A 115,343-nucleotide genomic window follows, 5' to 3' on the forward strand; every position below is an offset into this window, starting at 1 on the left:
ACCCGGCGGGCCGGCAAGCCGGTCGAGGTGAACGCGTTGTGGATCAACGGTCTGGCCGCGGTCGCCGAACTGGCCCGGCTGGTCGGCCAGGACCCCGGCCCGGCCCCGGCCGCCCACGACCGGGCCCGGGAGTCGTTCCGGCGTCGCTTCCCGGCCCCGGCCGGCTGGCTGTACGACGTGGTCGACGCCCCGGCCCCGGCGTACCCGCGCGGTGCCGCCGACCGGTACGACGACGACCTGCTCCGGCCGAACCAGCTGCTCGCCTGGTCGCTGCCGTACGCCCCGCTGGACCCGGACCCGGCGGTGCTGGCCCGGATCGGTGCCGCCCTGCTGACCCCGCTCGGTCCGCGCAGTCTCGCGCCGGGCAGTCCCGGTTTTGTCGCCCGGCACCGGGGCGGCCCGGCGGACCGGGACTCCGGCTACCACCAGGGCACCGTCTGGCCCTGGCTGGTCGGCCCGTACGCGGACGCCGCCCGGGCCGCCGGCCTGCCGACCGCAGACCTGTTCGCCGGGCTGGAGGCACACCTGTCGGAGTTCGGCCTCGGCTCGGTGAGCGAGACCGCGGACGGGGCGGCCCCGCACGCGGCCACCGGAACCCCCTTCCAGGCCTGGTCGGTGGCGGAGCTACTCCGGGTCAGGGCAAGGTGACCGACCAGCGTTACATGCCCGCAACGGCCACGTCTTCGCCGGTTTTCCCCCAACCGGCAGTATGGGCGTCAACCCAATGACGCGTAGGCACCCGTAACCGGTGTCTGTTCGCGTCTGCGCTGGAACCATCTGAAAAAGGGGGCCGGGTATGTCGCCGAACGCCGAGGTCATCGATTTCCCCGCGGCCCGCCCGCAACGCGTGCTGATCCTCTCCTGGGAGTACCCGCCGGTGCTCGTCGGCGGCCTCGGCCGGCACGTGCACGCGCTGGCCACCTCGCTCGCCGCCGCCGGGCACCAGGTCACCGTCGTCACCCGGCACGGCGAGGGCGCGCCGGTGGAGGCGTACCTCGACGGGGTGCACGTGCTGCGCGCACCCGAGGACCCGGTCGGTTTCCCGCTGGCGACCCCGAGCCTGCTCGCCTGGACCATGGCGTTCAACCACACCCTGACCCGCACGGCGCTGCGGGCCACCCGCAACCAGCGGTACGACGTGATCCACGCACACGACTGGCTGGTCGCGCACACCGCGATCAACCTCGCCGACCACCTGGACATCCCGCTGGTCACCACGATGCACGCCACCGAGGCGGGCCGGCACCAGGGCTGGCTGCCGGAGGAGATGAACCGGACCATCCACTCGGTGGAGCACTGGCTGAGCCAGGAGTCGCACCGGGTGATCACCTGCTCGGGTTACATGCGGGACCAGGTGGCCGCCCTGTTCGGGCTGCCCGCCGGGCACGTGGACGTGGTGCCGAACGGGGTCGACGACCGGGCCTGGGCCGCCCAGCCCCGGGCCGTCGCCGCCGCCCGCAAGCGGTTCGCCGGGGACGGCCCGCTGGTCGGCTTCGCCGGCCGGCTCGTCTACGAGAAGGGGGTGCAGCACCTGATGCACGCCGTACCCCGGCTGCGGGACCGACACCCCGGGCTGCGGGTGGTGATCGCCGGAGATGGGCCGTACCGGTCGGAACTGCAGGAGCAGGCGTCGCGGCTCGGGCTGGAGCCGACCGTACGGTTCGCCGGCTTCCTGACCGAACGGCAGCTGCCGGCGCTGCTCGCGGCCACCGACGCGACCGTGGTGCCGAGCCTCTACGAGCCGTTCGGCATGGTCGCCCTGGAGGCCGCCGCGGCCGGGGCGCCGCTCGCGGTCGCCGCCACCGGTGGGCTCGCCGAGATCGTCGAGCCGGGGGTCACCGGGGTCACCTTCCCGCACAGCGACCCGGAGGCGCTGGCCGGTGCCGTCGACTCGCTGCTCGGCGACGAGGTCTTCGCCCGCCGGGTGGCCCGCCGGGCCCGCACCATGGTCGCCGAACGGTACGGCTGGGCGAGCATCGCCGCCCGGACCGCCGCCGTGTACGCGAGTGCGGCGAACGCGGGGCCGGCACCGCGTACCCGGTCCGGTGCCGGGTCGGCGCGGATCGTCGTACCGGACGGGAACCTGTTCGCCCTCGACGGCGCCGCCTGCTGACCCCCGGTCCACCGACGGGTCTGGGGCCCGGCGGCGGGGTGAAGAGATTTCCGATCAGTGGGCGGAGCTGTGCCGACGCGTTGACGGGTGATGCGAAAGGCACAGTCCGCTCGCTATCGTGTACGGCGGGTAACAGAGGGGAACCGCCGGTGCAGCAGGTACGGATCGCGGACCGCTACCTGCTGCTGCACACCGTCGGCAGCGGCGGGATGGGCCGGGTCTGGCTGGCCACCGACGAGATGCTGCGCCGCCCGGTGGCGATGAAACAGGTGGTCCCGCCGGCCTGGATGACTCCCGACGAGCGTGCCGAGCTGTCGGTCCGGACCCTGCGCGAGGCGCGGACCGCCGCCCGGCTGAACCATCCCAACGTGGTACGGGTCTACGACGTCGTGCACTCCGCCGACTCCCCGTGGATCGTCATGGAGTACGTCCCCTCCCGCTCGGTGCAGCAGGTTCTCGACGCCGACGGCCCGCTCTCCCCCCGGCGGACCGCCGAGGTCGGCCTCGCCGTGCTCGCCGCGCTGCGCGCCGCGCACGCCTCCGGGGTGCTGCACCGCGACGTGAAGCCGCACAACGTGCTGATCGCCGACGACGGCCGGGTGGTGCTCACCGACTTCGGTCTCGCCACCGTGGACGGTGGTGACGGGGCACTGACCCGGGACGGTGTGGTCCTCGGCTCGCCGCAGTACGTCTCCCCGGAGCGGGCCGCCGACGGTTCCTCGACGGTGGAGTCGGATCTGTGGTCGCTCGGCGCCACCCTCTACGCGGCGGTGGAGGGGCGGTCGCCGTACAGCCGGCCGACCACGATGGCCACCCTCACCGCGTTGGCGGTGGCACCACCCGATCCGATGAGCCGGGCCGGTCCCCTCCGTCCGGTCCTGGCCGGGCTGCTCCGCCGCGACCCCCGACAGCGGCTCACCGCCGACGAGGTCGAACGGCTGCTGCGCCGGGTCGTCGATCCGCCACCGCCCCGGTCCGGCCGGCATCCGCTGGCCCTGGCCCGTTCCCTGACCCGCCGGACGGAGCCGCCACCGGACGAACCGCCCACCGACCCGGACGGGCCCACCACGCCGCCGGATCCCGCCGAGCGGCCACGACGCCGTCGTACCCCGAACCAGCGTCACCAGCCGGGGCCGCGCCCGTACCCGGATCCGCGGCACCAGCCGAACCAGCGACCGCCGGTCCCACCGCCCTCGATCGTGCCGCCGTCGGCCGTGTCACCGCCGAGCGTGCCGCCGAACCGGCGTGATCCGGATCAGCCGGGTCCGGTCGACGGACGGGACCGGTCCGACCCGGCCGACCCGACCCGTCGGGCACGACCGACCCCGGCCGGGGGAAGCCCGGGGGACGCGGACCGGCCGCCACACCCGGAGCGACCGCATCCGGTGTCGGGACGACGCCGCACGCCGGACCGCGATGTGCCGGAGAACCCGTCGGCCGCTCCGACGCCGCCCACGGCTGGTGGTCCCGGCCCGTCGTCGCCCGGGAACGGCCGTCCCGGGCCGCCTGACCGGCCGGACGTGCCGGGACCGGCCGGCACCCCGACCTGGGTTGGGACGCCCGCCCGGGGCGACCCGGGGGCGCTGCCCGCCGGGGCCGGACGCCGGGACGGGATCTGGTCCGGTCGGCTGCCGTGGACCGGCGCCCGGCCCCGCCGCTTCTGGCGGATCCTGGCGCTGGCCCTGACCTGCACCGTGCTGGCCGCGCTCGGCGCCGGCCTGGCGGTACGGGCCCAGCGCGGCGGTGAGGCCCTTCCCGGGCCGACGAGTTCCCCGACACCGCCGGCCGGCCCGACCGGACCGGCGGCCTTCCCCTGTGGACGGCCGCCGGGGCAGAGCGTCGCGGTCACCTCGGCGCCCCGGCCGCCGGAGGAACGGTTCGGGTTGATCGAGAACTGGACCTGGTACACCGACCCGTCGGGTTTCCGGATCGCGGTGCCGATCGGTTGGCAGCGCTACACCGACGGCACCGTGGTCTGCTTCCGGGAGCCGGTCGACGGTACGGCCCGGCTGCTCAGCGTCGACCCGGCCACCCCGCCGACCCGCAACGCCGAGGCGTACTGGCGGGCGGAGGAGCACCGGCTGCTCGTCCGGGGTGTACTGACCGGCTACGAACAGGTGGAGATCGGGCCGCTCGACCTGCGGGAGGGCGGCGCGGTCTGGGAGTGCCGGTGGACCGATCCGCGCGGCGAACGGGTGCAGGCGGTCCGGATGCTGATCAACACCTCGAACCGGCGGGCGTACACCGTCTCCTGGTTGACCCGGGAATTCGACTGGGGGGTCAACCAGAGTTACCTGCGGATGCTGCAGACCAGCTTCCGCCCGTCGGCCTGACCGGCCCGACCCGGCGGGTGTCGCCACCACGACACGCCGGGCGGTCAGTGTGGATCTTCAGGTGATTGCCTGCCGCGCCGCCGTTTGACACAGTGACTCCGCAATGTGGGTGTTCCCTGGGGAGGATGCATAACGATGATGGGGCCATCCCATGCCCTGTCCGGCGCCGCCGTCTGGCTGGCCGGCTCGTGGGCGCTGGACCAGTTCGCCGGCTACGAGCAGTCGCCGTTGGCGATCGCCGTCGGCACCGCGGTCTGCGCGGGCGGGGCGCTCTTCCCCGACCTCGACATGTCCGGCAGGGTGACGGCGAACAAGGGCGGTTCGACGGTCGCGCGCTCGTTCGGCGTGGTCTCGCTCTTCATCGCGGAGGTGATGGAGAAGATCTCGCTCGGTGTCTACCACGCCACCCGGCTCAGCAAGGACCCGGACCGGGACAACGGGCACCGCACCCTGACCCACACCCTGCCGTTCGTCGGCCTGGTCACCTGGGGCACGATCGCGCTCTGCGCCTCCGGTGGCAAGTGGGCGGTGATGGGCGTCCTGTTCTTCATGATCGGGCTGGCGCTGCGGGGCCTCTTCGACGAGTGGGCCAAGCGGGCCGGCTGGGTGGTGGTGACCCTGCTGTCCGCGGCGGCGGCCTACTTCACCTACCTGCACCTGCCCAGCGACCGGGGCTATCCGATGATCGGGGTGGCGCTCGGCGTCGGCTGCCTGGTGCACATCCTCGGCGACATGATCACCCGGGCCGGGGTGCCGATCCTCTGGCCGATCCCGATCAAGCGCCGGATGTGGCGGATGATCGGTCTGCCCGACGCCATCTCCTTCCGGGCCGGCAGCAAGGTGGAAACCGTGGTACTGCGGATGGTCTTCACCGTGGTCGCGCTCGTCTCGGCGGCCGGTCTGGCCGGCACGTCCATCCTGCGCCGGTTCAACATCGAACTCTGACGAGGGTCCCGGTCGCCCGGGTCGGCACGCCGGAACCGGTGTGCCGACCCGGGCGACTGTCGTACCGGGACGTCATACCGGGGGACCCTACGGACCGCCCTCGACCGACGACCGCCGGCTGTTCCTGCTCCAGCAGCGGCTACTCAGGTCCGGCGGTCGAGAACGCGCATGACGTCCCCCGACCCACGCCGTTCAACTCGTCGAGGGTCAGCGGTTCGGCGGTCGCCTCGGGGCCGACCAGATCCGTCGGTGGGCGGCCGGACCGACCGGGGTGGGTCGCCGCGACGTCGGGTACGGCAACAGGCCCGGATCTCCGCCCCAGGCCAGCCGCGCCGACCGGTCCGGCCGGCGACGGCTGCGCCGGCTCACACCGCCACCCGCTGGGTGGGCACCGGCACGCTCAGCCCCCAGGCGGCGAGCAGTTCCGGGGTGTTGGCCCGGCTGCCGTCCGCGACGGTGTCGCAGGCGATGTCGACGATCTCGTCCTTGTGCGCCATCAGGTAGGGCCGGGCCCCGACGTCGGCGTTGGCCAGGGCGGCGATCCCGGCCCAGTGCCGCCGTCCGAAGAGCATCGGGTAGCCGCGCAACCCCTCGTAGGTGGCGCAGACCAGGGCCTCCGGGTACGGCAGCGCGGCGACCCGGCGTACCGCCGCGACGGTCAGGCCCGGCATGTCGACCGGCACCACGACCACCGCCTCGGTACGCGGGTCGGGCAGTGCGTCCAGACCGAGCCGGATCGACGATCCGATCCCGGTGCCCCAGGAGCGGTTGACCACCACGATCGCGTCGCCGAGGTCGGCGGTGGCCCGTACCTGTTCGGCCGCGGCCCCGAGGACCACGACGACCGGCCCGCACCCCGCCTCGCGCACGGTGTCGAGCACGTGGTTCACCAGCGGGCGTTCCCCCCGGTGCAGCAACGCCTCCGGGCCGCCGATCCGACGTCCCCCGCCCGCGGCGATGATCATTCCAGCGATCCGGCTCAGTTGCGTCACCTTCCGTCGGGGCGCACGACGCCCCGCCGCGCGCACATCGGCCGCGCGGCCCCTGCCGCGCGCACACCGGACCCAACGAACGGGCTTAAGCCGAGTATCGGCACTAAACGGACGAATTTGGAGCTTTGTGTTATCAGCTGTTGAATCAGGCCGCGTCCGCGTAACACTCCACGACCGAGACGTCCAGCGGGAACCGCACCGGCGTGTCGCCGAAGAGCAGCCGTCCGGCCTGGTCCGCCGCGTCGTGCACCAGGGCGGCCACCTGCTCCGCCTGGTCCGCCGGACAGTGCACCAGCACCTCGTCGTGCTGGAAGAAGACCAACTCGGCCGAGCCGTGCCCCAGGGCCGCGAGCCTGGTCCGCAGCAGCGCCAGCAGGCTCGACGCCCACTCCGCCGCCGTCGCCTGGACCACGAAGTTGCGGGTGAACCGCCCCCGGGCCCGCGCCGCCGCCCGGGCCCGGGGACCGAACGGGTCGACCTCGGCCACCTCGAGCACCGCCCCCTCCCCCTCCTCCGACTCCCGCACCGAGACCGAGGAGGGCGGGCAGGTACGTCCCAACCAGGACCGGACCAGACCGCCACCCTCACCGGTGCGGGCCGCCGCCTCGACGTACTCGAAGGCGGTCGGATAGCTGCGGCGCAACACCGCGAGCGCGGGGATCGCCGAGCCGCCGGTCTGCCCGTACATCGCGCCGAGCAGCGCCAGCTTGGCCCGGGCCCGGTCACCGCCGAAGCTGTCCCGGGCCAGTGCCGCGTACAGGTCACCGGAAGCGCCGGCGGCGGCGAACCGGGCGTCGCCGGAGACCGCCGCCAGCACCCGGGGCTCCAACTGGCCGGCGTCGGCGACCACCAACCGCCAGCCCGGGTCGGCCCGGACCGCCCGTCGGACCACCTTCGGGATCTGCAGCGCCCCGCCACCCCGGGTCGCCCACCGACCGGAGACCACCCCGGCCGGCACGTACTCCGGGCGGAACCGGCCCCCGGAGACCCACGCCTGCCGCCAGGCCCAGCCGTGCGCGGTCCAGATCCGGTAGAGCTCCTTGTATTCCAGGACCATCGGGACCGCCGGGTGGTCGACCGAGCGCACCACCCAGGACCGGGTGTTCGGCAGCTCGTGGCCGGCCCGGGCGAAGGCCCGGAGCAGTTCGGCCGGGGACTCCGGGTGCAGTTGTCGTACCCCGAAGGCCTCGGCGATCCCGGCGGCCAGCTCGACGAGTCGGCGCGGCGGCCCACCCACCGGTGACGGCTCACCGAGCAGCTCGACCAGGAGCGCGTCGTGCACGTCGGCCCGCCACGGCAGTCCGGCCGCACCCATCTCGACGGCGACCAGGGCCCCGGCGGACTCGGCGGCGACCAGCAGCCGGAACCGGCCGGGGTGTTCGGTCCCGGCGATCCGGGTCTGCTGGTCGGCGTAGACCCGGGCCAGCGCGTCGATCCCGACCGGCGGCGGTCCACCGACCACCTCGAAGAGCGCGCCCTGCTGGTCGCCGGGAGGCGCGGCGGCCCGGGCCGGCGGATCCGCCGGCACCGGCGCTCCGGTCAGCCGGGCCCAGGCGGCGGGCAGCCCGCGCGGTTCGCCCCAGCGCCCGGCGTGGCCCAGCAGCAGCGCCTCGGTCAGCTCGACGTCGTGGCAGCGCTCCACCCGGACACCGGCCCGGAGCAGTCCCGGATAACACCCGGCGGTCGACGCCCAGAGCCACCGGGGCTGGTCCCGACGTTCCCGCTCAGCGATCGCCGCGACCAGATCGGTGACCCGCTCGACCGGACCGGCCGGGCGGCCGTCCGGATGCAGTGGCCGGAGGGTGCCGCCACCCCCGTCTCCGTCGCCGTCCGCGACCACCGCCACCAGCACGCCAAGGATTCTGCCCGGACCGACCGACACTCCCGGTCGCCGGCGGCCGGACCGGGTTCCACACCACACCCGGCCCCGTGATCAGGCGACCGGGGCCGCCGGGAGGTCACCGTCCGTGCGCAGCCGGGCGTGCACGTGTACGTCGTGCCAGCCGTCCGCGTGCCGCAGCGCGCTGCGCATGGTCCCCTCGAGGGCGTACCCGCTCTTGTCGGCGACCCGGCACGACGCGGCGTTCGCGACCGAGTGCAGCAGACCCAGTCGGTGCAGCCCCAGTGTGATGAAGCACCAGGCGGTGAGGGCCCGGACCGACCGTCCGGCGACCCCGGCGCCCCGGGCCTCCGGCAGCACCCAGTACGACAGCTCCGCCGACGCCTCGAAGAGCGAGATCATCCGCAGGCCGACCTGACCGAGCGGCCGGTCCCGTTCGTCCACCACCGCCCAACTGGCGTCGGTGCCGTTGCGCCACCGGCGGGCCCAGCCGGCGATCCAGTCCCGCGCCTCGGCGTCGCCGTCGATCCGGCGTACGTGCCAGCGTTGGATGACCGGACAGCCGAACGCGGCCCGTACGGTGCCGGCGTCCTCCGGGCGCCACGGGCGCAGCAGCAGCCCGTCGCCGGTGTCGAGGTGGGGCTGGGCGATCGTGGCGAGGAGGTCACCGGGGAGGGCGGGAGTGACGAGCAGCGGCACTCCCCCATCCTTCCGGGCGCCCGAACGCGCCGGTCCGGCGGCCCCGGCTGATCTGCCCGGGACCTGGGGGTCCCGCCCCGCAGACCCCCGGGGCCGCCCGCCGTCCGGCCCTACTTCACCGCGCCGGCGGTGAGGCCGGACTGGATCTGCCGCTGGAAGATGGCGTACACGATGATCATCGGCAGGATCGCCATGCTCAACGCCGCGAAGAGCCCCGACCAGTCCGCCTCGTAGCCGGCACTGACCGAGATGTCCGCGATGCCCTGGGTGAGCACCCACTTGTCCTTGTCGCCGGCGAGCAGCACCAGCGGGAGCTGGTACTGCGACCACTGCCCGATCACGTTGAAGATCGCGACGCTGATCAGGCCCGGCTTGGCCATCGGCATCATGACCTGGAAGAACAGCCGGGTGTGCCCACAGCCGTCAATCATCCCTGCCTCGGCGACCGAGGTCGGCAGCGTCTTGAAGAACGCGGCCAGGAAGAAGACCGTGAACGGCAGCGAGTACGCGATGTAGACCAGCACCACGCCGGTGTGCGTGTTGAGCAGTTGGAAGTTCTGGACGACCTTGAAGAGCGGCACCAGGGCCAGGAAGACCGGGAACGCCAGACCGGAGACGAACAGGAAGTAGAAGAACCGGTTGCCGACGAACCGGTACCGGGCCAGCACGTACGCGGCCATCGCGCCGAAGAGCATGGTGCCGGCGACACCGAAGCCCACCACGATCACGCTGTTGACGAAGTAGCGACCGACCCGGGCCTCGGTCCAGGCCCGCGCCCAGTTCTCCCAGCGCAGCTCGGCCGGCATGGTCCACGGGCTGCTGAAGATCTCCGCGGTGTTCTTGAACGAGGCCAGGAACGTCCAGAGGATCGGCACGATGACCAGCACCGCCCAGACCGCCAGGGCGATGTGCCCCAGCCCGCTGAGCAGCCGTACCTCCGACTTGAGTCCCCTGGCCCGACCGGCGCGGGCGTCCGTCCGGTGCGGGGCGCCCGGCCGGTCCACCGCCGGCCGGTCCGTCTCTGTTGTTGTCATCTGCGGCCCCATGTCAGTACTCGACGCTTTCCCGCTTGGACACCCGCAGCGTCAGCGCCGCGAACGTGATGGTCAGGAAGAACAGCGCCACGCCCATCGCCGACGCATAGCCGTACCTGCTGTAGACGAACGCGTTGCGGTAGATCTCCACGGCCAGCACGGTGGTGGCGCCGTCCGGCCCGCCGCTGTCCACCGACAGCACCGCGACGATCGCGAAACAGTCGAACGCGGCGATGCCGAGGTAGACCCAGGCGACCTGGAGGGTGTCCCAGAGCAGGGGGATCGTCACCCGGAAGAACATGGTGATCCGGCTGGCCCCGTCCAACTCGGCCGCCTCGTAGATCTCGGTCGGAATCGATGCCATGCCGGCCGAGAAGAGCACCACGTAGAAACCGACTGCCTGCCAGACCAGCACCCCGACGATCGACCAGAGCGCGAGGTTCGGGTTGATCAGGAAGTAGACCGGATCGAGACCCAGCTTCACCAGGACACCGTTGATCAGGCCGGACTCGTCCGGCCGGTAGACCATCTGGAACAGTACGGCGATGATCGCCACCGCCAGGACCTGTGGGAAGAAGAAGACCACGCGGTAGAACGCGGAACCCCTGACCCCGACCCGCTGTCCGCCCTTGCTGCCGCCGCCGACGTTGAGCATGAAGGCGAAGAAGAGCGCGATGGCGATGGTGATCAGCGGCAGGGCAAGCAGCAGTACGCCGTGGTGGCGTACCGCCTTCCAGAACACCTCGTCCTGGAACAGCCGCTCGAAGTTGGCGAACCCGACCCACTTCGGTGCGCCGATCCCCCGCCACTCCGTCAACGACAGCCAGAACGCCTGGAGGTACGGCGAGACCACGAAGACCGAGTACAGGATTACCGGCACCGCCAGGAACAGGTAGACGAACGCGTACCTGCTCACCCTGGCTGACAGATGCTTGCCCTGCCGCATGATCAACCTACTCCGGCTAGCGCGTGAACTTCGCGACGCTGCTGTCGCTCTTGATGGCGTCGGCCCGCTTCTGGATCCGCTCGGCCCACTGCTCGGCCGAGGCGCGACCGAACATCAGCTCGTTGGTGGCGGTCCGGGCCTCAGTGTCCAGCTCCTTGTACCAGTTGTCGAACATCATGTTGAAGACGTTCGCCCCGGCCGCCTTCAGTGCGGCCTGCGAGCTGGCCACACCCGGCGGGAACTGGTAGCCCTCGCTGCCGGCCGGCACCACGGTCGCCGCACCGACGGTCTCGGTGAAGCCCCGGGCACCCGCCTTGGAGAGCATCTGGCGCATGTACTCCATGCCGCCGCGCGGGTTCTTGCTCTTGGCCGAGACGAAGTAGCCCTCGCCGGCCGCCGCCCGGATCGCCCCGGCCGGCAGCTTGTCCGCGGCGGTCAGGCTCGGCACCGGCATGATCTGGTACTCGAAGCCGGCCGGCGTGTTGCTCTTCTGCTCGTTCTCCAGCCAGTCACCGCTGGGGTAGAAGGCGACCTTGTACTGGTTCTGCCGCAGCTGCACGTCGGTGTGCTTGAGCCCCTCGAAGCTCTTGTCCGAGAAGTTCTTGCCGATCTCGGCCCAGGCCCGGGCGGCCTGCAGCACCGGCTCGGCGGTCCAGGCGCCCGGCTGCAGGTTGTCGATGTTCTTCAGCACGTCCGGGCCGCCGACCTTGGCCGCCTGGGAGAGGATGACGTTCCACTGGTAGTAGGCGGCGTTCGCCCCGGCGTAGCCGTACGGGGTGATGCCCTTGGACTTGATCTGCTCGCAGAGCGCGGTGAACTGCTCCCAGGTGGTGGGGGCGGTCCAGCCGTTGTCCTTGAACAGCTTGCCGGAGTACCAGATGCCGTACACGGTCGAGACGTAGTACAGGACGTACGGCTTACGTCCACCGTCCGGGGTGTTGAACGAGCCCTGCTCGATGACGCCGGGGATGACGGTGTCCCGGACCTTCTTGCTCGGGTCGTCGACCGACGGCGCGTCCCAGAGCTCGGTCAGGTCCTGCATCTGTCCGTCGGCGACCAGGGCGCCGAAGTCGAGGAACTTCTCGCCCGAGTTGTTGACGAACTCCGGCGGGTTGCCCGAGGCGAACCGGGGCTGCAGCACGGTGGAGACCGCCTGGGTCGCCTGGTGGTTGATCTTCGCCTTGGGGAACGCCGTCGCGTACAGCTTCTCGTGCACGTCGGTGGCGTACTTGTCGCCGTAGCCGCCGTTGAAGATCACGACCTCCAGTTCGGCGTCCTCCTTGACGCCCAGCGGGTTGGTCGCGCTCTTCTCGCCGGTGGCCTGTTCGCCGCCGTCGCCGCTGTCGCCGCCGGTGGCGCAGGCGCTCAGCAGCCCGGCGGCCGGGGTGACGAGCAGGCCGACGGCGGCGGCCCGACGCAGCACGGTACGACGGGAGGCGCTGAGCGCACCCGGCAGGTCCGGTCCGGAGGTGGCCGACGGGTCAATGTGCGCCGACGGGGTGTCGGGGGTTGCGGACATCTTCATCTCCTCGGTTGAGAGTCGGGTCGGGCCGGTCGGAGAAACTCCGGTCGGCCCGGACCGGCCAGCGGTGCGGGTGCTCGTCCCCGGCCGGCGCCGGGAAGGGTTCCCGGTGCCGGGGTCGGGACGATCGGGTCGGAGGCGGATGGGGGATCCTCCGGCCCGACGGGCCGTCGGGCGCACCGGCGACCAGCGCCGGCTCGACACGACGGACGGTGACCCGTGGCGGCGTCACGGTCGTGTCTCCCTCGCCGCCTTGTGCCCACCCACCGCCCGGGCGGTCCGCTGGAACGCGGCGTGGGCCCGGTCGTGGGTTCGCTGGGCGACGGCGATGTAGAGCAGGTCGAGGACAACAAGCTGCGGGTGCCGGGCGGAGAGCGCGTCCGGCCGGAAGGTCGTCGCCTGGCTCGCGGTGAGCAGGACGATGTCGGCGAGTTCGGCCAGTGGGGACCGGGGGAACCCGGTGAGCGCCACCGTGGTCGCCCCGTGGCTGCCCGCCTCGGCGAGGGTCTCGATCGTCTCGCGGGTCTGGCCGGTGTGGGAGATGCCGAGCGCCACGTCGCCCGCCCGGAGCAGGGCGGCCGAGGCAAGCCCCTCGTGCACGTCGTTCCAGGCCCACGCGGCGACCCCGATGCGGTGCAGGCTGAACTGCATCTCCTCGCCGACCAGCGCGCTGCCGCTGGCGCCGAAGATGTTGACCCGCTCGGCCCGGGCGATGGCCTCGGCGGCCCGTTCGACCTCGGTCAGGTCGAGCAGGGTGGCGGTGTCGTGCATGGCCTGGGTGTCGGCGGCGATGATCTGGCCGAGGACGCGTTCCAGCGGGTCGGTCGGCTGGATCTCCCGTCCGATGTCGACGGTCCAGCCGGCGCTGTGCGCCCGGCCGGTCTCGGCGGCGATGCCGAGCCGGAGGTCGGCGTAACCCTCGAAGCCCATCGCCCGGCAGAACCGGGTGACGGTGGCCGGCGAGGTCCCGCTGCGTTCGGCGAGTTCGACGATGGTGGCCCGGGCCGCCGCGGCGGGATCGCTGAGCACCTGCTCGGCGACCCGGCGCAGGGCGCCGGTGAACTCGGTCAGCCGGGACCGTACCCGGACCAGGACACTGTCCGCCGGGGAGAGCCCGGCGGCGGCCCGCAGGTCGCGCTCGGCATCCACCACCGCGGTGCCCGCGACGGCGTCCGCCTCGTGCTCGACCATGGGCACGCCTTTCCGAAAAGGAAGTTAACTGTTAGTGGTAAAAGTTCTTACTGAAACCCCCTCCTTGTCAAGACGATGAGTGAAGTTTTCAAACTGTTACCTGACCCGCGCTGCCGCGCCCCGGCCGGATCTTGCCCGGCACGGCCGCACCGAGCAGCATGGATGCCGGTCGACGAACGCGGCGCCGGAGAGTGGACGGAGTCCACGCGACAGAAAGGTGGTTGCCGGTCATGTCCGACGGCATCGTGGTGGGACTCGACGTCGGTGGCACCTCGACCCGGGCCACGGTGGTCTCGCTGTCCGGGGAACGGCTCGGCAGCGGACGGGCCGGCGGCGGCAACCCGACCAGCCACGGCGCCGAGCAGGCCGCCGAACAGCTCCGGATGGCGCTGACCGACGCCCTCGCCGACATCGACCCGGGACTGGTCTGGGCCGGCGTCATCGGGCTGGCCGGAGCGGGCCGGCTGTCCGCCGATCCGGCGGGCCGGCTCGCCTTCGCCCGGGTCTGGCAGGAGGTCGGCCTGCGCTGCGAGTACGAGATCGTCGGCGACGCCCTCGTCGCGTACGCCTCCGCCACCGCCGAGCCGGACGGCACGATCCTGATCGCCGGCACCGGCGCGATCGCCGCCGAGGTGCGTGACCTGACCCTGGACCGGGTCGCCGACGGACACGGCTGGCTGCTCGGCGACGCCGGCAGCGGCTTCTGGGTCGGCCGGGAGGCCGTCCGGCAGGCGCTGGCCGATCTCGACCGGCACCGGCCCCCCGGGCCGCTCTCCACCCTCGTGCTGACCGAACTGCTCGGCTCGGCGGAGGTCGCCACGCGGCCCCGGGACACCGTCGACGCCCTGGTGCAGGAGGTGACCCGGCGGCCCGCCGTCGAACTGGCCGCGCTCGCCCCGCTGGTCATCAAGGCCAGCGTCGCCGGTGACCCGGCCGCCACCGCGATCCTCGACGAGGCCGCCCGGCTGCTCGCCGCCAACGTGGACCGGATCCGGCCGGCGGACGCGCGTACGCCGATCGTGCTCGGCGGCGGGCTGTTCTTCGTCGACACGCCGCTGGTGCACACCCTGCGTTCGGCCCTGACGGCACGCTGGCCGGACGCGCCACTGCGGTACGTCCACGACGACGGTGCGCTCGGCGCCGCCTGGCTGGCCGCCCGACGCCTGCCCGAGGTGACCGACCCGGTCGAACTGCACCGCCGGCTGCTCAACCCGTTCGACGACTGATCGCGGTACCGGCCCGTCGACCCCGGCCCGCACTGCCACAGTTCGGCTACTTGAGCTGCCCGGCGGTCAGGCCTGACTGGATCTGCCGCTGGAAGACCACGTAGACGGCGAGCACCGGCAGCATGCCGAGGGTGAGTCCGGCGAACAGTCCGCTGAAGTCACCCTGGTAGCCCTGGCTGACCGCCAGCGCGGCCAACCCCTGGGCGAGCACCCACTTCGACTCGTCGCCCTGCATCAGCACCTGCGGCAGGATGAACTGGTTCCACTGACTGAGGAAGTTGAAGATCGCCACACTGATCAGTCCCGGTCGCGCCATCGGCAGCATTACCTGGAAGAAGAGCCGGAAGTGGCCACAGCCGTCGATCAACCCGGCCTCGGCGACCGAGGTCGGCAGGGTACGGAAGAACGCGGTCAGGAAGAAGACCGTGAACGGCAGCGAGTAGGCCGCGTAGACCAGGATCAGCCCGGTCCAGCTGTTGAACAGCCCCGCGTCGCGGACCACGAAGAAGAGCGGGACCAGGGCGAGGAAGACCGGGAACATCATCCCGCCGACGAACAGGTAGTAGAAGACCTGCCGCCCCCGGAACTCGAACCGGGCGAAGACGTACGCGGCGGTGGCGCCGAGCAGCATGGTCAGGGTCAGCGAGCCGGCCACCACCACCGCGCTGTTGAAGAAGTACTGGCCGATCCGGGCCTCGGTCCAGGCCCGCGCCCAGTTCTCCAGGCGTAGCGCGCCCGGCAGTCCCCACGGGTCGGCCAGGATCTCCGCGTCGCTCTTGAACGAGCTGACCACCACCCAGAGCAGCGGCAGCGTGGTCAGCAGCGCCCAGAGCAGCAGGAAGCCGTGCGAGAAGACGTTCAGTACGCCGAGGTCACGCCGGGGTGCCCGGTCGCCGGCCCGGGCCCGGTCGGCACGGTCGTCGGCGGGTACGGCCGGGGCGGAGGTGTCCACGGTGGTCACGAGTACTCGATCCGTTCACGTCGGGCGGCCCGCAGCGCCAGCACCGCCACCGACAGGGTCAGGAAGAACATCACCACGCCGATCGCCGAGGCGTACCCGAACTTGGTCTCGCTGCCGAAGGCGGTGTTGTACATCCGCAGGCCGATCACGTCCGAGGAGTGGTTCGGGCCGCCGTCGGTCATCTGCTGGATCAGGATGAAACCGTCCAGCGCGGCGATGGCCAGGTAGATCCAGGCGACCTGGACGGTGTCCCAGAGCAGCGGGATGGTGACCTTGCGCAGGGTGGTCCACCGGGACGCCCCGTCGAGCATCACCGCCTCGTAGATGTCCCGGGGAATGGCCTGCATGGCGGCGCCGAAGAGCACCACGTAGAAGCCGACGCTGCTCCAGACCATCACCGCCAGCACCGCCCAGAACGCGGTCCGCGGGTCGCCGAGCCAGGTCGGGGCGGGCAGCCCGATCCCGCGCAACGTGGCATTGAGCAGGCCGTTGTTCGGGTGGTAGACCTCCTTCCAGAGCAGCGCGATGATCACCACCGAGAGGACCTGCGGGAAGAAGTAGACCAGCCGGTACACCGAGGAGCCGCGTACCCCGACCACCCCGGCCCGGCCGCGCCGACCGCCGGTGTTGAGCATCGTGGCGAAGAAGAGGCCGAGCACGATGGTGAGGACCGGCAACAGCACCAGCAGGATCGCGTTGTTCTTCACCGCGTTCCACAGGTAGCCGTCGCGGACCAGGGTCGCGAAGTTGTCCAACCCGACGAAGTTGATGTCGGACGAGTAGCCGAGCCAGTCGGTGCCGGCGATCGGGAACGCCTGCAGGTACGGCCAGAGGACGAAGAGTCCGTACAGCAGCAGCGGCGGCACCAGGAAGGTGATGATCAGCGGGTACTTGCCATGTTTCACGAGACCGACATCCTGCCCACTCCACGCGGGATCACTCCCGCGACACTCGCGCGCCGGGGGTCGGCCCGGACCCGGACCGACCCCCGGCGCCCTGCCCCGACTAGGCCCGCTTGTACTTCTTGATGCTGCTGTCGGCGGCGATCTGGTCGGCGCCCTTCTGACAGGCCTCGAGGAAGTCCGCCGGCGTGCTGCGGCCGCTGAAGAACTCGCCGCAGGCCGCGTCGACGAGTTCGCGCTCCAGCTTCCGGTAGTAGTTGTTGTAGACCCAGTTGAACCCGTTGGCGCCGGAGGCGTCCAGAGCCTTGACCACGCTGCTCAGCCCGAACGGCAGCTCGACGCCCTGGGTGGAGCCGGCGACCACGGTCAGGCTGGAGACCCGCCGGGTGAAGTCCTGGGCGCCCTTCATCGAGAGCATCGTCCGGAAGTAGTCCAGCCCGCCGGCCCGGTTCTTCGCCTTGGCCGGCACCATGAACGGCTCGCCGGCGGTGCCCCGGAGCGCCTCGAACGGCAGCTTGTCACCGCTGCCGAGGCTGGGTGTCGGCGCCACCGACATGTTGAATCCGGGCGGGGTGACGTTCTTCTGCTCGCTCTCCAGCCAGGACCCGCAGGAGATGAAGGCGGCCTTGCCCTGGCACCAGGCGGTCTGCGACTGGACGTGGTCCAGGCCGGGCGAGCCGGAGAGGATGTAGCCGTCCTTGACGATCTGGTACCAGGCGTCGGCCGCCGCCTTCATCGCCTCGGACTTCCAGGCGTTCGGCTCCAGGTTGTCGATCGCCTTCGCCACGTCCGGGCCACCGAACTTGACCGCGGTCGCGATCACCGGCCAACTCATGTAGCGGGGGTGCTTGCCGGCGTACGTCCAGGGCGCGATGCCGGCGGCCTTGATCTCCCGGCAGAGCGCGATGTGGTCGTCCCAGGTCTTCGGGTACGCCCAACCGCGGTCGGCGAAGAGCTTGGTCGAGTACCAGATGCCGTAGACGGTGTAGGTGTAGTTCAGGACCAGGAACCTGCCGTCGTACGAGCCGACGTCGACCGCGCCCGGCAGCAGGGTCTGCCGGACGGTCTTGCCGGGGATGTCGAGGCTCGGCGCGTCGAGCAGTTCGCCGAGGTCGGCGAGGGCATTCTGGGAGACGAGGCCGTTGAAGTCGATCTGACCCGCGCCGGAGTTGTTGACCACGTCGGGTGGGGTGCCGTCGACGAAGCGCGGCTGCAGGGTCTTGTTGATCTCCTGGGTGGCGGAGTGCTTGATCTGCGCCTTTGGATATCTCTCGGTGTACATCGCCTCGTGGGACTTGGCATACTCCTCTCCGAAGCCACCGTTGAAAATGACCACTTCGAGCGGCGCGTCCTCCTTCACCCCCAGTGGATTCTGCTCGCTCTTGGTCCCCACATAGGTCTCGCCGCCGCTCTCCTCGTCGCCGCCGCCACCGAGGGCGCAACCGGTCAGCAGGCCGGTGGCGGGGGCGGCCAGCAGACCGGCCGCCGCCGTACGACGCAGGATCTCACGCCTGTTCATAGCTTCTCCTCGGATCCGGTTCAGGTGGACGCCGCGACCGGTGGAGGCGACGCCCGCCATCGAGGCACGGGGTCTTGCACGGCTGCTCTTCTTGCTGAGTTGCCTGTCTCACAGAGTTGCTTGTCTTCACTTCACGGGAAGTTATTGAAGGATTCTTACGGAAGTGGGTGCCGGCAGCAAGCCCCGACGACCGAACCGTTACTGACCGGCAACCGGCCAGGGAGAATGCCGCCGCCTGCGGGGATCTGCCGGATAACCCCGCCACCGCCCCGGTCGGATCGATAGCCTGGCCGCATGCGCCGCCTGCGGGAACTCGCCGGCCGCACGCCCGCCCGCCGGGAGCGCTACGTCGACCTGCTCCGCGCGGTGGCGATCACCATGGTGGTGCTCGGCCACTGGCTGATCGCCGTCATCGACCACGACCCGGAAGGGGACCTGCGCGGCCATTCCGCGCTGGAGACGCTCGTCGCGGCCCGCCCCGGCACCTGGCTGTTCCAGGTCCTGCCGCTGTTCTTCCTGGTCGGCGGCTACGCCAACGCCGCCTCGCTCGAGTCGCACCGACGACGCGGCGGCGACGCCGGCGAGTGGCTGCGCGACCGCAGCGGACGGCTACTCCGGCCCACCACGGTGCTGCTGGTGCTGCTCGCCGCCACCGGCCTGCTGGCCCGGCTGCTCGGCGTCGAGCCGGTCCAGATCCGCACCGTGGTCTGGTACACCACCATCCCGCTCTGGTTCCTCTCCGCGTACCTGTGCGTGGTCCTGTTGGCCCCGGTCATGTACGCCCTGCACCGGCGCTTCGGCCTCGCCGTACCGGTGGTGCTGCTGCTCCTGCTCACCCTCGGTGACCTGGGTCGACTGCTCTCGGCGGGCTGGCTGTCGTACGGGAACTACCTGTTCGGCTGGCTCGCCCTGCACCAGGTCGGGTTCGCCTGGCGTACCGGGTCGCTGCCGATGCGACCCCGGGTCGGGCTGCCACTGCTGGTGGTCGGCCTGGTCGGGGTGCCGCTGCTGACCGTGCTCGGCCCGTACCCGATCAGCATGATCAACCAGCCGGACCAGCGGATCCAGAACATGTCCCCGCCGAGCCTCGCCCTGCTCGCCCTGGCCACCGCCCAACTCGGCCTGATCATGCTGCTCCGGGGCCCGGCCGAGCGCTGGCTGCACCGCCCCCGGCCGTGGACCGCCGTGGTCGCGGTGAACGCGGTGGTCCTGACCATCTTCCTCTGGCACCTCACCGCGGTGATCCTGCTGGCCGGCCTGCTCGACGCCCTCGGTGTGCTGCCCACCCCGCCGGTCGGCAGCACCACCTGGTGGCTCTGGCGGATCGCCTGGCTGGCCGCGCTGAGCGTGGTACTGGCGCTCCTGGTCGGGGTCTTCGGCCGGATCGAGATCCGCGGCTCCCGCCGGGCCACGCACCGGCCGGGCTGGCTGCCGACCGGGCTGGCCCGGTTCCTCACCCGGCCACCGGTCCGACTGGTCCTGATCCTGCTCGGCTTCGGCGCGACCGTGGTCGGCCTGTTCAGCAACAGCGTGGCCGCCAGGTCGGGCGCCTATCCACTGGGCCTGCCGACCGGTGCCCTGGTCAGCTACCTCGCCGGCGCCGCCCTGCTCCGACTGCTCCGGTCCGTGCCCAGCGCAGGCGAACCCGGCCCGGGACAGCCGGGCAGTGCCGGCCCGGGCCGTCCGGGCGGCGGGCACGGCCGGTCGGGCTGAACCCGGGGTGACCGCCACAGCGCCGTCCCACGCCCCCGGCCCGGCCCGTCGACCCAGACAAACTGCCCACGCCGCGCCGCGCGTCACGATCGTCGCGGCCTACTATGGCGTGTGACCAACGGACAGTTCCAGCGGTTGGAGAGCTTCTCCTTCCCCGCCCACTCGTTCGACCCGCAGACCGGCCAGGTGTCCCTCGACTACACGCTGACCGGCCCGGACGGCGAGCTGCGGTTCACCGAGACGATCACGCTGCCGGTGCCGCCGGCGCCGCCGTCGGCACAGACCCGCCAGACCCTCGACCGGGTCCTGGAACTGCTGCACCTGGTCGCCGGGGTCAGCTACTACAAGGCCGCCGCGCCGCCCCGGCTGCTCCTGCCGGCGCCGCTGGGCGAGGCCGCGACCGCGCTGGTCACCGCCGTCTACACCAAGGGCCTCGCCGAGTACGCCTACCGCAACCAGCTGCCGCACGTCCTGGAACTGGCGCCCACCGTGCCGCCCGGCCGACCCGCCGAACCGGTCGCGGTCGACAACTCCGACCGACGGCCGCTCTCCACCGTCGGCGGCGGCAAGGACTCGATCGTCAGCCTGGAGGCGCTGCGCCGGGCCGGCCTCGACCCGGTGCCGTTCTCGGTCAACCCGAACCACATCATCACCTCGGTCTTCGACGCCTCCGAGCTGACCCCGCTGACCGCCCGGCGTCGGATCGACCCGGAGCTGATCGCGCTGAACGCGGCCGGCGCCCGGAACGGGCACATTCCGGTCACCGCGATCAACTCGCTGATCGCCGTCGCCACCGCCGTCCTGCACGGGCTGGGTCCGGTGGTGATGGCGAACGAGCGTTCCGCCTCCGACCCGAACCTGATCTGGAACGGTCACGAGGTCAACCACCAGTGGTCCAAGGGGGTCGAGGCGGAGGGACTGCTCCGGGCGGCGCTGGCCGGGCACGCCGGGCTGGCCGAGCCGTACTTCTCGCTGCTGCGGCCGCTGTCGGAACTGCACATCGCCCGGCTGTTCGCCCGGTTCACCCGGTACGACGACGTCGTCACCAGCTGCAACGCCGCGTTCAAGCTGCACGACCCGAGCGCGCGGTGGTGCGCGGACTGCCCCAAGTGCCGGTTCATCTTCCTGGCGCTGGCCCCGTTCATGCCCCGGGAGCGACTCGTCCGGATCTTCGGCGCCGACCTGCTCGCCGACCCGGCGCAGACCCCCGGCTATCTCGACCTGCTCGGCATCGACGGCCACAAGCCGTTCGAGTGCGTCGGCGAGGTGGAGGAGTCGGTGGTCGCGCTCGGACTGGTCGCCGAGCACCCCGACTGGCGGGACGCGGCCGTGGTCCGGACCCTGCTGGCGGCGGTGCCGGCCGAGGCGTGGACGGCGGCGAACTCCACCGACGTCTTCACCCCGGCCGGCCCGCACTTCGTGCCGCCGACGTACGCCAAGGCACTCACCGCGATCTCCTGACCGCCCCCGGGGGCGCGGGACGCCGACCGGCTCAGCCGTCCCGTACCGCGTCCAGGGCGAGCAGCGCGACGTGCAGCGAGAGACAGTCGTCGACCGAGTCCAGGTCCACGTGCAGGATGCGGGAGATCCGGGCCAGCCGTTCGTAGAACGCCGGACGGGACAGGTGGGCGGCGGTGGCGGCGGCCGACTTGTTCCGCCCGCTCTCCAGATAACCGCGCAGCGTGCCGAGCAACTGCTCCCGGGGGTGCTCGGCGTCGTACGCCAGCAGTGGGCCGAGTTCCCGCTCGACGAAGGTCTGCAGCCTCGGCTCCTCCCGGAGCAGGTGCAGCAGCCCGGCCAGCCCCACCTGGGGAAGCCGGAACACCCGCAGGTCCCGCCGGCCCCGGCGGGCCGCGTCGGCGACCTGCCGGGCCTCGAGCAGCGAGCGTCGCGCCTCCCGCAGGTCGGCCACCCCGGAACCGGCGGCCACGATCACCGCCCCCGCCGACCGGGCCGCCGCCGGGGTCGGACCCGCGCCGTCGCGTACCCGGTCCAGGGTCGGACCCGCGCCGTCGCGTACCCGGTCCAGCGCGGTCGCGAAGGCGGCCAGCGCGGCGTCCTCGTCGCCCGGGCCGCGCAGCGCCAGCAACACTCCGACCGCCTGGTCGTCCAGGGTGCTCGACAGGCCGGACAGCTCCGCGTCCCGGACCGCCTGGCTGACCGCCTCTGCCAGGTCACTCAGCCGGGCCTGGTGGGCCGGGGTCGGCCCCGGTTCATCGGCACGGAACCGGACCACCACCCCGACCAGGTGCCGCCGATCCAGCGGAACCCCGAGCGCCCGGGCCCGCAGCGCCACCTCGTCCACCGGCCGGCTGTGGTCGAGCAGTGCGGTGAGCAGGTTGCGGTGGATCTGCCGTTCCAGCCCCTCGGCGTCGCGCCGGATCAGCCGGCCCAGCGCCAGGGTCGAGGCGGCCCGCTCGACCAGGATGGTCAGCCGGTTCGGCGGGGTCGGGGCACCCGTCGACAGGTCGCCCGGCCAGCGCAGCAGCAACCTGCCCCAGTCCTGCCCCCGGGCGCCGACCATGGTGACCAGCCAGCCCACGTCCGGGTCGTACGCCGTCCGGCCGACCTGCCGGATCCGCCGGGAGTGCTGCTCCCAGCCGCGCAGCAGCAGGTCGGCGCTCTGCCCCGCGGTGGCGTAGCCGAGCACCTGCCGGGAGAGGTTCTCCAGCACCACCGGGCAGCCGGCCAGCTCGGCGGCCTGCCGGACCACCTCGGCCGGTTCCGCCCCCTCCACGGACAGCTCGGTGAACCGCTGGTGGATCTCCTCGGTGGCCCGCAGCTCGGTGAGCTGGGCGTCGACGATGAGCGCGTGCACCGCCTCGGTGATCGGGACGAACGGCGTCACCCGGCACAGCTCGACCAGCGGCAGGCCGCGCCGCTCGGCCGCCGCCACCATGCTCTTCGGCACCGTGCCCGAGTACCGCCGACCCAGCTCGACCATCAGCCCGGAGACGCCGGCGTCGGCCAGTTCGTCGATGAAGGCGCGCAGCCCGGGGTCGTCGGCGGGCAGTCCGATGCCGGTGGTGAGGACCAGTTCGCCGCCGCTGAGCAGGGCGGCGATGTCCGGGACCTCGGCGGCGTGCACCCACCGGACCAGCCGGTCGAGCCCGCCCGCCCCGGCGACCACCCGGGGTCCGCCGTGCCGGACCGGATCGAGGGCCAACACCTCACGCACGGTCGGAAACACGCGGTCGACGGTACCGCCCCCGGCCGGACCGCCGACGGGCGCGACCAGCGGCGCCGCGTTGCGGACCGGGTTTGCTGACCGGGCCGGACCGGATCAGGCGCCGCCGTGCGCAGCGGGCCGGGCCGGATCAGGCGGACGTCTCCGCGCGGAGCTGCCGGAAGAACGTCCGTATGTCGGCGACCAGCAGGTCGGGTACCTCCATCGCGGCGAAGTGCCCGCCCCGGTCGAACTCCGTCCACCGCACGCCGCCCGAACGGCAACCGCCTCACAGCGGGTCGTCGCGACCCAGCTCCCAGAAGGCGACCGCTGCGGCGGCGGCCACGTTCAACGAATCCACTCCGCGCCGCATCGGGAGGACCACCCGTACGTCGCTGGCGGCCTGGGCTGCGGCGGTGAGGCCCGGCCCCTCGGCCCCGAGCAGCAACGCCGCCCGCTCCCGCTGCGCCGGGGTGAGCCGCTGCATCGGTACGGCGTCCGGGGCGGGCGTCATCGCGAGGACCGTGAAGCCGGCGTCCCGTACCTGGTCCAGGCCCTCAGGCCACCGCTCGAACTTGGCGTACGGCACCGCGAACACCTCGCCCATGCTGACCCGTACGCTGCGCCGGTAGAGCGGATCGGCGCAGGTCGGCGAGAGCAGCACCGCGTCTATGCCGAGCGCCGCAGCCCCTCTGTAGATCGCTCCGAGGTTGGTGTGGTTGTTCACGTCCTCCAGCACCGCCACCCGGCGGGCGTCGGCCAGCACCTGCGCCGGGCTCGGCAGCTCCCGGCGGTGGAACGAGGCGAGGACGCCCCGGTGCACGTGGAAGCCGGTCGCCTGTTCCAGCACCGACTGGCTGGCGGCGTAGACCGGTGCGCCGCCGGTCGGTAGGTCCGTGAGCTGGTCGACCCGCTTGGCGTCGACCAGGAAGGAACGCGGCCGGTAGCCGGCCCGCAGCGCCCGGCGCAGCACCAGCTCGCCCTCGGCGATGAACAGTCCGTGCGGCGGCTCCCACCGGGTACGCAGCTCGACGTCGGTCAGCGCCCGATAGTCGGCGATCCGTGGGTCGTCCGGGTCGGTGATCTCCTCGACGACAACACCGGACGGGTCAGTGGTCTGGTCGGTCTGGTCAGCGGGCACGTCCCGATTCTCCTCCGGGCCCGATCTTCGTGATCGGCCGGGACGAGACCACGCGACACGTAGGATATCTCCTACCATTGACTGGTAGGAGATGTCCTACCTATGATCCACCCATGACGATCAGCCGAATCCAACTGCTCTCCCTGCCGGTGACCGACCAGGACCGGGCCCGGGACTTCTACGTCGACGTTCTCGGGTTCGACCTGCTCGGCGACAACCCGATGGGCCCCGACCGACGGTGGGTGCAGGTCGCCCCGAAGGGCGCCGACACCTCGATCACCCTGGTCACCTGGTTCGACGCCATGCCGCCCGGCTCGGTCAGGGGCCTCGTCCTGGAGACCGACGACCTCGACGGCGACGTCACCGAACTGACCCGCCGGGGCGTACGGATCCAGGGCGGCGTCCAGGAGGCGCCCTGGGGCCGGTTCGTCACCTTCGACGACCCCGACGGCAACGGCATCGTGCTCCAGGCGACCACCGCAGATGTCTGAGGTCGACGTCTTCGCCGCGCTGGCCAACCCGACCCGGCGGCAGCTGCTCGGCCTGCTCCTGGCCCACGAGAGTCGTCCGGTCCAGGAGTTGGCGGAGCACTTCGACATGCGCCGCCCGAGCCTGTCCGAACACCTGAAGGTCCTCAAGGACGCCGGGCTGGTGGTCGAACGCCGGGTCGGTCGGCAGCGGCGGTACTCGCTGCGCCCGGAACCGCTGCGCGACGTGGCGCAGTGGCTGACGCCGTACGAGCGGTTCTGGCGGGAGAAGCTCACCAACCTGCGTGACCTGCTCGATGCCGAGAGGAGCGACGATGACCACTGACCAGGGTGTGATCCGGGTCGACCAGTACCTCGGGCATCCACCCGCCCGGGTCTGGCGCGCCCTCACCGACCCCGAGCTGTTGGCCCGCTGGTTCATGCCGAACGACTTCAAGCCGGTGCCGGGACACCGGTTCACCTTCCGCACCAACCCAAGGCCGGACCAGGGCTTCGACGGCGTCGTGCACTGCGAGGTCCTCGACCTCGATCCGGAGCGACGACTGCGGCTGGCCTGGCGTGGCGGCACCCTGGACAGCACGGTCAGCTGGACGTTGGCCGCCGAGGGGCGGGGAACCCGCCTCTTCGTCGAACACTCCGGCTTCGACCCGGACGACCCGGACCACCGGCGGACCTTCGCCATCATGTCCGGCGGCTGGCGTTCCCACGTACTCCGCCGGTTGGCCGCGACGCTCGACACGACAGCGGAGACCGGATTGACACCCCACCCACGGTCAGGAGGTGGCGGGTGAGGTGACCACCGCCACCCCGTCCCCGGCGGGTACGGTTGCCGCCACCGCGCCGGGGCGACTCGCCCTGGTCAGGCGGGCCCGCGCGGTCGACGGCAGCAGGCGGCCTGCCCGCCAGCCCACCCCGACCCCGGCGGCGAGCAGGACCACCGCGCCGAGGCTGTGCAGCGCGGCGGCCACCATCCCGCCGACGCCGAGCATCGGTGCCGCGATCATCACCATGACCCCGTCGCCCCGGCTGAAGACACCGGACCGGAACAGGGCCAGTCCGGTCAGTCCCCAACCGAGGGAGTAGAGCGCGCCGCCGATGACCGCGATGACCCGGCCGGACGTACCGAAGGTCGCCGAGTCGTCGGGGAGACCGCCGAACGGCAGCAGCAGCATCGTCCCGGCGATCCCGACCAGCAGCCCGGCGGTGGCGAGCAGCCGGGTCCGGGCGGCGACCAGCAGACCGGTGAGCGCCAGCGCAGCGAGCACGCCGAGCCAGAGCGCGCCGATCCAGCCGAGCAAGTGCGCCGGTCGGCCCTGGGCCAGGAACGGGGCGTCGCCGGCACCGACCAGGGTCACCGAACCGTACACAATGGCGTAACCGGGCAGGATCCAGACGGCACGGCGGGCGGCCCGGCGTACCGACCAGGCCCAGGTCGCGTTGCTGGCGGGGCGGCCGGGGGTGCGTTCGTACCCGAACCGCATCAGGGTGAATCCGCCGTACGGCCAGCGACCCGAGAACCGGTCGACCTGGTAGCCGATCGCCGTCCCGCCGCCGGTCACGACCGGTTCGGTCTTTCTCGGCCGCTTCGGCCGCTTTGCCGCGACGTTGGTTGTTTCGGAGGGGTTTTCCGGACCGGCGGTGCGCTCTGCCGGTTTCGAGGGGTGGGTCACGCGCGTCACCTCGCTCACCTGGTACGCGGGTGGGCGCGGGCGCATCCGCTGCGGCGCCCCGGCTCCTGGTCACCACCCGTCGCTAGGACCGATCGTGTCAGGTGCCGGGGTGCCGCGCGGACGCTTCCGGCGAATCGTCCCGGGGCTGCCCCCGGGCCGGGCCGGCGGGTCGGTCAGCCGCGCTCCGTCGACCGCTGCTCCACAGTGGAGTCGTCGAGCAGACTCGCCGGCGAGACCGGCTCCGGCGCCGGCAGTTGCTGCGGCCCGGTGCCGCCGACCTGCGCCTCGGCGACGCGTACCTCGTCGGTGACCTCGCGCGCCGCCTCCGCCGCGGCCGCGGCCGCCTCGGCCGCCTCCCGTTCGACGGCGCCGGAGTCGACCGCGGCATGCGGTTCGTCCCCGGCTGTCCGGCTCAGCCCGCCGAGCGCCCCGCCGAGCCCTTCGAGGGCCTTGGTCAGCTCGGCCGGCACGATCCAGAGCTTGTTCGCCTGGCCGTCGGCGATCTGCGGCAGCGCCTGCAGGTACTGGTAGGCGAGCACCTTCTGGCTCGGGTTCGCCTGGTGGATCGCGTCGAAGACGGTACGGATCGCCTTGGCCTGCCCCTCCGCCTGGAGGATCCGGGCCTGCCGGTCACCGTCGGCGCGCAGCACCGCCGCCTGCTTCTCACCCTCGGCGGTGAGGATCTGCGCCTGCTTGTGCCCCTCGGCGTTCAGGATCGCGGCCCGCCGGTCCCGCTCGGCCCGCATCTGCTTCTCCATCGAGTCGCGGATGCTCGGCGGCGGCTCGATCGCCTTGATCTCCACCCGGGTGACCTTGATGCCCCAGCGTCCGGTGGTCTCGTCGAGCACACCCGACAGGTGCCGGTTGATCTCCTCCCGGCTGGTCAGCGCCCGCTCCAGGTCCAGCGAGCCGATCACGTTCCGCAGCGTCGTGACGGTCAACTGCTCGATGGCCTGGAGGAAGTGCGAGATCTCGTACGTCGCCTTCACCGAGTCGACGACCTTGAAGTACAGCACGGTGTCGATCGAGACGACCAGGTTGTCGGAGGTGATCACCGGCTGCGGCGGGAAGCTGACCACCTGCTCCCGCATGTCGACCTTGGTCCGGACCGCGTCGACGAACGGGACGAGGAGGTTGAGACCAGGCTTGAGGGTGCGCTTGTACCGCCCCAGTCGCTCGACCACGTCCTCACGCTGTTGCGGCACGATGCGTACCGCCCGGATCAGGGTGATCACCACGATCAGGGCCACCGCGCCCAACACCAGACCGATCACACTTTCCACATCGCTCACCTCTCGCTATCCGCTTGCTCGTCGGTGGTGAACTCGTCGCGCCAGACCAGCGCGGTGACACCCTTGACCTCGATCACCCGGACCCGTTCCCCGGGAGACATCACCTGGGTGGCGTCGTAGGCGCGGGCGGACCAGATCTCACCGTCGATCCGGACCACCCCGCTGTCGGCGTCGACCCGTTCCAGCACGAACGCGGCGCTGCCCGCGATCGCCGCCACGCCGAACGCCTGCTCACCGTCCCCGGACACCTCCGACTGCCGGTTGCGTCGAATGGCCGGCCGGGCGAAGAGCAGGGTCAGGGCCGAGACGGCCGCGAAGACCACGGCCTGCAGCGACACCGGGGCGCCGAGCGCCGCCGCGCCGGCCGCCGCGAACGCCCCGATTCCGAACATGAGAAGGAAGAGCGTCGTCGTGAAGATCTCCGCCACGGCGAGCACGACGCCCAGGACAATCCACAGGAGCGGCTCCACCCCTCGATCCTGGCACGCGGGTGCACGTCACGACCACCGGCGGGCATCGCCGACGGTAAGATCCCGGGACACGGGCACACGTTCCGGACTCCCGGGTCGGCAACGGGCCGACCCTGGCGCCGGCCGGTACGCCGCGGTTCGGAGACGGACCCGACCACCTGCCGAAGGAGGCACGACCGTGACCCCGTCGCCGGAGACCGCCCCGCTGCTGCCGGAGACCATCCGCCGGGTCGACACCCTGGTCAGCCAGGCCCAGACGGCCGGCCACGCCCCGTCGCTGATCATCGGCGTGGTCCGGGCGGGGCGACTCGTCCACGTCGCCACCGCCGGCCGGACCCCGGCCCCGCATCCGGATCTCCAGTACCGGATCGGCTCGATCAGCAAGACGATGACGGCCACGCTGCTACTCGGTCAGCGTGACGAGGGACGACTCGACCTGGACGATCCACTCGAGCGGCACCTGCCCGACGGTCCACTCGGCACGGTCCGGCTGCGTCAACTGCTCAGCCACGTCGGCGGCCTGCAGCGTGAACCCGACGGCGACTGGTGGGAACGGTCCGCCGGAGCCGACCTGGAGACCCTGCTGGGCGGACTCACCGCCGACACGCTGACCCACCCGCCGCACCGGGTCTTCCACTACTCCAACCTGGCATACGGGCTGCTGGGGGCGGTGCTGGAACGCCGTACCGGCGAGTCGTGGTGGAAACTCGTCCAGTCCCGACTACTCGATCCACTGGGGATGGTCCGCACCTCGTACCAGGCGACCGAGCCGTTCGCCCGGGGTTACGTCGTACATCCCTGGCACGGCACGCTGCGGGAGGAGCCGCGTACCGACACCGGGGCGATGGCCCCGGCCGGACAGCTCTGGGCCACCCTCACCGACCTGGCCCGCTGGGCCGCGTTCCTCGCCGACCCGGACCCGGAGGTGCTGGCCCCGGAGACGCTCGCCGAGATGTGTACCCCGGCGGTCCTCGCCGACCTCGACTCCTGGACCGCCGGCTACGGACTCGGTGTGGAACTGCACCGCCTCGGCGACCGGGTCTACGTCGGACACGGCGGCTCGATGCCGGGCTACGTGGCGACCCTCTCGGTACACCGCCCCTCCCGGACCGGCGTCGTCGGCTTCGCCAACTCGTACGGCTTCCGGTCCGGGGCGCTGTCGACGCTCGGCCGGCACCTGCTCAGCACGGTGCTCGACCTGGAGCCGGGGCCGGTTCCCGGTCCCTGGCTGCCGGCCACCGCGCCGCCGCCACCCGAGATCGCCGACCTGACCGGCCGGTGGTGGTGGATGGGACGGGAGTACGAACTGTCCTGGGATCCGACCGCCGAGGAGTTGGTCTGCGCCAACCTGCTGCCCGGTGGCACCGTGGCGTGGCGGTTCGGCCGGGACGCCGCCGGACGGTGGCGCGGCCGGATCGGGATGAACGACGGGGAGATCCTGACCGTACGCCGGGACCCGGCCGACCGGGTGACCGCGCTGGAGATCGCCACCTTCGTTTTCACCCGGACCCCGGACGACCTCGGATGAACCGCCGTCGTGTGGAACCGTACGGCGGGCGGTGACGGTGTCGCCCCCGGACCTGGAGATCACCCCGGCGACCGCCGCCGACCTGGCGGCGGTCGCCGAGATCTACGCCCACTACGTCACCGGCAGTGTGGTGACCTTCGACGAGACCCCGCCCGACGTCGGCCAGTGGCGGCAGCGGCTCGCCGACCTGACCGGGCGGGGCCTGCCCTTCCTCGTCGCCCGGGTCGACGGCGTCGTCGCCGGGTACGCCTACGCCGGGCCGTACCGCCCCAAACCCGCCTACCGGCACACCGTCGAGGACAGCATCTACCTCGCCCCGGACCGGACCGGTCAGGGGCTCGGCCGGGCCCTGCTCGGCGCTCTGCTGCCGGCGGCCACCGCCGCCGGGGCGCGGCAGATGATCGCGGTGGTCGCCGACAGCGGCGACGAGGCCTCGACCGCGCTGCACCGCCGGTTCGGCTTCGTCGAGGTGGGTCGGCTCGTCCGGGTCGGTCACAAACACGGCCGCTGGCTCGACACCGTGCTGATGCAGCGCAACCTGACCGCCGAACCCGGCTGAGCGGGGTCGGACCGGCCGGGTCGACGCGGACCGACCCGCGCTCAGGACGGCTCGGTCACGAAGTCGATCAGTCGTTCCATCGCGTTGATCAGCGGGGTCTCCACGTCGTGGAAGCTGTTCACCCGCCCCAGGATCCGCCGCCACAACTCGGCCGGCTCGGCGACGCCGAGCGCCGCACAGACCCCCTCCTTCCACGGCTGTCCCGGTGGCACCACCGGCCAGGCCGGGATCCCGACCACCGCCGGCTTCACCGCCTGCCACACGTCGACGTACGGATGTCCGGTGACCAGGACGTGCGGCGAGGTGACGGCCGCCACGATCCGGCTCTCCTTCGACCCGGACACCAGGTGGTCGACCAGCACCCCCAGCCGGCGGCCCGGTTCCGGCCCGAACTCCCGTACCCGCTCGGCCAGCGCGTCGATGCCGTCCAGCGGTTCCACCACCACGCCCTCGATCCGCAGGTCGTCGCCCCAGATCCGCTCCACCAGGGCGGCGTCGTGGATCCCCTCGACCCAGATCCGGCTGGCCTTGGCGACCTGGGCGCGTACCCCGGCCACGGCGACGGAGCCGGAGGCGGTACGTCGTCGGGCCGGCGTTGCCGCCCGGGCTGCCGGTCGACGCAGCGTCACCGGCGCGCCGTCCAACAGGAACGCCGCCGGCAGCAACGGAAAGTGGCGGCGCCGTCCGTTGCGGTCCTCCAGTACCACCGCCCCGGCCTCGAAACCCACCACCGCACCACAGAAGCCCGAGTCCGCGTCCTCGACGACCAGATCGGGTGCCGCGTCCACCTCGGGTACCACCCGGCGCCGTCGCCAGTTCCCGGCGAGCACGTCGTCGCCGTACCTTCTCCCCATGGGGGGCGAGGCTAGCCGCATCCGGACGTTGGGTGACGTAGCCGCGCCGCCGCGCGGGGCCGGGAGACAGGGGCGGGCTGAGCACGTACCCTAGCCGCATGTCCCCCGCAACGGGCGCGGCGACCCTGACGGCGCGCCGCTCGAGCCGCTTTGTCGCCTGGGTACGCGCCTGGCGCGCCGGCCTGGTGCCGTTCGACGAGATCGCCGACGAGATCGAGCGTGGCGAGGAGCACCTGGTCGCCGACGCGCCGGGCACCTGGACCGACGTACCGCTGCGGGCGGCGCTCCCGGTTTTCGCCAAGCTCTCGCCGGACGAGATCCGGCTGGTGCTGCCCGCCCCGGGCGATCCGCGCGGACTGCCCGGCCCGGGGCCGTTCAGCTCCGCCGCGCTGCTCGCCGGCGAGGCGGTGGTGGCCCGGGGTCTGGGTGTGATCCCGGAGGTACGGACCCACACCTCCGGGTCCGGGGTGACCTTCGAGACGGTGCTGTGGCGGGTCCACCCGCTGGCCGAGGACGCGCCGAACGCGTCGCTGGGCAGTCCCGGCGCCGCCGAGGCCGAGGCGGAGCTCTCGGTCAGCCTGGCCGAGGCGACCGCGGCGCTGGCCCGGCTCGACGTGGCGCAGTGGCGCCCGGAGCTGGCCGGGGCGCTGGCCGCGCTGCGGCGTCCGGACAGCGCGGTCGACCTGCCGCCGGGCTTCGACCCGCGCTCCCGCCGGCTGTTCGCCCGGGCCAGTGTGCTCGACCAGGTACTCGCGCTGGCCGAGCACGCGGCACCCGGCGGTTCGGTCAACGCGCACGAGGCGCGGCAGCGGGATGCGGCGCTGCGCCCGCTCACCGCCGCCTGCCGGCGGGCCGTCGTCGCCGCCTGCAACGCCCCGCTGTCGGCCTGACCACCCGGCAGCCCAGGCCCGACTCGGCGGGACAACGTGCCGGCTGCGGGAAGGCTAGAGTGATTGATCATGGAGCATCGCCATCTCGGTCGCAGCGGCCTGCTGGTCAGCGAGATCACCTACGGGAACTGGCTCACCCATGGCGAGTCGGTCGCCCGGGAGGCGGCGTTGGGCTGCGTACGGGCCGCGTTGGAGGTCGGTGTCACGACCTTCGACACCGCCGACGTGTACGCCCGGGGTGCCGCCGAGGAACTGCTCGGCGAGGCGCTGCGGGGCGTACGCCGCGAGTCGGTGGAGATCGCCACCAAGGTCTGTCTGCCGGTCGGGGACGGACCGAACGACAGGGGCCTGTCCCGCAAGCACATCATCGAGTCCTGCCACGCCTCGCTGCGCCGGCTCGGCACCGACCACGTCGACCTCTACCAGGCGCACCGGTACGACGACCGTACGCCGCTGGAGGAGACCCTGCTCGCCTTCGACGACCTGGTCCGGCAGGGCAAGGTGCGCTATCTGGGTGTCTCGGAGTGGACGGCGGCACAGATCCGTGCCGCGCTGGACGTCGCCGACCAGCTCGGGATCCGCCGCCGGATCGTGTCGAACCAGCCGCAGTACAACATGCTCTGGCGGGTGGTCGAGCCCGAGGTGGTGCCGCTCTGCGTATCGGAGGGCATCGGTCAGATCGCCTTCCAGCCCCTCGCCCAGGGCGTCCTGACCGGTAAGTACCGTCCGGGTGAGGCGCCGCCGCCCGGGTCCCGGGCGACCAGCTCCGGCCGCGCCCCGACCTTCATCCGGCGGGTCCTCGGCGAGCCGCTGCTGGACCGGGTGCAACGACTGCGACCGATCGCCGACGAGGCCGGGCTGTCGATGGCCCAGCTGGCGATCGCCTGGACCCTGAGCCGGCCCGGGGTCAGCACCGCGCTGATCGGTGCCTCCCGCCCGGAGCAGGTCGTCGAGAACGTCGAGGCGGCCGGCGTACGGCTCGACGACGAGGTGCTGCGCCGGATCGACGAGACGCTGGGCGACCTCGTCGAGACGGATCCGCACAAGACCGCCCGGATGATGGCGGTGAAGCCGGACTGGGCGGGGTGACCGGACGCGGTGGAGCGCCTCCCCGTCCGTCCGGCCCCCTGAACACCGACATTGCGTTCTAGTGGCCCCAGCGGCGCCCACCGTCGGACGGGCCGACCGGTGCCAACAGCTCCCCGAGTTCCTGCGGCAACTGGGCCACCATGTCCTCGAACTCGCGGAGCTTGACCGCCTCCCGCAGGGTCGTGAAGACCGCCTGGATACCAGCGCTCGCGACCGGCACGTCCACGTCTGCCCGGGCGGCCACCCGCCGTACGAACTCGCCGCGCCCGAACGGGTCGGCGGGCTCCCGGGAAGCCGGTTTGTCGAGGTGCTCGGCCAGCCGGTCCGGCAGCAGGGCGGCCAGGTCCGCCGCCTCGCCGCCGCTGATCCGGTCCGCCAGCGTCTCCAGGGTGGCGTGGCTGATCGCCGTCGCCTGCGGGGCCGACAAGCGTGCCCGTTCCGCCACCGCGTCGACAAAGTCCTCGTAGCTCATCCGGATCTCCCTCCAGCCGCCGCGTCGCCTCCCCGCGCGCACCTGTCATCCTGTTCAGCTGGTCCAGCCGCCGGGCCAGCCCGGCCTGCCCATCCTCAGCCCGGACGGATGCGCTTGCGACCACGCCCGATCCGCCGGCCCTTGCGCATGCTGACCCGGGTGCCCGCGATGCCCCGGGTGTCCGCGCGCACGCTGCGTGTGGTGTGCCGGCCACCACGCTCGGTCTTCATCGGACGTTTACGTCCCGCCTTGGTGGCCTTCCGCCCCAGCAGCACCCCCACCTGGCTGGCGAGCTCCTCGGCCCACCTGGCGAACGAGACACGTCGCCGTTTCGTCCGGTTCCGTGGCGAACCACCTCGTACGCCGATACCGCTCGCCCTCGCGCCGCGGCCCATCGTCACCACCCCCCACCGTGCCGACCCCACCGTCTTCCCGCCAGCCCGGAGGCCATTCCCCCGGCCGGCGGAGGGCGGAGGGCGGTGGGCGGTGGGCCCGCCGCCGGGCGAGCGGCGTCTCGCCCGTGAGTGGGGCGACCAGGTAGCGAGCACCCCTCCGGCAACGTACAGGGCGAATCCGACAAACGACCGTAACCGCTCGCCGGGGAAGAGTCGGCGGTCGACGCCTTCCTCGACAGGCTCGGGATGCCGGAGCAGATAGTGGAAGAACGTCGACCGACTCGTGCACAGCGACGCGCCCACGATCGCGTGGCAGGCGACCGCGGCGGGATCAGATCTCGTCGATCAGGTCGGCGACCGAGCCGACGATCCGGGACGGCCGGTACGGGTACCGCTCGGCCTCCGCCCGGGTGCTGATCCCGGTCAGCACCAGGATCGTCTCCAGCCCCGCCTCCAGGCCACAGAGGATGTCGGTGTCCATCCGGTCACCGATCATGGCGGTGGTCTCGGAGTGCGCGTCGATGGTGTTCAGCGCCGAACGCATCATCATCGGGTTCGGCTTGCCGACGAAGTACGGTTCCACCCCGGTCGCCTTCGAGATCATCGCGGCGACCGAGCCGGCGGCCGGCAGCGCCCCCTCGGTCGACGGACCGGTCGGGTCCGGGTTGGTGCAGATGAACCGGGCCCCGCCGTCGATCAGCCGGACCGCCTTGGTGATCGCCTCGAAACTGTAGGTCCGGGTCTCACCCAGCACCACGTAGTCCGGGGCGTAGTCGCTGAGCACGTACCCCACCGCGTGCATGGCGGTGGTCAGCCCGGCCTCGCCGATCACGTACGCGGTGCCGCCGGGCCGCTGGTCGGCCAGGAACTGTGCGGTGGCCAGCGCCGCCGTCCAGATCGACTCCTCCGGTACGTCGAAGCCCATCCGGTTCAGCCGGGCCTGCAGATCCCGCGCCGTGTAGATCGAGTTGTTGGTGAGGATCAGGAACGGCTTGCCGGACGCACGCAGCCGGCTGACGAACTCGGGGGCGCCGGGCACCGGCTGCCCCTCGTGCACCAATACGCCGTCCATGTCGGTGAGCCAGCTCTGCACCGGCTTGCGCTCGATCATGCCGCGCCTCCGTGTCGGACGGCCCACTGGCGTGCCTGCTTCATGTCTCTCCCGAAGGTTCGGAGGGTAGGGGGGCCGGCCACGGTTCATCGTGGCGTGGATCAACGCGGCCCGGGGCGCCGGGGTGGCTGGCAGCAGTCGACCGCACAGGTGTCCCAGACCGGCAGCCGGGGACGGTCGGCCGGACCGGCGACCCGGCGCGGCACCGCCGTTGCCGGTTCGAGCCGCTCCAGTACCAGTTCCCGGACCATCGTGACGAACCGCGGGTCGGTGCCGGGGGTGCCGGCCCGGACGAAGTCCATTCCCAGCTGTTTGGCGGTGTCGGCCGCCTCGGTGTCCAGGTCCCAGACCACCTCCAGGTGGTCGGAGACGAAACCGATCGGGCTGACGACCACCGAGGTGACCCCTTCGGCGACGAGGTTGCGCAGGTGGTCGTTGATGTCCGGTTCCAGCCACGGCACCTGGGGCGGTCCGGAACGGCTCTGCCAGACCAGGTCGTACCCCAGGTCGGGGGCGGCCGCGGCGGCGACCAGCGCGGCCGTCTCCCGCAGCTGGGCCTCGTACCGGCCGCCCTCCGGTCCGGCGCTGGCGGCCATCGAGACCGGGATCGAGTGGGCGGTGAAGACCAGCCGGGTGGTGGCCCGGCGGGCCGGGTCGAGGGTGGCCAGCGCGGTACGGACCGCGTCGGCGTGCGGCTCGACAAATCCGGGATGGTCCCAGTACTGCCGCAGCTTGTCGATCCGGGGCGCGTCGGGCCCGACCGCCGCCCGCGCGGCCGCGATGTCCTCCAGGTACTGCCGGCACGACGAGTAGCCGGCGTAGGCGCTGGTCACGAAGCCGAGCGCGGACCGGATACCGTCGTCGCGCAGCTGCGCGACGGTGTCGGCGAGCATCGGATGCCAGTTCCGGTTGCCCCAGTAGACCGGCAGGTCGAGACCGTGGGCGGCGAAGTCGGCCCGGATCGCGGCGAGCAGGTCCCGGTTCTGCTGGTTGATCGGCGACACGCCGCCGAAGTGCCGGTAGTGTTCGGCGACCTCGGCCAGCCGCTCCGGCGGCACGTTGCGACCCCGGGTCACGTTCTGCAGGAACGGCAGGACGTCATCGGGCCGCTCCGGGCCGCCGAACGAAATCAACACCACCGCGTCGTACGACATGCCACCCATTCTTGCCCGCCGCTCGGAGCGGTCAGGAGGGGGCCCTTCCGCGCTGCCGGCTACCGCCCGGCATCAGAAAGGGCCCATTCCTCACATCTTGCCGGCACCGAGGGCGTGGTAGCCGCCGTCGACGTGAACGATCTCACCCGTGGTGGCCGGGAACCAGTCGGAGAGCAGGGCCAGGCAGGCCCGGGCCGCCGGCTCCTGGTCGGTCAGGCTCCAGCCCAGCGGGGCCCGCTCGGTCCAGGCGTTCTCGAACTGTTCGAAGCCGGGGATCGACTTCGCCGCCATGGTGCGCAGCGGACCGGCGGAGACCAGGTTGCTGCGGATCCCCTTGGCGCCCAGGTGCAGGGCCAGGTAGCGGGAGGCGGACTCCAGTCCGGCCTTGGCGACACCCATCCAGTCGTACACCGGCCAGGCCTTGGTGGCGTCGAAGGTGAGCCCGACCACCGCGCCGCCCGGCGGCATCAGCGGCAGCGCGGCCATCGCCAGCGACTTGTAGGAGTACGTCGAGACGTGGATCGCGGTCGCCACGTCCTCCCAGGGCGCGTCGAGGAAGCCGCCGCCGAGGCAGCTCTGCGGCGCGAAGCCGATGGAGTGGACCACCCCGTCCAGCCCGTCGACGTGCTCACGGACCCGGTCGGCGAGGGTGTCGAGGTGCTCGGTGTTGGTCACGTCGAGTTCGATCACCGGGGCGGGCTCGGGCAGCCGCCTGGCGATCCGTTCGACAAGCGACATCCGGCCGAAGCCGGTGAGCACCACGGTCGCCCCGGCCTCCTGGGCGAGTTTCGCCACCGAGAAGCCGATCGACTGGTCGGTGATGATTCCGGTGACGAGCAGCCGCTTGCCGGCCAGCAGTCCAGACACGTGCAGATCCTCCCTGCGCTCGGGCTGAAAAGGTGAAGCGGTGACGCCGCCGGCGGTCAGTGGCCCAGGCCGAGGCCACCGTCGACCGGGATGACGGCGCCGGAAATGTAGCCCGCGGCGTCGGAGGCGAGCCAGGTGACCACGCCGGCGACCTCGTCGGCGCTGGCCATCCGGCCGGCCGGGATCGACTTGAGGATCTCCGCCTTGCGGTCGTCGCCGAGCACCGCCGTCATGTCGGTGTCGATGAAGCCGGGCGCGACGACGTTGGCGGTGATGTTGCGGGTGCCGAGTTCGCGGGTGATCGACCGGGCCACCCCGACCAGGCCGGCCTTGCTGGCCGCGTAGTTGACCTGGCCGGCGCCGCCGGAGAGGCCGACCACCGAGGAGATGAAGATCATGCGGCCCCAGCGGCCCCGGACCATCCTGGTGGCGGCCCGCTTGGCACAGCGGAACGCGCCGGTCAGGTTGGTGTCGAGCACGTCGGTGAACTGCTCCTCGGACATCCGCATCAGCAGGGTGTCCTTGGTGATGCCGGCGTTCGCGACCAGCACCTCGACCGGGCCGAACTCCGCCTCGACGGCGGAGAAGGCGGCGTCGACCTGGTCGGCGTCGGTGACGTCACACTTGACGCCGAACAGGTCGGCGGGCGGGTTGCCACTCCGGTGGGTCACCGCTACCCGGTCCCCCTGCTTGGCGAAAGCCTGGGCGATGGCCAGGCCGATGCCCCGGTTACCCCCGGTCACCAGCACAGTTCGGGCCACGGTGTCTCCTCCTCTGACGTGACGTATGCGCACGGTGGTGCGCGATGGAGACTAGGCGCTACCGGCAGGTAATCAGTAACCGGGGCGCGTCGTACCCGGGTATGACGTGCGGAATCGCACCCAGGGGGCAGGACGGGGAGATCGTCCGCCCGTACCCTGACGGTGGTGGAGGACGGCACCGGCGAGGTACTGCGGACAGCCCTGGGTGACCTGCGGCGTCTGCTGGTCGGCCCGGACTATCCACCGGCCACCCCGGTCCGCCCACGCCGCTGGTGGCGGCGGATCCGGGGGTACCTGGTCCCGGTGCTGCTGCTGGTGCTGGTCGGGCTGACCGCCGCCGCCGCGCAGTACCTGACGGACGAGCGGAAACTGCCGGTGCCGGCCGCGGTGCTGATCGGTGTCGGCTCCACCCTGCCGGCGGCGCTGGCCCCGTACCGCCCGCTGCTCGCCTGGCGGGTCGGTTACCTGGCGATCCTGTTCGGCACGTTCAACACGACCAGGGACGAGGCCTGGCCGTGGAATCCGGTGCAGATCATCGTCTTCCTGTTCGTGCTCCTGCTGGTGGCCGGCCGGGCCGACACCGGGGTGACGGCCTGGGCGGGGCTGCTCACCCTGCTGCCGGTGTACGGCCTCACCGCCAACTCCGCGAACGCGCACGGCGTCACCGTGTTCCTCGCGGTGCTGCTGATCCTCGGCGACCAGGTGCGACGTCGCCGACAGAGCCAGCGTGCCCTGGTCGAGCAGGCCGAGCGGAGCGAACTGGAGCAGGCCCGCCGGGCCGTGCTGGAGGAACGCACCCGGATCGCCCGGGAGCTGCACGACGTGGTGGCCCACCACATGTCGATGATCGCGGTGCAGGCGGAGACCGCGCCGTACCGGCTCACCGGGCTGGCCGAGCCGGCTCGCGCCGAGTTCAGCGCGATCGCCGGCTCGGCCCGGGAGGCGCTGACCGACATGCGCCGGCTGCTCGGCGTACTGCGCAGCGAGTCGACCACCCCGGAGACGGCGCCCCAGCCGGGGCTGGCCGAGCTGCCGGAGCTGGTCGAGGCGGCCCGCCGGGCCGGGATGTCGGTGACGGTCGACAGCCCGTGGGGCGACGGCCGGCGCCCGGTCCACCCCCCGCCGACGGACCGGACCGACGGCCCCGAGCCGGCGGACGGGGTCGGGGCGACCGATGGGGCCGGGCCGGCAGGGAACCCCGCCGGACCGGTCACGCCGGTGGACCCGGCCGGACAGCCACCCGAGGCGGTCGCCCTGGCCGCGTACCGGATCGTCCAGGAGGCGCTGGCGAACGCCGCCCGGCACGCCCCGGGTGCCGCCGTGCGGGTCACCCTGGACACCGACGGGACGGCGCTGACCGTCGACGTCCGCAACGGGCCCGCCGGACCGGGTGGCTCCGGCGGTCGGGGAGCCGGCGTCGACCGTGGGCCCCGGCACGGACTGACCGGCATGCGCGAGCGGGCCCGGCTGCTCGGCGGCACGCTCACCGCCGGACCGACCGACCAGGGGTACGCGGTACGCGCGTACCTGCCGTACCGAGCGGAGGAGAGCCGTTGATCCGGGTGTTGATCGCCGACGACCAGGCGATGGTGCGGCAGGGCTTCGGGGCGCTGCTGGCGGCCCAACCCGACCTGCTGGTGGTCGGCGACGCCGCCAACGGTGCCGAGGCGGTCGCCGCCACCCGCCGGCTGGACCCGGACGTCGTCCTGATGGACATCCGGATGCCGGTGCTGGACGGGCTGGCCGCCACCCGGCAACTGGTCGGGGACCGACCCGACCAGGACGGTCCACGGGTCCTCATCCTCACCACCTTCGACCTCGACGACTACGTCTACGAGGCGTTGCGGGCCGGGGCGAGCGGCTTCCTGCTCAAGGACGCCCCCGCCGCCGACCTGGTGCACGCGGTACGGGTGGTCGCCGCCGGCGACGCGCTGCTCGCCCCGGCGGTGACCCGGCGACTGATCGCCGAGTTCGCCGCCCGCCCCGGCCGGGCGGATCGGCCCCGGCCGACCTCGCTGGTCGGGCTCACCCCCCGGGAGACCGAGGTGCTCCGGCTGATCGCCCGGGGCCGCTCCAACACCGAGATCGCCGGTGACCTGTTCGTCGCCGAACAGACCGTGAAGACCCACGTCGGCCGGATCCTGGCCAAGCTCAACCTGCGGGACCGGGCCCAGGCGGTGGTCGTCGCGTACGAGTCCGGGCTGGTCACGGCGGGCGAGTAGTCCTCCGGACGCCGCCCTGGTCCCCTGGTAGCCGCTCCGTGGGGTGACGACCCGACCCCCACCACCGTCGCACGCTGAGCCCATCCCGACCGGTCGTGCCGGCCGGCGGCGGTGTGAAGGGGGACGGGACGAATGGTGTGGCGACGAGCGGCACGCGGCACGGTGGGTGGCCTGCTGGCCCTGGGTCTGCTGGTGCCACCGCCGGCGGAGGCGGGTCCGCCGACGGTGCCGGTCGGCTTCGTGGGCAACTGTCCGTCGGTGGCCGCGGCGATGCGGGCCGCCGGGGCGCCGTACGCCGACTGGGTCGCGTCCGGCCGGACGTTCCTGGCCTTCGACCCGCACGGCGACGGCCGGATCGTGGAGGTGCTGGGTGACCTGGCCGCCGCCGACCGGATCGTGGTGCTGGTGCCCGGGGTGGCCAACACACTGCGTGACTTCGACCGGGGACTGGGCGGGGTGACCCGACGCGCCCCGGCCGCCCAGGCCCGGGCCCTGTACGACGAACTGCGTGCCACCGGGCCCGGTGCCCGGGTCGCCGTACTGGCCTGGTTGGGCTACGACCCGCCGGACGGGATCGGCCTGGCGGCGGCCCGCCCGGACAGTGCCCGGGCGGGGGTACCGGCCCTGGTCGGACTGGTCGACGTGCTGGTCCGGCACCGTCCGGCGGCGACGGTGACGCTGGTCGGGCACAGCTACGGTGCGCTGCTGGTCGGGCTCGCCGCGCCCAGCCTGCCGACCCAGGTGACCGCCCTGGTGAGCGTCGGCGGGGTGGGAATGGGGGTGGACCGGGCCCGGGAGCTGGGCACCGGGGCCACCGTCTGGGCCGCCGAGGCACCGGACGACTGGATCCGGCGGGTCCCGCCGCTGCGGCTCGGTGATCTCGGGCACGGCGTAAGGCCGGCGGCGCCGGGCTTCGGTGCCCGGTCGCTGCCGGTCGACCGGGTCGGTGGACACGACGGCTACCTGGTGCCGGGCAGCGCCACCCTGCGCGGGATCGCCCGGGTGGTGCTCGACACCGGGGCGGTCACGACCGGGACGGACGCCCGATGACCCGCGACGGGCGTCAACCGGACGCCGGCGGCCGGGCCCCGCTCCAGGTGGCCGGTGACCGGGACCGGGCGGTGGACGGGCTGCGGGCGTACGCGATCGCCGGGGTGGTGCTCGGTCACTGGCTGGTCACCGCCCTGGTGCTGGCGCCGGACGGCGCACTGGCCACGGCGAGTCCGCTGCCCGCCATGCCGGAGCTGGTGCCGGTGACCTGGCTGCTCCAGACGCTCGGGCTCTTCTTCTTCGTCGGCGGGTACGCCTCGGCCCGGTCGCTCGGGGCGGCCACCGGGCGGGGTGTGGAGCCGGGCCGCTGGCTGCGGCGGCGGCTCGGTCGGCTGGTCCGACCGGTCACCGTCCTGCTCGGCGGCTGGGCGGTGGTGCTGGCCGGAGCGGCGGCGTCGGGCGTGCCGGCGGCGACCCTGCGCACCGCCGGGACGCTGCTGGTCAGTCCACTGTGGTTCCTACTGCCGTTGTCCGTGCTGTTCGCCCTGACCGGCCCGCTGTCCCGCGCCCTGGACCGGCACGGGACGGTCCGGCCCGCCGCACTCGCGGTCGCGACGGTCGCGGTGACCGACCTGGTCGGCCGGCTGACCGGCCCGGACGGCGGCGCCGGTCCCGCGGACGGGGGCTGGCGGGTGCCGGTGGCACTGCTCGCCGCCTGGTCGGTGCCGTACCTGCTCGGTCTGGCGCTGGCCCGGGACAACCCGGCCGGAGACGTCGGGCAACGGCGTACCGGCGGCCTGCTGCTGCTCGGCGGCGGTGCCGGGATGGCGGTGCTGGTGCTCTTCGCCGGCTACCCGGCCAGCGCGGTCGGCGTGCCGGGCGACGGCTTCTCCAACCTGGACCCGCCGTCGCTGTTCACCGTCTGTCTGGCGTTCGCCCAGGTCGGCGTGGCGCTGATGGTCCGCCCCCGGCTGGCCGGCTGGCTGTCCCGGCCGCACCGGTGGCGTCGGGTACGCCGGGTCAACGACGCGGCGATGGGGATCTACCTCGGGCACCAGAGCGTCCTGTTGGGAGTCACCGCGGTGGGCGCGCTCGGCGCCCGGCTGGCCGGGGTCGACGGCGTACCCGGACTGCACACCGCGCCGGACGGTGCCGGCTGGTTGCTCGCCCGGCTGGCCTGGCTGCCGCTGTTCGGCCTGGTCCTGGCAGGTCTGGTCGGGCGTCCGGGGCCCGGGGCCGAGGTGGTCGCGGCCGGACGGACCGGACCCAGGGCGGACCGTCGGTCGGCACCGCGACGGCGTCGGATGAGCGACAGTCGGGAGGACGTCCGTCGATTTCAGCCCGACGACCGCCCGGGTGTACGATGACTCCCGTTCCCGGCCCCGTCGACGTGTTGGAGGTGATCGCTGTGCGAGATAGCGATCCTCCCAGTCGTGGCCGGGCCGCTCGTCAGTCCGCCTGAGCCCTGACTCACCCGGCCGACTGACCCAGCCTCGCTCCACCCCGCCGCATCGCCCGCCCGGTCCTCCGGGTACGCCGGTGCGCTGCGCGTCCCGGTTCCCGTCGGATCCGAGTCGTCAACGTGGAGCTGTCCGGTCACGACTTCGTGTGCGCGTCCGCTGATCCCCAGATTCACCCGTCGTCCGGCCCCGCGCCGGTTCCGGAGAGTCTCAGTCGCCACCCGGAGAGCAGAATCATGCACCGTTACGTCGCCCCGCTGGGCTTCACTCTCGCCGCGGCCTGGGTCGTGGTCCTCTTCGTGCTGGTCCGCGCCACGCCGTGACCGGCGCCCGCCGGCCGCCCGCCGAGGGGTACCGGCGCCCGGTGGATCCCGGCCGGGCAGGCCGGGATCCACGAGACGTCCGCTACACCAGCCGCGAGGTCCAGAGCAGGCTCATCGCGGCCGCGCAGAGCGCCAGGAGCAGCGCGATCCCCGCGTACCAGTGGGTGATCTCCCGCGCCTCGGTCCGGAACCCGATCGAGCTGCCCATGTCCTGGTAGACCTGCTTCAGCTCGGTGACCGAGGCCGCCTCGTAGAAGAACCCCTGGGTGGTCTCGGCGAGTTCGGCGAGCGCCAGCCGGTCGACCGGCACCCGCTGCACCTGGTTACCGATCTCGACCTGACCGGAGTCGGTGCCGAAGGCGATCGTCGAGACCGGGACGTTCGCCGCCCGGGCCGCCGCCGCGGCCTCCTCGACCGACCGTCCGGCCGTCCGGTAACCGTCGGAGAGCAGCACGATCCGGGCCGGCGGAATGCCCTGCGCGCCGTCCGCCGGCACCGACCGGATCGCCTCCAGGCAGGTGAAGACCGCCTCGCCGGTCGCCGTCGCCTCACTCAGCACCAGGCCGTCGATGGCCTGGGTGACCGCCCCCCGGTCCTTGGAGGGCGGGACCAGGACGTTCGCCGACTTGGCGAAGGCCACCAGTCCCAGGTTGTAGCTCGGCGGCAACTCGCCGACGAACTGCTTCGCCGCCTCCTGGGCCGCCTCCAGCCGGTTCGGCGCCACGTCGTCGGCCTCCATCGACAGCGAGACGTCGATGGCGAGCATGATCGTCGCCCGTTCCAGCGGTTCCTTCCGGTCCACCGACGGGCGGGCCATGCCGGTGGCGAGGACCAGCAGGGCGAGCAGGAACACCCCGGCGGCGGCGTGCCGCCGCCAGCCCAACCCCTTCGGGGCGAGGGTACGGAGCAGCTCCACGTTGGTGAACCGCATCGCGTACGTCCGGCGGTGGAACTGCCGCCAGACGTACGCGCCGGCGAGGGCGAGCACCGGCAGGACGGCGAGCAGCCACCACGGTTCAAGAAAACGGATCATCGAGTCGTCCCCCGGGTACGGGCGTGTCGCTGCGCCGCGACGAACCGCACCATGTCCAGCAGCCAGTCAGAGTCGGTACGCAGCCGCAGGTGCGCCGCGCCGGCGGCGCGCAACGCGTCGGCGATCGCGGCGCGTTGGGCGGCGGCCGCGGCGGCGTACCGCTGCCGCAGCCGAGGGTCGGCGGTCTGCACCTCGTGCAGCTCACCGGTCTCCGGATCGACCACGGGCAGCACCCCGACGTCCGGCAACTCCAGCTCACGCGGGTCGACGACCTCGATCGCGAGCACGTCGTGCCGGACACCGAGTTTGCGTACCGGGCGACCCCACTGCTCCGGCGGAGCCAGGAAGTCCGAGATCACCACCGCCATGCCGCGCCGCCGGGGCGGCCGGTTCAGCGCGTCGATCAGGGCACCGAGGTCGGTACGCCCCGGCTGGATCTCGATCCCGGCGATGGTCCGGAGCAGCCCCTGGGCCTCCTTGCGGCCCGGCCGGGCGGGCAGCCGCAGCACGTCGGGCGTACCGGCACCGGGGCGATGACCACCGCTGCCGATCACCGCGCCGATCCGGTTGCCGCCCCGGGCGGTCAGGTGGGCGATCGCCGCCGACGCGGCGATGACGAGGTCCCGCTTCAACCACCGTCCGGTGCCGAAGTCGAGGCTGGCCGACAGGTCCACCGCCAGCCAGGTTTCCAGCTCCCGGTCGGCGACCGTACGCCGGACGTGCGGCACCGTGGTCCGGGCGGTCACCGGCCAGTCCATCCGGCGTACGTCGTCGCCGGGGCGGTACTCCCGGGACTCCCCCGCCTCGGTGCCCGGCCCGGGCAGCAGGCCGAGGTAGTCGCCCTGGAGCAGGCCGTCCAGCTTCCGGGTGACCAGCAGCTGGAGTCGGGACAGGACCGCCTCGGCGCGGCCCGGGTTGACGCTGATCGCGGTCCGGTCGATCATGCCGGCGGGCGTCCCGGCCAGGCCGGGCCGGAGACCGGTGAGACCGGCCCGGGGCCGGGCCCGTGCGGCATCCCGGGCGCGGCTCCGGTCGGGGTGGCGTGCTGCCGGGGCGCGACCGAGGGAAGCGGGATGGTCGACATGATCCGGTCCACCACGTGGTCGGCCGGGATGTTGTCGGCGAGCGCGTCGTAGCTGAGCACCAACCGGTGCCGGAGGATGTCCGGGGCGATGTCCTGGACGTCCTGGGGCAGCGCGTAGTCCCGACCACGCATCAGGGCGAGCGCGCGGGTGGCCCGGACGATGCCGAGCGAGGCACGCGGGCTGGCGCCGTACTGGATCAGCTGAGCCACGTCCGGCATGCCGTGCTCGGCCGGGGTCCGGGTGGCGAGGACCAGCCGGACCGCGTAGTCGACCAGGGCGTTGTGGACGAAGACCTGGTCGGCCTTCTGCTGCAGCGCCATCAGCTCGACCGGGGTGAGCACCGACGAGGGTTCCGGCGCGCTGATCCCCATCCGGTAGACGATCTCCCGCTCCTCGACGTCGGTGGGGTACCCGACGATGATCTTCAGCAGGAACCGGTCCCGCTGCGCCTCCGGCAGCGGATAGACGCCCTCCTGCTCGATCGGGTTCTGGGTCGCCATCACCAGGAAGGGGTCCGGCACCGGATGGGTCTGCCCGCCGATCGACACCTGCCGCTCGGACATCACCTCGAGCAGCGCGGACTGCACCTTGGCCGGCGCCCGGTTGATCTCGTCGGCGAGCAGGAAGTTCACGAAGACCGGCCCGAGTTCGACGTCGAACTTCTCGCTCGACTGCCGGTAGATCCGGGTACCGACGATGTCGGCCGGCACCAGGTCCGGGGTGAACTGGACCCGGGCGAAGGTGCCACCGACCACCTTGGCCAGGGTCTCCACGGCGAGGGTCTTCGCCACCCCGGGTACGCCCTCCAGCAGGCAGTGCCCCCGGGCCAGCAGAGCGACGAACATCCGCTCCACCATCCGGTCCTGTCCGACGATCACCCGCTTGACCTCGAACAACGCGCGTTCGAGCAGGGTGGCGTCCTCGGCCGGCGTGGTGCTGCCCGGGGAGGGGGCGGCACGGGCCACGTCGGGCGGAACAGGGGCGTCGGGCGTGGTCGGCTGGGCCACCGGTCCTCCACAGCAGGGTCACGGGATCAGATGCGTCGGCGACGGGCGCCGCCCCAACTCTCGCACGTCCGCTCGACCGACCGCGAAGGGAGAACCAGGATTGCCCGCCGGGCGGGTCGGCGGGTACGGCGTACACTCGCCGCCGTGACGGACAGCTCCCCCGGCGAGGTACCACCGATCTGCTCGGCCCGGGGCTGCCGTACCGCGGCCAGTTGGGCGCTGCGCTGGAACAATCCCCGGCTGCACGAGGCGGACCGGCGGAAGACCTGGCTCGCCTGCACCGAGCACCGGCAGTTCCTCGGCGATTTCCTCGGGGCGCGCGGGTTCCTCCGTGAGGTCGCCCCGGTCGACCGATCGCCTACGCTCGACACGTGAGGCGAGCGAAGCGAACGAGGCACACGACGTGAGCGAACCCGGCCACGCGCACCGCAACGGCGACCCGGGTGGCGACGGCCGCCAGCCCGACCTGCCCACCACCGGTCCGGCCGTCCCGGACCTGTCCTTCCCCGGCCCCGCCGCCCCGGCCCTGTCGTCGAGCGGCCCACCCACCACCGGCGCCGCCGACCCGGACCTGTCGTCGGCAGGGCCGACCGACCCGTTGGAGCCGTGGCCGGAGACCGTCCGGTGGCGGTCCGTCTCGCAGAACCTGATCTGGGTGGAGACGGTGCAGCTCGGCATCACCGTGCTGGTGGTCCTGACCGGTCTGGGCATCGGCCTCGCGCTGACCGGACACTGGCTGTTCGGGCTGGGCATCGGGCTGACCGTCGGGCTGACACTGTGGCGGGTGGTCGTCATCGTGCGTGCCGTCCGCGCCTGGGGGTACGCCGAACGCGACCACGACCTGCTGGTCCGGCACGGTCTGCTGGTCCGGCGACTGTCGATCGTGCCGTACGCCCGGATGCAGTTCGTCGACGTCACCGCCGGGCCGTTGGAACGGGCCTTCGGCCTGGCCACCGTGCAGCTGCACACCGCCGCCGCGGCCAGCGACGCGCGGGTGCCGGGCCTGCCCCCGGCCGAGGCGTCCCGGCTCCGCGACCGACTCACCGCCCTCGGCGAGGATCGGGCGGAGGGTCTGTGAGCGGCGGCGAGGCCGCCGAGCCACGCCGGCGGCTGCATCCGCTGAGCCCGCTGCTGCACGGCGCGAAGTCGCTGGTGGTCATCGTCGCCGCGCTCTCCTGGTCGACGCTGTCCCGGGTCGGGTTCGGCTGGTTCGCGGTGCTGGTCGCCGTACTGGTGCTCGGCGCGCTGGTGCTCTCGGTGGTCAGTTGGTACAACACCGGCTACCACGTGGTCGGCCGGGAGCTGCGCATCCACGAGGGCCTGGTGTGGCGGCGGACCCGGGCGATCCCGCTGGAACGGCTGCAGGCGGTCGAGGTGGTCCGGCCGCTGCTGGCACAGCTCAGCGGGCTGGCCGAACTCCGGCTGGAGGTGGTCGGCGGCGGCAAGACGGAGGCTCCGCTGGCGTACCTCACGGTGACCGACGCGGTCGCGCTCCGGGAACGGCTGCTGAGCCTCGCCGGTCCGGCCCCCCGACCCGGGCCGGAGCAGGCGACCGGGGTGGCCGCCACGCCGGACGCCGTACCGCCCGGTCCCGCGTCTGCCGGTGGAGCCGCCGGTACGGCGACGCCGGCCGTGCCGGTGCCGGGTCTGCCGGGGATCACCATCGGCGCCGGTACGCTCCCCGGCCGGCACCTGCACACCGTGTCGAACCGGGACCTGCTGGTCAGCCAGTTGCTCACCCCGCAGGCGTTCCTGCTGCCGTTCGGCGTCGCGTTCGTCCTGGTGCAGTTCCTCACCGAGGGCTCGTGGTCGTTCATCGCGGTGGCCAGCACGCTCACCGCGATGGCCGGGGTGATCCTCCAGCCGATCCGGCGGGTCCTCGACGACTGGGGTTTCCGGCTCGCCCGGGACGACGCCGCGCTGCGGATCCGGCAGGGACTGTTGGAGACCCGGGCGCAGGCGGTACCACTGAACCGGCTGCAGGCGATCACCGTCACCTGGCCGCTGCTCTGGCGGATGAAGGGCTGGCTGCGGCTACGGCTGTCGGTCGCCGGGTACGCGGCCGGCGAGTCGACCGACCGGCAGCAGCCGGACCGGCTGCTGCCGGTCGGCGACCTGCCCACCGCCCAGCGCATCGTCGCCGAGGTGCTGCCGGGGGTGGCGCTGACCGGCACGCTGACCCCGCCGCCGGCCCGGGCCCGCTGGGTGCATCCGGTGGCCCGGAACGCATTCGGCGCCGGTCTCTCCGCACGGGTCTTCGCGGTCCGGTCGGGGCTGCTGACCCGGGAGCTGCTCATCGTGCCGTACGCCCGGATCCAGTCCGTCCGGGTCGTGCAGGGTCCGCTGCAGCGGCGGCTACGGTTGGCGACCGTCTACGCGGACACCGCCGGCGGGCCGAGCGCGGCGGCCCAGGACCGCGACGTGCACGAGGCGTGGGCGTTGGCGGCCGAGTTGACCGCGCGGGCCCGCTCGGCCCGGGTCAGCGCCCGAGGCTGACCGTCCGGTCCGGCTCCGGGCCGGGCGTCTCCGGCGCCGGACCCGACGTCACCGGCGCAGGTGACGCCGGTGTCGCGCCCGGTCCGGCCTGGCCCGGGACTGTGCCGGTCGGCGCGGGGTCGGGGGTCGCCGCCGACTCCGGCTCCGGACCGCCGTCCACGGGTTCGGGTCCACCGGTGTGCCGACGTGCCCTGCGGGCCGCCCACCACCGTTCGGCCAGTCCGACCACGAGGAAGGTCAGCCCGACGTACGCCCAGCCGACCAGGACGTCGATCACGTAGTGCTCACCGGCGTAGACCAGCGTGAAGGTCATCGCCAGCGGATAGCAGAGCAGCAGCGGCCACCAGCGGCGTCGGGTCGCGCCGAGGAAGAAGACCACCACGAAGAGCGCCCAGGCGGTGTGCAGCGACGGCATCGCGGCAACCGGGTTGGAGGCGATCTGGCCGGCGTTGAGCAGGTTGCCGGCACCGTGCATGCCGAACTCGCGCCAGCCCCGGGTGGAGATCCGGGCGACGTCCGAGAGCATCCCGTACTGGGCGGCCCACCACGGCGGCGCGGCCGGGTAGGCGAAGTAGGTGACCAGACCGGCCGCGCAGAGGAAGCCCCAGCGGCGCATGAAGGCGCCCCAGCGGGCGCGGCTGCGCAGCCAGAGCACCACCGCGGCGGTCAGGGTGACCACGAAGTGGGAGAAGTACACCCAGCTGACCAGGACGTCCCACCAGTGGATGCCGTCCGGGTCGTAGAGGTGGTCCTGCAGCCAGATGGTCGGCACCTGGCCGTCCGTCAGCCAGCCGAACATCCAGCGGTCGGCGGCGATCAGCTCGTACGCGTGCGGGGTGGCGCCGTTGTCCGCGAACCCCCGGGAGAGGTTGTAGAGGGCGAGCAGCACCACGACCGGCAGCCAGTCGCGGGCGAACCCGAGGTGGGTACGCCAGGGCCGGTCGCTGCGCCAGGCGATGGTGGCGGCCCAGAGCCAGGCGAAGGCGTAGAGCGGGTCGGTGGGCAGCCCGATCAGCAGCCAGCAGGCGACGAAGGCCACCGCCCAGATCGACATGGCGACGAGCCGACGGCGGCCGTCCGGCGCGGCGCCGCCGGGCGGCGTGGCAGGTGGGGTGTCTGTGACGGTGGCGTGCATCGCCGTCCAGGTTAACGGCGCCCCAACCGGGGGCCGAGACAGGGACATCTCGGCATGACCATCACCTCCCCGACCTGCCGGACAGCCACCGGCGGAAGGTGACGAGCCGACGAAGTAGCAACGTGGTTGCTACCGTAGCAACCAAGTTGCTACTGTGCCGCAATGTCGGTCTCCCGGATCCTGCTCGGCCTGCTCGAGCCCCACTCCCAACACGGTTACGTGCTGCGCCAGCGCTACGACGAGTGGTTCGGCGCCAGTCGCCCGCTCAAATCCGCACAGGTCTACGCCACCCTCGGCCGACTCGACAAGGAGGGTCTGGTCGGGCTGGCCGGGGTCGCGTCCGGCGTCGGCCCGGACCGCCGCGTGTACGCGATCACCGAGGCCGGGGTGGGTGAACTCGAACGCTGGCTCGACGAGCCGGAGGTGCCCGAGGTCACCGGCAGCCGGAAGGTGCTCTTCGCCAAGGTCCTCATCGCGCTCTCCAGCGGCCGGCCCGCCGCGCCGATGCTCGACCGGCAACGCCAGGCCCACCTGGCCCGGATGCGTGAGATGCGGGCACGCCGCCAGGCCGGTGACCTGATCAGCCAACTCGACGCGGACTTCGAGATGTACCACCTCGACGCCGACCTCAGGTGGATCGACGGCGCCGTCGCCCGACTCGACCGACTCGCCGCCCTGGTGCACCGCGCCGACCAGCGAGCCGACACCGACACCCACCCCGACGAGGAGACCCGGTGATTCTGCACGGCAGCCACCTCAGCCTCCGGTTCGGCCAGACCGACGCCCTGGACGACGCGGAGATCACCGTCGACTCCGCCGAGATCGTCGCCGTCATGGGGCCGTCCGGCTCGGGCAAGTCGACGCTGCTACACGTACTCGCCGGAATACTGCGACCGGACCGGGGCGAGGTCACGTTCGACAACCAACGGATCGACAACCTGCCGGACGGCCGCCGCAGCCGACTGCGACTGCGCTCGTTCGGCTTCGTGCTGCAGTTCGGCGACCTGGTCCCCGAACTGTCCCTGCGGCAGAACGTCGAACTGCCACTGCGACTGCTCGACGTACCCCGGTCCGAAGCGCGGACCCGGGCCGCCGAGTTGCTCCGGCTGCTCGAGGTCGACGACCTGGCCGACCGCCGTCCCGGCCAGGTCTCGGGTGGCCAGGCGCAGCGCGCCGCGGTGGCCCGGGCCCTGGTGCACCGGCCGGCGGTGGTCTTCGCCGACGAACCCACCGGCGCGTTGGACAGCGCGGCCGGTGAGGTGGTGCTGGACGCACTGACCGGGCTGGCCCGCAAGGAGGGCAGCGCCGTCGTGCTGGTCACCCACGAGTCCCGGGTCGCCGCGTACGCCGACCGCACCGTCTTCCTGCGCGACGGGCAGGTGACGGCGTGACCGCCCCGACTCCGGGCAGCCCGAGAGGCCGCACGACGATACGGCGCTGGATCTGGCTCGGGCTGCGGCTGTCGGTCGGCTCCGGCCGGGGTGGGCTGCTGCGGACCGCGCTGATGTCGTCGGGGGCGGCGCTCGGCGTACTGCTGGTGCTGGCGTCCCTGGCCACGGTCTCGGTGGCCGCCGCCCAGCACGGACGGGCCGAGGCGCGTACCGCGGTCCGGGACGACACTCGGACCAGCCCGTCCCCACTGCGGATGCACGAGATCGGGGACGGGATCGACGGTCGGATACTGCGTCGTACCGCGGTGATCGGCGCCGACCCGACCAGCCCACGCCCGCCCGGCATCGCCGCGCTGCCCCGGCCGGGGGAGATTGTGGTCTCCCCCGCGCTGCGCGACCTGATCACCACCGACCCCCGGGCCGCCGGCCGGTTCCCGCAGCGGATCATCGGCACGGTCGGCCCGGCCGGGCTGCTCGCCCCGGACGAACTCCTCGCCTACGTCGGCGCCGAGCCGGTGCCGGTGCCGCCCGATGCGGTCGGGTTCTACGAACACCTTCCGGTGACCGGGTTCGGCGCCCCGCTGGTCTACGCCCTCGGCGTGCAGTCCGCCGGACCGGACGTCTTCACCCCGGCCCGGCTGCTGGCCATCGCCTTCGGACTCTTCGTCCTGGTCCCGTTCGGCGTCTTCCTGGCCACCTGCGCCCGGCTCTCGGCCTCCACCCGGGACCGCCGGATCGCCGCACTCCGACTGCTCGGCGTGTCGGCCCGGCAGGCGACCCTGGTCAACGCGGTCGAGACCGGGGTGGTCACCGCCGGCGGCGCGCTGCTCGGCCTGCTCGGCTACCTCCTGCTCACCCCGCTGTCCGAGAACTGGCGGATCGGCCGGTTGCACTGGTACGCCGCCGACGTCGCCGTACCGGCACCGGTGACCGCGGCCGTGCTCGCCCTGGCCGTCGGCTACGCGGTCGCGATCGGCACCTTCGCCACCCGGCCGGCCCGGGTCAACCCGCTGGCGGTACGCCGTGACGCGCCGGCCGGCCGCCCCCGGCTGTGGCGGCTCGGGCCGCTGGTCGCCGGTCTGGTCGGCGCGGTGCTGGCTGGTCTGCTCGGCCGGACCGGTCCCGGGCTGCCGGAGGGCCTGCTCTTCGCCGGCTCGCTGCTGTTGACCGGGCTCGCCCTGCCGCTCGCCCTGCCGACCCTCGGGTACGCGCTCGCCGCCCTGCTGGAGCGGCTGCCCGGCACCCCGGTCTGGCTGGAACTGGCCGCTGCCCGGCTGCGGCACGCACCCGGGGTCGCACCCCGGCTGGTCGCCGCGCTCACCGTGATCGTCTACGTGGTGGGGCTCGGCTCACTCGGCGTCGGCCTGATCGCCAACGACCGCGACCTGGTACCGACCGAGTACCCGCCCGGAGCTTCCAAGGACGCCCGGCTCTACCAGCTGCTCGGTCCGGCACCGGCACCGGACGGGCCGCTGCGTGCGGTGGCCGGGGTGCAGATTCTCGACCTGCGCAGTGTGCCGGCGACGGTGGGCGGTGTCCCCGGCAACCTGCTGATCGCTGACTGCGCCGACCTGACCGGCCTGTACCGGCTCGACCCCGGCGAGTCCTGCCGGGACGGCGTGGTCTACCGGCTGGACGACGGCTTCTCGTTCAGGTCTGTCCCGCAGCCGGGGACCGAGGTGGTCACCGAGGACGGGACGACGATCCCGGTGCCGGACCAGACCCTGCACCTGAATCACCGGTTCGACCTCGGTATCTCCGGCGCGCTGCTGGTGACCCGGCAGGCACCGGTCGCCGCCGCCCTGTCGGCCACTCCGGATCCCTGGCCACTGCTGGTCGCCACCGACCTGAGCACCGCCGACCGGGCCGCCCAGGTGCTCGCCGCGCACGCCCCGGCCGCATACCTCAGCGGCGATTTTGACCTCCGCCAGGGCTTCGACGCCGACCTGCTGGTCACCCTCCTGGTCACCGGGCTGGTGGTGAGTTTCCTGCTCGGCATCGGCGCGTTCGCCGCCGCCGCGGTCGACCGGACCATGGAACGGCGCCGGCAGAACGCCACCCTGGCGGTGGTCGGGACCAGCCCGGGCACCGTCGCCGGCAGCGAACTCGGCTTCGGGGCGTTGCCGCTGGTGATCGGGCTGGTCCTGGCCAGCCTCGCCACGGTCACCGTGGCCAGCGTGCTGGCCGGGCTGCTCGACGTCGGGGTGGGGGTGGTACTCGACCGGGTCGCCCCGACGCTCTGGCTCGCCGCCGGTGCGCTGCTGGCCGGGCTGGTGCTGATCGCCGTACCGGCCTGGCTGACCCAGCGGATCACCGCCGAGCAGCTCCGCCGACCCTGACCACCCGGAATCTCCCGGGGACCGAGTCGGCGGTCCCCGGGGGATTCCGGTCGCCACAGGACCTAGGCTCTGCCTCATGGAGCAGGAACAGTCCGGGGCGGGGCCGACGCCGCCGCAGCCGGAGAGTGTCTTTCCGCCGGGCCTGACCGCCCGGGTCGAGCTGACCGTCGGTGACGCCGACACCGCGCAGGCGGTCGGCTCAGGTGACGTACCGGTGCTGGGTACGCCCCGGGTGCTGGCGCTCGCCGAGGCGGCGACGGTCGCCGCCACCGCGAGCCGGTTGCCGGCCGGGATGACCACGGTCGGGATGCGGGTCGAACTCGACCACCGGGTGCCGACCCCGGTCGGCCGGACCGCCGTCGCGCTGGCCCGGCTGGCCAAGGTCGACGGTCGGCGCCTGCTCTTCGAGGTCGCGGTCACCGAAGGCGCGACGACGGTCGCCGAGGGCCGGGTCGAACGGGTCCTGGTCGACCGCCACCGGTTCGTCGAACGCGCGCTCGGATCCGCATGAGCCCCACCTTCACCGAGGTCGGCGACCGGGTGTACGTCCTGCGTCAGCCGCTGCTCGACGTGAACGTGACCCTGGTGGTCGGGGACGGGGCGGCGCTGGTCGTCGACACCCTCTCCACCGCCGGTCAGGCCGCCGAACTCGTCGCCGCCGCCCGTGAACTGACCCCGGACCCGTTCGTCGTGGTCAACACCCACCACCACTTCGACCACTGCTTCGGCAACCACACGCTGGCCGCCGACCCGGCGTGTCCGGTCTACGCCCACCCGCTGACCCTCGAACGGCTCCGCGACCAGCCGGAGCTGGTCCGCCGGCAGGCGTACGACGAGGTGCTGCCCGCCGAGCCGGCGCTCGCCACCGAGGTGGCCCGGACGAGGATCCTCGCCCCCACCCATCCCGTGCCGTACGAGACGACGCTGGACGTCGGCGGCCGGCCGGTGCTGCTGCGTCATCTCGGTCGGGGCCACACCGACGGGGACCTGGTGGTGCAGGTCCCGGACGCCGACGTCCTCGTCGCCGGTGACCTGATCGAGGAGAGCGGGCCGCCGGCGTTCGAGGACGCGTACCCGTTGGAGTGGGTGGAGACGGTCGCCGCGCTGCTCCGGCTCAGCACGCCGGCGTCGGTGGTGGTCCCCGGGCACGGCGCCGTGGTCGGCCCGGACTTCGTCCGGGCCCAGCACGAGGACCTGGCCGCGCTGGCCTGGCTGATCCGGGACGGCGACGCCGACCACTCGCCGGCCGAGCAGCTCGCCCGGCACGCCCCGTTCGGTCCGGAGGTGGCGTTGACCGCCGTCCGGCGTGGCTACGCCGAGCTGCACGGCGACGCCTGAGCCGGTCAGCCCGGCGAACGGTCGGAACGGTCGGAACGCCCGGGCCGGTCACGTCGGGAGGCGACCCGCCGGCGGTCAGGCCGGGAAGCGCCGGCTCACCGGCGGTCAGGCCGGGAAGCGGCGGGCGACGTCGGACCGGGTCGGCATCGCCACCGCGCCGCCCGGTGACTCGCAGACCAGTCCGGCGACCCGGAGCGCGAACCCGACCCGGTCCCGCCAGCCGGCCGGATACGCCGGCAGGCCGTCGGCGAGCAGGTCCGCGACCAGCGCCGCCATCACGGCGTCGCCGGCCCCGGTGGCGTCGACCGCGTCGACCGGTGGCGCCGGCAGCCACTCCGGGCCTCCGGTCGGTCCGGCCCAGACCAGCGCGCCCCGGGCCCCGCCGCCGGTGACCACGACCGTGCCGGCACCGAGGGCGCGCAGCCGCTCCGCCGCGCGCTCGGCGATCCCGTCGCCGGCCCTGCCGGTCGTCCGGTCGCCGTCAGTGCCGGCCGCCCGGTCGCGGTCACCGCCGCCCGGCGCGGGTGGTGCGCCGGCGTCGTCGCCGTAGAGCACCTCGGCGTCGGCGACACTGAGTTTCACCAGGTCGGCGGAGGCGGCGAACTCGGCCACCACGTCCCGCAGCTCGTCGACCGCGGACTGGTCCGCGAGCAGCCGGGGTCGGACGTTGGGGTCGAAGACCTTCCAGCCGGTCGCCAACCCCCAGGCCCGCCGGGCGGCGGCCCGCACGGGTGGGCTGAGCAACGCGATCGAGCCGGCGTAGAGCACCCCGGCGCCCTCCACCAGCGGTACGTCGAGTTCCTCCGGCCCGAGCAGCCCGTACGACGGAGGCGTGCCGTAGAAGCGGAAGTCGGGTTCGGCACCGGCGAAGGTGACCACCCCGAGGGTGGTGGCGACCGGTCGCCGTACCACCCCACGCTGGCCGACGCCGACCGTACTCAACAGGTCCCGGATCCGTCCGGCGAGTACGTCGTCCCCGAGCGACCCGACGAACTCCACCGCTCCGCCCAGCCGGGCCACCCCGACCGCGACGTTGAGCGGTGCCCCGCCGACCGCCTGCCGGTAGACGGGCGCCCCGGCGCACTCCCCGTCCAGCAGGTCGACGAGCGCCTCGCCGAGCACCACCGCGTACCCCATCCGACTGTCCTCCCGAACCGGCCGGTCGCGACCGGACGACCGTACGCCCGGGCGGGCCCGGCCACGACCTGTCCCGACCGACAGTCCGACCCTGACACACCGGCGGGTCCTGTCACACCGACCTGACATACTCCGCCGCCGTGATCAAACAATCCGAGACGGTATCCCGCTACTGGACGGCCTGCGAGGGGCGGGACTGGACGGCGGTCGGCGCCCTGCTGCGCGAGGACGTGGTCTACGACCTGCCGCAGACCCGGGAGCGGATCGTGGGACGGGAGCGGTTCCTGCGGTTCAACATCGAGTACCCGGGCGACTGGCACGTGACCGTGGAACGGGTGGTCGGCGAGGGGCGACACGGGGCGTCCTGGATCCGGGTCGGGTACGAGGGGGCGGAGCTGTCGGCCCTCTCCTTCTTCGAGTTCGACGACGACGGGCTGATCAACCGAATCACCGAGTTCTGGCCCACGCCGTACGACCCGCCGGCCGGACGGGAGCACCTCGTCGAGCGGTACTGAAATCGGGCGGTACCGAACCGGTGGAATTTCCTCATCGAAACTTACCTATTGCGTCCGACGTCGATCCGTGATGCGATAGCGCGTACCGAGCCAGTGCGGGGGCTGACGCGCTGTGCCGGGTGCCGGCAGGGCCACGCGAAGGGCACACACATCCGTGATCGGACTGTGCGCCCCGTCGCCACCTGCCTCCGGCGGATACCAGCCCACCACCTTCGCCGGGGCAGCTCGACGAGATCGCGCAGTGTCGGTAGCGGGCGCCCGCGAGGGTCCCCCGCAGGTTGTCCGCAGCGCCGTCCCACGCGACTGCGGCACTGCCCCCAAGAAGGAGAACTCGGTGAAACGTCTACGCAGGATCGCGGTCCTCGGTGCCGTGGCCGCGCTTGCCGCCGGTGTCATCACGGTGGTCAATTCCGCTCCCGCCAGCGCACACGGCGCCGCCATGACGCCCGGCAGTCGTACCTTCCTCTGCTGGCGGGACGGGCTCAGCCCGACCGGTCAGATCATCCCCAACAACCCGGCCTGCTCGGCCGCGGTGGCGCAGAGTGGTGCCAACACGCTCTACAACTGGTTCAGCGTGCTGCGTTCGGACGCGGGGGGCCGGACCACCGGATTCGTCCCGGACGGGCAGCTGTGCAGCGGTGGCAACACCTCGTTCAGCGGCTTCAACCTGGCCCGCAACGACTGGCCGCTGACCCACCTGACCGCCGGCGCCAGCATGGAGTTCCGGTACAGCAACTGGGCCCACCACCCCGGCACGTTCTACTTCTACGTGACCCGGGACGGGTTCAACCCGAACAGCCCGCTGGCCTGGAGCAGCCTGGAGTCGACGCCGTTCCTGACCGTCACCAACCCGCCACAGCGCGGGGCGGTGGGCAGCAACGACGGCCACTACTACTTCAGCGGTCGGCTGCCGACCGGTAAGAGCGGCCGGCACATCATCTACTCGCGTTGGGTCCGCTCGGACAGCCAGGAGAACTTCTTCGGCTGCTCCGACGTGGTCTTCGACGGCGGCAACGGTGAGGTGACCGGAATCGGTCCGGGCAACGGCGGACCGAGCAACCCGCCGACCACCCCGCCCGGCAACCCGCCCACCACTCCCCCGGGCAACCCGCCGACCACCCCGCCGGCCGGGCCGGCCGCCTGCACCGCCACCTACCGGCTCACCGGCAACTGGTCCGGCGGCTTCCAGGCCGAGGTCACCGTCCGCAACTCCGGCACCTCGGCGCTGAGCGGGTGGACCACCAGCTGGACCTACGCCAACGGCCAGACCATCGGCAGCCTGTGGAACGGCCAGCACACCCAGAGCGGGAGCTCGGTGACGGTCCGCAACGTCGGACACAACGGCAGCCTCGCCGCGGGGGCGAGTGCCACGTTCGGCTTCGTCGGCAACGTCAGCGGCAGCACGAACGCCGTACCGACGCCGACCTGCAGCAGCCCGTAACCACCACCGCACAACGCGACGGGCCCGGTGCCGAATGGCACCGGGCCCGTCCCGTGTCCGGAGTTCCCCCGTCGGGCGGTCCGCTTCCCGCCGCGCGTCAGCGGACCATCGAGCCGACCACCGGCTTGGTGAGCAGGGCGGACTGGTTGCGCTCGATCCCCGGGTCGAGGGTCTTGGCCACGAAGATCGCGTGCCAGATGCAGAAGACCAGCACCGTCCAGACCTTGCGGGAGTGGTCCGCCTCGCCGCGCTTGTGCTCGTCGAGCAGCCGCATCGCGTACGAGAGGTCGAGCAGGTCACCGGCGCCGGAGATGGAGAAGACGTGCCGGGCCCACTCGTACATCTCGCCGGCCAGCCAGACCCGCGTCGGGGTCGGGAAGCCCAGCTTGCGCCGGTTCACGATGGCCGGCGGGACGACGCCGTTGAGCGCCTGCCGCATCGCGTACTTGGTGGCGTCGGAGCGCGGCGGCAGCTTCAGGTCCACCGGGATACCGGCGGCGACCTCGAAGACGTCCCGGTCCAGGAACGGCACCCGCACCTCCAGCGAGTGCGCCATCGAGATCCGGTCCGCCTTGACCAGGATGTCGCCACGCAGCCAGGTGTAGAGGTCGACGTACTGCATCTTGGTGACGTCGTCGAGTTCGGTGCACTCGGCGTAGATCGGCGCGGTGACGTCGGTGTAGCGCACCGAGGGGTCGTACCGGCGCAGCAGGTGCTGCTTCTCCTCCTCGGTGAACATCCGGGCGTTGCCGTAGTAGCGCTGCTCGATCGGGGTGGTGCCGCGCTCCAGGAAGCTCTTGCCCTTGACCCCCTGCGGGATCGCCTTGGAGACCGCCCGCAGGCCCTTCTGCACCCCGCCGGGCAGGCCGTTGACCGCGCCGAGCGAGAGCGGCTCCCGGTAGATGGTGTAACCGCCGAAGAACTCGTCCGCGCCCTCGCCGGAGAGGACCACCGTGACGTGCTCGGCGGCCTTCTTCGCCACGAAGTAGAGCGGCACCAGGGCCGGGTCGGCCACCGGGTCGTCCAGATGCCAGACGATTTTCGGCAGCGCGTTGATCATGTCGTACGGCCCGATCTTGGTCGGGATGGTGGTGACCCCGAGGTGCCGCGCGGAGTCCTGGGCCACCTCGATCTCCGAGTAGCCGGGCACGTCGTAGCCGACGGTGAAGGTCAGGATGTTCGGGTTGAAGTCCCGGGCCAGCGCCACCACCGCGGTCGAGTCGATACCGCTGGAGAGGAAGGCGCCGACCGGCACGTCGGCCCGCATGTGCATCCGGACGCTCTCCCGCAGCGTCTCCCGGATCTGGTGGTAGAGCCGCTCCGGCTCCGGCACCGGCGCGGGCCGGAAGACCGGCCGGTACCAGCGGCGGATCTCGATCTGCTGCCCCGGTGACCAGGTCAGGTACTCCCCCGACCCGATCCGGTTGATGCCCTGGTGCAGGGTGCCGGGCTCGGGCACGTACTGCAGGGTGAGGTAGTGCGACAGGTTGGCGTGGTCGACCCCGGCGTCGCCGTGGTGCGCCGACGGCGCGAACGGCAGCAGCGCCTTCTTCTCCGACGCCAGGTAGACCCCGTCCCGGGTCTGCAGGTAGTGCAGCGGCTTGATCCCGAAGTAGTCCCGGGCGCCGAAGGCCCGCCGGAGCTGCCGGTCCCAGATCACGAAGGCGAACATGCCCCGCAGCCGGTTGAGGACCTGTTCTCCCCAGTAGTGGAAGCCGGCGACGATCACCTCGCCGTCGCCCTGGGTGGCGAACTGCGCGCCGTAGTTGCGGGCCAGCTCCTCCCGCAGCTCGATGTAGTTGTAGATCTCGCCGTTGAAGGTCAGCAGGTAGCGGCCGTTCGCGTACGGCAGCGGCTCGTGGCTGAGCGCCACGTCGATGATCGACAGGCGCTTGTGCGCGAAAACGGCGTCGGTGTACCCGTCCGGGGTCGAAATCACCTCCACACCGGTCTCGTCCGGTCCTCGGTGGTGCAGGCATTCCAACGCGCCGGCCAGGGCGTCGCGGTGTGCGCCGGCGTTGCCGTGCGCGCTGAAGAAGGCCAGGAGTCCGCACATGGCGGTCATCTTTCCACGCGGGCCCCACGGGCGTGCCGGCACCGCCGGCACAGGCGGCCCCCGTACGCCCGTACGCCGACGGCCGCCCCGGCGCGGTACGGTCGCATCAGGCAGGGTGCGTGATCAACACCCCGACGCCGGGCTCGACCAGTCCGGGGCGGGTCGAGCGGCCGGGACACCCGGCCGGCAGCAGGGAGGAGCGGCGATGTCAGACGAGCGGACCGACATCACGTCGGAGCCGGCGCGGACCGAATCGGCGCAGTTCGGCTCAGCGCCGGCCCCGGTCGGCACGGCGCCGGCCGAGGAGGCGCAGACCTCGGCGGCGCAGACCGACACGGCGCGGACCGAGTCACACGACCCGGACTTCCCGGAGAAGTTCCTCGCCTTCATGCGGCAGGGCTGGCAGGACAGCACGCTGCCGGTCGGTCCGCGGCCCGAGGTACCGAACCACGCCAAGCGCCGGGCGGCGCTGTCGGCCGCGTTCTCCGGCGAGACACTGGTGGTCCCGACCGGCCCGGAGAAGGTACGCGCCAACGACACCGGATACCCGTTCCGTCCCGGCAGCGACTTCGTCTACCTGACCGGTGACCACGACCCGGACAGTGTGCTGGTGATGCGGCCGAACGGCTCCGGGCACGACGCGGTGCTCTACATGCGCCCCCGGTCGTCCCGGGAGAACGACGAGTTCTTCCGCAGCCGGGACGGCGAACTCTGGGTCGGCCGCCGGCACACGCTGGCCGAGAAGGCCACCGAACTCGGCATCGAGACCCGGCCGCTGACCGAACTCGCCGACGCGCTGGCCGACTGCGCACCGGGTCGCACCCGGGTGCTGCGGGGCCTGGACCCGTCGGTCGACGGCGCCGTCCGGGCGTACGAGCCCCGGCAGGCCGACGGCGACCCGGCCGCCCGGCTCGGCCGGGACCGGGAACTCGCCGCGGTCATCTCCGAGCACAAGCTGGTCAAGGACGAGTGGGAGATCAGCCAGCTGCAGGAGGCGATCGACGCCACGGTACGCGGCTTCGAGGACGTCGCCCGGATCCTGCCCGCCGACCGGCCGGTCGCCGAGCGGCTGCTGGAGGGCGTCTTCGGGCTGCGCGCCCGGCACGACGGCAACGACGTCGGCTACAGCTCGATCGTCGGGGCCGGCGAGCACGCCACGATCCTGCACTGGATCCGCAACACCGGCCACACCCGGCCGGGTGAGCTGCTGCTGATGGACATGGGGGTGGAGGGCCGGAACCTCTACACCGCCGACGTCACCCGGGTGGTCCCGGTCTCCGGCACCTTCAGCCCGCTGCAACGGCAGGTCTACGACATCGTGTACGCGTCGCAGCAGGCCGGGATCGACGTCATCCGGCCGGGCGTGACGTTCAAGGACGTGCACCGTACCTGCATGCGGGTGCTCGCCGAGGGCCTCGCCGACCTGGGGCTGCTGCCGGTCAGCGTGGACGAGGCGATGGACGAGCAGTCGATGCTCTACCGCCGGTGGACGCTGCACGGCTTCGGTCACATGCTCGGCCTGGACGTGCACGACTGCGCCAACGCCCGCAAGGAGCAGTACCGGGACGGCACCCTCGGCGAGGGCTACGTGCTGACCGTCGAGCCCGGGCTCTACTTCCAGCCCGAGGACGAACTCGTTCCGGCGGAACTGCGCGGCATCGGGATCCGGATCGAGGACGACGTACTGGTCACCGGGGACGGTGCGGTCAACCTGTCGGCGGGGCTGCCGCGTCGCGCCGACGAGGTCGAGGAGTGGCTGGACGCCCAGCGCGCCGCCGGCCCGCGACTGCCCGGCTGAGCCCGCCGTGCCGGCCGGTCGGGACCGTTCCCGGCCGGCCGCCCCGGTCCCGCACCAGGCCGACGGCCCGGGGTCACGGTTCAACGGCGGACCGGGGTCTCGTACCCGGTCAGCAGCGCCCGGGCCAGCGGGGTGAGTGTGTGGTGTGCGGCCCTGCCGTGCCGGGTGGTCCGGAGCAGTCCGGCGTCGCGCAGCACACTCGCGTGCTGTGACGCGGACGGGGTGCTGATCCCGGCCCGCCGGGCCAGGTCGGTGGTGTTCGCCCCGACCAGGGCGGCCCGCAGCACCGCGGCCCGGGACCGACCGAGCAGCGCGATGAGCGGGTCGGCGGCTTCCGGGGCGTACGCCGGGACGGGTGGCCCGCTCCGACGCGGCTCGTCGGGTCGGCCGCATCCCCCGGACCGGCCCCGCACCGGGTGGGCCTCCGCCGCCCGGCCGTTGCGCACCGCACGCGGGCGACGCACCGGGAAGACCACGACGGCCGGATCCGGCTGGTTGCCGACCCAGAGGTGGCGGGCGAAGACGGACGGCACCAGCACGAGTCCGGTGCCCTCCGGCCGAACGTCGAGGTCGACCGGGGACGCGACGGCGAGCACCGGGCTACGCCAGGCCGCCGACGGGTCGAGCAGACCCAGCAGGGTCTCCACCCCACCGGTGGCCAGCGACCGGCTCCGCTCGGCGACGTCGAGCCGGACGACCGACTCCCAGGCGGCGAGTTCACCGGCCACCCCGCGCTCGTAGTAGGCCCGGACGGCGGCCGCCCGGCTCCGGCAGGTCGAGTTCGTGACCAGCCACGTCAGCGCGCGCTCGAGGCTGGGCTCCTCGGGCAGCGGAGCGAGCAGGTGGGCCGTACCCGGGTCCGCACTGTTGCCGCGCCCGCCGAATCCGCCGTCCCGGGTCGGCCCCACCCGGCCGGGGCGCAGGTCACGCAGCAGCCGGGCCAGTTCCGGGTCGTCGACGACGGGTGCGGTGGCGAGGCTGACCAGGATCTCGTGCAGCGGCAGCGGGGCCGGGGCGAGCCGGGTCCGGGCGATGTCGTCGGGCCCCAACCAGATCCGGATCATCACCACCTCCACCTCGCGTCGACGCGGTCGCCGTTCCTGCCGGACGGCTGTCGCCCGGCGGTACCGTCGCGCTCTGATCACGAGACGCTGTCGCCCCGACCCCCAGTTGTCGGTCTCCCGGATGGTTTGGCCTCGGCCAAAAGCATTGCCGAACCGGGTCGACCGGCTCGTAACTGGTGGGACGTTGCCGCGCGAGGCGCGGCGCCGCCGCCGGCGCCCGCGGTCGCGTCGGCGGCGATCTGTGAAGGAGGCTGCCCCATGCCGGTATCCAGACGCCTGACCTCGAAGGGTCCGGGGCGACGCCCGGGCCGGGCCGTAGCGGTGGCGCTCGCCGTGGTCCTCGCCGCCACGGCGTGCAGCGACAGCGGTGACGATCCCACCGATCCGGGTGGCGGTACGGTCCGAATCGGACTTGTCGAGCCGCAGCACCTGCTGCCGGCGAACACCACCGAGAGCGCCGGCGCCCAGGTGCTCGCCGCGCTCTTCACCCCACTGGTCGAGTTCGACGCCGACCGGCGGCCGGTGGAGGTGGCCGCCGAGTCGATCGAGTCGACCGACAACGTCCTCTGGACGGTACGCCTGAAGCAGGGCTTCACCTTCCACAACGGCGAGCCGGTGACCGCCGACAGTTACCTCAACGCCTGGCACCACGCGGCGTACGGGCCGAACGGCAACGGCGGCTCGTACTTCTTCGAGAAGATCGCCGGGTACGACGACCTGCAGTCACCCGACCCGGACGGCGACGGGCCGCAACGGGCACCCGAACCGAAGGCCCGGAAGCTGACCGGGCTTCGCAAGATCGACGACCACACCTTCACCATCACGCTCTCGGGTTCGTTCGCCGAGTTCAAGTCGGTGCTCGGCTACCATGTCTTCGCCCCGCTGCCGAACGCCGCCTGGGCCTCCGACGGGGTGCTGAAGGACGGCTTCGAGGAGGCGCTGATCGGCAACGGTCCGTTCCGGATGAAGGGCACCTGGCAGCACGACTCCCGGATCGAGGTGGAGCGGTACGAGGCGTACGCCGGGGCCAAGCCGAAGATCGGCGGGGTGGTGTTCCAGATCTACCAGCAGCTGCCCGCCGAGTACGCCGACCTGGTCGCCGGCAACCTCGACGTGGTACGACAGATCTCGACCGAGAACATCAGCAGCGCGCCGACCGATCTCGGCGACCGGTTCCGGCGCAGCCCGCTGTCGTCCTTCCAGTTCCTCGCCTTCCCGACGTTCCAGTCGGAGTTCGCCCGGCCCGAGGTGCGCAAGGCGATCTCGATGGCGATCGACCGCGACGAGATCGTCCGGACCATCTTCAAGGACACCCAGACGCCGGCCCGGTCCTTCGTCTCCCCGGCGGTGGCGGGCGCCCGGCCGGACACCTGTGGCGAGGCGTGCCAGTTCGATCCGGCCCGGGCGAAGGCGGCGTACCAGGCGGCGGGCGGTCCAGCACGCCTGCAGATCTCGTACAACGGCGACGGCGGCCACAAGGAGTGGATCGACGCGACCTGCAACCAGCTCCGCAACAACCTCGGGGTGGAGTGCCTCGGCACCGCCGAGCCGAGGTTCGCCGACCTGCTGACCAAACTGGAGGAGAAGACCCCGGTCGGGATGTTCCGGCTCGGCTGGTCGATGGACTATCCGTCGATGCAGAACTACCTCGGTCCGCTCTACACCACCAACGGGTCGTCGAACTACTACGGCTACAGCAACCCCGACTTCGACCGGCTGGTCGAGGAGGGCGTGGCCGCGCCGAACCAGACCGAGGCGATCACGAAGTACCAGCAGGCCGAGGAGATCCTCGTCCGGGACATGCCGGTGATCCCGCTGCGGTTCGGGCAGAACAACTACGGCCACTCCGCGCAGGTCCGCGACGTCGAGTTGGACCTGTTCGGCCAGGTCGACCTGCTGAAAATCGACATGACGGGGTAGTCGGGGCCGCGGCCCGTACGGCACAGGTCCGGGCGATGGCCGCTGACGGGAGCGTTGTCGTGCGTCGCCACCGGGTCCGGCCACCGGTGGCGGCGCCGCGTCACCGTCCTGTCCGGACGGTCTTTGCCTTCTCGTCAAGCTCGACTATCTATGCAATAGTGATCACGTCCGAGGAGAGCAACGGGGGCTTGACATGGACCGTCAGCGTGTGCTGCAAGCACGGCCGGATGTGCCGGAAACAGCTTCTCCAGAGACGGTGCCGGCCTCGGCCGCCCAACGGCGGATGGTCTTCTCCGAACGGTTGCACGGCGGCACCGGCACCTACCTCATACCGGTGGCCTGGCGGCTGGACGGCCCGTTGGACCTGGCGGGCCTGCGGTCCGCACTCGACCGTGCGGTGCACCGACACGACGCACTGCGGATGGCGTTACCCGACGACGGTCTGCACGTCGTGCTCCATCCGGCGAGACCGATCCCGCTGGTCGTCGAGGACATCAGCGGCCACGACGAGGCCGAGCGGCGACGCCTGGTCGACGACGCGCTGCTGCGCGAGGCGGAAACTCCGTTCGACCTGGCCAGGCCGCCCCTGGTTCGGGCCCGGGTCCTGCGGACCGGGCCGGAGGAGCACGTAATCGTGCTCACCGCGCACCATGCCATGGTGGACGGCCGCGGGCTGGAGGTCGTCCTCGCCGACCTCGGCGCCGAACAGACCCCGCGACCACTGACGCCGGCCCATGGCTTCGCCGGGCACCTGCGGTCGGCGCAGCAGCGCCCCGAGCCCGGCCGGGAGTTCTGGCGGGCCGAGTTGGCCGGCACCTCCGGGGTGCTGGCGGTGCCGGTCGACCACCCCCGGCCACGGGTGCTGCCGGACACCGGCGCCACGCTGCGGCGTACGGTGCCGATCGGGTTGCGCCGGGCGGTGGCCGAGCTGGCCCGCACGGAACGCGGCACGGTGCCGATGGTGTGGCTCGCGCTCTACGCCCTGCTGCTGGCCCGCTGGACCGGCACCGACGACCTGGTCGTCGGGATGCCCGCCGAGAACCGCCCGGAGGACGCCGAGGACCTGGTCGGCATGTTCGTCTCGGTGCTGCCGCTCAGGATCCGGGTGGATCGCGGGGCGACCGTCCGCGAGCTGGTGCGGAGCGTCCGGAACACCTGCATACAGGCATACGGCGAGCAGGACGTCCCGCTCGAGGCGATCATCGAGGATCTGGGGCTCTCCCGCGACCTGAGCCGCGCCCCGCTGGTGCAGGTGATGTACACCCACCGGGCGCCCCATCCGCGGCTCGACCTCCCCGGCATCGTCGCCGTGCCGCTCGAGGTGCCACGGCGGTACGCCAAGCTGGACCTGACCCTGGAAACCTGCGACACCGCCACCGGCACCGAACTGCTGCTGGAGTACGCCTCGGCGATCTTCGCGCCCGAGTCGGTACGACGGCTGCTGGACAGCCTCGTCACGCTGGCCCGTAACGCGACCCGTGACCCGGACGTGGCCGTGGGCGACCTGCCGGTTCTCTCGCCCGAGCAGGAGGAGATGATCGGCTCCTGGCAGGGCGACACCGTGCCGATGGCTGCGGAGACCCTCGCCCGGGCGGTCGCGGACCAGGCCGGAAGCCGTCCCGACACGGTCGCGCTCGTCGACGGCACCGGCACGAGCACCGCCGGCGAGGTGCTGGCGGCGGCCGGGGCGTTGGCGGCGCGACTCCGGGCGGCGGGCGCCGGGCCGGGCCAACGGGTGGCGGTCTGCCTGCGACGCGGTCGGCCGCTACCGGTGGCACTGCTCGCCGTGGCGGCCAGCGGGGCGGCCTACGTACCACTGGATCCGGACCACCCGCCGGCGCGTACCCGGCTCGTGCTCGACGACAGCGCACCGGTGGCCGTCGTCACCGAGCCGGGGCTGCGGGACCGGCTCGGTGCCGGGACGGTGCCGGTGTTCGAGGTGACCGGGGCCGACCTGCGGTCGTCGACGGCCTCGTTCCCCCCGTGCCCGGCCGGCCCGGACGACCCGGTGTACGCCATCTACACCTCGGGATCGACCGGCCGCCCGAAGGGTGCGCTCAACAGTCACCGGGCGGTACTGAACCGGCTGCGCTGGGGAGTCTCGGCTCTCGGCATCGGGCCGGACGACGTACTGCTGCAGAAGACCCCGTTCTCGTTCGACGTCTCCGTGCCGGAACTCTTCACCCCGCTGCTGACCGGCGCCCGGCTCGTACTGGCCGAACCGGGCGCGCACCGGGACCCGGCACGGCTGGCCGCGCTGATCGCCGGGCACGGCGTCACCATCGTCCACTTCGTACCCTCCATGCTCGCCCCGTTCCTGGACGAGCCGGCGTCGGCGGACCTGCCGTCGCTGCGACACGTGATCTGCAGCGGCGAGGCACTCCCGGCCGGTCTCGCCCGACGGGTCGTCGACCGGTACCCCGGGGTCAGGCTGTGGAACCTGTTCGGCCCCACCGAGACGGCCATCGAGGTGACCGCCCACCAGTACGACCCGGACCGCGACTCGACAACCGTGCCGATGGGACGCCCGGTCTGGAACACCGTGGCGCACGTGCTCGACGAGCGGATGCGCCCGGTTCCGGTGGGCGGGGTGGGCGAACTGTGCATCGGCGGCATGCAGGTGGGGATGGGTTACCTCAATCGACCCGAACTCACCGCGGAACGGTTTCCCGGACACGACGGCGGGCGGGTGTACCGCACCGGCGACCGCGTCCGGTGGCGCGCGGACGGATCGCTGGAGTACCTGGGCCGGCTCGACGACCAGGTCAAGATCCGCGGTCAGCGGGTCGAACCCGGTGAGGTGACGGCGGCACTGCTGCGCCAACCGGGCGTGGCCGACGCGGCCGTGGTGGCCCGGACTGACGGCGACGGCCCACCCAGGCTGGTCGGATACGTGGTCCCCACCCCGGACGCGGACTGTGTGCCGGCCTCGCTGCAGGCCGCGCTCGCCGCCGAACTGCCCCCCGGGCACGTTCCCTCGGCGCTGGTCACCCTGGACGCGCTGCCGTTGATGCCGAACGGCAAACTTGACCGGATGGCGCTGCCGGCCCCGGCGCCCGTGTTCGCCACGGGTGAGCCGGTCCCGCCGGCCCCCGGTGCCGAACGGACCCTCGCCGGCATCTGGGCCGACGTGCTGGGGCTGACCACTGTCGGCGCGACCGACAACTTCTTCCAACTGGGTGGGGACTCCATCCGGGCGCTGCAGGTGATCGGTCCGGCCCGGGCCGCCGGCCTGGGGCTGGACGTGCCACGCATGTTCAGCCACCCGACGGTACGCGGCCTCGCCGCGGTGGCGACCCGGCTGCGCCCGGCCGGGGCCGCCCCGGAATCGACGGCCGAGCCGACCGGCCCGGAAACCTTCGGGCTGCTGTGCGCCGGCGACCGGGCGAGGTTGCCGGACGGCCTCCAGGACGCCTACCCGGCGACCTACCTGCAGCGGGGCATGCTCTTCCACGGCTCGTACCGGCCGGGGGAATCCACATACCACGAGGTCTTCTCCGTCCGGGTCCGGCTGCCCTGGCAACCCGAGACGTTCGTGGCGGCGTCGCGGGACTGTCTCGCCACCCACCCGGTGCTGCGTACCTCCTTCGACCTGGCGACCTTCTCGGTGCCGATGCAGTTGGTCCACGCGGAGGTGACGGTGCCGGTCGAGCTGGCCGACCTGCGCGCACTGCCGGAGCCCGAGCGGGAGTCGTTCCTCGTCGAGCTGTTCGAGACGGAACGGCGTCGTCCCTTCGACTGGAGTCAGGCACCGCTGCTGCGGATACACCTGCACCGGTTACCGGACGAGCAGACCCAGCTCACCCTCAGCTTCCACCACGCCGTACTCGACGGCTGGAGCGCGTCGTCGCTGGTGGCGGAACTCGTGGACCGACACCTTGCGGCCTGTGACAACTCTCCCAGGGTGCTGCCCGACCCGGTCCAGCCGTTCCGCGACTACGTGGCCGCCGAACAGGCCGCCGCGGCCGATCCCGAGGCGGGGGCCTTCTGGGCGGACCTGCTGGCCGACACGACCGGCAGCCCGCTGCCCCGGTGGCGCCGGCCGTCGCCGGCCGGCGGTGAACGGGTGCGCCTGGTGCGGGTGGGCCTCGACCCGCAGGTGGCGGCGGGTCTCACCCGGGCCGCCGCCAGCATCGGGGTGCCGCTGAAGAGCGTGGTGGTGGAGGCACACGTCACGGCCGTCGCCCTGGCGACGGGCCGGACGGAGGTGGTGGTGGGGCTGGCGACCAACGGCCGCCCGGAGTCGCCCGGAGCCGAACGGACGCTGGGTCTGTTCCTCAACACCGTGCCGCTACCTCGTCGGCTGCGGCCGGGCACCTGGGCGGACCGGGTCCGCGCGACCTTCGACGCCGAACGCGCGATGCTGCCCCACCGGCGGCATCCGCTGGCGTTGATCCAGCGTGCCGGAGGCCGGCTGTTCGAGACGTTGCTCAACTTCAACGACTTCCACGTGTACGAGCAGGTCCGGGCCGCCGGCCGGTTCGACCCGGTGGGCACGCCGTCGGTCTACGGGGAAACCGACCTGACACTCGTGGTGCACCTGGTCCGGGAGTTCGACGGCACCCTCGCCCTGCACGTGGCGAGCAACCGGGCAGAACTCTGCGACGAGCAGGCCGACGCCCTGGTCGACCTTCACCTGACCGTGCTCGCCGCGATCGCGGCCGACCCGTTCGCGCCGGCGGGGCCGGGCGTGCTGCTCCCGGCGCCCGAACGGAACCGGATACTGGCCCGGGGACGCCGGGGTGGCCCACCGGTCGCCGGTCTGACCGTCAACGCGCTGGTGACGGCCAGGGCCACGGTCACACCGGAGGCGGTGGCGATCCGTTCCGGGCACCGGCTGATCCGGTACGCCGAGTTGCAGACAGCCGCGACGATGCTGGCGGCGCGGTTCGCCGCGGCCGGGGTACGCCCCGGCGACCGGGTCGGACTGCTGCTGGAGCGCTCGCCCGAGTTCGTGGTGGCGGCGTTGGCCGTGCTGCACAGCGGAGCGGCGTACGTGCCGCTCGACCCGGCCTTCCCGCCGGCCCGGCTGCGGTTCATGGTCCGCGACTCGGGCGCCTCCCTGGTAGTCACCACGACCGCGCTGCACGACCTGCTGGACGGCACGCCGACCGACCTCCTGCTGCCGTTCGACGCCGACACCCCGGACACACCGGTGTCACCCGTCATCCCGCAGACGCCGGCTCCAGACGTGCTGGGCGCCACGCCGGGGTCGACGACGACCTGCCCGGACGCTGTCCGGACCGGCCCCGACGACCTGGCCTACCTGATGTACACGTCGGGTTCGACGGGGACGCCGAAGGCCGTCCGGGTGCCACACCGGGCGATCGTCCGTCTGGTGCACGGCAGCGACTTCGCGCCGCTGCGCCCCGGGGACGTGGTGGCCCAACTGTCGAACACCGCTTTCGACGCCGCCACCTTCGAGATCTGGGGTGCCCTGGTCAACGGCGCCGAGCTGACCATCGTCGACCGGGAGACCCTGCTCGCCCCGGACGCCCTGGCCGACGCGCTGAAACGGCTCGGCGTCACCGCGATGTTCCTCACCACCGCCCTGTTCAACGAGACCGTACGGGTCCGGCCCGACGCCTTCGCCGGAGTCGGGACGGTCATCGTCGGCGGTGAGGCGCTCGACGCTCCGCTGGTCCGGACGGTGCTGGCCGGTGCGGCGCCGGGCCGGCTGCTCAACGGGTACGGCCCGACCGAGACCACCACGTTCGCGGCCTGGCACCACATCCGGCACCTCGATCCGGACGCGCCGTCGGTACCGATCGGCATCCCGATCGGCAACACCGACCTGTACGTCCTCGGCGACGGCCTCGACCCGGTGCCGGACGGCGCGGTGGGGGAACTCGTCGTCGGCGGCCCCGGCGTCGCCCTCGGGTACCACGAGCGGCCGGAGTTGGACGCCGAGCGTTTCGTCCCCGACCCGTGGCGGCCGGACGGGCTGCTCTACCGCACCGGTGACCTGGCCCGGTGGCGTCCGGACGGCACGTTGGAGTACCACGGCCGCCTCGACGACCAGGTGAAGATCCGGGGATTCCGGATCGAGCCGGGTGAGGCCGCGGCGGCGCTCTCGGCGCGCCCCGGGGTGGCGGCGGCCACGGTGCTGGTCCGCGAGGATCGACCGGGCGACCGGCGTCTGGTCGGCTACGTGGTCGCGGAACCGGGCGTGGACCCGGATCCGGTCGGGTTGCGGGAGGCGCTGCGGGAGACTCTTCCGCGCTACCTGGTGCCGGCCGCGATCGTGGTGCTGCCCGCCCTGCCGGTCACCGTCAACGGCAAGTTGGACCGTCGGGCGCTGCCCGCCCCACCGGCGGACTCCGGCGGTCCGGTGGTGGAGCCGCGCAACCCGGCGGAGGAGCGGGTCGCGGCGATCTGGGCGGAGACGCTCGGCGTCGAGCGGCTCGGCGTACACGACGACTTCTTCGATCTCGGCGGGCACTCGCTGCAGGTCGCCCGGGTGGTGGCCCGGATCGGCGCCGAGTGGGGGCTACGGCTGCCGATGTCGATCCTGGCCGAGCAGCCCACGGTGGCCACGCTGGCCGAGGAGCTGGTCCGACTCGCGGCGCGACGGGACGCGCAGCCCGACGTCCCCACCGTGCTCCGGCTGCAGTCGGGGCCGGAGTCCGGCGGCGGTGTGCCGGTGGTGCTGGTGCATCCGGTCGGCGGGACCTGTTTCCTGTACGGGGAACTGGCGAACGAGTTGGGCCGGGACCGACTGGTGCTGGGTCTGCAGGCACCGGGCGTGGAGGGCGAACGCGAGCCCTGCGACAGCATCGCCGCGTTGGCCGACTACCACGTGACCGCGCTGCTCGGACATCTGCCGGCCGGGCCGTTCGTGCTGGCCGGGTTGAGCATGGGCGGCAACATCGCCTACGAGATGGCCCGACTGCTCGCCGCCCGGGGCCGGCCGCCCGTGCTGGTCGCCCTGCTGGACAGCCCGGGCCCGGGGCAGGTGCCGAAACGCTTCGCCGACGACGCCGAACTCATGGCGGCCGCGTTCGCCGACGGAACGCCGGCCACCGCCGAGCTGCTGCGGACGATGCCACCCCGGCAACGACTGATCCACGTCCTGACGGCGGCCCGAGCCGCGGACCAGGTGCCGGCCGACTTCGACGTGTTGGACGTCGACACCGTCCTGGGGGTCTGGCGGGCCCACACCGCGGCGCTCTACGCCCACGTGCCGGGTCCGTACGACGGCGACGTGGTGTACTTCCGCGCCTCCGAGACCGTACCGCCCTATCCGCCGCACCCCGAGCTGCCGTGGCGGCGGCTGCTCGGCGACCGGATGCCGGTCGTGCCGGTGCCCGGAGACCATGTCGGCATGGTGACCGGCGATGGGGTCTCGGTGATCGTGAGCTGGTTCCGGCGCCACGTCGTCAGGTAGCGGACGGGCCCGGGCGGCAGGAGACCGGCCGGGCCCGTCTCCCGTAACGCCCTTACCCCGCGAGGTGATCACCATGTCCAACGGCGTGGAAACGGGAACGCCCGGCGCGGTCGTCGGGTGGGCCCGCGAGCAGAGCCCACCGGCGGTCGAGTTCGACGCGGGGTCCGACCTCGCCTTCGGCAACGCCTTCACACCCACCATGGTGTCGCTGCGCTGGACGGTGGAGCGCGGCTGGCACGACGGAACCGTCGGCCCACACCGCCCGATTCCCCTGCCGCCGAGCATGGTGGGCCTGCACTACGGCCAGGTGGTGTTCGAAGGGCTCAAGGCGTTCCGGACCCCGGACGGCGACGTGTCCGTGTTCCGGTTGACCGACCACGCCCGCCGGTTCGCCAGGTCGGCCGCCCGGCTCGCCATTCCGACCCTGCCGGAGGAACTGTTCGTCGCCGCGGTCGAGGAACTGGTCCGCGCCGACGCCGCCGCGCTGCCGAAACATCCCCGCCAGAGTCTCTACCTCCGGCCGATCGTGTTCGCCGACGATCCCTGCCTGGCGCTGCGGCCCGCCCGGTCGTACCGGTTCGTGCTGATCGCCTTCGTGACCGAGGAGTTCTTCGAGGGCAGCGAAGGCGTCTCGGTCTGGGCGTCCGACACGTACGTCCGCGCCGTCCCGGGTGGCGTCGGCGCCGCCAAGTTCGCCGGCAACTACGCCCCCGGTTACCTGGCCCAGGCGGAGGCCGCCGAGCACGGCTGTCAGCAGGTGCTCTGGCTCGACGCGGTCGAGCGACGCCGGGTCGAGGAGATGGGCGGCATGAACGTGTTCCTGGTCCAACACGGCCCGGCGGGAACCAGTCTGGTGACACCGCCGCTGAACGGGACCATCCTGGCCGGCGTCACCCGTGACTCGCTGCTGACCCTCGCCCGGAGGCTCGGGTTGCGCGGGGTCGAGCGGCCGATCGTGCTGGACGACTGGCGTACGTCGGCCGCCGAGGGTGTGACCCGGGAGGCGTTCGCGTGCGGAACCGCCGCGGTGCTGACACCGATCCGACAGGTGGTGACCAGGCAGGGCGCCTGGACGGCCGGCGCCGACCCGGATCATCCGGTCACCTCGATGCTGCGCCGTGCCCTCACCGGGATCCAACGCGGACCGGCCGACGACCCGTACGGCTGGCGGCACGTCATCAGGAGCGGTCAGGCGGGGACGGGGGTCGATCCACAGTGACTCGTCAACCAGATCGGTTGGCGGTGCCAACGGGGAGAGTGGTGCCGAATGTCGCATGCCGAACGGTGGTCGGACCGGGTCCGACGCTATTACCAACTCGTCGACGAGGGTGACGTGCCGGGGCTCCTGCAGCTCTTCTCGCCCGACGTCGTCTACGAACGGCCAGGGTACGAGCCCATCCGGGGTCGGGCGGCGTTGGAGGACTTCTACCGCGACGTCCGCGTCATCGTCTCCGGCCGACACAGTCTCCGGAGTCTGGTCTGCGCAGACGAGGAGGTGGCGGTGCAGGGCGACTTCGCGGGCGTCCTGCGGGACGGTGACAACGTCCGGCTCCGCTTCGCGGACTTCTTCCAGGTGACCGCGGACGGCCTGTTCAGCCGCCGGAACACCTATTTTTTCCAGCCTCTGGTGTAGCTCGGCCGGGCCCACCTGGTCGGCGGCCCGGGCGGACGATCCTCCCGTCGCCGGCCGCCCGACCGGGTGCGGCGCGGTCCCGGCCGGAGGGGTGCCGCGGCGCGGACCGCGGCCCCCCTTCGCCCGGGTGGCGGCCGGCCGACTCAGCCGACCACCCGCACCGGCATCGACGTGACACCGAGGATGAAGTTCGACCGTAGCCGTTGCACGGGACCCGCGAACTCGAACCGGATTCCCCGCCGCACCAGCGGCCGAAACACGCTTGCCAGTTCCACCATCCCGACCGGCGCCCCGACGCAGCGGTGGATGCCGCTGCCGAAGGTGAGGTGCCGGTTGGGCGAGCGGGCGATGTCGAACCGGTCCGCCCGGGGGAACTGCCGCTCGTCCCGGTTGGCGGAGACGTTCCACAGGGTCACGGAATCACCAGCCCTGATCCGCTTGCCGCCGAGTTCCACGTCGCGGGTCGCGACCCGTTGCACGTAGGCGTTCATCGACGTCCAGCGCAGGATCTCCTCCATGGCCGGACCCAGCAGTTCCGGCTCGGCCAGCAGCCGTGCGTACTGGTCGGGGTTCTCGATCAGGGCGCAGATCCCGGCGCAGGTGGTGTACGAAGACGTCTCGTTGCCGCCGACGGCGACGTTCATGCAGTTGTAGAGGATGTCCTCCTCAGACAGGCGCCGGCCGTTGATCTCGGCCCGGAGCAGCATGCTGACCAGGTCGTCGCCCGGGCGGGCCCGCCGTTCCCGGACCAGTTCGGCGAAGAACTCGAAGATCTCGCTCTGGATCCAGGCCAGTCTGATCCGCTCGTCGTCGTCGGTGGCCACCAGCGCGGGATCCCGGAAGCCGATCATCCGGCGGGTCAGTGATACCAGTTCGAGCGCGTCGGAGTGGCCGATGTCCACCATCGTCATCAGCGCGCCGGCGGGAAGCTCCGGGGCGACCTCCGTGGCCAGGTCACCGCCGCCCCGCGTGAGCAGGTTGTCGAGTGCCTTGTCCACCAACGTGGCGACCTGCTGCTGGATCCGGTCGGCCATGGCGGGAGAGAACGCGGGATGCATCTGCTGGCGAAGCAGTCGCTGCCGGGGCAGGTCGCTGGCGACCAGCATCTTCCCGGCAGCGCTGTCGGTGCCGCTGCGGAAGGAGCCGCCGAGGATGGCGCCGCACGACGAACTGAACGTCGTGTGGTCACGATAGGCGTTCAGTACGTCGTCGTACCGGGTAAGCGCCCAGAAGCCCCCGCCGCTCATGGGATGCCAGTACACCGGATCGTTCTCGCGCAGCCAGGCGAGGACCTGGTGGTGTTCGTTGCGGACAAAAACGTCGAGGTCGGTCAGGTCCACAGTTGTCGCGTCGGTCATCGAACGTCCTCGGTCCGCGCTTCTCCCGAGCTGACCGACTCCTGCCGTTTACGGCCCATCACCGCGGCGAGCGCACCGAGGACACTGTTGTCGAGCAGGTCGCGGAACTCGAGGTTGATGTTCAGGTCGCGGCGGATCTTCCGCTGTGCCCGGAACGCGAGCAACGAGTGGCCGCCGAGGTCGAAGAAGTCGTCGGAGGTGCCCACCCGGTCGGCACCGAGGAGGTCCTCCCACAGCGCGGCCAGGTACCGCTCGGTCTCGGTCTGTGGCGGGTCATACCGCTGCGCACGGAGCCGGTGCTCCTCGAGTAGTTCGCCGAGCCGGCGCCAGTCCCGCTTGCCGTGGTCGTTGGCGGGGATCTCCGGCAGGATCAGGAAGGAACTGGGCACCATGTAGTCGGGCAGCAGCTCTTCGGCGTAGGTCCGCAGTTCGCTCGGCTTGACTGTCTCCTCCAGCACCACGAACGCGACCAGGTGCTTGTCCTGCCCCTCCCCCGCCGCCGTCACGGCGATCTCGCGGACAAGCCGGTGCCGGGACAACATCTGCTCCACCTCACCGGGCTCCACCCGGTATCCCCTGATCTTGACCTGGTCGTCGACCCGGCCGACGAACTCGAGCAGCCCGTCCGTGCGCTCCCGCACCAGGTCACCGGTGGCGTACATCCGGGCTCCGGCGGCACCGAACGGGTCCGGGAGAAACCGCTCCGCGGTCAGCGCCGGGAGACCGTGGTAGCCGAGTGCCACCCCGGCCCCGCCGATGTGCAACTCACCGGGTTCTCCGGGCGGCACCGGCGCGAGGGCGGCGTCGAGGACGTACACCTGCGCACCGGCCAACGCGGTGCCGATCGGCACCGAGGTGACGACGTCGGCGGCAGAGACGACCTCGTAACCGGTGCACGCCGTGGTGCCCTCGGTCGGGCCGTACAGGTTGACGAACCGGCCCTGGAACGCGCTGCCCAGCACGTCACGGGCGGCCGCGGGGAGCAGGACGTCGCCGCCGGTGTGCAGCACCCGCAACGGAGCGAACGCGTCGCGGTCCTCCTTGATGACCTGGTTGACCGCCATTGTCGGGACGAGCATCGCGGTGACGCGGCGCCTGCGCAGTTCGCGCTGCAGGTCGGCGGCGATCAGGTCCGTGATGGCCGGGAGCACCACGATCTCCGCACCGTGGGCGAAGCTGCACCAGGTCTCGAAGTGGAAGGCGTCGAACGAGAGGCTGGAGATCTGTCCGGTGCGGTCCCCCGGACCGAGCGGTGGGAGCGACGCGTTACGTCCGAACCCGACCAGGCCGCGGTGCCCGAGGACGACGCCCTTCGGGGTACCCGAGGAGCCGGATGTGAAGAGCATGCACGCCGGGTCGTCCGCCCGCACCGGCCGGCCGGGCCGCCGACTGTCGGCCTGCTCCGCGCCGGGATCGGACGGACCGCTGCGCCACTGCCACACCTCGGTCGCGAGCGGGGACAGCCGGTCACCCCAGCCCGGCTCCGTCAGTGTCAGCCGGGCGCCGCTGGTGGTGATCATGAGATCGCGGCGCTGGTCCGGATAGCGGGCGTCCACGGCCACGTAGACCGCACCGGCCTTGAGTATGCCGAGCATCGCCACGAACACGTCGACGCCCCGCTCCAGGTAGATTGCCACCCGGTCCCCGGCCCGTACGCCACGGGCGACCAGCTCCCCGGCCAGCGTGTCGGAGCGGTCGGCAAGCTCACGGTAGGTGAGCGACCGCGTGTCGTCGGTCACCGCCGGCTGTGCGCCGTGCCTGTCGACGGTGTCCGCGAACATCCGGACCAGGGTCTCCGGATCGTCCTCGGCGTCTTCGGGCCGGGAGTCCTGATCCGGCCTCGACTCAAGTGCCCGGATCCGGGCGTCGTCGAGGCACTCGGTACGCGAACCGAGGAATCCGGTGTCGTACCAGCCGGGCGGTGGGGAACTGCCCGCCGCCCAGAGGCTGACCTGGTCACGATCGTTGCGGACCAGGCGGAACGTGGGTTGGATCGAATTTTCCATCGACCGAGGTCCTCCATTGTGCTGCCCGGTGTCGAGGGTGAGGCCCGCACATCCGCGGTGGCGGCGGACGTCGTGGCACCAGCCGGACCGGCACGGTCGATGACCTCCGCGGGCGTGGGCCGAACTGGCCGGCTCCGGCACTGAGTCGATCTTAGGCACAACGGACCGTCCACGATGTCCCCGAGATCGAATTCCGTCGCGTCAGCCCGGCATCCACGTCCTCGCCGCCGACCCGCACCGAACCACCGGCCGTACCGAGCGGCCCTACGGCCGGCAGGGTGTGGAGGGGTTGCCGCGATCAACAAACGGCGGCAGACTCGGATCCCGACCCCCGGTCGGAACGGCCTCGTGGCCGTCGATGCGCCCGTCTGTGTGCGGTGTGCGCACTGTTGGAGCTGAACACGGTGGAGACGGTGGGAACGACGGCCGAGGTCCGGGACCAGGACCCGACATCAGCGGAGCTGGCGGTGCTGGCCGGAGCCCCGGCCGCGTACCCGTTCGGGTCCGCCGTACACGAGGTCTTCCTGAGGATCGCGGCCCGGTACCCCGACAGACCGGCGCTGGTCACCGGGGACCGGAGCGTCAGCTACGCCGCGCTGGCCGAGGCCGGTCGGCAGGCCGCCGCCGGACTCGCCGCGGCAGGGGTGACGCGCGGCGACGTGGTACCGGTGCTGCTACCCCGTTCGCCGGACCTGGTCGCGGTCCTGCTCGGCGTACTGATGCGCGGCGCGGCGTACGCGGTGTTCGACGTCCGCTGGCCGGACGAGCGGTCCGCGGCCCTGGCGACGGTCGTCGACGCCCGCACCGTCGTCGCACGGCGGCCCTTCGGCGACATGCCCACCTGGATTCCGCCCTCCGACCTGTTCGCACGCGTCGGAGCCGACGTCCAGGTCGTCACCGTGCCCGGCGACGCCGCCTGCTGCGTCTTCTTCACCTCGGGATCAACCGGCACACCCAAAGCGGTTCTCTCGCCGCACCGGGCGACCACCCGGCTCTTCGCACCGGGGGCGATGAACGGCGAGTTCGGCCCCACCGCACGAATGCCGCAGTGGGCACCGCTGCCCTGGGACGGCCTCACCCTCGAACTGTGGTCGATGCTGCTCACCGGCGGCACCTCGGCACTCTGCGAAGATCGGTTACCCACCACCGGGGTGCTGCGGCAACTCGTCGGCGGCGGCGTCGACTCGCTGTGGCTCACCAGCTCCCTGTTCAACCTGATCGTGGACGAGGACGTCACCGCGTTCGCCGGTCTGCGTCGCCTGTGGACCGGCGGAGAGCGACTGTCGCCGACCCACGTGCGCCGCTTCCTCGGCGCGCACCCCGGCATCACGCTCGTCAACGGCTACGGACCGGCCGAGTCGTGCGTGTTCGTGACGACGCACGAGATCCACCGGGACGACTGCGACGACCCCGACGGGATACCGCTGGGCACGGCGGTCGCCGGGACCGTCGTCGTCATCCTCGACAGCGACCGGGTCTGCCGGGTCGACGAGGGCGGCGAGATCTGTGTGGCCGGCGACGGGCTGGCGATCGGTTACCTGGGCGACCGGGAACTCACCGACCGCCGGTTCGTCACGGTCGCGGTCGACGGTGTCGACCTGCGTCTGTACCGGACCGGCGACCGCGGCAAAATCGGCAGGGACGGCCTGCTGCGCTTCCTCGGACGAGAGGACCGCCAGGTCAAGGTCCGTGGCTTCCGGGTGGAACTCGGCGACGTGGAGACCCTGCTCCGCGCGGTCGACGGCGTCACGAGCGCGGTTGTCCTGCCGGACCGTGATCCCGCCGGCTCGTGTGTCGGCCTGACCGGTTACTACACCGCGGCCGCCGAGCAGACCCACGACCCGGACTCGGTACGGGCGGCCCTGCTCGCCCAGGTGCCCCGGTACCTCGTTCCCGACCGGCTGGTCGCGGTGCCGCACATCCCCGTCACGGCGAACGGCAAGGCCGACCACTCGGCGCTACGAAGCCTCGCCGGCGAGCGGACGGTCAACGAGGCCTCCGGGCCACCGTCGGACGAGACGCCGGATCCGGTACTCGCCGAGGTGGTGGCGGTGGTGTCCGCGGTCAGCGGAGTCCCCTGTACGGCCGCAACCCCGCTCGACAACGGAACGCTGACCTCGCTGCAGGCGATGCGGGTCTGCATCAGACTCAACGAGCGGCTCGGCGTGTCGGTCCCGCCGGAACGGGTGTTCGCGGCGTCCACCGTCCGGCAGCTCGCCGAACAGCTGGGCGACGGCGATCCGGACCGGGTCGTGCCCGGGCCCCCGGCGGCCGGCGAGGAGGTGCTGTTGGCCGACACCCAGGTCGGCTTCCTGGTGGAGCACGAGATGCGCCCGGACACCAAGGCCGGCCACTGCCTGATCGGCTGGCTGGTACGAGGGCCGTTCGAGACCCAGGTGTTCCGGGCCGCGATGGCTGACGTACAGGCACGACACGAAGCGCTCCGAGCCTGCTACGAGGCGGACCTCGAACCGTTCCTGACCCCCGTGGACGAGGTGCCGGTCGGCTTTCCCGAGCTGGGCACATTCACCGACCTCGCCGATGCCTGGGCCGCTGCCCGGGCGGATCTTCTGCGCCCGCTCGCCCTCGACACCGGCGAGGTGTGGCGGGGCAACCACGCACGCTTCGGCGACCAGCATCTCGTCTCGCTGGTGATCCACCACGTCGCCTACGACGGTTGGTCGGAGTCCGTGCTCGCCGACGACCTCTCCACCGCCTACACCGACCGCCTGGCGGGGCGGGTACCCGCCTTTCGCACGTCCGCGCCACGGCTGGCCGAGGCGATCGCCGCACGACAGGCGGAGGCCACCCGTAAGGCCTCCTCGTCGGTCACCCGGGACTACTGGGCCCGGCTGCTCCGTGACCTCCCCGAGCACCGGGCGCTCAAGGGGGCGGCCGAACTCGGCTCGCTCGCCGTGGCCGTACGCTCCTGCCGGTTGTCGGCCGAGACACTCGACGGTGTGGACCGGCTGGCCCGCGAACTCGGCATCACCCGGTTCCCGGTGCTCGTCGCCGGGTTCGCCGCGGCGCTCGCCGACGCGCTCGGGCAGGAGGACTTCGGCATCGGGGTGCCGGTCTCGGTACGACGACACGCCACCCAGGCCAACGTCGTCACGTGTCTCGTCGACACCGTCTGCCTGCGTCTGGGCGCACCACCGGCCGGGTCGGTACGGGAGTCCGCGTTGCGGGCACACCAGCAGATGACGGCCGGCCGGGGTGCGTACGCCCTTCCCTTCCCGGAGGTCGTCAGGGCGGTCAACCCGCCGCGTCAGCGCGGCCGGAACCCGCTGTTCAGGACGATGTTCGTGCTCCAGGACAACACCACACCGGTGCTCGCCCTGCCCGCGGCGGAGGTACACCTGCACCGTCCGGCCGTGCCGGAGCCGATGAGCGAGTTGCTTGTCGAGGTGTGGCCCGACGAGACGGGCGCCCGGCTGGACGCCACCTTCTACCCGGAGGCGCTGTCGGCGGACTCGGTGCTCACCACCTTCGCGGCGTACGAACGGATCCTGGCCCGGATCCGGCCTCCGGAGCCGACCGCGACGTAACGACGTCGACGGCGAGTGTCCACACCGGCGGGCCGCACCGCTGGCACAGCTCGTTCGAATCGAGCTGCCCGGCGCCGCGCGGTATCCGGACCTGAACGCCGCGTCGTTGGTGAACCGCCTGCTCAGCACCGCGACACCGCTGGCCGACAGAGAGGCGTCCGGGATGCGCGCCCTTCGTCGCTGTCGCCGCCGCCCCCCGCTCAGCCGCCCGGTCCGGTCGGCTGACCCTGCGGGCCCTTCGGCGTGAGCTGTTCCTCGGCCGCGGTCTCGTCGAACAAGAACGCCTCACCGGAGCGGACCACGGTGCCCTCCGGCTCGTCGGCGAGCCGCAGTCGCTCGTGCCGGATCGCCCCCCTCGACCATCACCACCGCACCCCTGGACGCCGCGTGGTCGTGGTAGCCGGTGTCGTGCACGTCCGCCATCCAGGAGATCGCCCAGACGCCGAGGTGGTCGCTGGTGTGCACGTCGACGTACGTCCGCTCGCGGCTGGTCCGACGCAGGTCGTCCGTCCAGAGTTCGGGGCGACCCGCCACGGCGCCTTGCCGCAAACCTCGGTGGTCCCCTGAACCTGGCGACTGGTCCGGTCGGGAGTCCGCCGATCCAGGCAGGGGGTCGGCCGATCCAGGCATGGGTCGACCCGCCCCGGTCAGGGCTTCGGCCTGGCCGGTCAGAGGGTTGGCCGGCTGGTCAGGGCTTTGGCTGGTCGGCGTCCAGCGGCCGGTGTCGGGCGAGGGCTCCGGAGAGCCGTGGCAGGTCGCGGTTCGGGTCCCGGGTCAGCCGGGGCAGGTCGTCGATGACCAGCGCGCCGACTTCCGGGTGCCACAGCCACGCGTACGCCGGATCCTCGGCGAGCCGGGACCCGGGTGCGGGTACGGCGACCAGCGCCGGCGGCAGGCCGGGCCGGAGCGGTACAAGATCGATCCGGACGACCTCCGACCACGGCAGGTGATACAGGTGTTCCCGGTCCGGCTGGTATCCGATGCCGTCCGGGTCGACCCACAGCCGGGGGTACGGACGCACGGACCGCAGCAGCAGGGCGACCCCACCGGTGCCGAGGGCCAGCCCGAGCCCGCCGGCGATCCCGGCGACGCCACGCAGGGTTCTCTGGTCCTCCTGGTCGAGTCCGAAGAGGAGGCTGAGCGCGAGGTACCCGGCAGCCATGAACATCCCGGCCGCCCCGAGCGCGGTCAGCGGCGTACCGGCCACGGCGCTGCCGGGTCGAATCCGGACGAACCCGGAGCCGCTCCGGGGACGCCAGCGCAGCGCGGGTCGGAGCAGGAGCGCGATGGCCGTTCCGCCGAGGAGTCCGCCGACCACGCCGGTCAGGGTGCTGAGGGTGCACGGCGCGGTCACGATCGCCGCCAGCACAATGAAGGTGATCCAGAGCGCCCGGGGTACGGGTTGCGGCTCGACGGCCGGGAACGCCTGGCTGTGCGGGGGAACATTGGTCGGCGGCTGGGCCGGCCATCCGGGAGGTACCGGACTCTGCGGGACCGGACCGGGCGGCATCGCGCCGACCGGCAGCGGGGCGGCCTGCGCCCCGCTGACCGGCACCGCGCTGACCGGGTTCATGCCGACCGGCGGGCCGACGACCTGGTGCGTGCCGACCGGCGGGCCGACGACCGGCGGCATTCCGACCGGCGGGCCGACGACCGGCGGGCCGTTCACCGGCGAGGGTGACACGGCCGCCGCCGGAGCTGGCGACACCGGCCGGACCGCGTGCAGGGCGCCCTCGGCGACCACGATCTCCGGCTGCTCCAGCACGGTCGGCGCCACCCCGGTCACCTGGTGCAGGGTCGTGGCGGCGAGCGGCACCCGCGACGCACCGCCGACCAGGAACACCCCGGCCAGGTTGTCGGCGTCGACACCGGCCCGGGCCATCACCTGCCCGGTCAGCGTGGCGGCCCGTTCCAGGTACGGGCGGGCGAGCGCCTCGAACTCCTCCCGGCTGACCGAGACCTCCCGGTCGACCACGGGCACGTACAGCCCGGCGTGGCTCTGCCGGGAGAGCATCTCCTTGGCGGTCCGGGCGTCCTCCCAGAAGGCCAGGAAGTGCCGACGGTCGGCCGGGTCGGTCGGCGCGGTGACCCGCTGCCACGCCTCCGGATGTCCGGGCCGGACGGCGGCGGCGACCCGCTCGACGACCAGCGCGTCGAGGTCCAGCCCGCCGAGGTCGGCAAGGCCGTCCACCTCACACACCTCAAAACCGTCGCCGGTACGGCGTACCACGCTGACGTCGAAGGTGCCGGCCCCGAGGTCGTAGACGACGAGCAGGTTTCCCGGCCGGACCGCGTGTCCGAGCACGGCGGTGAAGTAGCCGGCCGCCGCGACCGGCTCAGGCACCAGGGTCGGGGCGGGCAGTCCCGCCCGGACGGTCGCCTCGGTCAACACGTTCCGGCGTACCGCGCCCCATCCGGCGGGATAGCACACCACGACGTCGTCCGGCAGGTCGCCACCGGCCCGGACCGCCTCCTCGGCGATCCGGCGCAGCGTGGCGGCGACCGCGTCGCCGACCGGTACCCCACGGTCGGCGAGCAGCAGAGTGCCGTCGTCGATCCGCCGTTTCGGGTGCGGCTCGAACCGGGTCGGGTCGAGCCGGGCACTGTGCAACGCGTCCCGGCCGGGAAGCAGCTCGCCGTCCCCGGTCAGGAACACCGCCGACGGCAGCAGCGGCGACCCGTCGAAGAGCAGCGGCCGGTTACGGCCGTCCGGCCAGCGAAGCACCGCGACGGTGTTCGAGGAGCCGTAGTCGATTCCCAGTCGGTTGCCGGCCACTGCGGCAGTGTACGCACCACACGTACCACGCTCACCGGGTCGCCCGTCCCGGGCAGTCAGCAGGCGAAGACGACCCGGCGGAGCAGGAAGTCGGCGGTCAGCCGGGACACCTGCTCCGGCTGCTCGTCGAGCGCGAAGTGGCCCGCGTCGAGCAGGTGGATTTCGGCCTCCGGCGCGTCCCGGCGGTACGCCTCGGCCTCCTCGGTCTGGAACGAGGTGTCGTACCGTCCCCAGAGGACCAGCAACGGCGGCCGGTGCCGGCGCAGCCACTCCTGCCACCGTGGATAGCTCGCGACGTTGTTCCGATAGTCGTGGAAGAGGTCGAGCTGGATGTCGGCGATGCCGGGGCGGTGCAGGAACGCCAGCTCGTCGTCCCAGAGGTCCGGGTCGTACGCCTCGGGTCTGGGACTGGTGCCGACGTGCCGTTGCCGGGTGGCCGCCGGGGAGAGGAAGTTCTCCCGCAGTTCGGCCTCGTGCGCGGCCCGGTCCGCCCAGAAGGCCCGGCGGACCGCCCAGTTCGGGCCGAGCCCGACCTCGTGTGCGACCGCGTTCTGCACGACCAGCGCGGCGAGCCGCTCGGGGTGTGCGACCGCCAGCCGCATACCGATCGGCCCACCGTAGTCCTGGACGAAGAGGCTGTACGTCGACAGTCCGAGGATCTCGCTGAACCTGCCGACGACCTCGGCGAGATGGTCGAAGGTGTACGCGAAGTCGCGCGGGCTCGGCGCGTCGCTGTGCCCGAAGCCCGGATAGTCCGGGGCAACGAGGTGGAACCGGTCGGCGAGCCGGTGCAGCAGCGGTTCGAACATCCGGGACGAGGACGGGAAACCGTGCAGGAGCAGCAGCGTCGGTGCCTCCGGGGACCCGGCCTCCCGGTAGAAGATCGAGATACCGTCGACGTCGGCCAACCGGTAGGTCGTACCGCTCATGTCACCGTCCTCCCGGCGGCTTCCCCGCCCGCCGCCCGCTCGCGCCGGGACACCCGAGCCGGTGTCTACCCGTTGGCCGGCCGGACACACCCGCCGTCCGGGCGGGTTAGCCTGTTCCGGTGCCAGAGCCTGAACCGACGTACCGGCGCCGGTCCGCCCGGGTGCTGGTCCTCGACCGAGCCGGACACGTCCTGCTGCTGCGCTGCCGATTCGGCGACGGCGATCCCGGACCGGACGCCGCGCACTGCTGGCTGACGCCGGGCGGTGGGGTCGACGAGGGTGAGACGTTGGCCGAGGCCGCCGCCCGGGAACTGCACGAGGAGGTCGGCCTGCGGGTCGAACCGGGTGCGCTCGGCGACCCGGTCGCCTACACCACCGGGTACGCGAGGATGAGCTGGGCCGAAGGGATCTTCCGGGACGACTTCTTCCGGTACCGGGTCGACTCGCACCTGGTGGACACCGACCGGATGGAGGCGCTGGAACGCGGCTACCACGCCGGTCACCACTGGTGGAGCGTGGCGGAACTCGCCACCACCGACGAGGTCGTCTATCCACTCGAACTCGCCCCGCTGCTGGTCGAACTCTGCGCCGGACGGATCCCCGCCCAGCCCGTACGGCTGCCCTGGCACCACTGAGTGGAGATGGGAGTGAACGGCCGGCAGAGGGCCCAGGTCGACGTGCATCTGATCCTGCGCCGTGACAACAGGATCCTGCTCGGCGAGCGGGCCAACACCGGCTGGGCCGACGGCTGCTGGCACCTGCCGTCCGGGCACGGCGAGGCCGGCGAGTCACCCACGACGACGCTCGTCCGCGAAGCGGCCGAGGAGATCGGGATCCGCGTCAAGCCGTCGGAGGCCCGCTTCGTCCACCTGCTCCACCACCGGACCGACTCGCCGCGGATGGCACTTTTCTTCGAGGTCGTCCGCTGGGAGAACGAACCCGTCAACCGCGAGCCGGACAAGTGCACGGGATGGTTCTGGTTCCCGGTCGACGACCTGCCCACGCCGATGGTCCCGTACGGCCGGCAGGCGCTCGATCACTACCTCGCCGGCGAGCCGTACGCGGAACACGGCTGGCCGGACACTGAGCGGCGGCTGAATCCCGTCGCGCCGGCCGAGGTCGACGGGCAGCATGAGCACATGGCGCCGATCACCGTACGTCCGCTGGCCCCGGCCGACGTCGACGTGCTTCCTCCGGCGTTCGCCGAGGTGAACTGGCCCGGCAAGACCGCCGACCAGTATCGCCGCTACCTCGCCGAACAGGAGGCCGGCACCCGCTCGGTGCTGGTCGCGTCGGTGGACGACACCTTCGCCGGGTACCTGACCGTGGCCTGGCAGAGCGGTTACCGCCCGTTCCGGCTGGCCGGCATACCGGAGATCCAGGACCTGAACGTGCTGCCCCGGTTCCGCCGGCGCCGGGTCGCCTGGACCCTGATGGACCGGGCCGAGGAGCTGATCGCGGAGCGGAGTACCACCGCCGGGATCGGCGTCGGGCTGTACGTCAACTACTCCGCCGCCCACCTGATGTACCTGCGACGCGGTTACCTGCCGGACGGCCGGGGCGTGACGTACCGGGGCAGCGTCGTCCTGCCCGGAACCTCCGTTCGCGTCGACGACGATCTCGTACTCATGCTGGTCCGCCGCCTGGGTTAGACGGCGCCTGCGTTCGCCATGCCGCACGCGTCCGGCCGGACGCGGCGGTGGCCTGCCGGTCCCGCTCAGTCCGGCGACGCGGCGATCCGTACCCGCTGGCTGTCGCCGTCGGTGAGGAGCGACGCCAGGGCCTGCCCCTGCTCTGCCATGTCGTCGCGCTCGGTCCGGGAGAACGGCCGCAGCGGGGTGACGGTCACCGTGTCGGCCTCGACGGTCCAGGTCGCGGAGACCCGGCCGTCGACCAGGACCACCCGGGCACCGGCTACCGACAGGTAGCGGTCGGCGTCGTCGATGATCCGGGTCCGGTCGTGGTAGCCGAGGATCGAGTTGTCGAAGGCCGGCAGGAACCGTACCGGGGCGGGGGTGTCGGGGTCGGGGCGCGGCGCATCGGGCAGGTCCAGCAGCTCGCGGCCCCGCTCGTCGCGGAAGCTGACCAGTTCGTCGCGGATCGCGGCCACCACCGCCGGCAGTCCGGCGAGACCGGACCAGGCGCGCAGGTCGGCCACGGAGGCGGGGCCGAACGCGGCCAGGTAGCGCCGCGCCAGTGCCGCGCCGACCGGGTCGGCGCCGTCCGGGGCCGCCGGGTCGATCTCCCGCCCGAGCCACGAGGAGAGCATCCGGTACTTCGCGCCGCCCTTCGTCCGCCACAGCCCGCGCGGCGGGAGTTGCGCCACCGGGACGAGGGCGGCGAGCAGCAGCTCGCCCAGGGGCCGGGGTCCGGGTGCCGGCCAGCGTTCGGCCAGCTCCCGGGCGAGTTCTCCCATCGAACGGGGCTGGTGGTCGGCCAGCACCGCCCGGCCGGCCGCGGCGAGTTCGTCGAGGTCGACCCCGGCGAGCTCCTGGCGGTAGGTGCCGAGTACCCGCTGGCGCAGCATGCCGTCGTGGCGGGCCCGCCAGGCCAGGGCGTCGTCGGCGGTGACGAGGTGGACGGTACGTCGCATCAGGTGCAGCCGTACCACGCTCCGCCGGGTCAGCAGGTCGGAGAGCACCCGCGGGTCGAAGCCGCGCAACCGCGACCAGAGTCCGACGTACGGTTCCTGGGGTTCCTGCGCCTGCAGGCCGCACAGGTGCGCGACGGCGTCGAGGACGGGCAGGTCGGCGGGGTCGAGCAGGAACTGTCGGGCGAGGGTGGCGCGGTTGAGCGCCCGGTTGTCGAGCACGGTTGTCGTCGGCACCCGACAACTCTCGCGGAAGAAGCGGTCAGGTTCTGACCGCTCCTCCCGGGACGATGCGCGGATCGTGACTCAGTACGGCTCGACGTAGACGGCGATGCTGCGGGGTGGGACGGTGACCGTACCGGTCGCCCGGTCGAACGCGGCGGTCCGCAGCACCGGGTCGGCCGACTGCCGCAGCACCGGATGCAGGGACGTTGCGGTCCCACGCAGCCCCGGCACGGTCTGGGTTGCCGCCGCCGGGGTGGCGTTGACGACCACGGTCAGCGAGCGCCAGCGCCGGTCCAGTCCGGTTCCGTCCAGCCGCATCGTGATCACCCCCGGTGTCTCGTCCACTCCGGACAGCGGGAACGTCACCCGGCGCTGCACCTGCGCCCCGTCGGCCAGCCCGAAGACCGGTGACGACGCCCGGATCCGGAGCAGTTCCCGGTAGCGCGCGTCGGTCAGCTCGACCGCCGCGCAGTCCGGTGCGAGTCGGGGATCGGCGAGCAGTGGACGGGCGTACGGCCACTTGTCGGCGTTGTCGGTGGCCGGTGGCAGTCCGATCCCGAACCCGTTCCCGTCCGCGCAGTCCCAGCGGATCTGGTTGAACCAGTCCCCACTGTTGTACGAGTTCCGGTCCAGCGACTTCGACCGCAACCGCTCACTGCCGGAGGTCACGAAACCGGTCCCCTGACTCAGCACCGGCGTGCCGAGCGCGAGCACCTGCATCCGGGACCGGTCCTGCGCCGACGTCCCGGCCGGCAGCTTGTACGCCAGGGCGTCGTACAGGATCTCGTTGTCGTGCGCGTCGACGTAGCTGACCGCCTCACCGGGCGCGGCGGTGTAGCCGGCCGGTGCGCCGTTGTAGTCGACGTCGGCCCCGGTCACCGTCTCGCCGGACGACGCCACGAACCGGTACGACGCCAGGTTGCCGACCAGCCCGACCTTGATCTGGTCCTGCTGGTGCAGCAGTCGGGCCCGCTGCTCGGCGAGGGTGCCGTTGACCGGGTCACCGTTCGGGTCGGTGAACAGCCCGGAGCCGAAGCCCTGCACCCTCGGGTTGGCGTCGACCTTGTAGGCCTTCGCCCACTCGACCACCGAGTCGACCACCAGCTTGCCCATCATCAGGTGCTCGGACGCGGTGTTGGCGCAGCAGGTCGAGGTGGCCAGGGTGCCGTCGTCGAGCAGCCGGTGGTAGTAGCCGGGGACGATCTGGTCCAGCACCGACTTCGGGTCGGTGCCGGCGGCCGACGTGTGGTTGTAGACCACGTCCAGCACCACCCGCAGTCCGGCCGCGTTCAACCCGGCCACCATCTGCCGGAACTCGGTCGTCCGGTGCTCCGGGTCGACCGCGTACCCGCCCTCCGGCACCGTGTGGTGCAGCGGGTCGTACCCCCAGTTGTAGCCGTCGGTGTCGCGGACCGTACCGACGCACTCCTGCTGGCGCGCGGAGTCCGGCCAGGTCGCAGGCCGGCACCGCCTGGTCGGCCCGGCGTTCCGGGATGGTGGCGAAGTCGAAGGTCGGCAGCAGGTGCAGGTGGGTGACCCCGGCGTCGGCCAGGCCACGTAGGTGACGCATGCCGGTGGTCGCCGGGTCGGTGAAGGCCAGGTAGGTGCCCCGGCGCTGCGCCGGCACCGAGGCGTCCGCGATCGAGAAGTCCCGGACCGAGACCTCCTGGATCTGGGTACGGCCGGCCGGCACCGCTGCCGGCTTGCGCAACCCCGCCCAGCCGGGCGGCGCGGTCGCCGGATCGGCGAGGTCGACGAGCCGGCTGTGCGTGGAGTCGACCGCCAGGGCCAGCGAGTACGGGTCGGTGACCGAGGCGGTGACGATCCGCTGCGCGGCCGGCTGCCACACCTCGACCCGGTACCGGTAGTACCTGCCGACCCAGTCCCGGTCGCCGCGTAGCGACCAGACCCCGGTCCGGTCGTCCCGGCGCATCGGCACCGTCGTCGTGGGGGTGCCGGTGGGCGCGTCGTACAGTTCCAGCGCCACGGTGCGGGCGGTCGGCGCCCAGAGCGCCAGGTCGGGTCGCCCGCCGTGGAGGGTCGGACCGAGCCGGGCCTGCGCCGCCGCGGAATACACCTCGTCGAGCACCCCGGGGATCTGCACGCCTCGATGCAAGACCTTGCAGCGCCAGCGCCCAGCATCCATCATCTTGCGCAAGCAAGCATCCATCGGCTGGTTCGGACCGCAGCGCCTGGCAGTGGGGCTGCGGCAGCAGGAGGCGGGGAGCGGCCCGGGGGCCGGGCGCGATGTCAGGAGCGCGAGGACCCGCGAGCCGAGCAGCCGGAGGCCGGGAACGACAGCCGGTGGCCCGGCGGCGCGGGACGCGGGGCGGCGGCCGACGCCGGCCGCCGCGACACGTGGGCGGCTCAGCTGATGCTGCAGGCCGCGCCGTTCACCGTGCAGACGGTGGGACGGGTCGTCCGGCCGTCGTGTTCGAACTGGACCCGCAGCGGCACCGTGCCACCGGCCGGCGCCGACTGGGTACCGGTGAAGACGTAGCTCTCCCCGGACCGGCGCAGCATCGGCTGCGGTGCCCCGTCCACCCAGAACGCCCGCAGCCGTCCCACCCCGGACGGGAAGCGCAGCTCGACGGCCCACGGCCGGGCCGAACTGGCCTGGTTGCGGATCCGCACCTCGGCCATGAACAGGTTCCGCCAGTCGTTCGTCACCCGGTAGTTGGCGGTGAGTTCACTCTGCTGCGGCGGAGGACCGGCGGGCGGCGAGGAGGTGGTCACCGGGCGCCCGGCCGGTGTGGTGGGGCGGGGCGCTCCGGTGCGGGACGGCGTCGCGCCGGCGCCGGTCGGGCGGGCGGTCGCCACCGGGGACCGGCTGGCCGGCCCGGTCGACGGGGTCAGGTCCGCCGACGCCTCGGCGGTGACCTCCGGAGTGGGGGTGTTGCCGGGCACGAACGGGAAGACCGGCTCGGGGGCGCTGGCCGGTCGCCGGTCACCGGTGAGGTAGCCGGTGGCGGCGACGAGCAGCACGATCATCACGAGTACGCCGGCCGAGACGACGATCCAGGGCGCCGCGGCGAACAGTCGCCAGCGGGGCGTCTGCGGGGCGCTCACCGGGCCGGGATCCGGACCGCGATCTCGTCACCAAGCCGTGCGCCGCGCGACAACTCCAGTTCGTCGCCGCTCCAGAACCGGCCGGGGTCGTACCAGCTCGCCCGGCGACCGGTCGGCAGCAGGCCCATCGCCTGGTACGTGACGGCCACCACCTCGGCGCAGTACGCCGTCTCCAGCGCGAGTTCCCTGGCCCGCTTCCCGCCTCCGGGAACCCGACCGCGCGCCCACCGCCAGGCGAGCTGTGCGGTGGACGGGAAGGGCGTGCCGTCCAGGCGGGCGATGGTACGCAGCACCCCGTTCTCCATCTCGTGATCGGCCGGTGGTTCCAGCTGGCGGAGCCAGGCCCGCTGACCGTACCGGACACCCCAGACCCGGACCGCATCCCGTAGGTCGTGCAGTTGCACACCCCGGTGATGGTTGCCGGACCACAGGTCCGGCAGTGATCGGCCGAGCTCGGCGTGCCACATTAGCGGTGGCAGGTCCTCGAGAACCACGGACATTCCGACATGGTTGACCGGACTGTTCGTGGTCAACTGGATCGCCCGATCCGGCACACTGCGGCCCCGGAAGACCCACACGTCGCCGGTCCGGGTCAGCTCGACCGCCTCGTCGAGGCTGAGTTCGCTCTTCTGCTCGCCCACTGCCCCACCTCGTACGCCCACCGTCTGTCGGCCCGGCGACTACCCTAGGCGGATGCGCTGGTGGAAGGTAATCGGTGTGGCGGGTTTTGTCGGGGTGGCCGCGACCGGGGTGGTGCTGGCCCGGGCCGAGCGGCGGCGCCGCGCCTACACCCCGGAGCAGATCCGGGATCGGCTCCAACAGCGGCACGCCCAGGCGTTGACCTCACCGTCCACTCTCGACTGACGAGGACTGCCGGCGGCGGAGGGTTCCCGGGCGGACACGCCGGTCCCGGGACGGGCGCGAGGACCTCGAGCCGGTTGCCGCGCGGGTCGTCGGTGCGGCACCGCCTCAGCCCGGGCAGCTCGTTGTTGCCCCAGCTGACCCGCGCCCCGCGTCGGTGAGCCGGGCCGCCAGTTCCGGAGGCTTGGCCGGCTCGGTCATTCCCAGCAGATCGCGGCCCACCAGCTGAGCCGAGGCTTGCGCGAATAGCAAGACGGACGTACGGTTTTATTGCAGCGACACTTTGGTAAGGGTTACCTGACCCGGGCCGGCCGGGAGTGGGTAGGAAAGACTTGGTCAAGGGCCGTCCGCCCCGCCCGCCGGTCGAGCGGGCCCGGCCGGACGGACCGCCCGGGTTGGCCGGTGTCGGCCGGGACGAAGACAGCGTGAAGGAGTACGACGTGGCGAGCCTCGACACCTTCGGTGCGAAGAGCCAGCTGCGCGTCGCAGACGCGAGCTACGAAATTTTCAGAATCAGCACGGTGGCCGGGCACGAACGCCTGCCGTACAGCCTCAAGATCCTGCTGGAGAACCTGCTCCGCACCGAGGACGGCGCGAACATCACCGCCGAGCACATCCGGCAGCTCGGCGCGTGGGACCCCACCGCCGACCCGAGCGTGGAGATCCAGTTCACCCCGGCCCGGGTCCTCATGCAGGACTTCACCGGCGTGCCCTGCGTGGTCGACCTGGCCACCATGCGCGAGGCGGTCCGTGACCTCGGCGGCGACCCGACCAAGGTCAACCCGCTCGCCCCGGCCGAACTGGTCATCGACCACTCGGTCATCGCCGACCTGTTCGGCCGCGAGGACGCCTTCGCCCGCAACGTCGAGCTGGAGTACGGCCGCAACCGCGAGCGCTACCAGTTCCTGCGCTGGGGCCAGACCGCGTTCAACGAGTTCAAGGTCGTACCGCCCGGCACCGGCATCGTGCACCAGGTCAACATCGAGTACCTGGCCCGGACGATCATGGCGCGGAAGGGACCCGACGGGAGCCAGACCGCGTACCCGGACACCGTGGTCGGCACCGACTCGCACACCACCATGGTCAACGGCCTCGGTGTGCTCGGCTGGGGCGTCGGCGGCATCGAGGCCGAGGCCGCGATGCTCGGCCAGCCGGTCAGCATGCTCATCCCCCGGGTCGTCGGTTTCAAGCTGCACGGCGAGATGCCGGCCGGCACCACCGCCACCGACCTGGTGCTGACCATCACCGAGATGCTCCGCCGGCACGGTGTGGTCGGCAAGTTCGTCGAGTTCTACGGCCCCGGCGTCAGCGCGGTGCCGCTGGCCAACCGGGCCACCATCGGCAACATGTCGCCCGAGTACGGCTCCACCGTCGCGATCTTCCCGATCGACGAGGAGACCGTCCGCTACCTCAAGCTGACCGGCCGCACCGAGCAGCAGGTGGCGCTGGTCGAGGCGTACGCCAAGGAACAGGGCCTCTGGCACGACCCGACGGCCGAGCCCGACTACAGCGAGCGACTCGAACTCGACCTGTCGACCATCGAGCCGTCGCTGGCCGGCCCGAAGCGCCCGCAGGACCGGGTGCCGCTGGGCAACGCCAAGACGCTGTTCCGCTCCGCCCTGATCGACTACGTCGGTGACGGCGCCACCGCGCACGGACCGGCCGACGAGGCGAGCGAGGAGTCCTTCCCGGCCAGCGACCCGCCGGCCAACGAGGTCAACGACCCGGCCGACGCGCCCCGCGAGCTGATCTCCGCCGCCACCGGCGCCAAGGGCCGGGCCAGCAACCCGGTCCGGGTCACCGGCGACGACGGCAACGAGTACGAGCTCGACCACGGCGCGGTGGTGATCGCCGCGATCACCTCCTGCACCAACACCTCGAACCCGCAGGTGATGATCGGCGCCGCCCTGCTCGCCCGCAACGCCGTCGAGCGCGGGCTGGCCCGCAAGCCGTGGGTGAAGACCACCCTGGCCCCGGGCTCGAAGGTGGTCATGGACTACTACGAGCGCGCCGGCCTCACCCCGTACCTGGAGAAGCTCGGCTTCCACCTGGTCGGCTACGGCTGCACCACCTGCATCGGCAACTCGGGCCCGCTGCCCGAGGCGGTCTCCGCGGCGGTCAACGAGCACGACCTCTCGGTGGTCTCGGTGCTCTCCGGCAACCGGAACTTCGAGGGCCGGATCAACCCGGACGTCAAGATGAACTACCTGGCCTCGCCGCCGCTGGTGGTGGCGTACGCGCTGGCCGGCACGATGGACATCGACCTGGCCAACGAGCCGCTCGACACCGGCGCCGACGGGCAGCCCGTCTACCTGCGGGACATCTGGCCCTCCTCGGCCGAGATCCAGGAAGTGATCAACGCCGCGATCGGCGCCACCGGCTTCGGCCAGGCGTACGCCGACGTCTTCGCCGGCGACCAGCAGTGGCAGTCGCTGCCGACGCCGACCGGGGACACCTTCGCCTGGGACGCCGAGTCGACGTACGTACGCAAGCCCCCGTACTTCGAGGGCATGCGGCGGGAGCCGCAGGCGGTCACCGACATCACCGGCGCCCGGGTGCTGGCGAAGCTCGGCGACTCGGTCACCACCGACCACATCTCGCCGGCCGGTTCGATCAAGGCCGACTCACCCGCCGGGACGTACCTCGCCGAGCACGGCGTGGCCCGGCACGAGTTCAACTCGTACGGCTCGCGGCGCGGCAACCACGAGGTGATGATCCGGGGCACCTTCGCCAACATCCGGCTCCGCAACCAGCTCGTCCCCGGGGTCGAGGGTGGCTTCACGGTCAACCACCTGACCGGTGAGCAGACCTCGATCTACGACGCCTCGGTGGCGTACCAGGAGGCCGGCATCCCGCTGGTGATCCTGGCCGGCACCGAGTACGGCTCGGGATCGTCCCGGGACTGGGCGGCCAAGGGCACCATGCTGCTCGGCGTCCGGGCCGTGGTCGCCCAGTCGTACGAGCGGATCCACCGCTCGAACCTGATCGGGATGGGCGTGCTGCCGCTGCAGTTCCCGGCCGGCACCGACGCGGCGTCGCTGGGGCTGACCGGCACCGAGACGTTCTCGATCACCGGCGTGACCGCGCTCAACGACGGGCAGATCCCGCGCACCGTCTGCGTCACCACGGACACCGGGGTCGAGTTCGACGCGGTGGTCCGGATCGACACCCCCGGTGAGGCCGACTACTACCGGCACGGCGGCATCCTGCAGTACGTGCTGCGCAAGATGCTCACCAACTGAGTTCCGGCAACACACACCACCCGGGCCGGGGTCCCGGTCGCCGTTCGCGGCGACCCGGGGCCCCGGCCCGGCGCCGTCGTGCCGTCGGCCCCGTCCCACCGGGGGTTGACCTCAACCATGGTCGAGGAAGCAGACTCGGGCCGTACCGACCGACCATGGAGAGGACACCCGGATGCGCGCGGCAGGCTTCACCGAACCCGGCGGACCGGAGGTGCTCCGGCTGCTGGAACTACCCACCCCGGAACCGGGCAGCGGCGAGATCAGGGTCCGGATCCTGGCAGCGGGCGTGCAGCCGTACGACGCCCGGATCCGGGCCGGCTGGACGCCGCCCGGCGTCCCGCCGACCCTGCCGAGGATTCCGGGCAACGAGTTCGCCGGAGTAGTCGACCGGCTCGGGCCGGACGTCACCGACATCACCGTCGGCGCCGAGGTGCTGGGCTTCGGCAACCTCGGCGCGTACGCCGAGTACCTGGTGGTCCCGGCATCCCAGGTCACCGCCAAACCGCCGACGATGCCGTGGGAGGTCGCCGGCGGCTTCAGCGCCGGGGCGCAGACCGCACACATCGCCCTGGAGGCACTGGGTGTCGGTGCGGGCGACACGCTGCTGGTGCACGCGGCGGCCGGCGGGGTCGGCACGGTGGCCGTACAGCTCGCGGTGGCGGCCGGTGCGACCGTGCTCGGCACCGGCCGCGAGGAGAACCACGACTACCTGCGTACGCTCGGCGCGATCCCGGTGACGTACGGGCCGGGGCTGGTCGAGCGGGTCCGCCGGCTCACGCCGGACGTCACCGCCGCGCTGGACGGTGCGGGTGGTGAGGCACTGCGGGCCTCGCTCGACCTCGTCGCCGACCGGAAACGGATCCTCACCCTGGTCGAGCACGGCAGAGCCGAGGAGTTGGGCATCCGGGTCACCTCGAACCTCCGCTCCGCGCAGCGGTTGGCCGAACTGGTCGAGTTGCACCGGCAGGGTCGGCTCCTGATCCACGTCCGTCGTACGTTCCCCCTCGACCGGGCCGCCGAGGCGCACCGCGAACTGGAGACCCGGCACGGCCGGGGCAAACTGGTGATCGTCGTCGACTGATCGCATCCGGCCCCTGACCGGTGGGGTCGGGTCGGGCTCCCCGGCCGGTATCGTCGGTGCGTCGACAGGAAGGGGCTGGCCCGTGCGGCAGACCACCGGCCGGGTGAGCGGGGTGCCGGCGCTGTTCGCGTCCGCGTTGGCGGCGGCTCCGGCCCGGCCGCTGCTCACCTACTACGACGACGCGTCCGGTGAACGCACCGAACTCTCCGCCGAGGCGCTGGGCCGGTGGGTGGCCCGCACGGCGAACCTGCTCGTCCGGGGCTGCGGGCTGGGCATCGACGCGCGGGCGGCGGTGCTGTTGCCGCCACACTGGCAGACCGCCGCCGTGCTGCTCGGCACCTGGTCGGCCGGGGTGTCGGTGAGTTTCCACGGCACCGCGACCGCCGGGCTGCCCCGACTCGGGCCGGGCGTCGAGGAGCCGTTCGACGTCACGTACGCCGCCCTGGGCCGGATCGACGACTGGCTCGACCACGTCCCCGAGGCGACACACCGGTTCGTGCTGGGCTTCGCCCCGGACGCCGCGCCGCTGGCCGAGCCGCCGACCGGCTACCGGGACTACCTCACCGAGGTACGCGGGCACGACGCCAACCTGCACCCGTACGTGCCGCTCCACCCGGACGACGCGGCCAGTGTCGACGGCACCAGCTACGCCGAGTGGGGCCGGTTGGCCCGAGGGCTGGCGGAAGAGGTCTTCGACCTCAACCCCGGTGACCGGGTGCTGGTCGACGCGGCCGCTCACGAACATCCGGTGAAGTGGCTGCTGGCGCCGCTGGTCGCCGGCGCCACGATCGTGCTCTGCGCCAACCTCGACCCGGCGACCGTGCGCCGACGCGCCGAGGAGGAACGGGTTACCCGGGTGCTGTGAGGTCCACCGACCGACCGGCCGGCGCAGCGAGGTCTGACCACCGGGCGGTGGCGGAGGGGGCCGACGAACGGGCCGGCGAACGGGAGGTTTCTGGCCGGCCGGGGGATCCGAGCGGCGGGAACTGGGCGATGCCACGACCCGACGGCGGGTCTCCCCGGCCGGCGGGTCACCCGCCGAGTTCCGCGGCGCGGCGTCCGACCTCGGCGGGGGGCAGCACCTCACCGTCGAGCACCACGCCGACGAACGTCTCCAGCGGGATGTGTTCGAAGACCGGGGCGCCCAGTCGGGCGAACACCGGCTCGGGGACGAGCTTGAGCGCGGTGGTGACGACCAGGGTCGGCAGCCGCTCGGCCAACTCCCTGGTGCCCCGGATGTTGAGCACCGTGGTCGGTCCGATCGCGTCGGCGCCGGCCAGCGCGACCATCGGTTCACCGGTACGGAATCGGGCGGGGAGCTGCGCCAGCACCTGGGTCACGATCGAGCTGCTCGGGGCGGAGGTGACCGGTTCGCCCCGCTCGGCGACCCAACCGACGGTCGCCTTGACCGTGTTGTCCACCGCATGGTCGAGTTCCGCCCGGATCCGCCGCAGTGCCTCGGCCGGTTCGGCGGACCGGACGGCGTTCGCGATGTGCCACATCGGGGCGTAGCCCGGCAGCCGGGCGATCAGGTACCCGGTCGCCTGGTCCGCGGCGACCGGGTCGTGGACCAGTTCGAGCAGGCCCTGGATGACCAGTCGGGCCACGCCGGTGGCCCCTGCCGTGGTGACCGTCACGGCCTCCCGCAGCGGTGTCGGCAGCGTCGCTTCGTCCATGATGGTGGCTCTTTTCGTTCGGGATCCGGTCCCTGCGGGCAGGGCTGCTCCCCTGGCATCGAAGATGCCCTATCTGTGGGCTTTTCCGGCACCAGGACTGGTAGTTCATATCAAAAGACCAACCTTGTCGGCCGGGAATGACCAAATGGCAGCAGGACGGCGATCCGGTGACGGACAACGGGTCTGCCGTCGCGGTCGGTCGGCCCGGAACACCCCGGGTGCGCGCGGGTCGGCTACCGGGGGCGCCGGGAACCGGGACCGGCCCGGTTCCCGGGCCGAGCGCCGCACCGCCGGGCTGGGTGATCGCCGGCACGGCGGCGCTGGCCACGATGTTGTCGCGCGGTACGCCGTTGGTGGGCGAGCACCCTCACGCTGTGCCAGGATCTTGGACATGGACGACAGGACGATTCTCAGCCGGATCAACGAACTGGTCGACGAGGAGCACCAGCTGCGCTCGCACGCACAGCAGGTCGAGGCGACCTCCGAGGAGGAACGGACCCGACTGCGGGAACTCGAGGAGTCCCTCGACCAGTGCTGGGACCTGCTCCGCCGGCGCCGCGCGACCCGGCAGGCCGGTGGTGATCCGGACACCGCCGGGACGCGCAGCGTCAACGAGGTGGAGAAGTACCTGCAGTAGCGCCGGTCAGCGCAGTCCGGCCTCGCGGAGCAGGGACGCGGTCAGCGCCGCCGGGTCGGCCAGGTCGGCCGGCAGGCCCCGGGCCACGAACCAGGTCGACACCACCCGTACGTCCCGGGCCAGGAACTCGGGTCCGGTCGGGTTGGCCACCACGTCGACCACCTGTGGCAGGTCGATCAGCACCAGCCGGTCCCCGTGCACCAGCAGGTTGTACGGCGACAGGTCGCCGTGCGCCAGCCCGGCCCGGGCCAGTACGACCAGCGCGTCGACGAGTTGGTCCCAGAGCCGCCGCAGCAGGTCGGGTTCGGGCCGCAACGCCGCCAGCCGGGGTGCCGCCAGCCCCTCCTCGGCGTCTCCGACAAACTCCAGCATCAGCTCGGTGCCGAGCAGCTGGACCGGGTACGGCACCGCGATGCTGCCGAGTTTGTTGCCCAACTCCCACAGTTGGGAGAGCGCGGCGAACTCGGCGGCCGCCCACTGCCCGGCGATCATCTTGCGGCCGAACGCGGTCCGTCCCTCCATCGCCCGGTTCTCCCGGGACCGGCGTACCCGGCGTCCCTCCAGGTAACCGGCGTCCCGGTGGAAGAGCCGGTGCTCGGGCTCCCGGTAGCGCTTGACCGCGAGCAGACAGCTCCGGTCGGTGTCCGGGATCCCCCGCCGGACCAGGTGCACGTCCGCTTCCTTGCCGGTCTTGAGTACGCCCAGTTCGGTGTCGGTGGCGGCCAGTTCGGTGACCAGCCAGTCCGGGTACGGCGTCGGCCCGTGCACCGCCTGGTCCCAGCTGGACCACTGGTCGCCCTCGTCGGGCCGGTCCAGATCCGGGTCGACGGCGGCGATCGGAGCGGGCCGGGTCCGTTTCAGCAGAAGTGGTTCGTCGTCGTCGAAGCGCCGGGCGCGTCGACCGCCGCCGGAGCGGCCACCCCCACGACGGGCATGGGTGGCGTGATCGTCGTCGAAATCATGTACGGACACAGCAGGAATCCCTCGGTCGAGTAGGAAGAAGGCAGGCGGAAGCGCACGACAGTGACGGCCATTTCGCTCTCCTCCCTCCACTCGGCCGGAGCGGTGCCCCGGACACATCTCTGACGGGGACGATGATGGTCAGCCCACCGGAGGTTCGTCAACGGAATTAACCGGGCGGCGACGGGATCAGCCGGCACGGAGACCGTACGAGCCGACGGCGACAGCTGGCGAGGACCGGAATCAGCTGGCGAGGACCGCGGCGAGGGCCGGGATCAGCCCGTCGGCCGTCCGGGTGGGTGCGTACCGGCGCTCCATCCAGCGGCGACCTCGGTGCAGCCAGACACTGGGCAGACCCACCGCCGCCGCACCGCCGATGTCGGCCTCCGGGCTGTCGCCGACCATCCAGGCGCCGCGCAACCGCATCCGGACCCGTTCGGCGGCCAGCGCGAAGATCCGCGGGTTCGGTTTGCTCACCCCGGCCTCTTCGGAGATCACCCAGTCCGCGAGGTAGCGGTCCAGACCGGTCTCCCGGATCTTGCGCTCCTGCTGCCGGGTGGTGCCGTTGCTGATCGCCACCGGCACCCAGCCGGCGTCGTCGGCGATCCGCAGCGCGCACGCGATCAACGGGTCGAGCCGGGTGTTCTCCACCACCCCGTCGTACAGCGCCTCGACCAGGTCGATCGACGGGATCCTGAGCGCGTACCGGTCCCGGATGGCGTCGGCCACATCCCAGCGGTTGGTCAAGCCGTCCGCGTCCACCGAGAGTAGCCATTCGACGTCACTCTTCGGCGCCCCGATCTCGGCCAGGAAGCCCTCCGCCCAGTGTCGGAACGGGCCGGCCCGATCAAGCAGGGTGTTGTCCAGATCAAGGAGCAACAGCGGCACTCGCGAACAGTACGGGACATACCCCGTCGGGCAACAGTCCCAGCATGTAAACAACCGGGTTGCCCGAATAGACAGCAGGTGTTCAGGCGGTCAACAGGGCCCGCACGAGGCCCTGGTCAGGGCGTCGGTCGAGGAGCATCCGGTGGGCGTCCCGGACCCGTAGCAGTTCGGCCGGGTCGAGTCGAGCGACCACCACCGCCTCGCCCCGGTCGCCGGCCCGGCCCACGGTCCGTCCCTCCGGGTCGTGGACCGCGGCGCCCCCGTTGAACCGCCACGGCACCGCCCCGCCGACGGCGTTGGCGAAGACGACGTACATGGTGTTGTCCAGGGCCCGGGCCCGGTAGTAGAGGTCGCGGCGGTGCTCGGAGCCGACCAGGTAACCGCTCGGGCAGAGGTAGGCGTGCGCGCCGTCGGCCGCCGCCGCCCGTCCGTGCTCCGGGAAACACCCGTCATAACAGATGCCGAGCCCGAGCCGCCATCCGTCGACCACCAGGGTCGCGCCCCGGTCCCCCGGGGTGAACAGCGCGTTCTCGTCCGGCCCCCAGAGCTGCTGCTTGGCGTATCCGGCGCAGACCCGGCCGGTCCGGTCCACCACCAGCGCGGAACAGGTCCGCCGGCCGTCCGGGTGCCGGACCGCGGCGCCGACCACCACCACGGCACGGTGGTCCCGGGCCGCCGCGCGCAGCGGGTCGAGCCGGGGGTCGGCGATCCCGCCGTCGGAGTCGGCGGGGACGTGGGTGCCGTCCGGGTCGGCGGCCAGGGTCGGCGGGTGGTACGCCGGCAGGAACAGTTCGGGCAGGACCACCACCCGGGCGCCATCCCCGGTGGCCTGGCCGACCAGCCGGGCCGCGGTGCGGGCGTTGCCGGCGACGTCGCCGGGCACCGGCTCGGCCTGGACGGCGGCGACGTCCAGCGGGGCGGCGGGAGTGGGGTACGACACGGCGGCGATGATAGTCACCCGACGCCGAGGTAACCCAAGACGTACGTACGGATTGCATAGCGTGCCCGGGCCTGGCACGATCTACTGGTGCCCAGGGTAAGCCAGGACCAGCTCGACGCCCGTCGTCAGGAGATCCTCGGAGCGGCGCGGGCCTGCTTCGCCCGGCACGGCTACGAGGGCGCCACCGTGCGTCGCCTCGAGGAGGCCACCGGCCTCTCCCGGGGGGCGATCTTCCACCACTTCCGCGACAAGGACTCGCTCTTCCTCGCCGTCGCCGAGGACGACGCCGCCGCGATGGTCGAGACGGTGGCCCGCAACGGCCTCGTCCAGGTGATGCGCGACCTGCTCGACGACGCCACCTCGCCGGAGACCACCGGCTGGCTCGGCAGCCAACTGGAGGTGTCCCGTCGGCTGCGCACCGATCCCGCCTTCGCCCGCCGGTGGGCGGAACGCTCGGCGAGTCTCGCCGAGGCGACCCGGGAGCGGCTGGCCAGGCAGCGGGACGCCGGGGTGCTGCGCGACGACGTACCGATCGAGACGTTGGCCCGGTTCCTGGAGTTGGCGTACGACGGCCTCGTGCTGCAGCTGGCGATGGCCCGGCCGGCGGGCGACCTCGGCCCGGTCCTCGACCTGATCGAAGAGGCGGTACGCCGACCCGGTGCCTGAGCCGGACGTCCGGCGGTACGTCCCCGGCCAGCGCCCGGCGCCGGGTCGACGGGCTGGCGCGGCCGATCCACAATGGGCGGCACCCACCCCGTACGGCAGGAGCAACCGCGATGGACGTTCTCGGGCAACCCGACACCTGGGGCATCCCCGGGCCCACCTTCCTGGTGTTCTTCCTTTCGACCGCCGCGGTGCTCGTGGTCGGCACCCTGGTCCACCGGTCGGTACGGTTCGCCGGGCGCACCCCGTCCGACCTCGATCACCTGCATCCGGTCCAGGTCGCCTGGCTGAACGGCGGCGACTCGCTGGCGGTCTACACCGCGCTCGGCGCACTCCGCGCCGCCGGCGCGGTCGGCACCGGAGCCGACCGGCGACTGCACCGGACCGGGCCGTTGCCAACCGGCGCCAGCAGGTTGGAGTGGGCGGTGCACGAGGCGACCGGTCGACGGATCCGGGCCGGCCAGCTGACCGGTGACGGCGGTGTCCGGACGGCGCTGACCGACCTGCGGTCCGGGCTGGAACGGGACGGGCTGGCCCCGACGGCCGACGCCCGCCTGGCGGCGCGGACCGGGCCGTTGCTGCTGCTCGGCCTGGTCGCCCTCGGCGCGGTCCGACTCGGCGCGGGCCTGGCCGCCGACCGGCCGGTCGGTTTCCTGGTGCTCGCCCTCGCCTTCCTCCTCCCCACCAGTCTGGTGCTGCTGTTCATGGTGCCCCGGCAGACCCGGGCGGCGAAGACCGTGCTGCGCCAGATGCGTGTGCGCTACCAGCACCTCTCCCCCGTCAACTCTCCCGCCTACGCCACCTACGGGGTGGCCGGCGCCGCGATGGGTGTCGCCATCTTCGGCACCGCCGCGCTCTACGATCTCGACCCGGCCTTCGCCGCGCAGGCGGAGATCCAACGCACGGCGGCGTCCGGGGCTGGCGGGTCGGGCGACTCCGGCGGAGGCGGTGACTCCGGCGGTGGCTGAAGCGGCGGCAGCGGATGCGGCGGCGGCTGCGGCGGGGGCTGCGGCGGATGACCGGCGACGGGGCCACGACGTACGGGGTGGGCATCGGCTGGCGCCCGGAGATCTCCGGTTTTGTCGCCGACCTGCCCGGCCTGCGGTTCGTCGAGGTGATCGCCGAGTCCGTGGCCAGCACTGGGCCGCCGCCGGCCCTGGCCGAACTCCGCGACCGGGGGGTGGCCGTGGTACCGCACGGGGTGCGGCTCTCCCTCGGCGGCGCGGAGCCGGTCGAGCCGGACCGGGTCCGACACTTCGCCCAGGTGGCGCGACTGCTGGACGCGCCACTGGCCAGCGAACACATCGCGTTCGTCCGGGCCGGCGGGGTCGAGGCCGGACATCTGCTGCCGTTGCCGCGTACCCGGGAGGCGGTCGACGCGGTGGTCGCCAACGTCCGCCGGGTCCAGGCCGAACTGACCGTGCCGTTGGCCCTGGAGCCGATCGCCGCGCTCTTCGACTGGCCGGACGACGAACTGGACGAGGCGCAGTTCCTCACCGAGATCCTGGACCGTACCGGGGCGCTGCTGCTGCTCGACATCGCCAACGTCTACGCCAACGCCCGCAACCGGGGCAGCGACCCGCTGGCCCTGCTCGACCGGCTTCCGCTGGACCGGATCGGCTACGTACACGTCGCCGGGGGTGCCGCGCACGACGGGATCTACCACGACACGCACACCGACCCGGTCCCGGACGCGGTCCTCGACCTGGTCACCGACCTGTGCGCGCGGCACCGGCCACCGGCGCTGCTGCTGGAGCGCGACGGGCACTATCCGGAGGCGGCGGCGTTGCGCGGTGAACTCGACGCGATCGCCGAGGCGTCCGGTTATCCGGCGATCACCTGAGGAGGCGACGTGACCGGATCGTTGGCCGACCGGCAGGCCGCACTGGTGGCGACGCTGGTCGCCGGGGCACCGGTGCCGCCCGGCTTCGACGACCGGCTGGTCGGCGTCGCCCGCGCCGCGTTGCTGCGCAAACGGGCCGGCGAGACGGCCCGGCAGTGGCCGATGCTCGCCGCCGGCCTCGGTCACCGCTGGTTCCCGGTCTTCGCCGGCTGGGCCACCAGCCGCCCGACCCGGGGATCGCTGCGCGACGGGTGGGACCTGGCCCGCGGGCTGGTCGCCAAGGGGCAGCTGCCGACCGTGGCCGCCGAGGAACTCGCCGTCCGGGAGGCCAGCTGGCGGTACGACGGCAGCACGGCACCGCGCCGCCGCCGGTGGCCGGCGGTCCGGCGGGTCGACGGTGCCCTGGTCTGCCAGGTCGCCGGCCGGATCCGGGTGGTGCCCCTGCGCCGACGCCGAGGGTGAAGATCCACTGACCGGTGCCGGGGCATAGGATCACGCACATGGATCTCGGACTCGCGGACCGGGTGTACGTGTTGACCGGCGCGTCGAAGGGCCTCGGCTTCGCCACCGCCGAGTGTCTGGTCGCCGACGGCGCCCGGGTGGTGCTCTCGTCTCGGAACGAGGCGCAGGCGGTCGCCGCCGCGCGGCGGCTCGGCGGCGCCGACCGGGCGGTCGGGCTCGCCGCTGACCTGGCCGACCCGGAGACGGCGACCCGACTGGTCGGGACCGCCCTGGACCGGTTCGGTCGGCTCGACGGTGCGCTGGTCTCGGTCGGCGGGCCACCGAGGGGCAGCGCCGCCCAGGTGACCGACGCGCAGTGGCGGGACTGGTTCGAAACGATCTTCCTGGGTACGGTCCGGGTGGCCCGTACGGTGGCGACCACGCTGGACGGTGGCGGGGCCATCGGACTGGTGCTCTCCAGTTCGGTGCGGGCCCCGATCCCCGGACTCGGCATCTCCAACGGCCTCCGCCCCGGGCTGGCCGGCGTCGCGAAGGACCTGGCCGACGAGTACGGCCCGCGCGGCGTCCGGGTGGTCAGTCTGCTGCCGGGACGGATCCTCACCGACCGCAACCGGGAACTCTTCGCCGCCAGCGGAGACCCGGAACGGGCCCGGGCCGCCGCCGAGGCGGAGATCCCGCTGCGGCGGCTCGGCGAACCGGCGGAGTTCGGCCGGGTGGCGGCCTTCGCCCTCTCCCCCGCCGCCGGCTACCTGACCGGGGTCACGATCCCGGTCGACGGCGGCGCCCTACGCACCATCTGAGCCCGTCCCGGCCCGGGCCGGGGCCCGCGGTCAGCATGACCGGGTAGCGTTGCCAGCCGTTGTGAAGGGAAGGCCATCAAGGTGACCAAGCTGATCCTGATCGTGGGCGGCGGCGTCTGCTGCCTGGCGGTGGTGTCGGCGGTGGCGCTGCTGGCGGTGTGGGCGGTCAGACGCGGCCGGCGGACGTGACCGGGACGGCGCGGCAGCCCCGCCGCACCACAGCACCGGGCCGCGCGTCGTTGCCGCACCGTCCCCCGGCCGCACGTACGACCGTCGACGGGCCGACGTCCGGGAAGGCCGTGGCGCGGCCGACGATCGTGCGACCGACTCCGGCCGAGGTGGCCGCGGCGGCCGACCGGCTGCTGCCCGACCTGATCGCACCCGGTCTGCACGTACTGTTCTGCGGCATCAACCCGGGGCTCTACTCGGCGGCGACCGGCTGGCACTTCGCCCGCCCCGGCAACCGGTTCTGGCCGGCACTGCACCGTGGCGGCTTCACCCCTCGGCAGTTCGACCCGGCCGAGCAGACAGAACTGCTCGACCACGGCCTGGGCATCACGAACCTGGCGGCCCGGGCCAGCGCCCGGGCCGACGAGTTGACCCGCGACGAACTCGTCCGGGGCGGACGGGAACTCGTCGACAAGGTCGAACGGTACCGGCCACGCTGGGTCGCCGTGCTGGGCGTCACCGCGTACCGGGTCGCCTTCGATCGACGTACCGCCCGGCTGGGCCGGCAGCCGGAGTCGCTGGGTGGCGCCGCGTTGTGGGTGCTGCCGAACCCGAGCGGACTCAACGCCCATTTCACCGTGGACGGGCTGGCCGCCGCGTTCGCCGAACTCCGGGCCGAGGTCGCTCAGACCGGGTCGTAGTCGGGTCGGGGCATGGTGACGACCGGATCCGGGCCGACCGCGTCGGTGTACGGCGCCGGCGAGTCGGCGACCGCGAACTGGGTCCGGTACAGCTCGGCGTAGAGGCCGCCGACCGCGACCAGTTCGTCGTGCCGGCCACGTTCGACGATCCGTCCGCCGTCCAGCACCAGGATCTGGTCGGCGTCCCGGACGGTGGAGAGCCGGTGGGCGATGACCAGCGCGGTACGTCCCTGCAGGGCGACCGCGAGCGCCCGCTGCACCGCCGCCTCGGACTCGGAGTCCAGGTGCGCGGTCGCCTCGTCAAGGATGACGATCGACGGGGCCTTGAGCAGCAGTCGGGCGATCGCGATCCGCTGCTTCTCGCCGCCGGAGAACCGGTACCCGCGTTCGCCGACCATGGTGTCCAGCCCGTCCGGCAGCTCCCGGACCAGGTCCTCGACCTGTGCGCCGCGCAGCGCCGCCCAGAGTTCGTCGTCGGTGGCGTCCGGTTTGGCGTACCGGAGGTTCTCCGCGATCGTCTCGTGGAACAGGTGCGAGTCCTGGGTGACCACACCGATGGTGTCGCGCAGCGAGTCGAGGGTGGCGTCCCGGACGTCGACCCCGCCGACCCGGACCGCGCCGTCGGTGACGTCGTAGACCCGGGAGAGCAGCATCGACGTGGTCGACTTGCCGGCACCGGAGGGACCGACCAGGGCCACCATCTGCCCGGGCTCGACGGCGAACGAGACCCCGCGCAGCACCGGCTCGGAGACCGTCCGGTCCAGGGCGGCGACGTCCTCCAGGGAGGCGAGCGACACCTCGGCGGCGCTCGGGTAGCGGAACCGCACGTCGCGGAACTCCACCCGGCCGGCACCGTGGGGAATCCGGACCGCGTCCGGCTTCTCGGCGATGGACGGGGCGAGGTCGAGCACCTCGAAGACCCGGTCGAACGAGACGAGCGCGCTCATCACGTCCACCCGGACGTTGGAGAGCGCGGTCAGCGGCCCGTAGAGGCGGGTGAGCAGCAGGGCGAGGGTGACCACGGTGCCCGCGCTGACACTGCCCCGGACGGCCAGCCAGCCGCCGAGCCCGTACGTGAGGGCCTGGGCGAGCGACGCGACCAGCAGCATCGCGACGAAGAAGGTCCGGGAGTACATCGCGGACTGGATGCCGATGTCCCGGACCCGCTCGGCGCGGTCGGCGAAGCGCCGCGCCTCGACGTCGGGCCGGCCGAAGAGCTTGACCAGCAGCGCGCCGGAAACCCCGAACCGCTCGGTCATCGTGGCGTTCATCTTCGCGTCGAGGTCGTAGGACTCCCGGGTGATCTCCGCCAGCCGACGGCCGACCCGACGCGCCGGCACGATGAAGATCGGCAGCAGCACCAACGACAGCAGGGTTATCTGCCAGGAGAGGGTGAACATGACCCCGGCGGTGAGCACCAGCTGGATGATGTTGCTGACCACCCCGGAGAGCGTGGTGGTGAAGGCCCGCTGCGCGCCGAGTACGTCGTTGTTGAGCCGGCTGACCAGGGCACCGGTCTGGGTCCGGGTGAAGAACTGCAGCGGCATCCGCTGGACGTGGTCGTAGACCCGGGTCCGTAGGTTGAGGATGATCCCCTCGCCGATCCGGGCGGAGTACCAGCGTTGGGCCAGCGAGAGCAGCGCGTCGACGATCGCCAGGCCGGCGATGACCAGGGCGAGTTGGACGACCAGCCGGCCGGCGCCCGCGTCGCCCCCGGAGATGGCGTTGATCACGTCACCGGCCAGGACCGGCGTGGCGACCCCGATGACCGCGGCGAGCACCACGGTGATCAGGAACACAACGATGTCCCGGCGGTACGGGCGGGCGAACTCGACGATCCGCCGTACGCTGCGCCGGCTGACCCGGTGCGCCGTGACCTCGTCGCGGTTGCGCAACGAGCGCAGCATGCTCCAACCGCCCATGCTGCCACCGGACCCCATCGGGTTGACCACGCGCGACCTCCCAGTCTCCAACCTCTACGACAACCGGAGCGGCGGCGCGAATCTTCCCGAAAGATCCTTCCGCGCCGCCGGACCGTCGGCGTCGGCGTCGGCGTCGGATCGGCGTCGGATCGGCGTCGGCGTCGGATCGGCGAGGTTGCCGGGTCGGCTCGACCGGTCGTCAGGGCGGGCCCGGCCGGGTGGGCGTCGTCGGGCCGGCCGGGGCACCGACCCGGTCAGGGCCGACCCGGTCAGGGCCGCACACGATCGGGCTCCACCGGGGCGGGGCTGATCCGTTCGGAGCGGAACCGGCGTCACCGGCCGTCCGGTCCCAGCCTATTCGCCCAGCCCGGCAAGATCACGTATCCGGCGCGTCTGCGCCTCCCGCTCGGCCCGCTGCTGTGCGGCCGCGGTACGTCCGGTCGCGCCGGCCAACAGCGCCTTGATCTCCACCACCGCGTCGCGGTTGCCGGCCAGAACCGCCGCGGCCAGGTCGTGGACGGCCGCGTCGAGGTCGGCCCGGGGCACCACCACGGTCGCCAGGCCGAGCCCGACCGCCTCGGTGGCGTCGACCCGTCGGCCGGTGACACAGAGTTCCAGGGCGCGGGAGTACCCGAGCAGCTCCACCAGCCGTTGTGTGCCGGCGAGATCGGGGACGAGGCCGAGCATCACCTCGGCCATGGAAAACACCGCGTCGTCGGCGAGCACCCGAAGATCACACGCGAGGGCGAGTTGGAAACCCGCGCCGATGGCATGACCCTGCACCGCCGCGATCGAGATGAGGTCGGGGCGGTGCAGCCAGGTGAATCCGGCCTGGAATCCGGCGATCCGCTCCGCGCACTCTTCCGGTGCCAGGGTGGCGAGCTCGGCGAGTGCGCCGCCGGACGTCCCGTCCTCGCCGGCACCGGTCGCCACCGACAGGTCGAGCCCGGCGGAAAATGCCCGACCCTCACCCCGCACCACGACAACTCGTACGTCCCCCGGCAGCTCCCGGGAGAACTCACGCATCGCCCGCCACATCTCGGGCGTCTGCGCGTTGAGTACGTCGGGCCGGCACAACGTCATCGTCGCGACCGGCCCGTCGCAATTCAGTCGTACGCCAGCGGTCACGAATGATTCCGCGGGCGTTCGGCTCCGGACCAGGCTGCTGAGCGGGTCACGCCTTCTTCCGTCGACGTGCACCGCCACGCTGGCGAAGCTGTACACCAGACTCGGTGAGCACCCGGTGGATGAACCCGTAGGAACGGCCGGTCGAGGCCGCCAGGGCGCGGATGCTTTCGCCGGAGGTATACCGCTTGACCAGGTCCTTGGCGAGCGTCTGACGCTCGGCCCCGACGATCCGGCGACCCTTCTCAGTGCTGGTGGCTGTGCCAGTGGCTGCCATGTTGATTCCTCACGTCCCAGACTGTGCGGTTCGATACGGTCCCACCTATTAGACCGCCTCGAACGATCATGCGCTAGATATCAACTCTTCGCCAACCGACACGCACAGCAGTGTCAGTTTCCCGATTGAGTGATTGCGCCGACGGCGCGCTCCGGGCTGAGGTCGGGGTGTGGTTTCCACGCCCCTGCGCGGGTTTCGCGCGACACCGTACAGGTTTCCCTCGGCCGCCTCCCAGTTTTCCGCCCACCAGCCATGTTCGGCAGCACCGCCGGTCCGGTTTTACCGGCCATCGGTTCGGTTCGGTGCGCCACAGGTCGGGATAACTTCCCCCGTCCGGAGAGTCGGGGTAACCAACCGTCGAGTTTCCGTGCCCACCCGGCAAGTTTCGCCACCAGCGGCGACTTTCCGAGGACCGCTCGGATTCAGTGCAGTGGATTCCGCAGAATGGTGATCCAGCCCCTAGGGTGTCGCATGTGGCGGATCAACTCGCGACGGCGGCGGGGGCCGCCGCCGTCTTCGCGGCCACCAACGTCGACGACATTGTCGTACTGACCGTGCTCTTCGTCGCCGCGCGTACCGCCGGACGGCCCCGGCCCTGGCAGATCGTCGTCGGTCAGTACGCGGGAATCGGCGTACTGGTCGGCGCCGGGCTGGCGGCGGGCGCCGGCCTGCTGGTCGTCCCCGAGCCGTGGACCGGGCTGCTCGGACTGCTGCCCCTGGCCCTCGGCGTACGGGCACTGCTGCGCCGCGACGAGGAGGGCCCACCGCAGCCGGTCACCGGCACCCTCGGCGTGGCCGCCGTGACGGTCGCCAACGGCGCCGACAACATCGCCGTCTACGCACCCGTCTTCCGGACCGTCGGTCCGGCCGACGCGGGCACGTACCTGCTGGTTTTTGTCGTCCTGGTCGGGGTCTGGTGCGCGGCGGCGGCCGCGCTGGGCGGACATCCCCGGGTGGTCCGGCTGGTCGGCCGGGCGGGCCGCTGGCTGGTCCCGGCACTGTTCATCACCATCGGCCTGGCCATCCTGGTGGGTTCCGGCGTCCTCGGCCGGCTCGTCGGCCTCGACTGACGGCCGGCGGTTCACCGGTCCGGCACGCCCGCGCGGGTCGGCACACCCGCGCGGGTCGACCGGCTACGCCAGCTCGACCAGTTCGAGCAGGTCGTCGCTCCAGGCGTCCTCGTCGCCGTCCGGGAGCAGGATCGCGCGGTCCGGCTTGAGCGCCAACACCGCGCCCGGGTCGTGGGTGACCAGCACGATCGCCCCGGGATAGCGGGCGATGGCGTCCAGCACCTGCTCCCGGCTGACCGGGTCGAGGTTGTTCGTCGGCTCGTCCAGCAACAGGACGTTCGCTCCCGAACAGACCAGGGTGGCCAGGGCCAACCGGGTCTTCTCCCCACCGGAGAGCACCCCGGCCGGCTTGTTGACGTCGTCACCGGAGAAGAGGAAGGCGCCGAGGATCTTGCGCAGGTCGGTGTCGGACTGCTCGATCGCGGCGGCGCGCATGTTCTCCAACACCGTCCGGTCCACGTCCAGCGTCTCGTGCTCCTGGGCGTAGTAGCCCAACCGCAGCCCGTGCCCGGCGTGCACCTCGCCGGTGTCCGGGGCGAGCAGGCCACCGAGCATCCGCAGCAGCGTCGTCTTGCCGGCACCGTTGAGCCCCAGGATGGCCACCCGCGAACCGCGGTCCACCGCCACGTTGACGTCGGTGAAAATCTCCAGCGAGCCGTAGGACTTGGACAGGCCGGTCGCGGTCAGCGGGGTCTTGCCGCAGGGCGCGGGGCTGGGGAAGCGCACCTTGGCCACCCGGTCGGCGACCCGTACCTCCTCCAGGCCGGAGATCAGCTTCTCCGCCCGGCGGGCCATGTTCTGCGCGGCGACGGTCTTGGTGGCCTTGGCCCGCATCTTGTCGGCCTGCGCCATCAGGGCGCCGGCCTTCTTCTCCGCGTTGGCCCGTTCCCGGCGACGGCGGCGCTCGTCGGTCTCGCGCGCCTCCAGGTAGGCCTTCCAGCCCAGGTTGTACACGTCGACCACGGACCGGGTGGCGTCGAGGAACCAGACCTTGTTGACCACCGACTCCAGCAGCGCACCGTCGTGGGAGATCACGATCAGGCCGCCCTTGTGGTTGGCGAGGAAGCCCCGCAGCCAGGTGATCGAGTCGGCGTCGAGGTGGTTGGTCGGTTCGTCGAGCAGCAGGATGCCACCGCCGTTCTCGCCGGCGTCCCGGAACAGGATCCGGGCCAGCTCGATGCGCCGGCGCTGACCGCCGGAGAGGGTGCCGATGGTCTGCGCCAGCGCGCGGTCCGGCAGGCCGAGGTTGGCGCAGATCCGGGCGGCCTCGGCCTCGGCCGCGTACCCGCCCAGGGCGGCGAACTGGTCCTCCAGCGCACCGTAGCGGCGAACCAGCTTCTCGTCGGCGTCCGCGGCGAGCCGCTCCTCGAGCTCCTTCATCTGGGCCATCAGCACGTCCAGACCGCGCGCCGAGAGCACCCGGTCGCGGCCGGTCACCTCCAGGTCACCGGTGCGCGGGTCCTGCGGCAGATAGCCGATGGCGCTGCGCCGGTCGATCTGCCCGGCGTACGGCTGGCCCTCGCCGGCCAGCACCTTGAGCGTCGTGGTCTTGCCGGCACCGTTGCGGCCGACCAGGCCGATCCGGTCGCCGGGCTGGACCCGCAGGGTGGTGTCGGAGAGCAGGATCCGGGCGCCGGCACGGAGTTCCAGACCGCTTGCAGTGATCATCTCGACGAACTCGCTCTCGGGGTCGAAGGCTGACTCAGGGCACACAAACCAGCCGGCGGACCCGTACGTTCCGTCGGCGCGGGGCGTTCAGCCTTCGCAGAGCAGCACGGGACCGAGTGTACCGGGCGACGCCGGGCGGTCGGGTCCGGATTACCGATCAAGATCGCTGGGTATCACCGGTCACACCCACGGATCGGGGGTGTGATGGAACTCAACGACAACGCCGACATCGACACCAGTCAGGTCGAGGACCGGCGCGGCTCCGGCGGCGGGCTGGGCGGGCTGCCGATCCCGATCTCGGGCGGAGGCGGCCTGATCGGCCTCATCGTCACCGTCGTCGCCGTACTGGTCGGCGGCGGTTTCGGACTCAACGCGCTGACCGGCGACGGCGGCGGGTCCGGTGGCGACAACACCGCGATCGAGCAGCGATGTGACGCCCAGGACGCGCTGCGGCAGCTCGACTGCCGCAACGCGCTGTACGTCAACTCCATCCAGGCGTACTGGGAACGGGCGATGCCGGAACACTTCGGCCGGCCGTACCAGGAGTCGGACACCGTCTTCTTCGCGCAGGTGGTGAACAGCGGCTGCGGTCAGGCGGACTCGGGCGTCGGCCCGTTCTACTGCCCGCTCGACGACAAGGTCTACCTCGACCTCTCCTTCTACCGGGTGCTGGCCGAACAGCTCGGCGCGCCGGGTGAGTTCGCCCAGCCGTACGTGCTGGCCCACGAGTACGGCCACCACGTGCAGGACCTGCTCGGCACCGAGGCCCAGGTCCGGCGCGAGCAGGAACGGACCCCGAGCCGGGCGAACGATCTCTCGGTGTTGATGGAGCTGCAGGCCGACTGCTACGCGGGCGCCTGGGCCCGCAACGCCACCGGCACCGCCGACGAGCGGGGTGTGAAGATCTTCGACAGCCTCACCCAGCGGGACGTCCAGGAGGGACTGGACACCGCGGCGGCGATCGGTGACGACGCGATCCAGCAGCGGTCCGGCGGCCGGATCGACGAGTCGCAGTTCACCCACGGCACGTCGACGCAACGCCAGCAGTGGTTCCGGCAGGGCCACGACAGCGGCGACCCGAAGTCCTGCGACACCTTCGGCGCCGCCGGTTGACACGTCCGGCGGTCAGCGTCGCCCGCCGCGGCAGCCGGACCCGCTCCTCCCTGCACCGTCAGGGCCACCGACAATGTCGTGGTGGACGGGACGGACGGCCCGGCGGCCAGCTGTGGTCCACGGACCGGGACGGCACGTACGCCGAGGAGCTGGCGCTGGTCGGCACCGACCCCCGGCCACACCGGCAGCGGACGGTGGTCGCCGCGTACCGGGAACGGATCGCGGCCGGAGTACGGCCGGCGGTGGTAGCGCTGTTTACGACGCCGGAGAGCCTGGTCGGCTATCTGCTCGACGGGCACCACAAGATGGTCGCCGGTGCGGAGGCCGGCGTCGTGCCCCGGGTCCTCGCCGTGACCCCGGAACGTCCGGTCCGGCCGGACAACGCCGGACTACGCCGGGCGGTTCCGGCGGTCGTGGCCACGGTCGCCGGGCACCACCGGCATCCGACGACCACGGTCCTGGACCATCTCCGACGGCTCTCCCGATGACCGCGTCGTCGGGCCCGGGCGGTGGACCGGTCGAGTGCCGCCAGGCGCGGCCGCGGTACCGACCACCGGCCCGGCCCCGTTCAGTCGGGGTCGCGGACCAGGATCTGCACCGCCCGGGCGGCGTCGACCGCCTCGACCAGGACCGCGTGCCGGGGTTCCGGTACGTCGAGGAGCCGCTCGGCGCGCAACGGGGTCAGCGGAGCGAGTCGCCGGTCGGCCAGGATCGCCTCCACGGTGCGCCGGTCGCCGCCGGTCACCAGCGCGGCGAGCGTACCGGCCTCGGGCAGCAGCAGGCGTACCGCCAGTTCGGCGGCGTCCCCGGCGGCGGCCTTCGCCTGGTTCTCCCGACGTCGGGCGAACCGCTGCTGGGACCAGCCCCCGGCGGCGGTGCGACTCTGCACGTACCGGCTGTCCACCTTGGAGCTCACCAGCCGCTCGCCGTCGGCGATCCCGACCGCCACCGCGCTCTTGCGGGCCAGCAGCAGGCCGATCCGGCGTGATGTCCGGACCGCCGCCAGGAATCCGGACAACTCGGCGGCGGCGGGCATTCCCGGCGGGGCGTGCAGCACCGCGACGGTGCCGTCCGGGGTGCTGAGTCGCAGACCGGGCTCGACGGGTTCCACCTGCGGCGTGCCGTGCCGGGCCGTGAAGTTGTCGATCCACCGGGCGATCCGGGCTGGCGGCACCTCCACCCACCGACCACCGCCGGCGGCGGGACGACTGCTCACCCCGTGACGGTACGCCTCGCGCCCGCCGACCTGACAGACGACCCGGTCCCGGCAGCCCGCCGGCCACTCCAGCCGAGCAGCCGCCGCCCGGTTCACCACCCCAGCAGCAGGCCGACCGCCAGGGCGGTGATCAGCACGCTGGAGGCCAGGGCGGTGCCGAGCCGCCCACGCGGTCCGGCCAGGAGCCGACCGACCAGGGAACCGCCGGTCGCGACCAGCAACTGCCAACTCGCCGAGGCGACGAAGGCGGCCAGCGCGAACAGCCCCTCCTGCGCCGCCGTCCAGTCCGCTCCGGCCCGACGGCCGAGCACCAGTGCGGCGAAGTAGAGGATGGTCATCGGGTTCAGCAGGGTCAACGCCAGCAGTCCGAGGTACGCCCGCAGTGGCGTACCGAGCCCCAGTTCGGTACGGGCGGCACGCCCCGGATCCCGCCGGTGCCGGATCGCACCGACCGCACCGGTGACCGCGAGCAGCAGCAGGACCGCGACGGCGATCCAACGCAGCGGTACAGCGATCGGCTCGATCACCCCGGCCAACGCGGCCCCGCCGAGTACCGCGACGGCCGCGTAGAGCCCGTCGGCGGTGGCGACCCCGAGCGCGGCGGCCGCGCCGACCCGGATCGACGTACGGGCGGTCAGTCCGATGACCAGGATCGCGATGGCGCCGACCGGTACGGCCACCCCGTAACCGGCGAGCAGGCCCGCGACGAACGCGTCGTTCATGGCGTCGGGAGCGCAACGACCGCCGCCGACGCGGTGGACCGGCGCTGTCGCCGCGTCGGCACGACGACGATCCGGCTGGTCCGCGACTTCGGCACGATCATGGCGGTCAGTGTGTCCCGGCCGGTCCGGTCGGGTCGACCGAATTTCTCCGTACCGCCGAGACGCCGGCGCCCGCCGCGACGAACACTGCATCGACCGGCCCGAATGGTTACCATCCGGTAGTCGAACATCGAACCCTTCTTCCGTCTCCCCTGCGGTCCGTCGTGGTCGCAGGGGGAAGTCGGAGCGTATGCGCCGCGTGGTTCCGGTGGAGAAGGTTCGTTCTTCACGTGCCACCGCCGCCGCGAGGAGCACCGAATGTCCCGACCCGCCCCGCCCCGCCGGTTCACCGCCGTCGCGACCGCCGTCCTGACCACCGCCGCCGTCGCCCTGACCACGCCCACCGCCGCCCCGGCCGCGCCGGCACCCGCCGCCCCGGCCGCGCCGGCACCCGCCGCCCCGGCCGCCGGATCCACCGTCGGCCCGGCCGTTGTCGACCACTGCCTCGGATCGTGCGCCGACATCCTGCCGCCCGGACAGAACGGCAACGCCACCCTCGTCGACATCCTGGCCAACCAGACCCTCGGTCTGCTCCCCCCGCACTCCGCAGACCAGCTCGGCCGGTACGCCGACCTGGTCTACGGCTACGCCGGACTGCGCGAGGACCAGATCGACACGTTCTTCACCAGCGCCGCCTTCGGCGTCCCCGCCGGCCAGGTCGAACGCAGCTACGCGCCCCGCGCCGACGTCACCGTGGTCCGCGACCGGGCCACCGGAGTGCCGCACGTCACCGGAAGCACCCGGGGCGGCACCATGTTCGGCGCCGGCTACGTCGGCGCCGAGGACCGCCTCTTCACCATGGACCTGCTCCGGCACGTCGGCCGGGGCACCCTCACCTCGTTCGCCGGTGGGGCACCCGGCAACCGGGCGCTCGAACAGAGCGTCTGGCGGAACTCCCCGTACCGGGAGGCGGACCTGGCCGCCCAGGTCGACGCGCTGCGGACCCGGGGCCCCCGGGGTGAGCAGCTGTACGCGGACGTCCGCGACTACATCGACGGGATCAACGCGTACATCCGACACTGCATGAGTCGACGGAACTGCCCCGGCGAGTACGTGCTCACCGGCCACCTCGACGCGATCACCAACGCGGGCGGC

General features: G+C 72.5%; 99 protein-coding genes and 1 pseudogene (2 of these 100 cut by a window edge). 52 read left to right on the forward strand and 48 right to left on the reverse strand.

The window, feature by feature from the left end:
* From ABGB21_RS19060 to ABGB21_RS19075, 4 genes are all read left to right on the forward strand, one after another.
* Nucleotides 1-648: the final stretch of an amylo-alpha-1,6-glucosidase gene (locus ABGB21_RS19060; RefSeq protein WP_347652293.1), read on the forward strand. The gene continues 1,317 nt to the left of window position 1, outside the view; only the last 648 of its 1,965 coding nucleotides appear in the window; the start codon falls outside the window, past its left edge; its stop codon occupies nt 646-648.
* 148 nt (nt 649-796) lie between these two features.
* The gene (locus ABGB21_RS19065) at nt 797-2,113 is read left to right on the forward strand and encodes a glycosyltransferase family 4 protein (protein ID WP_347678787.1); all 1,317 of its coding nucleotides are present in this window, start codon (nt 797-799) and stop codon (nt 2,111-2,113) included.
* Between the two features lie 149 nt (nt 2,114-2,262).
* Entirely contained in the window at nt 2,263-4,446 is a 2,184-nt protein-coding gene (locus ABGB21_RS19070) for a protein kinase (RefSeq protein ID WP_347678789.1), read from the forward strand.
* A gap of 135 nt (nt 4,447-4,581) precedes the next feature.
* A complete protein-coding gene (locus tag ABGB21_RS19075; RefSeq protein WP_347652296.1) occupies nt 4,582-5,391 on the forward strand; it encodes a metal-dependent hydrolase in 810 nt (269 codons plus the stop codon).
* 365 nt (nt 5,392-5,756) lie between these two features.
* On the opposite strand, the gene ABGB21_RS19080 is transcribed toward ABGB21_RS19075, so the two are convergent.
* The 7 genes from ABGB21_RS19080 to ABGB21_RS19110 all read right to left on the reverse strand — a co-directional run bounded on the left by ABGB21_RS19080 (nt 5,757) and on the right by ABGB21_RS19110 (nt 13,615).
* A complete protein-coding gene (locus tag ABGB21_RS19080; RefSeq protein ID WP_347652297.1) occupies nt 5,757-6,356 on the reverse strand; it encodes a nucleotidyltransferase family protein in 600 nt (199 codons plus the stop codon).
* 172 nt (nt 6,357-6,528) lie between these two features.
* Nucleotides 6,529-8,235 carry a bifunctional 3'-5' exonuclease/DNA polymerase gene (locus ABGB21_RS19085; RefSeq protein WP_347652298.1) on the reverse strand — a complete coding sequence of 569 codons (1,707 nt, stop codon included), beginning with the start codon at nt 8,233-8,235 and terminating at the stop codon, nt 6,529-6,531.
* An 81-nt stretch (nt 8,236-8,316) separates the two neighbouring features.
* Nucleotides 8,317-8,922, reverse strand: coding sequence for a GNAT family N-acetyltransferase (locus tag ABGB21_RS19090; RefSeq protein WP_347652299.1), 606 nt, complete (start codon nt 8,920-8,922; stop codon nt 8,317-8,319).
* A 110-nt stretch (nt 8,923-9,032) separates the two neighbouring features.
* Nucleotides 9,033-9,956 (reverse strand): carbohydrate ABC transporter permease, encoded by a 924-nt coding sequence (locus tag ABGB21_RS19095; protein WP_347678791.1) that lies wholly within the window; start codon nt 9,954-9,956, stop codon nt 9,033-9,035.
* Between the two features lie 13 nt (nt 9,957-9,969).
* A complete protein-coding gene (locus tag ABGB21_RS19100; protein ID WP_347678793.1) occupies nt 9,970-10,872 on the reverse strand; it encodes a sugar ABC transporter permease in 903 nt (300 codons plus the stop codon).
* Nucleotides 10,873-10,918: 46 nt separating this feature from the next.
* A complete protein-coding gene (gene ngcE / locus ABGB21_RS19105; protein ID WP_347652301.1) occupies nt 10,919-12,421 on the reverse strand; it encodes an N-acetylglucosamine/diacetylchitobiose ABC transporter substrate-binding protein in 1,503 nt (500 codons plus the stop codon).
* A gap of 231 nt (nt 12,422-12,652) precedes the next feature.
* On the reverse strand, nt 12,653-13,615 hold the full coding sequence (locus ABGB21_RS19110) for a MurR/RpiR family transcriptional regulator (RefSeq protein ID WP_347678795.1): 963 nt from the start codon (nt 13,613-13,615) through the stop codon (nt 12,653-12,655).
* A gap of 230 nt (nt 13,616-13,845) precedes the next feature.
* On the opposite strand from ABGB21_RS19110, the gene ABGB21_RS19115 reads away from it, so the two are divergent.
* Nucleotides 13,846-14,841, forward strand: a complete 996-nt coding sequence (locus ABGB21_RS19115) for a BadF/BadG/BcrA/BcrD ATPase family protein (RefSeq protein ID WP_347652303.1) — start codon at nt 13,846-13,848, stop codon at nt 14,839-14,841.
* A 46-nt stretch (nt 14,842-14,887) separates the two neighbouring features.
* On the opposite strand, the gene ABGB21_RS19120 is transcribed toward ABGB21_RS19115, so the two are convergent.
* The 3 genes from ABGB21_RS19120 to ngcE (ABGB21_RS19130) all read right to left on the reverse strand — a co-directional run bounded on the left by ABGB21_RS19120 (nt 14,888) and on the right by ngcE (ABGB21_RS19130) (nt 18,223).
* Nucleotides 14,888-15,703 (reverse strand): carbohydrate ABC transporter permease, encoded by an 816-nt coding sequence (locus ABGB21_RS19120; protein WP_347652448.1) that lies wholly within the window; start codon nt 15,701-15,703, stop codon nt 14,888-14,890.
* A gap of 95 nt (nt 15,704-15,798) precedes the next feature.
* Nucleotides 15,799-16,707, reverse strand: coding sequence for a sugar ABC transporter permease (locus ABGB21_RS19125; RefSeq protein WP_347652304.1), 909 nt, complete (start codon nt 16,705-16,707; stop codon nt 15,799-15,801).
* A gap of 100 nt (nt 16,708-16,807) precedes the next feature.
* Nucleotides 16,808-18,223 carry an N-acetylglucosamine/diacetylchitobiose ABC transporter substrate-binding protein gene (ngcE, locus tag ABGB21_RS19130; protein ID WP_347652305.1) on the reverse strand — a complete coding sequence of 472 codons (1,416 nt, stop codon included), beginning with the start codon at nt 18,221-18,223 and terminating at the stop codon, nt 16,808-16,810.
* Between the two features lie 294 nt (nt 18,224-18,517).
* Here ngcE (ABGB21_RS19130) and ABGB21_RS19135 point away from each other — a divergent pair, with 294 nt between their 5' ends.
* Nucleotides 18,518-19,936 (forward strand): acyltransferase, encoded by a 1,419-nt coding sequence (locus ABGB21_RS19135; RefSeq protein ID WP_347678797.1) that lies wholly within the window; start codon nt 18,518-18,520, stop codon nt 19,934-19,936.
* Between the two features lie 111 nt (nt 19,937-20,047).
* Entirely contained in the window at nt 20,048-21,397 is a 1,350-nt protein-coding gene (locus tag ABGB21_RS19140; protein ID WP_347652307.1) for a hypothetical protein, read from the forward strand.
* A gap of 31 nt (nt 21,398-21,428) precedes the next feature.
* On the opposite strand, the gene ABGB21_RS19145 is transcribed toward ABGB21_RS19140, so the two are convergent.
* Nucleotides 21,429-23,126 carry a PucR family transcriptional regulator ligand-binding domain-containing protein gene (locus ABGB21_RS19145; RefSeq protein ID WP_347678799.1) on the reverse strand — a complete coding sequence of 566 codons (1,698 nt, stop codon included), beginning with the start codon at nt 23,124-23,126 and terminating at the stop codon, nt 21,429-21,431.
* A 265-nt stretch (nt 23,127-23,391) separates the two neighbouring features.
* Complete coding sequence (locus ABGB21_RS19150) at nt 23,392-24,243, reverse strand: RNA methyltransferase (RefSeq protein WP_347678801.1); 852 nt, start codon at nt 24,241-24,243, stop codon at nt 23,392-23,394.
* A 113-nt stretch (nt 24,244-24,356) separates the two neighbouring features.
* Here ABGB21_RS19150 and ABGB21_RS19155 point away from each other — a divergent pair, with 113 nt between their 5' ends.
* Genes ABGB21_RS19155 through ABGB21_RS19165 form a run of 3 tightly spaced genes read left to right on the forward strand, consistent with a single transcriptional unit; the run spans nt 24,357 to nt 25,522 of the window.
* The gene (locus tag ABGB21_RS19155; protein ID WP_347652310.1) at nt 24,357-24,734 is read left to right on the forward strand and encodes a glyoxalase superfamily protein; all 378 of its coding nucleotides are present in this window, start codon (nt 24,357-24,359) and stop codon (nt 24,732-24,734) included.
* The gene (locus ABGB21_RS19160) at nt 24,727-25,056 is read left to right on the forward strand and encodes a metalloregulator ArsR/SmtB family transcription factor (RefSeq protein WP_347652311.1); all 330 of its coding nucleotides are present in this window, start codon (nt 24,727-24,729) and stop codon (nt 25,054-25,056) included. Before ABGB21_RS19155 ends, ABGB21_RS19160 begins: the two co-directional genes overlap by 8 nt.
* On the forward strand, nt 25,046-25,522 hold the full coding sequence (locus ABGB21_RS19165; RefSeq protein WP_347678803.1) for an SRPBCC domain-containing protein: 477 nt from the start codon (nt 25,046-25,048) through the stop codon (nt 25,520-25,522). Before ABGB21_RS19160 ends, ABGB21_RS19165 begins: the two co-directional genes overlap by 11 nt.
* Here ABGB21_RS19165 and ABGB21_RS19170 read toward each other — a convergent pair.
* The 3 genes from ABGB21_RS19170 to ABGB21_RS19180 all read right to left on the reverse strand — a co-directional run bounded on the left by ABGB21_RS19170 (nt 25,505) and on the right by ABGB21_RS19180 (nt 28,163).
* A complete protein-coding gene (locus ABGB21_RS19170) occupies nt 25,505-26,290 on the reverse strand; it encodes a hypothetical protein (protein ID WP_347652313.1) in 786 nt (261 codons plus the stop codon). The genes ABGB21_RS19165 and ABGB21_RS19170 overlap by 18 nt on opposite strands.
* Before the next feature lie 284 nt (nt 26,291-26,574).
* Nucleotides 26,575-27,684, reverse strand: a complete 1,110-nt coding sequence (locus tag ABGB21_RS19175; protein WP_347652314.1) for an SPFH domain-containing protein — start codon at nt 27,682-27,684, stop codon at nt 26,575-26,577.
* Nucleotides 27,685-27,689: 5 nt separating this feature from the next.
* Nucleotides 27,690-28,163 carry an NfeD family protein gene (locus ABGB21_RS19180; protein WP_347678805.1) on the reverse strand — a complete coding sequence of 158 codons (474 nt, stop codon included), beginning with the start codon at nt 28,161-28,163 and terminating at the stop codon, nt 27,690-27,692.
* Between the two features lie 178 nt (nt 28,164-28,341).
* Between ABGB21_RS19180 and ABGB21_RS19185 the strand changes: the two genes are divergently transcribed.
* Both ABGB21_RS19185 and ABGB21_RS19190 read left to right on the forward strand, forming a co-directional pair.
* Nucleotides 28,342-29,691 carry a serine hydrolase domain-containing protein gene (locus ABGB21_RS19185; protein ID WP_347678807.1) on the forward strand — a complete coding sequence of 450 codons (1,350 nt, stop codon included), beginning with the start codon at nt 28,342-28,344 and terminating at the stop codon, nt 29,689-29,691.
* Nucleotides 29,692-29,722: 31 nt separating this feature from the next.
* On the forward strand, nt 29,723-30,250 hold the full coding sequence (locus ABGB21_RS19190) for an N-acetyltransferase family protein (RefSeq protein ID WP_347678809.1): 528 nt from the start codon (nt 29,723-29,725) through the stop codon (nt 30,248-30,250).
* A gap of 41 nt (nt 30,251-30,291) precedes the next feature.
* Here ABGB21_RS19190 and ABGB21_RS19195 read toward each other — a convergent pair whose 3' ends face one another.
* Complete coding sequence (locus ABGB21_RS19195) at nt 30,292-31,104, reverse strand: DUF3097 domain-containing protein (protein WP_347652318.1); 813 nt, start codon at nt 31,102-31,104, stop codon at nt 30,292-30,294.
* A gap of 98 nt (nt 31,105-31,202) precedes the next feature.
* Here ABGB21_RS19195 and ABGB21_RS19200 point away from each other — a divergent pair, with 98 nt between their 5' ends.
* Both ABGB21_RS19200 and ABGB21_RS19205 read left to right on the forward strand, forming a co-directional pair.
* Complete coding sequence (locus ABGB21_RS19200) at nt 31,203-31,994, forward strand: hypothetical protein (RefSeq protein ID WP_347652319.1); 792 nt, start codon at nt 31,203-31,205, stop codon at nt 31,992-31,994.
* A gap of 69 nt (nt 31,995-32,063) precedes the next feature.
* Complete coding sequence (locus ABGB21_RS19205) at nt 32,064-33,083, forward strand: aldo/keto reductase family protein (protein WP_347678811.1); 1,020 nt, start codon at nt 32,064-32,066, stop codon at nt 33,081-33,083.
* A gap of 58 nt (nt 33,084-33,141) precedes the next feature.
* On the opposite strand, the gene ABGB21_RS19210 is transcribed toward ABGB21_RS19205, so the two are convergent.
* The 6 genes from ABGB21_RS19210 to ABGB21_RS19235 form a co-directional block, all read right to left on the reverse strand.
* A complete protein-coding gene (locus ABGB21_RS19210) occupies nt 33,142-33,555 on the reverse strand; it encodes a DUF2267 domain-containing protein (protein WP_347678813.1) in 414 nt (137 codons plus the stop codon).
* A 95-nt stretch (nt 33,556-33,650) separates the two neighbouring features.
* On the reverse strand, nt 33,651-33,836 hold the full coding sequence (locus tag ABGB21_RS19215) for a hypothetical protein (protein WP_347678815.1): 186 nt from the start codon (nt 33,834-33,836) through the stop codon (nt 33,651-33,653).
* A gap of 445 nt (nt 33,837-34,281) precedes the next feature.
* Nucleotides 34,282-35,061 carry an HAD-IIA family hydrolase gene (locus ABGB21_RS19220; protein WP_347652323.1) on the reverse strand — a complete coding sequence of 260 codons (780 nt, stop codon included), beginning with the start codon at nt 35,059-35,061 and terminating at the stop codon, nt 34,282-34,284.
* A gap of 101 nt (nt 35,062-35,162) precedes the next feature.
* Entirely contained in the window at nt 35,163-36,215 is a 1,053-nt protein-coding gene (locus tag ABGB21_RS19225; protein WP_347678817.1) for a ferrochelatase, read from the reverse strand.
* Between the two features lie 90 nt (nt 36,216-36,305).
* Nucleotides 36,306-37,082, reverse strand: a complete 777-nt coding sequence (gene fabI / locus ABGB21_RS19230; protein WP_347652325.1) for an enoyl-ACP reductase FabI — start codon at nt 37,080-37,082, stop codon at nt 36,306-36,308.
* A gap of 56 nt (nt 37,083-37,138) precedes the next feature.
* Nucleotides 37,139-37,843, reverse strand: a complete 705-nt coding sequence (locus tag ABGB21_RS19235; protein WP_347652326.1) for a beta-ketoacyl-ACP reductase — start codon at nt 37,841-37,843, stop codon at nt 37,139-37,141.
* A gap of 165 nt (nt 37,844-38,008) precedes the next feature.
* Here ABGB21_RS19235 and ABGB21_RS19240 point away from each other — a divergent pair, with 165 nt between their 5' ends.
* The 5 genes from ABGB21_RS19240 (at nt 38,009) to ABGB21_RS19260 (ending at nt 42,838) form a co-directional block, all read left to right on the forward strand.
* Entirely contained in the window at nt 38,009-39,400 is a 1,392-nt protein-coding gene (locus ABGB21_RS19240) for a histidine kinase (protein WP_347652327.1), read from the forward strand.
* Complete coding sequence (locus tag ABGB21_RS19245) at nt 39,397-40,065, forward strand: response regulator transcription factor (protein ID WP_347652328.1); 669 nt, start codon at nt 39,397-39,399, stop codon at nt 40,063-40,065. Before ABGB21_RS19240 ends, ABGB21_RS19245 begins: the two co-directional genes overlap by 4 nt.
* Nucleotides 40,066-40,197: 132 nt before the next feature.
* A complete protein-coding gene (locus ABGB21_RS19250) occupies nt 40,198-41,115 on the forward strand; it encodes an alpha/beta hydrolase (RefSeq protein WP_347678819.1) in 918 nt (305 codons plus the stop codon).
* The gene (locus tag ABGB21_RS19255) at nt 41,112-42,422 is read left to right on the forward strand and encodes an acyltransferase (RefSeq protein WP_347678821.1); all 1,311 of its coding nucleotides are present in this window, start codon (nt 41,112-41,114) and stop codon (nt 42,420-42,422) included. The genes ABGB21_RS19250 and ABGB21_RS19255 overlap by 4 nt, the downstream gene beginning before the upstream one ends.
* A gap of 215 nt (nt 42,423-42,637) precedes the next feature.
* The gene (locus ABGB21_RS19260) at nt 42,638-42,838 is read left to right on the forward strand and encodes a hypothetical protein (RefSeq protein WP_347652331.1); all 201 of its coding nucleotides are present in this window, start codon (nt 42,638-42,640) and stop codon (nt 42,836-42,838) included.
* An 82-nt stretch (nt 42,839-42,920) separates the two neighbouring features.
* On the opposite strand, the gene ABGB21_RS19265 is transcribed toward ABGB21_RS19260, so the two are convergent.
* Genes ABGB21_RS19265 through ABGB21_RS19275 form a run of 3 tightly spaced genes read right to left on the reverse strand, consistent with a single transcriptional unit; the run spans nt 42,921 to nt 45,963 of the window.
* Entirely contained in the window at nt 42,921-43,871 is a 951-nt protein-coding gene (locus tag ABGB21_RS19265) for a VWA domain-containing protein (protein ID WP_347652332.1), read from the reverse strand.
* Nucleotides 43,868-44,815, reverse strand: coding sequence for a DUF58 domain-containing protein (locus ABGB21_RS19270; protein WP_347652333.1), 948 nt, complete (start codon nt 44,813-44,815; stop codon nt 43,868-43,870). The genes ABGB21_RS19265 and ABGB21_RS19270 overlap by 4 nt, the downstream gene beginning before the upstream one ends.
* Nucleotides 44,812-45,963, reverse strand: a complete 1,152-nt coding sequence (locus ABGB21_RS19275; protein ID WP_347678823.1) for a MoxR family ATPase — start codon at nt 45,961-45,963, stop codon at nt 44,812-44,814. Before ABGB21_RS19275 ends, ABGB21_RS19270 begins: the two co-directional genes overlap by 4 nt.
* Before the next feature lie 144 nt (nt 45,964-46,107).
* Here ABGB21_RS19275 and ABGB21_RS19280 point away from each other — a divergent pair, with 144 nt between their 5' ends.
* The 3 genes from ABGB21_RS19280 (at nt 46,108) to ABGB21_RS19290 (ending at nt 48,459) form a co-directional block, all read left to right on the forward strand.
* A complete protein-coding gene (locus ABGB21_RS19280; protein WP_347652335.1) occupies nt 46,108-46,338 on the forward strand; it encodes a hypothetical protein in 231 nt (76 codons plus the stop codon).
* 196 nt (nt 46,339-46,534) lie between these two features.
* On the forward strand, nt 46,535-47,041 hold the full coding sequence (locus ABGB21_RS19285) for a PH domain-containing protein (protein ID WP_347652449.1): 507 nt from the start codon (nt 46,535-46,537) through the stop codon (nt 47,039-47,041).
* Nucleotides 47,038-48,459, forward strand: a complete 1,422-nt coding sequence (locus ABGB21_RS19290; RefSeq protein ID WP_347678825.1) for a PH domain-containing protein — start codon at nt 47,038-47,040, stop codon at nt 48,457-48,459. Before ABGB21_RS19285 ends, ABGB21_RS19290 begins: the two co-directional genes overlap by 4 nt.
* On the opposite strand, the gene ABGB21_RS19295 is transcribed toward ABGB21_RS19290, so the two are convergent.
* Complete coding sequence (locus ABGB21_RS19295; RefSeq protein ID WP_347678827.1) at nt 48,443-49,594, reverse strand: phosphatase PAP2 family protein; 1,152 nt, start codon at nt 49,592-49,594, stop codon at nt 48,443-48,445. The two genes, ABGB21_RS19290 and ABGB21_RS19295, sit on opposite strands and share 17 nt — an antisense overlap.
* Before the next feature lie 162 nt (nt 49,595-49,756).
* Here ABGB21_RS19295 and ABGB21_RS19300 point away from each other — a divergent pair, with 162 nt between their 5' ends.
* From ABGB21_RS19300 to ABGB21_RS19320, 5 genes are all read left to right on the forward strand, one after another.
* Nucleotides 49,757-50,332 (forward strand): helix-turn-helix transcriptional regulator, encoded by a 576-nt coding sequence (locus ABGB21_RS19300; protein ID WP_347678829.1) that lies wholly within the window; start codon nt 49,757-49,759, stop codon nt 50,330-50,332.
* Entirely contained in the window at nt 50,332-50,985 is a 654-nt protein-coding gene (locus tag ABGB21_RS19305; protein WP_347678880.1) for an ATP-binding cassette domain-containing protein, read from the forward strand. Before ABGB21_RS19300 ends, ABGB21_RS19305 begins: the two co-directional genes overlap by 1 nt.
* On the forward strand, nt 50,982-53,324 hold the full coding sequence (locus ABGB21_RS19310) for an FtsX-like permease family protein (RefSeq protein ID WP_347678831.1): 2,343 nt from the start codon (nt 50,982-50,984) through the stop codon (nt 53,322-53,324). Before ABGB21_RS19305 ends, ABGB21_RS19310 begins: the two co-directional genes overlap by 4 nt.
* 76 nt (nt 53,325-53,400) lie before the next feature.
* Nucleotides 53,401-53,835: a thioesterase gene (locus ABGB21_RS19315; RefSeq protein ID WP_347652340.1), complete on the forward strand. Its 435-nt coding sequence runs from the start codon at nt 53,401-53,403 to the stop codon at nt 53,833-53,835.
* Nucleotides 53,832-54,662 (forward strand): MBL fold metallo-hydrolase, encoded by an 831-nt coding sequence (locus ABGB21_RS19320; RefSeq protein WP_347652341.1) that lies wholly within the window; start codon nt 53,832-53,834, stop codon nt 54,660-54,662. The genes ABGB21_RS19315 and ABGB21_RS19320 overlap by 4 nt, the downstream gene beginning before the upstream one ends.
* 105 nt (nt 54,663-54,767) lie before the next feature.
* Here the strand turns inward: ABGB21_RS19320 and ABGB21_RS19325 are convergent, their stop codons facing one another.
* Nucleotides 54,768-55,799 carry a PfkB family carbohydrate kinase gene (locus tag ABGB21_RS19325; protein ID WP_347678833.1) on the reverse strand — a complete coding sequence of 344 codons (1,032 nt, stop codon included), beginning with the start codon at nt 55,797-55,799 and terminating at the stop codon, nt 54,768-54,770.
* A gap of 140 nt (nt 55,800-55,939) precedes the next feature.
* On the opposite strand from ABGB21_RS19325, the gene ABGB21_RS19330 reads away from it, so the two are divergent.
* Together ABGB21_RS19330 and ABGB21_RS19335 are read left to right on the forward strand one after the other, a co-directional pair.
* The gene (locus ABGB21_RS19330) at nt 55,940-56,314 is read left to right on the forward strand and encodes a nuclear transport factor 2 family protein (protein ID WP_347678835.1); all 375 of its coding nucleotides are present in this window, start codon (nt 55,940-55,942) and stop codon (nt 56,312-56,314) included.
* A 370-nt stretch (nt 56,315-56,684) separates the two neighbouring features.
* Nucleotides 56,685-57,755, forward strand: coding sequence for a lytic polysaccharide monooxygenase (locus ABGB21_RS19335; protein WP_347678882.1), 1,071 nt, complete (start codon nt 56,685-56,687; stop codon nt 57,753-57,755).
* Nucleotides 57,756-57,852: 97 nt separating this feature from the next.
* Here the strand turns inward: ABGB21_RS19335 and asnB are convergent, their stop codons facing one another.
* Entirely contained in the window at nt 57,853-59,811 is a 1,959-nt protein-coding gene (gene asnB / locus ABGB21_RS19340; protein WP_347652344.1) for an asparagine synthase (glutamine-hydrolyzing), read from the reverse strand.
* Between the two features lie 205 nt (nt 59,812-60,016).
* On the opposite strand from asnB, the gene ABGB21_RS19345 reads away from it, so the two are divergent.
* Nucleotides 60,017-61,609, forward strand: a complete 1,593-nt coding sequence (locus ABGB21_RS19345; RefSeq protein WP_347678837.1) for an aminopeptidase P family protein — start codon at nt 60,017-60,019, stop codon at nt 61,607-61,609.
* A gap of 80 nt (nt 61,610-61,689) precedes the next feature.
* On the opposite strand, the gene ABGB21_RS19350 is transcribed toward ABGB21_RS19345, so the two are convergent.
* The gene (locus ABGB21_RS19350) at nt 61,690-62,673 is read right to left on the reverse strand and encodes a winged helix-turn-helix domain-containing protein (RefSeq protein ID WP_347652346.1); all 984 of its coding nucleotides are present in this window, start codon (nt 62,671-62,673) and stop codon (nt 61,690-61,692) included.
* Nucleotides 62,674-62,931: 258 nt separating this feature from the next.
* On the opposite strand from ABGB21_RS19350, the gene ABGB21_RS19355 reads away from it, so the two are divergent.
* The 4 genes from ABGB21_RS19355 (at nt 62,932) to ABGB21_RS19370 (ending at nt 73,613) form a co-directional block, all read left to right on the forward strand.
* The gene (locus ABGB21_RS19355; protein ID WP_347678840.1) at nt 62,932-64,593 is read left to right on the forward strand and encodes an ABC transporter substrate-binding protein; all 1,662 of its coding nucleotides are present in this window, start codon (nt 62,932-62,934) and stop codon (nt 64,591-64,593) included.
* A 256-nt stretch (nt 64,594-64,849) separates the two neighbouring features.
* Nucleotides 64,850-71,980, forward strand: coding sequence for an amino acid adenylation domain-containing protein (locus tag ABGB21_RS19360; protein WP_347678842.1), 7,131 nt, complete (start codon nt 64,850-64,852; stop codon nt 71,978-71,980).
* 73 nt (nt 71,981-72,053) lie between these two features.
* Nucleotides 72,054-73,199, forward strand: a complete 1,146-nt coding sequence (locus ABGB21_RS19365; protein ID WP_347652349.1) for a branched-chain amino acid aminotransferase — start codon at nt 72,054-72,056, stop codon at nt 73,197-73,199.
* Nucleotides 73,200-73,247: 48 nt separating this feature from the next.
* Nucleotides 73,248-73,613, forward strand: a complete 366-nt coding sequence (locus ABGB21_RS19370) for a nuclear transport factor 2 family protein (protein WP_347652350.1) — start codon at nt 73,248-73,250, stop codon at nt 73,611-73,613.
* Nucleotides 73,614-73,756: 143 nt separating this feature from the next.
* On the opposite strand, the gene ABGB21_RS19375 is transcribed toward ABGB21_RS19370, so the two are convergent.
* Both ABGB21_RS19375 and ABGB21_RS19380 read right to left on the reverse strand, forming a co-directional pair.
* A complete protein-coding gene (locus tag ABGB21_RS19375; protein ID WP_347678844.1) occupies nt 73,757-74,971 on the reverse strand; it encodes a cytochrome P450 in 1,215 nt (404 codons plus the stop codon).
* Nucleotides 74,968-76,977 (reverse strand): amino acid adenylation domain-containing protein, encoded by a 2,010-nt coding sequence (locus ABGB21_RS19380; protein WP_347678846.1) that lies wholly within the window; start codon nt 76,975-76,977, stop codon nt 74,968-74,970. Before ABGB21_RS19380 ends, ABGB21_RS19375 begins: the two co-directional genes overlap by 4 nt.
* Before the next feature lie 413 nt (nt 76,978-77,390).
* Here ABGB21_RS19380 and ABGB21_RS19385 point away from each other — a divergent pair, with 413 nt between their 5' ends.
* Nucleotides 77,391-80,525, forward strand: a complete 3,135-nt coding sequence (locus ABGB21_RS19385; protein WP_347678848.1) for an AMP-binding protein — start codon at nt 77,391-77,393, stop codon at nt 80,523-80,525.
* Nucleotides 80,526-80,810: 285 nt separating this feature from the next.
* Here the strand turns inward: ABGB21_RS19385 and ABGB21_RS19390 are convergent, their stop codons facing one another.
* The 3 genes from ABGB21_RS19390 to ABGB21_RS19400 all read right to left on the reverse strand — a co-directional run bounded on the left by ABGB21_RS19390 (nt 80,811) and on the right by ABGB21_RS19400 (nt 84,230).
* Entirely contained in the window at nt 80,811-81,074 is a 264-nt protein-coding gene (locus ABGB21_RS19390; protein WP_347678850.1) for a hypothetical protein, read from the reverse strand.
* Between the two features lie 139 nt (nt 81,075-81,213).
* Nucleotides 81,214-83,301, reverse strand: coding sequence for an Hsp70 family protein (locus tag ABGB21_RS19395; RefSeq protein ID WP_347678852.1), 2,088 nt, complete (start codon nt 83,299-83,301; stop codon nt 81,214-81,216).
* Nucleotides 83,302-83,357: 56 nt separating this feature from the next.
* Nucleotides 83,358-84,230: an alpha/beta hydrolase gene (locus tag ABGB21_RS19400; RefSeq protein WP_347652355.1), complete on the reverse strand. Its 873-nt coding sequence runs from the start codon at nt 84,228-84,230 to the stop codon at nt 83,358-83,360.
* Nucleotides 84,231-84,349: 119 nt separating this feature from the next.
* Here ABGB21_RS19400 and ABGB21_RS19405 point away from each other — a divergent pair, with 119 nt between their 5' ends.
* Together ABGB21_RS19405 and ABGB21_RS19410 are read left to right on the forward strand one after the other, a co-directional pair.
* Nucleotides 84,350-84,865, forward strand: coding sequence for an NUDIX domain-containing protein (locus ABGB21_RS19405; RefSeq protein ID WP_347652356.1), 516 nt, complete (start codon nt 84,350-84,352; stop codon nt 84,863-84,865).
* Nucleotides 84,866-84,877: 12 nt separating this feature from the next.
* Complete coding sequence (locus tag ABGB21_RS19410; protein WP_347678854.1) at nt 84,878-85,882, forward strand: GNAT family N-acetyltransferase; 1,005 nt, start codon at nt 84,878-84,880, stop codon at nt 85,880-85,882.
* 65 nt (nt 85,883-85,947) lie between these two features.
* Here the strand turns inward: ABGB21_RS19410 and ABGB21_RS19415 are convergent, their stop codons facing one another.
* From ABGB21_RS19415 to ABGB21_RS19430, 4 genes and pseudogenes are all read right to left on the reverse strand, one after another.
* Nucleotides 85,948-87,057, reverse strand: coding sequence for a winged helix DNA-binding domain-containing protein (locus tag ABGB21_RS19415; protein WP_347652358.1), 1,110 nt, complete (start codon nt 87,055-87,057; stop codon nt 85,948-85,950).
* Between the two features lie 69 nt (nt 87,058-87,126).
* Nucleotides 87,127-89,181, reverse strand: a pseudogene (locus ABGB21_RS19420) (alpha-1,6-glucosidase domain-containing protein); the annotation flags it as partial.
* Between the two features lie 231 nt (nt 89,182-89,412).
* A complete protein-coding gene (locus ABGB21_RS19425; protein WP_347652359.1) occupies nt 89,413-90,114 on the reverse strand; it encodes a cellulose binding domain-containing protein in 702 nt (233 codons plus the stop codon).
* A complete protein-coding gene (locus ABGB21_RS19430) occupies nt 90,111-90,755 on the reverse strand; it encodes a hypothetical protein (RefSeq protein ID WP_347652360.1) in 645 nt (214 codons plus the stop codon). Before ABGB21_RS19430 ends, ABGB21_RS19425 begins: the two co-directional genes overlap by 4 nt.
* Before the next feature lie 52 nt (nt 90,756-90,807).
* On the opposite strand from ABGB21_RS19430, the gene ABGB21_RS19435 reads away from it, so the two are divergent.
* The 4 genes from ABGB21_RS19435 to ABGB21_RS19450 all read left to right on the forward strand — a co-directional run bounded on the left by ABGB21_RS19435 (nt 90,808) and on the right by ABGB21_RS19450 (nt 96,163).
* Nucleotides 90,808-90,978 carry a hypothetical protein gene (locus ABGB21_RS19435; RefSeq protein ID WP_347652361.1) on the forward strand — a complete coding sequence of 57 codons (171 nt, stop codon included), beginning with the start codon at nt 90,808-90,810 and terminating at the stop codon, nt 90,976-90,978.
* Between the two features lie 422 nt (nt 90,979-91,400).
* On the forward strand, nt 91,401-94,217 hold the full coding sequence (locus ABGB21_RS19440) for an aconitate hydratase (protein ID WP_347652452.1): 2,817 nt from the start codon (nt 91,401-91,403) through the stop codon (nt 94,215-94,217).
* A 172-nt stretch (nt 94,218-94,389) separates the two neighbouring features.
* The gene (locus ABGB21_RS19445) at nt 94,390-95,298 is read left to right on the forward strand and encodes an NADP-dependent oxidoreductase (protein ID WP_347678856.1); all 909 of its coding nucleotides are present in this window, start codon (nt 94,390-94,392) and stop codon (nt 95,296-95,298) included.
* An 82-nt stretch (nt 95,299-95,380) separates the two neighbouring features.
* Entirely contained in the window at nt 95,381-96,163 is a 783-nt protein-coding gene (locus ABGB21_RS19450; protein ID WP_347652363.1) for a TIGR03089 family protein, read from the forward strand.
* A 166-nt stretch (nt 96,164-96,329) separates the two neighbouring features.
* On the opposite strand, the gene ABGB21_RS19455 is transcribed toward ABGB21_RS19450, so the two are convergent.
* Nucleotides 96,330-96,974: a hypothetical protein gene (locus ABGB21_RS19455; RefSeq protein ID WP_347652364.1), complete on the reverse strand. Its 645-nt coding sequence runs from the start codon at nt 96,972-96,974 to the stop codon at nt 96,330-96,332.
* A gap of 391 nt (nt 96,975-97,365) precedes the next feature.
* Here ABGB21_RS19455 and ABGB21_RS19460 point away from each other — a divergent pair, with 391 nt between their 5' ends.
* On the forward strand, nt 97,366-97,611 hold the full coding sequence (locus ABGB21_RS19460) for a DUF2630 family protein (protein ID WP_347652365.1): 246 nt from the start codon (nt 97,366-97,368) through the stop codon (nt 97,609-97,611).
* A gap of 6 nt (nt 97,612-97,617) precedes the next feature.
* On the opposite strand, the gene ABGB21_RS19465 is transcribed toward ABGB21_RS19460, so the two are convergent.
* The 3 genes from ABGB21_RS19465 to ABGB21_RS19475 form a co-directional block, all read right to left on the reverse strand.
* A complete protein-coding gene (locus ABGB21_RS19465; protein ID WP_347652453.1) occupies nt 97,618-98,475 on the reverse strand; it encodes an RIO1 family regulatory kinase/ATPase in 858 nt (285 codons plus the stop codon).
* Nucleotides 98,476-98,814: 339 nt separating this feature from the next.
* Nucleotides 98,815-99,459 carry an HAD-IA family hydrolase gene (locus ABGB21_RS19470; protein WP_347652366.1) on the reverse strand — a complete coding sequence of 215 codons (645 nt, stop codon included), beginning with the start codon at nt 99,457-99,459 and terminating at the stop codon, nt 98,815-98,817.
* Nucleotides 99,460-99,541: 82 nt separating this feature from the next.
* Nucleotides 99,542-100,399, reverse strand: coding sequence for a carbon-nitrogen hydrolase family protein (locus ABGB21_RS19475; protein ID WP_347652367.1), 858 nt, complete (start codon nt 100,397-100,399; stop codon nt 99,542-99,544).
* Nucleotides 100,400-100,486: 87 nt separating this feature from the next.
* Between ABGB21_RS19475 and ABGB21_RS19480 the strand changes: the two genes are divergently transcribed.
* The 6 genes from ABGB21_RS19480 (at nt 100,487) to mug (ending at nt 105,036) form a co-directional block, all read left to right on the forward strand.
* Nucleotides 100,487-101,065, forward strand: coding sequence for a helix-turn-helix domain-containing protein (locus ABGB21_RS19480; RefSeq protein ID WP_347652368.1), 579 nt, complete (start codon nt 100,487-100,489; stop codon nt 101,063-101,065).
* A gap of 110 nt (nt 101,066-101,175) precedes the next feature.
* A complete protein-coding gene (locus ABGB21_RS19485; protein ID WP_347678858.1) occupies nt 101,176-102,030 on the forward strand; it encodes a TIGR04222 domain-containing membrane protein in 855 nt (284 codons plus the stop codon).
* Between the two features lie 47 nt (nt 102,031-102,077).
* Complete coding sequence (locus ABGB21_RS19490) at nt 102,078-102,905, forward strand: DUF692 domain-containing protein (protein ID WP_347652370.1); 828 nt, start codon at nt 102,078-102,080, stop codon at nt 102,903-102,905.
* Between the two features lie 9 nt (nt 102,906-102,914).
* Nucleotides 102,915-103,367 (forward strand): hypothetical protein, encoded by a 453-nt coding sequence (locus tag ABGB21_RS19495; protein WP_347652371.1) that lies wholly within the window; start codon nt 102,915-102,917, stop codon nt 103,365-103,367.
* A gap of 38 nt (nt 103,368-103,405) precedes the next feature.
* On the forward strand, nt 103,406-104,167 hold the full coding sequence (locus ABGB21_RS19500) for an SDR family oxidoreductase (RefSeq protein ID WP_347652372.1): 762 nt from the start codon (nt 103,406-103,408) through the stop codon (nt 104,165-104,167).
* Nucleotides 104,168-104,484: 317 nt separating this feature from the next.
* Nucleotides 104,485-105,036 (forward strand): G/U mismatch-specific DNA glycosylase, encoded by a 552-nt coding sequence (gene mug / locus ABGB21_RS19505; protein ID WP_347678860.1) that lies wholly within the window; start codon nt 104,485-104,487, stop codon nt 105,034-105,036.
* Here the strand turns inward: mug and ABGB21_RS19510 are convergent.
* The 3 genes from ABGB21_RS19510 to ABGB21_RS19520 form a co-directional block, all read right to left on the reverse strand.
* Nucleotides 105,021-106,976, reverse strand: a complete 1,956-nt coding sequence (locus ABGB21_RS19510; RefSeq protein WP_347652454.1) for an ABC transporter ATP-binding protein — start codon at nt 106,974-106,976, stop codon at nt 105,021-105,023. The two genes, mug and ABGB21_RS19510, sit on opposite strands and share 16 nt — an antisense overlap.
* 336 nt (nt 106,977-107,312) lie before the next feature.
* The gene (locus ABGB21_RS19515) at nt 107,313-108,086 is read right to left on the reverse strand and encodes an enoyl-CoA hydratase/isomerase family protein (protein WP_347652374.1); all 774 of its coding nucleotides are present in this window, start codon (nt 108,084-108,086) and stop codon (nt 107,313-107,315) included.
* A gap of 46 nt (nt 108,087-108,132) precedes the next feature.
* Nucleotides 108,133-108,360: a helix-turn-helix domain-containing protein gene (locus ABGB21_RS19520; protein ID WP_007462679.1), complete on the reverse strand. Its 228-nt coding sequence runs from the start codon at nt 108,358-108,360 to the stop codon at nt 108,133-108,135.
* Between the two features lie 473 nt (nt 108,361-108,833).
* On the opposite strand from ABGB21_RS19520, the gene ABGB21_RS19525 reads away from it, so the two are divergent.
* A complete protein-coding gene (locus ABGB21_RS19525; protein WP_347652375.1) occupies nt 108,834-109,430 on the forward strand; it encodes a cadmium resistance transporter in 597 nt (198 codons plus the stop codon).
* Nucleotides 109,431-109,493: 63 nt separating this feature from the next.
* On the opposite strand, the gene ABGB21_RS19530 is transcribed toward ABGB21_RS19525, so the two are convergent.
* On the reverse strand, nt 109,494-111,098 hold the full coding sequence (locus tag ABGB21_RS19530; protein WP_347652376.1) for an ABC-F family ATP-binding cassette domain-containing protein: 1,605 nt from the start codon (nt 111,096-111,098) through the stop codon (nt 109,494-109,496).
* Nucleotides 111,099-111,302: 204 nt separating this feature from the next.
* Between ABGB21_RS19530 and ABGB21_RS19535 the strand changes: the two genes are divergently transcribed.
* Nucleotides 111,303-112,211, forward strand: a complete 909-nt coding sequence (locus ABGB21_RS19535; RefSeq protein WP_347652377.1) for a neutral zinc metallopeptidase — start codon at nt 111,303-111,305, stop codon at nt 112,209-112,211.
* Nucleotides 112,208-112,699, forward strand: a complete 492-nt coding sequence (locus ABGB21_RS19540; protein WP_347652378.1) for a hypothetical protein — start codon at nt 112,208-112,210, stop codon at nt 112,697-112,699. Before ABGB21_RS19535 ends, ABGB21_RS19540 begins: the two co-directional genes overlap by 4 nt.
* Nucleotides 112,700-112,779: 80 nt before the next feature.
* Here ABGB21_RS19540 and ABGB21_RS19545 read toward each other — a convergent pair whose 3' ends face one another.
* Nucleotides 112,780-113,427, reverse strand: a complete 648-nt coding sequence (locus tag ABGB21_RS19545) for an acVLRF1 family peptidyl-tRNA hydrolase (RefSeq protein ID WP_347652379.1) — start codon at nt 113,425-113,427, stop codon at nt 112,780-112,782.
* Between the two features lie 92 nt (nt 113,428-113,519).
* A complete protein-coding gene (locus ABGB21_RS19550; RefSeq protein WP_347678862.1) occupies nt 113,520-114,149 on the reverse strand; it encodes a LysE family transporter in 630 nt (209 codons plus the stop codon).
* Nucleotides 114,150-114,506: 357 nt separating this feature from the next.
* On the opposite strand from ABGB21_RS19550, the gene ABGB21_RS19555 reads away from it, so the two are divergent.
* Nucleotides 114,507-115,343, forward strand: the 5' end (the start) of a protein-coding gene (locus ABGB21_RS19555; RefSeq protein ID WP_347652381.1) for a penicillin acylase family protein. 2,037 nt of this gene lie beyond the right edge of the window; the window shows 837 of its 2,874 coding nt (coding positions 1-837); it begins with the start codon at nt 114,507-114,509; its stop codon lies off the right edge, out of view.

The organism is Plantactinospora sp. B24E8 (assembly GCF_039871735.1).
In the GTDB taxonomy this organism is placed as follows: Bacteria; Actinomycetota; Actinomycetes; order Mycobacteriales; family Micromonosporaceae; genus Plantactinospora.

Excerpts from the sequence above, each read along its gene's own strand:
- ABGB21_RS19065 (WP_347678787.1), top strand. The coding sequence starts at position 797 with ATGTCGCCGAACGCCGAGGTCATCGATTTCCCCGCGGCCCGCCCGCAA.
- ABGB21_RS19075 (WP_347652296.1), top strand. The coding sequence starts at position 4,582 with ATGATGGGGCCATCCCATGCCCTGTCCGGCGCCGCCGTCTGGCTGGCC.
- ABGB21_RS19080 (WP_347652297.1), bottom strand. The coding sequence starts at position 6,356 with ATGATCATCGCCGCGGGCGGGGGACGTCGGATCGGCGGCCCGGAGGCG.
- ABGB21_RS19095 (WP_347678791.1), bottom strand. The coding sequence starts at position 9,956 with ATGACAACAACAGAGACGGACCGGCCGGCGGTGGACCGGCCGGGCGCC.
- ngcE (WP_347652301.1), bottom strand. The coding sequence starts at position 12,421 with ATGTCCGCAACCCCCGACACCCCGTCGGCGCACATTGACCCGTCGGCC.
- ABGB21_RS19110 (WP_347678795.1), bottom strand. The coding sequence starts at position 13,615 with ATGGTCGAGCACGAGGCGGACGCCGTCGCGGGCACCGCGGTGGTGGAT.
- ABGB21_RS19115 (WP_347652303.1), top strand. The coding sequence starts at position 13,846 with ATGTCCGACGGCATCGTGGTGGGACTCGACGTCGGTGGCACCTCGACC.
- ngcE (WP_347652305.1), bottom strand. The coding sequence starts at position 18,223 with ATGAACAGGCGTGAGATCCTGCGTCGTACGGCGGCGGCCGGTCTGCTG.
- ABGB21_RS19135 (WP_347678797.1), top strand. The coding sequence starts at position 18,518 with ATGCGCCGCCTGCGGGAACTCGCCGGCCGCACGCCCGCCCGCCGGGAG.
- ABGB21_RS19155 (WP_347652310.1), top strand. The coding sequence starts at position 24,357 with ATGACGATCAGCCGAATCCAACTGCTCTCCCTGCCGGTGACCGACCAG.
- ABGB21_RS19160 (WP_347652311.1), top strand. The coding sequence starts at position 24,727 with ATGTCTGAGGTCGACGTCTTCGCCGCGCTGGCCAACCCGACCCGGCGG.
- ABGB21_RS19165 (WP_347678803.1), top strand. The coding sequence starts at position 25,046 with ATGACCACTGACCAGGGTGTGATCCGGGTCGACCAGTACCTCGGGCAT.
- ABGB21_RS19195 (WP_347652318.1), bottom strand. The coding sequence starts at position 31,104 with ATGGGGAGAAGGTACGGCGACGACGTGCTCGCCGGGAACTGGCGACGG.
- ABGB21_RS19200 (WP_347652319.1), top strand. The coding sequence starts at position 31,203 with ATGTCCCCCGCAACGGGCGCGGCGACCCTGACGGCGCGCCGCTCGAGC.
- ABGB21_RS19205 (WP_347678811.1), top strand. The coding sequence starts at position 32,064 with ATGGAGCATCGCCATCTCGGTCGCAGCGGCCTGCTGGTCAGCGAGATC.
- ABGB21_RS19210 (WP_347678813.1), bottom strand. The coding sequence starts at position 33,555 with ATGAGCTACGAGGACTTTGTCGACGCGGTGGCGGAACGGGCACGCTTG.
- ABGB21_RS19220 (WP_347652323.1), bottom strand. The coding sequence starts at position 35,061 with ATGATCGAGCGCAAGCCGGTGCAGAGCTGGCTCACCGACATGGACGGC.
- ABGB21_RS19225 (WP_347678817.1), bottom strand. The coding sequence starts at position 36,215 with ATGTCGTACGACGCGGTGGTGTTGATTTCGTTCGGCGGCCCGGAGCGG.
- ABGB21_RS19250 (WP_347678819.1), top strand. The coding sequence starts at position 40,198 with ATGGTGTGGCGACGAGCGGCACGCGGCACGGTGGGTGGCCTGCTGGCC.
- ABGB21_RS19255 (WP_347678821.1), top strand. The coding sequence starts at position 41,112 with ATGACCCGCGACGGGCGTCAACCGGACGCCGGCGGCCGGGCCCCGCTC.
- ABGB21_RS19265 (WP_347652332.1), bottom strand. The coding sequence starts at position 43,871 with ATGATCCGTTTTCTTGAACCGTGGTGGCTGCTCGCCGTCCTGCCGGTG.
- ABGB21_RS19270 (WP_347652333.1), bottom strand. The coding sequence starts at position 44,815 with ATGATCGACCGGACCGCGATCAGCGTCAACCCGGGCCGCGCCGAGGCG.
- ABGB21_RS19295 (WP_347678827.1), bottom strand. The coding sequence starts at position 49,594 with ATGCACGCCACCGTCACAGACACCCCACCTGCCACGCCGCCCGGCGGC.
- ABGB21_RS19300 (WP_347678829.1), top strand. The coding sequence starts at position 49,757 with ATGTCGGTCTCCCGGATCCTGCTCGGCCTGCTCGAGCCCCACTCCCAA.
- ABGB21_RS19315 (WP_347652340.1), top strand. The coding sequence starts at position 53,401 with ATGGAGCAGGAACAGTCCGGGGCGGGGCCGACGCCGCCGCAGCCGGAG.
- ABGB21_RS19320 (WP_347652341.1), top strand. The coding sequence starts at position 53,832 with ATGAGCCCCACCTTCACCGAGGTCGGCGACCGGGTGTACGTCCTGCGT.
- ABGB21_RS19325 (WP_347678833.1), bottom strand. The coding sequence starts at position 55,799 with ATGGGGTACGCGGTGGTGCTCGGCGAGGCGCTCGTCGACCTGCTGGAC.
- asnB (WP_347652344.1), bottom strand. The coding sequence starts at position 59,811 with ATGTGCGGACTCCTGGCCTTCTTCAGCGCGCACGGCAACGCCGGCGCA.
- ABGB21_RS19345 (WP_347678837.1), top strand. The coding sequence starts at position 60,017 with ATGTCAGACGAGCGGACCGACATCACGTCGGAGCCGGCGCGGACCGAA.
- ABGB21_RS19350 (WP_347652346.1), bottom strand. The coding sequence starts at position 62,673 with ATGATCCGGATCTGGTTGGGGCCCGACGACATCGCCCGGACCCGGCTC.
- ABGB21_RS19355 (WP_347678840.1), top strand. The coding sequence starts at position 62,932 with ATGCCGGTATCCAGACGCCTGACCTCGAAGGGTCCGGGGCGACGCCCG.
- ABGB21_RS19365 (WP_347652349.1), top strand. The coding sequence starts at position 72,054 with ATGTCCAACGGCGTGGAAACGGGAACGCCCGGCGCGGTCGTCGGGTGG.
- ABGB21_RS19370 (WP_347652350.1), top strand. The coding sequence starts at position 73,248 with ATGTCGCATGCCGAACGGTGGTCGGACCGGGTCCGACGCTATTACCAA.
- ABGB21_RS19375 (WP_347678844.1), bottom strand. The coding sequence starts at position 74,971 with ATGACCGACGCGACAACTGTGGACCTGACCGACCTCGACGTTTTTGTC.
- ABGB21_RS19380 (WP_347678846.1), bottom strand. The coding sequence starts at position 76,977 with ATGGAAAATTCGATCCAACCCACGTTCCGCCTGGTCCGCAACGATCGT.
- ABGB21_RS19400 (WP_347652355.1), bottom strand. The coding sequence starts at position 84,230 with ATGAGCGGTACGACCTACCGGTTGGCCGACGTCGACGGTATCTCGATC.
- ABGB21_RS19435 (WP_347652361.1), top strand. The coding sequence starts at position 90,808 with ATGCGCTGGTGGAAGGTAATCGGTGTGGCGGGTTTTGTCGGGGTGGCC.
- ABGB21_RS19445 (WP_347678856.1), top strand. The coding sequence starts at position 94,390 with ATGCGCGCGGCAGGCTTCACCGAACCCGGCGGACCGGAGGTGCTCCGG.
- ABGB21_RS19455 (WP_347652364.1), bottom strand. The coding sequence starts at position 96,974 with ATGGACGAAGCGACGCTGCCGACACCGCTGCGGGAGGCCGTGACGGTC.
- ABGB21_RS19460 (WP_347652365.1), top strand. The coding sequence starts at position 97,366 with ATGGACGACAGGACGATTCTCAGCCGGATCAACGAACTGGTCGACGAG.
- ABGB21_RS19485 (WP_347678858.1), top strand. The coding sequence starts at position 101,176 with ATGGACGTTCTCGGGCAACCCGACACCTGGGGCATCCCCGGGCCCACC.
- ABGB21_RS19490 (WP_347652370.1), top strand. The coding sequence starts at position 102,078 with ATGACCGGCGACGGGGCCACGACGTACGGGGTGGGCATCGGCTGGCGC.
- ABGB21_RS19500 (WP_347652372.1), top strand. The coding sequence starts at position 103,406 with ATGGATCTCGGACTCGCGGACCGGGTGTACGTGTTGACCGGCGCGTCG.
- ABGB21_RS19510 (WP_347652454.1), bottom strand. The coding sequence starts at position 106,976 with ATGGGGTCCGGTGGCAGCATGGGCGGTTGGAGCATGCTGCGCTCGTTG.
- ABGB21_RS19520 (WP_007462679.1), bottom strand. The coding sequence starts at position 108,360 with ATGGCAGCCACTGGCACAGCCACCAGCACTGAGAAGGGTCGCCGGATC.
- ABGB21_RS19530 (WP_347652376.1), bottom strand. The coding sequence starts at position 111,098 with ATGATCACTGCAAGCGGTCTGGAACTCCGTGCCGGCGCCCGGATCCTG.
- ABGB21_RS19535 (WP_347652377.1), top strand. The coding sequence starts at position 111,303 with ATGGAACTCAACGACAACGCCGACATCGACACCAGTCAGGTCGAGGAC.
- ABGB21_RS19550 (WP_347678862.1), bottom strand. The coding sequence starts at position 114,149 with ATGAACGACGCGTTCGTCGCGGGCCTGCTCGCCGGTTACGGGGTGGCC.